Consider the following 113875-nt stretch of genomic DNA (forward strand, 5'->3'; position numbering starts at 1 on the left):
GCCAGGCCGCCGCCGCCGATCGGCACGAAGATCGCGTGGATCGGGGCCTGATGCTGGCTCAGGATCTCCATGGCGACCGTGCCCTGGCCGGCGATCACGTCCGGGTCGTCGAACGGGTGCACGAAGGTCAGGCCGCGCTCGTCCTGCAGGCGCAGGGCGTGGGCGTAGGTGTCGCTGTAGGACTCGCCCGCCTGCACTACCTCGACGGTCGGGCCGCCGTGGGTGCGCACCGCATCGACCTTCACCTGGGGCGTGGTGACGGGCACGCAGATCACCGCCTTCACGCCCAGCCTCGCCGCCGAGAGGGCCACGCCCTGGGCGTGGTTGCCCGCGGAGGCGGTAATCACGCCGCGCTCGAGCTGCGCGGGGGTGAGCTGGGCCATCTTGTTGTAGGCGCCGCGCAGCTTGAAGGAGAACACCGGCTGGTTGTCCTCGCGCTTGAGCCACACCGCGTTGGCAAGGCGCGCGGAGAGATTGGGCGCGCGCTCCAGCTCGGTTTCGCGGGCCACGTCGTACACGCGGGCGGTGAGGATTCTTTTGAGGTAGTCGTAGCGGCCGGTGGTGCGGGTTCCGGTCTCGGCTTCGACAACGGCGAGGCTGGGTTGGGCGGACATGAAGGCTCCTGTGCTCATTTTTGCTTTGGCCAGGAGGCGGACACAAAAAAACCCGCCTCGTGGGGCGGGTTATTGTCGCTGCTGTCAGACGTGCACTAACCCACCATTCGATGAATGGTGCTAATAATCAGTGCAATCGGGAGGTGGCGGCAGTTCATGGACAAGAGCATCGCCTGGACTGCGGGAGGTTGTCAATCCTTATCGGTCGGGGCGAATCGTATCGAATACGTTTATTTACGTATTAAACGACACGTTTTTATCTGGCCGTGCTCAATTGAGGGAGATCGCGCCCGATTCTTCACTTGAAAGACGTCTCACCATGATCCGACCTACGCCGATTCGTGAAACATTCTAGGAAATACGACACAATCTATTGATTTTTATGAGTTAACTTCGCTTTGCCAAGCTCGGAACCATGTTTCACGGTTTCGATCCTCGGTATCGCAGCGGCTTGCCGGCACCTCAAACCGGTACATGGGTACCGCGGCCCTACTCCGCCGCGGCGTTCCATATCACGCGGCGTCGGGCGTATCGATCTCTGATGCCCACTGCTCAACCATCGCCTTCATCCGCTCCGCAAGCCGCTGCTGGTCAGCCGCTGCGATACCCTTGAGGCTCAGTTCCGCGCGGCCGTCGCCAAACAGCTTCAGTTCACCGAGTGCAACGCCGTCGCGACGATTGAACTGCACGCGCGACTGGTAATGCGTGCGGCGCGGCCCAATGCGGCGCGCGCCAGCCTCTGCGGACGCAGCCGCCTCCAGCTTGCGGACGCTGGCCTTGCCCTCGACCACCTGCTGCAGCCAATGCTCGGCCACCGTTGCCCCGGCGCGGTCGAAAATCAGCTTGATGTTGTACGCGTGCCCGAGGCCCACGTCGTCGCGATTCTGCGCCATGCGCTGAAGCAGAAACGGCGGCAGCGAAGTCAGCGAGATCACCTTGCTGATGTGCTTGGGGTCCTCCCCCACCGCCACGCCCAGTTCCACCTGATCGACGTAGACCCGATCGTCCAGCAGCTTCTTCCACGCGAGGGCGTCGTCGAATACCGTCTGCTCTTCGCGCTCCTTGTTGGCGTGATAGGCGCGCAGATAGAGATTCTGGTTGTCGAGCCCCTCGCGGATGTCGGCTTCAATCGTCTTGTCGCCGCGTGAGCGAGCCGCGCGAATACGCCGCTCGCCATCCACGATCACGTACTTGCCGGGGAATTCAGCGAGACGCGTAACCAGAATCGGCGTGATCTGCCCTTGCTTTTCGAAGCTCTCGGCCAGTTCGTCGATCGTTTCCGCGCTGTAGAACGCGCGCGGGTTATAAGGATTCGAAACGACGTCCTCGACGGCAATCTGCCTGAGCGTATGCGACAGCGCCGGCGTACTGCCCACGTCCGGTTGATTGGCGGCATCGACCTCGACGGCCGCATTCGCATTCACCGCCTCGGCGAGCGCACCGGCGTCGCGCTGGGCGATATTGACGACATCGGCTTCAGCGAGTCGCTCGCCTGCGGAGACACGCTCCGCCGCCATTCCCGCACGAACCTTGCTGGTGAAATTGAGCTTAGCGGCCATCTGCAATCTCCTCTTCTTCCTGAACGAGCGCGATGATTTCGTTGTACACGGCGTTGATTTCGTCCTTGGCGACTTTGGTGCCTCGCACGCCACGAACGTCGAAAACGGTGCGCCCCAGTGCGGCGGTCTGCCGATAGAGCTCGCGCTGTTTGACCGTTGCGGAGAATACGCGGACATTGCTCTCGGCCAGGATGGCGCTCATCTGGGTGTGCAGGAGCGTTTTCGAATTCGATTTATTTAGCAAAATCGCGAATTTTCCCGCAGGATTGGCCACGCGCGTACGCTCGACCAGTTCCATCATGCCTTCGCTACTCCAGATATCGATCGGAGAGGCATCGGTGGGAATAACTGTGGCATCGGCAACGGCGAGCACACGAGCGGTGGTCAGGTCGTTGATGTTCGGCGGGCAATCGACGATCACGACATCGTAGTCATCGGCGAGCGCTGCGATTTCAGGGCCGATCATTTTTTCGAGCTTGTGTATGCTGCCAACGCGGAATGGCAGAGGGGTTTCCGGACCGGCAGCCGCACACCAACTCATGCAGGATTGCTGGCCGTCGGCGTCGGCGACATAGACCTTGTACCCCTCGGACTGAAACGCCCCAGCCAGATTCATCGTAGTCGTGGTTTTACCCACGCCGCCCTTTTGGTTCGCTACGGCGATTACCAGTCCCATTCGGCTCTCCATCAAATGTTCCAGGCGCTGAGATGTCTCTGTGCACTCTCCACGTGGAGACTCCAGCGAAGCAAATCGAAGTCTAACGGGAACTTAAAGTAAATTCTAGGTTTCTTCCCAGATTCGTTGCCTGCTCACAACCTTTTGGCCATTTGGATAAGGATTTGAAGGAGCTTCCGGGATGATCCGGTGAGGTGGAGAGGCAATCGATTGGGTATCGTGCACTCTCCACGTGGAGATCGCGTGTCTGCTCGCGTGGGTGTGTTGATATGTGCAATTATCCAATCGCTTAGTTCCGGTTTAAGGGCGCAAGACGTGAATCTGCCTCTTGATTGGCGGAATGTTCCCAGAGAGTTGAGAACAAAACGCTTCGGGGGAAATGAGATCAGATACGCAAGGCGCTGTGAGATATTGAGAGCTCAGTGGGAGTTAGCGGAAACTCTCCACGTGGAGATCGTGGTGCCGTAGCCAACTCAATGCCGCCAAGGTGTACAGCCAATCTCCACGTGGAGAGTCTGCAAAGTTTTTTGATTGGCTTATCCGGGACCACCCACGGCGATAAGATCAGCACGTACATCGAATCAAACATCGATGAAGCACTTAGCCGCTCTTCCTGGAGCCTCATCAGAGACAGTGATTGCCCCGGCCGGAATCGATCACTATTCAGAATCTCCACGTGGAGATTGCTACAGAGATCTGGCCGATGTGCAGTGTAGTGAGCTCGCCCCGAAGAGATCCCGTAGCTAGTAACCACCCCGGGTGAGAGCGAAGAGAGGAGGGCAAGGCCGGCATTCCCATCACCAACCTCAAACAAGGACGGGCTAGACAAATAACCCTAGATCAAAATAATCGGCAAAATAAACGAAAATCCCAAGCTGGCCGCGCCTCAGCCACCTCAGAATTCCCAGCGGGGCGCCAACCCCGCCAAAACTCATTCGGAACGCGTCTTCAACGCCAGTTCGACATCGACAACCGACGAAGCATCCACTACAGCCTCACCCTGTTGCCCGTTGAGCAGAAACTCGAGCAGATCGGCAGCCGTCGGCTGTCCCCAGGTATCCAGCACCACCCAGCGGAAGAAGTTCGTCGATGCCATCTTCGAAGGCACCTTCGCCGTGGACACCTTCAACTTGTCCATGCCGACGGTTTCGTTGTACCGCTTGATGAGCGCCGTCTGGTCGTCGTACTCGAGTTCGTTGAAGTAGGAGCGCGCCTCGGTAATCTTCGCGGCGATATAGCGATCCTTGACCTGGTCCTGGCTTTCGCGCGCCTTGGCTGTTTCCGCCGCCGCGCCCACTGCCGCATTGGCCCCGGGCAACTGGTAGCCCTGCATCAGCGCCTTGCGGAAATATGCCGCCACATTCGCGAGCGGCGCGGCATTCTTCTGCGCGACGCGTGCGGCCGTGTACGCCACCGCAGTGCGGATCTTCTCTTCGCCGTATTGCTTGAGCAGACGGCGCGCCTCGGAAACCGGAACGCTGAACTTCGCCATCTCGCCAATCAGCACGGTTTCGTTCGCGCGCAGTTCCTGCGAGGGATCGGTCTCCGGCTTGCGCGTGACGCGGAACTGCAGGGAGACGACCGAGCGGCCCACCTTGTGCTCGATCAGTTCGAAGAGATGGTCCGATATCTCGTTCACCTCCTTGATGCAAGGCACGAGCACGCGGCTCTTGAACTGCTTGTAGAGCTTGTACGATTGCGCCGAGGTGTCCTGGCCGAGAATCAGGTCGCGCAGCGTCGCAAGCGGAAAACGCGCGGTCATGCCCACCGCCTCGTAACGCACGACGTTCTCCCACAGCGCGAGCGAGTGCGCTTTCCTGAACTGCCGAGTGATCCGCATATCGATCATCGCGTAGATCTCGGGGTTCAGCAGCTCGCCGCGAATCTGCTCGGAAAAGGTGTAGCGCAATACCGAGCGCTCGAGCTCCGCACCCGCGAGCAGACCGGACGCTTTCCAGATACTGCGCTTGTCCTGAGTGAGGTAGTCCCAGTTGACGACCGTGCTGATCAGCGAGTTGATCGTCTCTTTGACGTACTCGGTGTTGTTGCTGTTCAGATCGACGTCCTGCGAGAGGGCGGAAATGGTGATCTCGAACGACGAGCGGCCCGGTTCGAGCGAATCCTGACGGATGGCGTTCTTGATCAGCGAACTGAACATCTTGCGCTGCTGCAGGCTGATCGACCCGGACTTCGGCGCGATGTGAATCGCCGGGACGGCCTTGCGGAAGAGATCAGGCGGCTGGCCTTGCTGAAATATGAGTGCGCCTTGCTTGTCGGCATCGCCGGCATCGGCCTTCTTTCTTGCCATATGACCCACGGTGTAAGGGAACCTGATCGGTTGGTAACTGTATACCAAGCGACCTGGTGACTCAAGGCCGCGTTCGGGTCCGTGTCCCGGCACGACAGCCGGGACAGGAAACAGTTGACAGCGCAGTGGGGCAGCAGCCTCTCATCGGCCAACGGCGCCGTTCAAAGCCGTGTGGAAGCCGTCCGCAGGCTGTCTTGACGCATCCCATAACATGGGACCTTTGAGTATTCCGGATCGCCAGAAAGTCCCATATCTAGCGACCTCAGTAGTGGAAGTGAGTACTCACTGGGGCACACCTCGATCAAAGGTATCCATCTATGGGATAAAGAGACCTTGCCGAGTTGTCCACAGGGCGACCCGCTCCGCACGAGCGCTATCTCCCACTGCAGGTTACCTCCGAGATTCCCCATAAGTGGCGACCTGTTGAGGGAACGAATCCAGCGAAAAGCCGCCTACGGCCTGACCAGATCTCCCATAACTTGCCACCTTTACGCGATCCCATAACCGGATACCCATTACGGCCGATCCCCTCGCCAGACTCCGGGTAGCAAAGGATACCAGTCTGTGCGGACCAGGCAACCTCAAGAAGGGCAGTGGCCAGGACACCATAAACGGTTACCTCACCGATGTCCCATAACCGGATACCCAAGCGCCCCTCCCTGCATGCCGATTCCCGCGCCAATGTCCTTCCAGCGCCCCATATCCGGTGACCCAAGCGGCATCCCATAGCGCGCTACCTTTGGGTCTCCGGGGTATTTCCACCATAGACCGACACCTTTCTCCCATATCCACAACCCCGAAACCCCATCGCTGGCTACCGAGTTCCCATATCCACAATCCCGAACTCCCATACAAGGTACCCGCAATCCCATAACACGCAACCAAATCGCCCGCAAAGCCTTATCTGGCAAGGCTTTGAGCCGCCTAAAGGTTTACTAAAGTTGTTAAAGCGTTTGAGGTAAACACTGAAACCGGTGTTCGGAGAGAAAGACGTTTCCCAAAACCGGGACCCTATAGACAAGTAAGTGGTCACCAACCTCAGAACCTCCCATTGCCCGCTACCTAAGGCCCCGCGCGGCTGTGGGCTGCCTTCCTGACGGTCGGACTAACCAAGGAATTTCCAAGAATTCACATGGAATTTCGTCTCTAACTCTATGAAGAATCGGAAAAATTACCGGAAAGGGCGCCGAATATGGGAGACGGGACTGGTCAAAGGTACCGCTTTGTGGGAGCTATTGGCGCCGGTACCGACCGGCCAGGCTTCTGTTACCCCGCCTCCGCCGCGAAAATCGACCGACGTTACCGCAAACTTCAAGGAAGTCGATTTCCAGCGAATCGTCGAGCTAACCCACCACAGGTCCCCTTATCCCATATCCGGTTACCTGACTCAGGTCACCAAACATGGGAGTCCGGGAGAGAACCCTCATCGGTGGAATCCTTCCATCCGATCGATGCGGTGACCTTGCGCCACCTCACCATGCGATCCCCAGCGACGGGTCCCACCACGCCACCGGCAAGGTTACCCGTGAGGCGCGGCAGCCGTCTGATGCGGCAGGCAATCGCGCTGATATTCGGCGTGAAGCTTTTGCTCGGCCGTCTGGATATCCGTGGGGTATTCGTCGTCGTCGGCGTAGGGCTGGTAGCCGACCGCCGTCAGCTCGCCCAGCTCCTGCATGAGTTCCGCGTGCGTGACCGTGTGGTGCAGCGGCACGAACGGATACGCATGACATTGTTCCGGCGTGAGATGCGGGCTGGCGAAAGCGCTCACGCTTACCGCGCAGAGCAGGGGAAAGAGCGCATAGCGCAGTCTTCGGATCATGGTGACCTCCTGTGGGTTGACCAAAGCATTCGCGTCCCAGCTTAGGAGGGCACCGCCATCGTGGCGGGCTCAACGGAATGAAACATTCTTCACGGCTTGCCGTTGCACGATGGCCCGTGCGCAAGCGCGCTTTCGGATCGACAGGTTCGAGTCAACGAGTGGTAAGAAGATGACCCGGTCTTCATGGTCATGATGCCGTTGCCGGGACTTGCTCCCACTATGATTGCCCGATAGACGCGGCTTCGCGTCCGCCAGGCCGCCGTTTGTTGTGCGGTTCATTCATAGCCATCGGGGATCGCCATGTCAGTCAGCACCTTCGGGGCGTCGCCGTCTTGTCCTGGCGGCCGCATGGGCCCGGGCATGAGAATGTCCACGAAGCCCCAGACCCTGCTGCGCGGCAACGCCGCCAACCGCACGTCACGGCGAGGCGCGCCATGAGCCTGCCTGGCTGGGCCGCCGGCAAGACGGGGGAGTTCATCCCGGCTTCGCCGCGCGCGGCAACTGCTCCTGCTCCTGCTCGCGACGCGGCCAGCGCTCCGCGCGACATCGCGCACGACCGCTGGCAGACCACCACGTTCCGCTGGTTCGCGGCCTACGCGGCAATCTTCTCGATATCGTTCATGGCACTGCTCGGCGTGATCGAGTTTTCGGTCACGCATGCCATGGAGCGCGAAACGGATAGCGGCCTGCGCTGGCAACTGCGCTATTTCGATTCGCGCTCCGACAATGCCGTTGCGGGCGCAATCGCCGTGCGCCTCAAACGCGACGATCGCGGGCAGAACTCCTATGGCCTCTTCGACGGGGCCGGCCACTGGCTCGCCGGCGATATTCAGGCGCTTCCCGAAGGCCTCGCGCTGGACAGCTACGGCCGCACGTACGAGCACAAGAGCGGCCAGTCCCTCGTCGTCGCTATCGGCGATATGCAGCCCACGCTGCGCGTGATGGGCGAGGTTCGTGCGAACGGCTCGGTGCTCGTGGTGGCGCGCCGGCTTTCGGACGTGCGCCGCGTGCACGACGAACTCATGAAGGCGATCTTCGGCGGCGGCCTGCTGTGCCTCGCCGCGAGCCTGTGCGCGGGGCTCGTGCTGAGCATGCGGCAGATCCGCCGGGTGGCCGAGATCCGCCGCGTGACCGCGCGCATCGCGAGCGGCGATCTCGACCAGCGTCTGCCCGTGGCCGGGCGCGACGAACTCGACATGCTGTCGCACCTCGTGAACCGCATGCTCGACGAAGTCGAGCGCCTGATGGGCGAAGTGAAGAGCGCCTGCGACGGCATCGCGCACGACCTGCGCACGCCGCTCACGCGGCTGCGCCTGCGTCTTTCGACCGCCGCCGACGCCATGGAGCGCCGCGGCGAGCCCGGCGTCGCGCAGGTGCTGGTCGGCGCGCGCGACGAGGCCGACTCGGTGCTCGGCCGCTTCGCGGCGCTCCTGCGCATCTCGGAGATCGGCGCGATGCAGCGGCGCAGCGGCTTCGCTTCGTTATCCTTACCGGACCTCGTGCACGAACTCTGCGACCTCTATGCGCCGCTCGCCGAGGAAAAGTCCCTCACGCTGATCACCTCGATTGCGGCGCCCCCGCCGATTCACGCCGACCGCGCGCTGCTCTTCGAAGCGTTCAGCAACCTGCTCGACAACGCGATCAAGTTCGCGCCCGAAGGCGGCCGCGTGGAGGTGGCGCTGCGCGGGAGCACCGTGGCGGCCCAGGCTGGCGCGCCCGCCGGGCCACAGTTCGTGGTCGCCGACAACGGTCCCGGCATCGCCCCCGACGAACGCAGCGCGGTGCTCGGCCGCTACTACCGCAGCGAGCGCACGCGCCACCTGCCGGGCACGGGCCTCGGCCTCGGCATCGTCTCGGCGATCGTGCGGCTGCACGACTTCAATCTGTCCATCGGCGCCGCACACGAGGGCACGCATACGGGCACGGCCGTGACGATCGACTGCTGGCCGCATCACACCTAGCCCCACGCCTATCCGATGAGAGTCTTGCTGTGCTCTTCCTCCGACACGGAGCGGGCCTATCTGTACAAGGCGTTGAGCGAGAGCCTGAATAGCGTCGAGGTTGCCGACAATCTCTACTATGCGGTCTATCTCGCCTCGCACGAGCCGTTCGATACGGTCATTCTCTGCGCGCCGGGTGCGGACGTGAACGACGGCCTGGGCGACGCGCTGGCCTCGTGCGCGCGGCTGACCGATGCTCCGGCCATCATCCTCGCCCTCACGCGGGCGACGCCTGCCGATTGCGCGCGGCTCCTGCGCGCGGGCGCCGACGCGTGCTTCGTGCAGCCCTGGTCCATTCTCGAGATCCAGGAGCGCATGCTGGCCCTGCAACGCGGCACGCAGGCCACCGCGGCCACGCCGCCCGTGCGCCTCGATCCGCTCACGCGCGACCTTGTCGAAGGCACGCGGCGCGTCTCGCTCACCACGCGCGAGTACCTGCTCGTCGAATGCCTGCTGCGCCAGGCGAGTGCGCCGGTCGCACGCGAGCAGTTGATCCGTTATGCGTGGCCCGAGAAGGGCGATGTCGAGCCGTCCAGCGTGAATCTCGTCGTCTCGCGGCTGCGCCGCAAATTCGAGGCGCACGGCGCCCGAACGTCCATCGAAACCGTGAACCGCTATGGCTATCAGCTCGACATCGAACCTGAAGCGGGGCAATCGGGTGCACAATCTCCGCAATCGTGACGTGGCCGCTCAGATAAGCGGGCACGAGAGCGGCCGCGAGAAAAAGCTTGCATAGTCTGTAAAGTTAAATTTAATTTCATGAAAGGAATCCACGGAAACCCGAGGCCGCGACGGTAAACTTGAGCCTCCTGAAAGGTCGCGCGGGCAGTGCGACGGAGTGTGAGACAGATGAGCCAGGTGCGCGTATTGACGGTGGAAGACGATGCCGTCACAGCCAGTGAAATTGTCAGCGAACTGAAGCAGCGCGGCTTCGAGGTCGACTGGGTCGACAACGGCCGCGACGGCATGGCTCGCGCGATGAGCGACGAGTACGATGCGATCACGCTCGATCGCATGCTGCCCGGCGTCGATGGCCTCTCCATTCTCACGGCCATGCGCACGGTGGGCATCCAGACGCCGGTGCTGATGCTGAGCGCGCTCGGCGACGTGGACGAGCGCGTGCGCGGCCTGCGCGCGGGCGGCGACGACTATCTCACCAAACCCTTCGACCCCGAAGAACTCACGGCACGCCTCGAAGTGCTGCTGCGCCGCCGCCAGGCCGCGACCGTGTCACGCGAAACCGCGCTGCGCGTGGGGCCGCTCGAACTCGACCTGATCTCCCGCAAGGTGCGCCGCGACGGCGAGGAAGTGAACCTGCTGCCCACCGAATACCGCGTGCTCGAATTCATGATGCGCCATGCGGGCAAGACCATCACGCGCACGATGCTGTTCGAAGCCGTATGGGGTTATCACTTCGACCCGGGCACCAATCTGATCGATGTGCACATGGGGCGCCTGCGCAAGAAAATCGATCCGCCGGGCGTGCCGCCGCTCATCCAGACGGTGCGCGGCTCCGGCTACATTCTCGGGTAACTTCGCGTGCAAAGCCGTTCTTTCCCAGCCGCGCCTGTCCGTTCCGGCCGGCGCTGGTACACCACGACGTTTCGCTGGCTGGTGGGCTATACGGCGCTCTTTGGCGTGCTGCTCACCACGCTCGTGGGCTTCATCGCCTGGACGGCGAATGCCTCGATCGAATACGACACCGATTCGATCCTCAAGTGGCAGCTCATCTACTTCGACTCGATTTCCGACGAGAACCTGCCCGGCGCGATCTATCAGCGTCTCGAACACGAACGCATGCATACGAACTACTACGGCCTCTTCACGGCCAGCGGCCAGTACCTGGCCGGCGACATGTTCGAGCAGCCGCCCAGTCTCCAGTTCAGGCGCCAGGGCCGCACGATCGACCACAATCTGCGCCTGCTGGACGGCGGCCCTTCGCCGATCGTGCGTGCGATGGGCGAGGTGCGGCCCAACGGCATGCATCTCGTGGTGGCGCGCGACATGACCACCGTCCTGCGCATTCGCGAAGTCGTGATCCGCACGCTCGTGATGGGCGGCGTGGTGGCGATGCTGGCCGCGGTGGCGGGCGGGTTCGTGCTCGGCATGCGGCAGATCCGGCGCGTGCGCGAGATTCGCCGCGTCACGCAGTGCATTGCGCACGGCGACCTGGACCGGCGCCTGCCGGTGGCCGGGCACGATGAAATCGACATGCTCGCGCATCTCGTCAATCACATGCTCGACGAAGTCGAGCGCCTGATGGCCGAAGTGAAGGGCGCCTGCGACGGCATCGCGCACGACCTGCGCACGCCGCTCGTGCATTTGCACACCATGCTCGCGCGCATTGCGGAGCGCGAGAGCGTGAGCACGGACGTGGAAGGTGCCGCGATGCTCGAACGCGCCCGCACCGAAACCGACCAGTTGCTCGAACGCTTTCGCGCCATGCTGCGCATTTCCGAAATCGGCACGCTGCAGCGGCGCGGCGGCTTTGCGGCCGTCGAGCTTCAACCGCTGATCCAGGATCTCGCGGAGCTCTACGAGCCGCTCGCGGAAAGCCGCGACGTGCGCTTCGCCGTGAGCATCGATCCGGCGCCCGAGATCCACGGCGACCGCGCGCTGCTCTTCGAGGCATTCAGCAACCTCATCGACAATGCGATCAAGTTCGCGCCCCCCGGCGGTGCCGTGAGCGTGAGCTTGCGCGACACCGGGGCGGGGCCGGTCGTCGAGGTGGCCGACAACGGCCCGGGCATCGCCCCGAGTGAGCGCGCCGCAGTGCTGCAACGCTTCTATCGCGGCGACGCCGTGCGCCATCTCCCGGGCTCGGGCCTCGGGCTTTCGGTCGTCGCGGCGGTGCTGCGCGTGCATGACTTCGCACTCACCATCGAGGACGCTCCCGACATGGGCGGCGCAGACGGCACAGGCGGCCCCGGTGCGCGCATGCGCGTGGAATGCTGGCCGCGCGCGCTCGCCTGATCATCCAACGGACGCGAGGCCATGCGCATACTTCTCATCTCACCCAGCCACGCGGAAGGCGCGTGGCTGCAGAAGGCACTGCAGGAAAGCGCCCATAGCCTGCAACGCGCGGACGACCTGCGCGATGGCGTTTTTCTTGCGGGTGAAGAGCCGTTCGATGCGGTGATCGTCGTCGCGCTGGAGAGCGCGTGGCTCACGCCGCTCCTCGACCTGCTTCCCGACCTCGTGGCGGCCACGGGCGGCGCGACCATTCTCACCGTGCTCGGCATCGAAGCCGGGGCGCATGCGCGCTCGCAGGTGCTGCGCGCGGGCGCCGACGCATGCTTTCGCTATCCGTTCTCGTTCATCGAAATGCACGAGCGCATGCTCGCGCTGCTGCGCACGGTGGCGGTTGCCCCCGCTCCCGCGCAAACCGGCAAGGGGGGCTCGGCGACCCCGCAGCTCGACGCCGGCACGCGCGAGATCGTGGAAGGCGAGCGGCGCGCCGAACTCACGCGCCGCGAGTACCTGCTCGTGGAATGCCTGCTGCGCCAACCCAACATGCCGGTGCCGCGCGACCAGATGATTCGCTATGCGTGGCCCGACAAGGACGAAATCGATCCGTCCACCGTCAACCTCGTGGTCTCGCGGCTGCGCCGCAAACTCGAACGCGAGGCCATCGAGGCCCGCATCGAAACCATCAGCCGCTACGGCTATCAGCTCACGCTTTCCGGCGCTGCTGGATGACTCGCGCTCTGCGGGCCGGCACGCGCGCCGATGGTAACCGTTTGTGGGAACCGGTTACCTTTCGCGCCGTGTCCCGTCTATCGTGTGTACGCCAATAGCGATCGCCAAAAGAAAACGGCACGCTTCGCGCGTGCCGTTGCGTTGCATGCGGCAGGTTCCGCTGCTGGCTGCTTAGTGCGAGTACAGCGTGGAATTCAGGTACGCGAGCTGACCGCTTTGCTCCGACTGAATGAGTTCCTGATACACCTGTGCACGGGTCTTCTGCGCGACCGGCTGACCATACGGCGGCACCCAGCCGCCAGGCGCGGCCGTGTCGTTCGACGCGACCTGCGTGGCGGCCGCCGGCTGCGCCGCTTGCGACGCGCTACCCGTGCCGGCGCTTTGCGCGAATGCGGACGGGGTCGCGACGGCACCGGCGAGTGCTGCGATGATCACGAGAGCCTTCATGTGACTTTCCTCCAGTAACGATATGAGTGGGCCGGTAAGCGAATGCGGTGTGGCGCATCCCGGTATGAAAAGAATAATCAGGTGGCCCTATCGAACCTGAAGCAGGCACGTGAAAAAGTGTTTATGTGACAGCGGGCAGTCGGTTAAAAAAGAAAGCCCCGCGTGCGGTGCGCAGGCGGGACTCGTGTGTGCCGGGGGCGGCGCTGGATGGCCCCAGGCGGGCCTACGATGCCGCCTTGGGCGCCGCCAGTGCCTGGGCGCTCCAGCCGCCGCCAATGGCCTGTATGAGGCCCACGGTGGCATCGAGCCGGCGCGTGTCGAGTTCGAGCGAGTCGATCTGCGTGGTCAGCTCCGTGGTCTGCGCGGTCACGACGTCGAGATAGCTCACCACGCCGTCACGGTAGCGCGACATCGAAAGCGTGAGCGTGCGTTGCGCCGCCGTGAGCGCTTCGTCTTCGCGCTGGGCCTCGTCGCCCAGATGATGCAGCAGCGCGAGGTTGTCCTCCACCTGCTGGAACGCGTTGAGCACGGTCGCCTTGTACTCCGCGCCGTTCTCGTCGAGCCTGGCGCGCGCGCCGCGCACGAGCGCCGCGCGCTTGCCGCCGTCGAAGATCGTTGCCATCAGGCTCGGGCCGATCGACCACATCTCGTTGGGCGCGGCGATCCAGGGCGAGAACGTGTCGCTCTGGAAGCCCGCGTCGAGGCCCAGCGAGAGATCGGGAAAGTATGCGGCCTTCGCCACGCCGATCTCGGCGTTGGCGGCGGCCACGCGGCGCTCCGCGGCCGCGATGTCGGGGCGGCGCTCCAGCAGCGCGGAGGGCAGGCCGGCGGGCAGGTTCGGCAGATGCGGGCTGGCCGTGTCCGGCGGTACGCCGAACTCCGAGGCCGGCACGCCGATAAGCGTGGCGATCGCGTGCTCGTAGAGCGCGCGGCGCGCCTTCACGTCGTCGGCCTTCGCCTGGGCGGAGGCGAGCTGCGTCTGCGCGCGCGAGACGTCGAGCGGCGAAGCGATGCCGCCGTGATAGCGGCTCTCGGTCAATTGCAGCGCGCGCTGATAGGCGGCAATGGTGTCGTCGAGCAGCTTCGACTGCTGGTCGAGTCCGATCAGATCGAACCACGTGATGGCGAGCTTTGCCTGCAGGCTCAGTTGCAGCGAGGCGAGGTCCGCCTCGCTCGCCTCGCTCGACGCCTGGCCCGCGCGCACTTCGTTGCGCACCTTGCCCCACAGGTCGAGGTCGTAGCCGATGCCCACGTCGAGCGTATTCGAGCCGTACACGTTCGGCTGATCCGAACCGCGCAGCGGACGCAGCGCGGACTGCCGGTCGCGCTCCACGTCTACGCCCGCGCCCACCGTGGGCAGCAGAGCCGAGCGCGCCTGCGCCACGAGCGCATCGGCTTCGTCGTGACGCGCGAGCGCGGCGGCGATGTTGGGATTGGCCTTCGCCACCTGCGGTTCGAGCCGGTCGAGCCGGGTGTCGCCGAACACGCGCCACCAGCCGTTGCGCGGCAGGTGGTCGGCGGGCTCGGCGGTCTGCCAGTTGCCGGCTTCCTTGAACTGCGTAGGGATGGCGGTAGCGGGCACGCGATAGACCGGTGCGAACGAACATGCCGAAAGCAGCGTGGCCATCGCGAGCGCGATGGCGCGCAGCCCGCCGGGAATGCGCACTGCCTTAACCATGAGCGGGCTCCGCGTTGCGTGCGAGCGGCGTGCCGTCCACCGAGACTTCTGCGAGCCGCACGACGTCGCCGTTGGAAAGCGAGTCGGGCGGATTGTCGATCACGCGCTCGCCTGCGTGCAGCCCCGAGGCGATCTCCACGCGCGTGCCGTAGTCGGTGCCGATGGTCACGTCGCGCAACTGCACATGATCGTTCTTGTCCACCACGGCCACCTGCGTGCCGTGCGCGCGGAAGATCAGCGTGCTTGCCGGCACGGACAGCGCGCCCGGGTTGCCTGGCATCGAAAGGTGCACCTCGGTGTATTCGCCGGGGAAGAGCAGGCCCTGCTTGTTGTCCACGGCGAGCTGCACGAGCAGCGTGCCCGAGGCCGGCGTGATCGAATGATCGGTGTCCACGAGCGTGGCGTCGAACTGCTCGCCGGGCCGCTCCGGCACCGAGAGCGTGGCCTTCATGCCGGGCTGGATGGCTGCCGCGTCGCTTTGCGGCACGCTCACATAGACGCGTAGCTGTTTCGCATCCGAAACCGTGAAGAGCTCCGGCCCGCTGCCGCTGCCCGCGTCGATCAACTGGCCGACGTCGGTCTTGCGCGCGGTGACGACGCCGTCGAACGGCGCCGTAATGCGCTTGAACGATTCGAGCGCTTCGAGCCGGCGCACGTTGGCCTCGTTCGCATCGACCGTGGCCTGCTTCGCGAGCAGGTCGGAGTTTTTTTCGTCGGCGTCCTGCTGCGAGACCGATTCCTGCCTGAGCATCTCGGTCCAGCGCTTCGCCGTGACGGCGGCGAGCTTTTCGGTGGCGATCGAGTTCTGAAGATCGGCCTTCGCCTGCTGCAATTGCTGGTCGAGGTCCGGCGTGTCGATCACGGCGAGCAGTTGCCCGGCCTTTACCTGCGTGCCGATATCGGCATACCACGCATGCAGGTAGCCCGAGACGCGCGCGTAGATCGGCGCGTTGATATAGGCGGCGAGGCGCCCCGGCAGCACGAGCGGCTGTGACGCGGGGCCCGGTTGCGGCTCTACGGTGGCGACGGTCGGAATGGCGGCGGCCTCGGTCCAGGCGGTCAGTTCCTGGTGCGCGTGCACGCGGCTGAAGATGCCGCCGGACACGACGCCCGCGGCGATCAGGAGCGCCGCGGCGGCGACGGATTTCAGGTGGCGTAGCGGCTGCGGCGAGGAGATCTCGACTTCGTTAGACATGGGATTCTCCCGTTTCGAGGACAAGTTGTTCGAGTTGGGCGGTAGCGGTGGCCGGATCGTCGTGCGGGTCGCGATGCGGGCGGTTGCCGTGCGGGTCGCCGCGGTGCTCGCGGTGCTCGCCGCGTTCGCCGCGGTCGCGTCGATGGACGAGGCTGAACACCACGGGCACGAACAGCAGCGTGGCGCAGGTCGCGCAGATGAGGCCGCCGATCACGGCGCGGCCGAGCGGCGCGTTCTGCTCGCCGCCGTCACCCATGCCGAGCGCCATCGGCGCCATGCCGATAATCATGGCGAGCGCCGTCATCAGCACCGGGCGAAAGCGCGTGAAGCCCGCCTCGAGCGCGGCGCGCATGGCGTCGCCGGTGGCGGCGAGCCGTTCGCGCGCAAACGACACCACCAGAATGGCGTTCGCCGTCGCCACGCCCATGCAGAGAATCGCCCCCGTGAGCGCGGGCACCGAGAGCGGCGTGTGCGTGGTGAACAGCATCCACACGATGCCCGCGAGCGCGGCCGGCAGCGCGGTGACGATCACGAACGCATCGCTCCACGAGTGGAAGTTCACGACGATGAGCAGATAGATCAGCAGCACCGCGCCGGCGAGGCCGAGAAGCAGGCCGCTGAACGCGCTGTTCATGGTTTGCACCTGGCCGCGCATCGTGACGACCGAACCCTTGGGCACGTCTTTCGCCGTGGCCTTGATGACCTTGCCGATCTGCGAGGACACCGAACCGAGATCGGCGCCCTGCGTGGTGGCGTAGATGTCGAAGAGCGGTTCGATGTTGTAGTGCGACACCACGGCCGCGCTCACGCCGCGCTGGATCGTTGCGACGCCGCCCAGGATCTGCGAGCCGCCGTCCTTGCCGGTGACCGGCAGGTTCTCCAGATCGGAGAGCGAGGTCATGCGGTATTGCGGCGTTTGCGCGACGATCGGATAGGACACGCCGTTCTTCGGATTCAGCCAGAACGTGGGCGAGACCTGGCTCGTGCCCGAGAGGCTCGCCACCACCGAATTGGTCACGTCCTGCTCGGTGATGCCGAGTTCGTCGGCGCGCGAGCGGTCCACGGACACCGTGAACTGCGGATACGTCGAGGCCTGCTGGATGCGCGTATCGGCAATGCCGGGAATCGTGCGCATGCGGCGCAGCAGTTCGTTCGCGTACTTCTGGTTGGCGTGCTGGTTCGGGCCGCTCACCTGCACGTCGATCGGGGCCGGCGCGCCGAAGTTCAGGATCTGGCTCACGATATCCGCGGGCAGGAACGAGAACGTCGTGCCCGGAAAGAGGCGCGGCAGTTGCGTGCGCAACTCTCGCACGTACCGGGCCGTGGGCGCATGCGATTTCGCGAGCGAGATCAGGATGTCGCCGTCTTGCGGGCCGATCGTGCCGCTGTTGTTGTACGTGAGGTTGATGCCGCTATTGGGCAGGCCGATGTTGTCGATCACGTTGGCAAGCTGATCGGGCGGAATCGCCTGGCGCACCGTGGCCTCGATGTGATCGAAGAGGTCGGCCGTATCTTCCACGCGCGTGCCGAGCGGTCCGCGTACGTGAATTTCGATCTCGCCCGAATCCACGCCCGGAAAGAAGTTGCGGCCGAGGAACGGCGTGAGGCCGAACGAGAGCACGACGATCAGAAGAAAGCCCGTAATGAAGCGCTTGCGGTTCGTGAGCGCGGCGCCGAGGATCACGCGGTAGCCCGCGCGGATGCGCTCGAAGCGATGCTCGAACGCGCGCTGGAAGCGCACGAGCGGATTGCGCGAGACGGGCGCACGCGCATGCGCGCCGTGCGGCGCCATGACGGCAGCGAGTTCGCCCGACGCATGGCCTTGCGAAGCGTGCGGCTTGAGCAGGTAGCTCGCCATCATCGGCACGAACGTACGCGAGAGCACGAAAGACGCGACCATCGCGAAGATCACCGCCTCGGCCATCGGCACGAACAGGAAGCGGGCAATGCCGTTGAGCAGCAGCATCGGCACGAACACAATGCAGATGCAGAGCAGCGAGACGAGCGCGGGCATGACGATCTGCGCCGCGCCGTCCATGATCGCGCTGCGTACGTCCTTGCCCTGTTCCAGGTGCCAGTTGATGTTCTCGATGGTGACCGTTGCGTCGTCCACGAGTATGCCAACCGCGAGCGCGAGGCCGCCCAGCGTCATCACGTTGAGCGTTTCGCCGCAGGCGGCGAGTCCCGCAATCGCAGCGAGCACGGCAAGCGGAATGGAGGCGGCGATGATGAGCGTGGAGCGCCAGCTGCCGAGAAAGAGCAGGATCATGGCCGAGGTGAGCGCCGCGGCGATCACGCCTTCGCGCGCCACGCCGCTCACGGCGCCCTTCACGAACACCGACTGGTCGGAGAGTGCGACGAGCTTGAGGCTCGGCGGCAGCGACGCTTCGATGCGCGGCAGCTTGCTCTTCACGCCCGCGATGATGTCGAGCGTGGACGCCGAACCGTTTTTCATGATGCTCATGAGCACCGCGCGGTGGCCGTCCACGCGCACGATATTCGTTTGCGGTGGATAGCCGTCGCGCACGTGAGCAACGTCGCGCATGTAGATCACGGCGCCGTCCACGGTCTTGATCGGCAGGGCGTTGAGCTGTGCGATCGTGAGCGGGCTGTTGTTCAGGCGGATGTTGTACTCGATGCGGCCGATCTTCTGCGTGCCGGCCGGGATGATCTGGTTCTGCTGCGCAAGCGCATTCGCCACGTCCTGCGCGGAAAGCTTCTTCGCCTGCAGTGCCTGCGGATCCAGATCGATCTGCACCTCGCGCACCTTGCCGCCATACGGCGTGGGGATGGCGACGCCGGGCACCGAAAGCAGCTGCGGCCGGATGAAGTTGGTGGCGTAGTCGGCCAGCTTCTGCTCGTCGAGCGTGTTGCTCGTGAGCGCGAGTTGCAGCACGGGCACCGTGGAGGCGTTGTAGTTCAGGATCTGCGGTGGCGTCGTGCCGGGCGGCATCTGCTTGAGCACGGTTTGCGAAACCGAGGTCACCTGGGCCGTGGCGGTGCGGATATCGACATTGGGCTGGAAGAAGATCTTCACCACGCCATAACCGCGGAACGACTGCGACTCGATGTGCGCCACGTCGTTGACGGTGGTGCCGAGCGTGCGTTCGTAGTAGCTGACGATCCGTCCCGCCATGTCGTCGGGCTGCAGGCCCGCGTAGTTCCAGACCACGCTGATGACCGGAATGCGGATATCGGGAAAGATGTCGGTGGGTGTGCGTAACGCGGCGAGCGGGCCGGCTAGCAGGATCAGCAAGGCCAGTACGATGAACGTGTACGGACGGTTCAACGCAAGCCGGACGAGTTTCAACATCAGGGGGCTCCGTTCAGAACATCGGCGCCGGTCTTCCCGTCAAGCGGTTGGGAGGACCGACGCTGATATTTTGTGCGGCGCGGTGTAACGTCCGGCAGCCAATTTAATGAAACAACTTTTAGTTGGCGTATCGCCTTGTTTAAAAAGGACTACTGATCGCTGTGGGGAAAATCGATGCGCGTCGTTGGCAGCGTAGTCAGCCGAGCAGGTAGCCGGAGCCGCGTATGGTGCGGATCAGCGAGGGCTCGCCCGGCGTATCCACGCGGTTGCGCAGGCGCCCGACATGCACGTCCACGAGATTGGTGCCGGGATCGAAGCGGCCGCCCCATACGCCTTCGAAGATCATCGTGCGGGTGAGGACCTGGCCCGCGTGGCGCATCATGAATTCGAGCACGCGCAATTCGGTGGGGCGCAGGCGCAAGACCCGGTCGCGGCAGGTGAGCTTGCGCTTGACGAGGTCGAGTTCGAGCGGCCCCACGCGCAGCACGGTTTCCGTCGAAGCGGGCCGCGTGCGCCGGCGCACGAGCGCTTCGAGGCGCGCGGACATTTCGTCGACGGAGAAGGGCCGCGTGAGGTAATCGTCGCACCCGGCGCGCAGGCCCTGAATGCGTTCTTCCACGCCGGTCGTGGAACTCATCACGAGCACGGGGGTTTCGATGCCCACGCCGCGCATGGTGGTGACGATGGTGAGACCGTCGAGATCGGGCAGGCGCCGCTCGAGCGCGACCACGTCGTAGTCGCCGGCCATCACCATGGCGATGCCTTCGCGCCCGGAGCGGGCGACATCGACGGTGAAACCGGTGGAGGCGAGCGTGGGAACGACGCTTTGCTCGGTCGTGGCGTCGTCTTCAATGGTCAGTATTCTGGGCATGGCCATCCAGGTTTCGTGACGGGAGAACGGGGTCGAGCGGGAGCATCAGGCAACGGCGCGCAGCGTTACCGGGGCGCTCTGCGTGATGCTCGCGCGGAACTGCTCCACGGCGAAGTCGATAAAGCTGCGCACCTTCATGGTCAGATAGTTGCGGCCCGAGTAGACGATGGAGATGTGCTGCATGCCGCCGTTCACGTCGAACTGGTTCAGCACGGGCAGGAGCGTGCCGCGGGCGATGTCGTCGGCGACGATGGGCAGCGGCAGCAGCGCGATGCCCATGTCGGCGAGTGCCGCCGTGCGCACCATGGCATAGCCGTTCGCCGTGAGCGGGCCGTTCACGTTCACGCGCTGTATGCCCTCGGCGTTCGAGAACTCCCACGTGCGCGGCGAATCGGAAACGGCGAGCAGATCGTGCTGCGCGAGGTCGGCGGGCGTGCGCGGGGCGCCGCGGCGCGACAGATAGGAGGGCGAAGCGACCGTGATTTCCTTCACCGAGGTGAGCTTGCGGCTCACGAGCGACGCGTTGACCGTGTGGCGGTCGGTGGCGAAGCACACGTCGTAGCCGCCTTCGATCATGTCGATATGCGTGTCGTAGGCAGTGATGTCGAAATCCACGCGCGGATTCGACGCGCGATACGCGCCGAGCAGCCCGGCAAGCCCCGAATTCGCGAACACGGCGGGGGCCGCCACGCGCAGCACGCCGCTCGGGTCGCGCGTGGCGCGCACGAGCTCGGACTCCACCTGGTCGAGCTTTTCGATCACGGCGCGGCAGCCGTCCAGGTAGAGCCGCCCCGCTTCGGTCAGCGAAAGACTGCGTGTGGAGCGATTCAGAAGGCGCATGTTCAGATGCGCTTCGAGCATGCCGACGCTGCGCGTGACTGCGGCCGCGGACATGCCGAGCTGCTTGCCGGCAAGGCTAAAGCTGCTCAGATCGACGACGCGCGTAAAGACGCGCATGGCTTGGAGCTGGTTCATGGGCGAGTCCGTCGTGGTGGTTGATGCCTGGGGGCTTCGATGGCCGGGTTGGGCCAGGGCGAGCGCGGCCCGCAACGTCTGTGCGTCGCTTCGGTCACGCTCGCGGCGTGATGCCTCGGTTTGGGTTGCGGGTTAGTTCGGCAAGGCGTGTGCTTCGTGCTCGGCGGCCACTTCGTGCGCCGCGATCGCGGCCTTGAGCCGCAGCATGCTTTCGGTGGGAATCGCGAATCCGGCCCAGCCGAGCCCCGTATGGCGCAGAAACACCACGGCGCCATCGAACATGGGATTGCGTTCGGTGTACCAGCTCGGATCGACCTCGATCACATACTGGTGCGAACGCGAGAGCTGGTCCGGCACGGCCGGGCGCATTTGCGCGCGCAGCTTCGAGAGTTCTTCGATCAGCCCGTCCAGGTCCGCCGCATCGAGCAGCGCGGCGTTGCCATCCACATTCACGCAGACCGCGTGCTCACCGTATTGGTTGATCAGTTCGACCGACATCGGCTTGTGCATCTGTTATTCCTCGCAGTCCTGAAACTGGAAAGAATTATCGGTGCCGGGTCGATGTCAGTGTTTTAAGTTCCCGCTGACTCAAGATGAAAACTAATTTAGTAACCGACGATCTGCCTGCCGCGACTTGCAGATGGATTTCGGTGCAATGGCTTGCGGGACGGGGCGCGGGCGGCCGGGAGACGAAAAAGGCGGGGTGTTGCTGCGTGGAGAGTCTAGCCTGGATGAACCGCGTTTCATAAATCGCGCGAGGCGGCTCTCCAGGATGAAAAAACGGCGAATGTCCGCGCCGTGAAGCAGAACATTCGCCGTGTGCGGCGCTCAGTCGATCAAAGGATCAGAAGCGGTGACGCATACCGAGCATGACCATGGTCTGGCGGTCGCTGGTCGAATCGTTGCCGAAGTCGGCCATCGAAGCGTTGGCCTGCACGAGGTCGCCGTTCACGCCGATCGTGTTGCCCGAAGCCTTCTGGTAGCCCGCGATCGCGTAGATGTCGGTGCGCTTGGACAGGAAGTAGTCGCCGCCCAGGCTGACCTGGTTATAGCTCGCGTCCACGTTGTTGCCGTGGCCCTTCGTGTAGTTGTAGCCCACACCCACGATCGCAGCCGGCGTGATCTGGTAGTTCAGGTACGCCTGGCCGTTGTTGAACTTCGTGTCGCTGTTGCTACCCGAGAAGCTCTGGTAGTTCGCGTACTCGACATTGCTGTACGAGAGGCCGACCGTGACCGGGCCGAACACGTAGTTGCCCGCCGCGCGGATGATCTGCAGCGAGTTGGCGTTCACGAAACCGCCCGTGATCGCAGCCGAGTCGACGTTGACGTTGTTCGGGTCGAGGCCGTCGAACGAAGCCACCGTGCCGTTGTCGCTGTTGGCGCGGAAGTAGCCTGCGCCGAGGCCGAGCGGGCCGTGGTTGTACGCGGCGGCGACGGCGATCGTCTGGCCGGCGCCCGTGCTGCCTGCCTGGCCGCCGAAGGCGTACATCGCACCGATCTGCAGGCCCGCGTAGTTCGGGCTCATGTACTTGATCGAGTTGCTGGTGCGGTAGCTGTTGTCGTAGTTGTCCATGTCGCCCGGCGTGGCGAACACGGAGCCGAACGTGTCGTCGTTCGTGAGCGGCTGGATCAGGTCGATCAGCGGATCGTACTGGCGGCCCAGCGTGACCGTGCCGGCCGTGTTCGAGTTCAGGCCCACATACGCCTGACGACCGAAGATGCGGCCGCCCTGGCCCATCGTGCCGTTATCGATGTTAAAGCCGCTTTCGATCTTGAAGATCGCCGAAAGGCCGTTGCCCAGATCTTCGGTGCCCTTCAGGCCCCAGAGGTTCGGCGAAACGTTGCCCGACGAGAGGCCCCAGGTGTGGCCCGAGCCGTTCTTGCCCGCGACGTTGCTGAAGTAGGCGACAGCCGTATCGAGCGAGCCGTAGAGCGTGACGCTGCTTTGTGCATGGGCTGCGGATGCTGCGAGAGACGCCAGCGCAGCGGCGGCGAGAGCAATTTTTTTCATTGACGGATCTTTATAGTGAGGTTGCAGTTGTCAGTGAGAGCTTTCATGAAATTGCGGCCCGCCACGTGGGCGAGCCGAATTCAGGGGCGATTATGCTTACGGCTGTCCCCGGACGATTTCGAAAAACGGAAAGATAGACTTTCAGAAAACGATGCACCGTCCAGGTCCCGGCTGGAGGGGCCTGCAAGCGATCCGTCGTGCAGGCCGTTGTTTTTTTGCCGCCCCTGTCACGTTGCGGCGACGCCTTTTTAGAACAGCGTGCGCATGCCGGCCGCCGCGATGTAGTTCGTCGACTGGTAGCCATTGAACGCCGCGCCGTTGAACTTCGAGAACATATAACCGGCATAAACGTCGGTGCGCTTGCTCAGGTGGTAGTCGGCAAGAACCGAGTACTGCAGCTGGTTGCCGCCCGCGACACCCGTCGATTGCATCGTCTGCGTATCGTAGAAGCCGAGCGCCACGTCGAATACCGGCGTGATCTTGTAGTCGCCGCCGAAGAAGTACAGGTTGTTCTTCGAGGTGTAGACCGCGTTGGCCAGGCTGCCGGTGTAGCCGTAGTAGTTCACCGTCGTGCCCGCGCCCACCGGGTCGGTCGGGGCCTTCAGTTCGTAATGCTCATAGCCGCCCTTCACCGTGAACGGGCCGTACGCGTACTTCGCGGCGATCATGAAGTCTTCGTCGTCGTCGAGCGTGAGCGTGCCCGCGTTCGTGCCGATACCCGCGCCGCCCACCGCGTTCGCCCCCGTGAGCGCGCCCGAGTGAACGGCGTCGCGCGCTTCGTACCAGGTGGCCTGGAGGCCGAAGCCGTTGGCCTCGTAGCCGAGGTTCGCGCCGAAGGTCGAGCCGTCGCCGAACTTGCCGGCCACGCCGCCGAAGCTGTACGAAATGCCGAAGTTCACGGGGCCGACGTGGTTCGTGTACTTGACGTTGTTGTCCGTGCGCGAGCCTTCGGTGATGCCGCCCGCCGAATACGAGCCCGAAAAGCCGAGCGGCGAGAACAGCTGGGCCGCGAGCATGGGATCGTAGTTGACGATGGTGTCGAAGCCGAGCGTGGTGCTGCGGCCAAACGAGAGCGCGCCGTACGCATCCTGCTTGAGGCCGACATACGCGCCGCGGTTGAACAACTGCCCGTTGAGCGCCGAGGCGGCGCCCACCGTATTGTTCGAGCCCGCAATCGAGCCCGCTGCGTTGTTGAGGTTGCCCGAGGGCACGTTGATGCCGGATTCGAGATCGAAGAACGCGCTCATGCCGCCGCCCAGATTCTCGTTGCCGCGAATGCCCCAGCGCGAATCCGAAATGCCGCCGTTGAACATGCCCCACACAGGACGCTGGAATTTCGTGCTGACCTTGCTGACCGGGTTGACCGTGGCCGGGAAATAGGGGCTTCCGTTGGCGCTGTGTTCGACCACGCCGACCGCCACGTCCAGAATGCCGTACAGCGTGACGCTGTTGCCGTCGTCGGCATGGGCGATACCCGCGATCGGACCGAGAGCCAGAGCGGCGATTAAATATTTTTTCATGAGACTGGTGCTCCTCCTTCAGAGTGTGGTGTAGTGGTAATTAATAAGGATTATTGATTAATTGGACCGGTGCACGAATTGCCCGAATGGTGTGCTTCGTTCATCCGTGCCGTAGGCAAACCGTCGGCGACGTGAAATATAGCCGCGGGTTCGAGCGGTGCGCTGCACAAATTGACTGGAATTCTGTTTTTCAGAATTTGCGTTGTGTGTCATCGACAACGACATCAAGCCGATACGGGCTTCTGCAATTGCTGATAGCGGCGGCGCATGAAACCGGGCCGGCCAGTCGATGAACGGATCAATGAGCGCGGCGAGAAGGGCTTTGGATCGGCGTGCGGGGGATCGGGAGCGGCTGGAGGGTAGAGGCGGGTGGTGGGACAAACCCCAGTAACGATACGATTGTAACGACAGTTGTCACAATCGTTTCATCGGTATAGGATGGTTGCGAATAAACCAGCACGGTTTGATGTGCATTGCACAAATTCGCCTTCCCGCCTATGTCAGAAGCTTCAACCAACCCGCTCGTCGTGCTGCGCAGTCCGGCGCACGCTGCTCACCCGGCGCGCAACGCCGGCGTGCCGTTCGACGCCGCATGGATCGACGCCTTGCGCGTCAACCATTCCGCCGTGGAGCGGCGCACCGCCACGCTCGGCACGCGCCGTGCGGTCAAGAAGGACGCGCAGGCCGCGTGGCTCCTGAAGGCCATCACCTGTATCGACCTCACCACGCTCAACGGCGACGACACCGAAGGCCGTGTGCGGCGCTTGTGCATGAAGGCCCGCCACCCCGTGCGCGCCGACCTGCTCGCAGCCCTCGGCATGGCGCCCGGTGCCCACGCCCCGGCGATCACCACGGGCGCCGTCTGCGTCTACCACCGTTTCGTGGCGGCTGCCGTGGATGCGCTCGCGGGCAGCGGCATTCCCGTCGCCGCGGTTTCCACGGGCTTTCCGGCCGGCCTCAACCCGCATGAGCTGAAGCTGCGCGAGATCGAGGCATCGGTGGCGGACGGCGCGAAGGAGATCGACATCGTGGTCACGCGCGAGTACGTGCTCACCGGCAACTGGCGCGCGCTCTACGACGAAGTGCGCGACTTCCGCGCGGCCTGCGGCGAAGCCCACCTGAAGGCGATTCTTGCCACGGGCGACATTCGCGTGCTGTCGAACGTCGCGAAGGCTTCGATGGTCTGCATGATGGCCGGCGCCGATTTCATCAAGACCTCCACCGGCAAGGAGGGCACCAACGCCACGCTCGACGTTTCGCTGGTGATGGTGCGCATGATCCGCGACTACCGCGAACGCACGGGCGCGCTGGTGGGCTTCAAGCCTGCCGGCGGCGTGTCGAACGCGAAGACGGCGCTTGCCTACCAGATCCTCATGAAGGAAGAGCTCGGGCGCCCGTGGCTCGAACCGGATCTGTTCCGCTTCGGCGCGTCGAGCCTGCTTGCCGATATCGAGCGCCAGCTCGAACACCACGTGAGCGGACGCTACTCCGCCTTCAATCGCCACCCCGTAGCCTGAGCAGACAACACCGATGAGCGTAGCCGAGTATTTTCGATCGATGGATTACGGTCCCGCCCCCGAGGACGATCAGCCCGTGCGCGCCTGGCTGGCGCAGCACGACGGCGCGTTCGGGCACTTCATGGACGGCGCGTGGCGCGAGCCCGCAGCCGGCGAGCGCTTCGAGGTGCGCGCGCCCGCAACCGGCGAGCCGCTTGCCTTCGTGGCGCAGGGCGATGCCGCCGACGTGGCGGCGGCCGTGGCCGCGGCACGTGCGGCGCAGCCCGAATGGCAGGCGCTGGGCGGCGCGGGCCGGGCGCGCCATCTCTATGCGCTCTCGCGCATGGTTCAGCGCCATAGCCGGCTCTTTGCGGTGCTCGAAGCGCTCGACAACGGCAAGCCGATCCGCGAGACGCGCGACATCGACGTGCCGCTCGTCGCGCGCCACTTCCTGCATCACGCCGGCTGGGCGCAACTGCAGGACACCGAATTGAGCGGCTGGTCGCCGCTGGGCGTGATCGGCCAGATCGTGCCGTGGAATTTCCCGCTGCTGATGCTCGCGTGGAAGGTGGCGCCGGCTATCGCGCTCGGTAATTGCGTGGTGCTCAAGCCCGCCGAATACACGCCGCTCACGGCGCTGCTCTTTGCCGAACTCGCACACCGCGCCGGGCTGCCCAAGGGCGTGCTCAACGTGGTGACGGGGGACGGCCGCACGGGCGCCGCGCTCGTCGAGCAGCCCGACGTGGACAAGATCGCCTTCACCGGCTCGACCGAAGTGGGCCGCCTGATTCGCACGGTCACAGCGGGATCGGGCAAGTCGCTCACGCTCGAACTGGGCGGCAAGTCGCCCTTCATCGTGTTCGACGACGCGGACCTGGACGGCGCCGTGGAAGGCGTGGTGGACGCGATCTGGTTCAACCAGGGGCAGGTATGCTGCGCCGGCTCGCGCCTGCTCGTGCAGGAGGGCGTGGAAGCGCGCTTTCTCGCCAAACTCAAGCGCAGAATGGCAACGCTGCGCGTGGGCCCGTCGCTCGACAAGGGCATCGACATGGGCGCCATTGTCGATCCGGTGCAGCTCGAGCGTATCGAATCGCTCGTCGAAGCGGGGCGGCGCGAAGGCTGCGACGTCTGGCAGCCCGAAGGCGTCGCGCTGCCCTCGGCGGGCTGCTTCTATCCGCCCACGCTCGTGACCGGAGTCGGGCCGGCCTCCACGCTCGCGCAGGAGGAAATTTTCGGGCCGGTGCTCACCGCCATGAGTTTTCGCACGCCCGAGGAGGCCGTGGCGCTCGCCAACAATTCGCGCTACGGGCTCGCGGCAAGCGTGTGGAGCGAAACCATCGGCCGCGCGCTGGATATCGCACCGCGCCTTGCTTGCGGCGTGGTCTGGATCAACGCGACGAACCTCTTCGACGCGAGCGTCGGCTTCGGCGGCTATCGCGAATCGGGCTTCGGCCGCGAGGGCGGGCGCGAAGGCGCATTCGAATATCTGAAGCCCGCGGGCTGGAGCAAGCTGCCGCAGCGCGCAACGCGGGCCGTGCCGCAAGGCGGCCGCGAGAGCCTCGCCGCAGCCGAGCGCCTCGATCGCACGGCCAAGCTCTTTATCGGCGGCAAGCAGGTTCGGCCCGATAGCGGCTACTCGGTGGCCGTCCATGCGCCGAACGGCGAGTCGGTGGGCGAGGTGGGCGCCGGCAGCCGCAAGGACGTGCGCGACGCCGTGGCCGCCGCACGCGGCGCCGGCAAGTGGACGCAGATGAGCACGCACGCCCGTGCCCAGGTGCTCTACTACCTCGCGGAAAACCTCAGCGCGCGCAGCGAGGAGTTTGCGCACCAGCTTACGCGCCGCTCAGGTTACGACGTGCGCTCGGCCGCGCGCGAAGTGGAAGCCTCCATCGAGCGGCTTTTCTACTACGCGGCCTGGGCCGACAAGTTCGACGGCGCCGTGCACACGCCCCCGCTGCGCGGCGTGGCGCTGGCGATGCACGAAGCGCTCGGCGTGGTGGGCATCGCCTGCCCCGACGAGGCGCCGCTGCTCGCATTCGTTTCGCTGATCGCACCGGCGCTTGCGATGGGCAATCGCGTGGTCGTGCTCGCAAGCGAAGCCTCGCCGCTCACGGCGACCGACTTTTATCAGGTAGTCGAAACATCGGATGTGCCGGCGGGCACGCTCAACATCCTCACGGGCGAACGCGCGGCACTGCTGCCGGCGCTCGCGAAGCACGACGACGTGGATGCTCTCTGGTGCTTCGGGCCCGCGGCCGATTCGACGCTCGTGGAGCGCGAGTCGGTGGGCAACCTGAAGCGGACCTTCGTGGATTACGGCCGGCAGATTGACTGGCACGACCGCACGAGCGCAGGATTGCCATTTCTGCGGCAGGCCGTGCAGGTGAAAAACATCTGGATACCGTACGGCGACTGAGCGGCTTCGAGAAGAAGAGCCGCCGCGCCAAGAGCGCATTTGCATGGGATCGCACCGGGGCGGAAGGCCCCGGCGCGGTCAACTGGAGACAACATGCTGAAAAATCTGGACCCGCTTCTGAACGCCGACGTGCTCCACGCCCTGCGGGCGATGGGCCACGGCGACGAACTCGTCGTTTGCGACGCGAATTTCCCCGCCGACTCCGTCGCGCGTGCCACGGTGCTCGGCAAGCTGCTGCGCATCGACGGCGCCGATGCGCCGCGCGCCGTGCGCGCCATCCTCTCGGTGCTGCCGCTCGACACCTTCGTCGAAGCGCCCGCCATGCGCATGGAGGTGGTCGGCGAGCCCGCCACGATACCGGCCGTGCAGCGCGAGGCCCAGGCCGAAGTGAATGCCGCCGAAGGCCGCGCCGTGCCGTTCGCCCCCATCGAGCGCCACGCGTTCTATGCCCGCGCGCGCAAGGCCTATTGCGTGATCGCTTCCGGCGAGGCGCGCGGCTACGGCTGCTTCATCTTCACCAAAGGCGTGCTGCTCGCGCCCGACGCGCCGGCCGCGAAGGAGCCGGGCCAATGAGCGGGCGCGTCGTCATCCTCGGCATTTATGTGACCGACCTCGCCTTTCGCGCGAGCCGCATGCCGCTGATCGGCGAAACGATCGCCGGCTCGGCGTTTGCGATGGGACCGGGCGGCAAGGGCTCCAATCAGGCGGTCGCGGCGGCGCGCGCAGGGGCGCAGGTGGTGTTCTGCACCCGCGTGGGCAACGACGCCTTCGGCGAGATCGCGCGCGCCACCTGGGCGGCGGAAGGCATCACGGCACGCACGCAGGCCGTGGATGGCCTCGCCACCGGCGCGGCGCACATCTTCGTTGACGATACCACCGGCATGAACGCGATCATCGTTGCCTCGGGCGCGGCCGGCACGATGGCGAGCGCCGACGCGGATGCCATCGAAGCCGATATTGCCGCCTCGCAGGTGTTCGTCACCCAGCTCGAGCAGCCGCTCGAAGCGGCGCGGCGCGGTCTGGAACTCGCGCGCCGCCACGGCGTGAAGACGGTGTTCAATCCCGCGCCTGCGATGCCGCTGCCCGACGACATCTATCCGCTTTGCGACTATGTGACGCCGAACGAAACCGAAGCCACTGCGCTGACCGGCGTGGAAATCCGCAACGCCGACGACGCGCGCCGTGCCGCCGACGTACTGCTCGCCAGGGGCGCGGGCGCCGTGATCGTGACGCTCGGCGAAGCCGGCGCGCTCCTGCATACGCGCGAGACTTCGGTTCTGCTGCCGGCATTCCAGTGCGGCGCCGTGGTGGAAACGGCCGGGGCCGGCGACGGCTTCACGGGCGGCTTCGCGGCGGCGCTCGCGCGCGGCGACGACGCACTCACGGCCATGCGCTTCGGCTGCGCGCTGGCCGGCATTTCCGTCACGCGGGCGGGCACGGCGCCTTCCATGCCCACGCGCGAGGAAGTCGAAGCGGTGCTCGCGCGCACACCGGCGCCGGCACACTGACGCGAGCCATGGTCACAGCAAAGGACGACGCATCATGAAGGGTTCTGTACTCGCACGATGGTTTGGCGACCGGCAACTGAACTTCCTGCTGGCCGTGAACCTGCTTGTCGTGCTGGTGGCGATCTGGCTTTCGCATGGCCTCTTCGTCGGCATCGACAATCTGCAGTCGATGGGCTCGCAACTGCCCGAAGTCGCGCTGCTCGCGCTCGGCATCATGCTCTCGATGCTCTCCGGCAACGGCGGCATCGACCTCTCGGGCGTGGGGCTCGCGAATCTCTCGGGCATGATCGCGGCGCTCGTGGTGCCGAAGTTCGTGAACGGCGACGATTCGCCGGTGCTTTACACCACGCTGTTCTGCGCGATCGTGATGGGCATGGGGTTGCTCGGCGGCCTCTTCAACGGCATCGTGATTGCGCGGCTGCGGCTCACGCCCATTCTCTGCACGCTCGGCACGCAGTTGCTGTTCACGGGCTTTGCCGTGGCGCTTTCGAATGGCGCTTCGGTGCACGTGGATTACGTCGAGCCGCTGGCCGATATCAGCAACGGCACGTTCTTCCAGGTGCCCATTTCGTTCATCCTCTTCGTCGCTGTGGTGCTGCTGCTGGGCTGGCTGCTGCGGCGCACGCCGTTCGGCCTGCGCCTCTATCTGATGGGCACCAATCAGCGCGCCGCGTTCTATGCGGGCATTCCGCGCGCGCGCATGCTGATCGCCACCTATGCGATGTGCGGCGTGCTCGCATCGCTCGCGGGGCTCGTGAGCGTGTCGCACACGCTGTCGGCCAAGTGGGATTACGGCAACTCGTACCTGCTGATCGCCATTCTCATTGCGGTGATGGGCGGCGTGAATCCGGCGGGCGGCTACGGACGCATCATCTGCGTGTTTTTCGCGGCCACGGTGCTGCAATTCTTGTCGAGCCTCTTCAACCTGATGGGCGTGTCGCAGTTCTTCGGCGACTGCGCCTGGGGCTTCCTGCTTCTGCTCTCGCTCGCCTTCGCGGGCGGCGAGCGGGTGCGTTCGATCTTCGGTCTTGCGGCGGCGCAGCCCGCCGGCAGTCCGCGCCCGCCCGGCTGAGCGGGGCGGCGACAGTCAGCCGGTGGGCCTCGAGCCTCGGAGGTCCGCCGCCTTTATTTTCGGGGCGACAGCGAACAACAAAGGAGACATGCGAAATGAAGTTCAAACGACTCAGCGTAGCGCTCACTGCCTGCGCACTCGCAGCCGGCCTCGCCGTGGCGGCGCACGCGGCGGACAACGTCACCATCGTCACCGTGGTGAAGGTGACCGGCATCAGCTGGTTCAACCGCATGGAGGAAGGCGTCAAGGAATTCGGCAAGGACAACCCCGGCGTGACCGTCTATCAGACCGGCCCGGGCCGCGCAGACGCCGCGCAGCAACTGAAGATCATCGACGACCTGATCGCGAAGAAGGTGAATGCGATTGCCGTCGTGCCTTATGACCCGCCCACGCTGGAGCCGGCGCTGAAGAAGGCGATGGACCGCGGCATCAAGGTGGTCACGCACGAGGCCGACAACGAGAAGAACACGATGGTCGACGTCGAGGCGTTCGACAACAGCGCCTATGGCGCGGCGCTCAACGACCGTCTGGCCGGTTGCATGCACAACGAAGGCAAGTGGGCGACGCTGGTGGGTTCGCTCGGCAGCCGCTCGCAGGTGCAGTGGGCCGACGGCGGCATCGACAACGCGAAGGCGAAGTATCCGAAGATGCAGCTGGTCGAGACCAACCTCGAAACCAACAACGACGCCGAGCACGCCTATGAAGTCGCCAAGGAAGTGCTGCGCAAGCATCCGGACCTCAAGGGCTTCCAGGGCTCTTCGTCGCTCGACGTGATCGGCATTGGCCGCGCCATCGAGGAAGCGGGCCTGCAGGGCAAGATCTGCGTCTATGGCACGGGCCTGCCGACGGAAGCGGGCAAGTACCTCGAAGGCGGCGCGATCAACGGTATCGCGTTCTGGGATCCGAAGCTCGCGGGCATTGCGATGAACAAGATCGCGCTCATGCTGATCCAGGGCAAGACCGTGGAGAACGGCGCGAATCTCGGCTTGCCGGGCTACGAAAAGGTCACGGTCACGAAGGGCCCGGGCAAGGGCATTATCGTGCGCGGCCAGGGTTGGGTGAGCGTCGACAAGTCGAACTACAAGCAGTACAACTTCTGATCGGAGAGGGCGGGGCGCGCGCGGCAGGCGTCGCGCGCGCCCCGCAGTCACCTCACAGTAGCAAGTCAGGATAGTGAGTCGGGATATGGCTTCGGAACCGCTATTGCAGGTGCTTGGCGTGCACAAGCGCTTTACCGGCGTGCACGCGCTGCGCGGCGTCACGCTTACGTTCGAGCGCGGGCAGATTTATCACCTGCTCGGCGAAAACGGCTGCGGCAAGAGCACGCTCATCAAGATCATCTCCGGTGCGCAGCCGCCGGACGAAGGCGAACTCGTGATCGACGGCGTGCGTCACATGCGGCTCTCGCCGCTCGAATCGCTCGCCGCCGGCATCGAGACCGTGTATCAGGATCTTTCGCTGCTGCCGAACATGAGCGTGGCCGAAAACGTGGGTCTCACCACGGAGCTGGCGGAGCACGGCGGGCGCCTCGCGCGCACGTTCGACCGCCAGGAACTCGCGCGCACCGCGGCACGCGCGCTGGGCGCCGTGGGCTTGCCGGGCGACGCGGATTTTCAGGCCACGCTGATCGAGCAGCTGCCGCTCGCCACGCGCCAGCTCGTGGCCATTGCGCGCGCGATTGCGAGCGAGGCGAAGTTCGTCATCATGGACGAGCCCACCACGTCGCTCACGCAAAAGGAAGTCACGAACCTGATCGCGGTGCTCGGGCAACTGCGCGCGCACGGCGTGACGGTGCTGTTCGTGAGCCACAAGCTCGACGAGTGCTACGCGATTGGCGGCGAGTGATCGTGCTGCGCGATGGCCAGAAGGTCACGCAAGGACCGATTACCGATTACACCAAGGCGCAGTTGAGCGAACTGATGACGGGGCGCCAGTTGTCGGTGGAGCGTTATCGCGTGGACGCCCCTTCGGGCGAAGTGCTGCTCGACGTTCGCGGCCTCGGGCGGTCGGGGCAGTTCCGCGATGTGTCGTTCTCGCTGCGCCGCGGCGAGATACTCGGCATCACGGGCCTGCTCGACTCGGGCCGCAACGAACTCGCGCGGGCGCTGGCCGGCGTGGCGCCGGCGGATACCGGCAGCGTCGTGCTCGAAGGGCGGCCGGTCACGCTTGCCACGCCCGGCGACGCGAAGCGCGAGCGCATCGGCTACGTGCCCGAAGACCGCCTGAACGAAGGGCTCTTTCTCGACAAGTCGATACGCGACAACGTGATTACGGCGATGATCGCGAGCCTGCGCGACCGCTTCGGCCAGATCGACCGCTCGCGCGCCCGCGCGATGGCCGAAGACACGGTGAAGGAACTGCAGATCGCCACGCCGAACGTGGACAAGGCCGTGCAGTCGCTTTCGGGCGGCAACCAGCAGCGCGTGCTGATCGGCCGCTGGCTCGCCATCGACCCGCACGTGCTGATTCTCCACGGGCCGACGGTGGGCGTGGACGTGGGGTCGAAGGACATCATCTATCGCATCATGCAGAGTCTCTCGCAGCGCGGCATCGGCATTCTGCTCGTGAGCGACGACCTGCCCGAACTGCTGCAGAACTGCGACCGCGTACTGATGATGCGCAAGGGGCGCGTGGCGGAAGAACACCGTGCCGAAGGCTTGACCGAAGCCGAGCTCTACCGCGCGCTTCTTGCCGAAGCCGCCTGAAACCCGCGTTACCCTGCAGGAACCAGCATGAGCATGAATCAGACCATGAGTTCTTCCAATACCGCCGAAGTGGCACGCGAGGCCCCGCCGCTCAACTGGCGCGCGAAGCTCGCGCGCAATCCCGAGTGGTTCACTGCTGCGCTGATCGTCGTCACCTGCGTGATCGTCGCGTCGATCAACCCGCGCTTCCTGCAGTGGGCCACCTTGTTCGACCTGCTGCACTCGGCCACCACCACCTCGCTTTTCGCGCTCGGCACGCTTGTCGTGCTGGCCTCGGGCGGCATCGACGTGTCGTTCACGGCCATCGGCGCGCTCACCATGTACGCGATCACGAAAGCCGTGTTCGCGTGGTGGCCCGATGCGCCGTTCGCGCTGATCCTGCTTACGGGCGCGGTGGGCGGCATCCTGCTCGGCATGATCAACGGCTTTCTCGTGCACCGGCTGCAGGCGCCTTCGCTCATCGTGACGATCGGCACGCAGTACCTGTTTCGCGGCATCCTGCTGACCTTCGTGGGCACCACGTTCTTCATGAACATCCCGCACAGCATGGATCATTTCGGCCGCATTTCGCTCATGGCCTATCGCACCGCGGACGGCCTGGACGCCGTGCTGCCGATGTCCGTGCTCGCGCTCGTGGCGGGTGCCGTGCTGACCTGGTGGCTGCTGAATCGCACGATGATGGGGCGCGGCGTGTATGCCATGGGCGGCAGCGCCGCAATTGCGGAGCGGCTGGGCTTCAACCTGCGCGCCATCCGGCTTTTCGTGTTCGGCTATACCGGGTTTCTTGCGGGCGTGGCGGGCATCCTGCACGTGTCGATCAACCGGCTCGCCAATCCGTTCGACCTGGTGGGCTCCGAACTCGACGTGATCGCGGCCGTCATTCTGGGCGGCGCGCGCATCACGGGCGGCAGCGGTACCGTGGTCGGTACGCTGCTGGGCGTTGCGCTCGTCACGCTCATCAACAACGTGCTCATTCTCGTGGGCGTGCCGAGCACCTGGCAGAAGGTGATTATCGGTGCGTTCATTCTCGTGGCCGGTACGTTGTTCGCGCTGCGCCGCCGCGGCGGTTGAACATTCGGGTGTTTGCGCGGCCGGCGGGAAGTGCGCCGGCCGTTGGGCGCGAGCAAGGGCGTTGGAGAGGTCGCCTGGCGGCCGCCGGGTTCGGTTGGGGGTACTACTTGAGGCCGCTCGGGGCGACTGGTAGGCCGCTTACGCGCTGCGCTTGCGCGATTCGTCGCCCTTCTCGGTGATGATCGAATCGAACTCGTTCGTTTGCGAGAAGCGCCACGCCTTCACCACGCCGAACTTGCTCGCATCTACAACCAGGTGGCGCGCCACGGCGCTTGCCATGGCCGCCTGCTTGATCGCCACCTCGTGAAAATTCCAGCACGTCACGCCACGCGTGGCGTCGATGCCGCCCGCCGAAATGAAAGCCTTGTTGATGCCCATGCGCCGCAGCATCTCCAGACTTTCCTCGCCCGAGAACGAATCCGACGAAGGCACATAGACCCCGCCCAGCAGGATCATGCGCACGTTGGACATACGCCGCAGCACTTCCGCCACGTTCAGCGAATAGCACACGGCCGTGATCTGCAGATGCGAGGGGATGAGGCGCGCGAGCGCGGCCAGCGTCGTGCCGCAGTCGATAAAGATCGTGTCGTTTTCCGCAATGAGCCGTGCCGCATGGGCCGAAGCCTGCGCCTTCGCCTGGGCGAAGTGGTCCTTTTCGGACTCCAGCGAGTAGCCCACGGCGTTGGGCACATCCGACGCGCTGACGATATAGCCGCCGAGATAGGTGAAGCGCTCGGGATTGGCGCCGATATCGCGCCGCACGGTCATTTCGGAAACGCCCAGCAGCGTGGCCGCGTCCCGCAGGTGCATGACGTTGTGTTTGGCGAGCGCGTCGGCGAGCGCCTGCAGCCGGTCGGATTTGGCCATGTCGATGTGGAGCGCGGTGCCTCGCGGATGCGGCTTGCATGGCACGGCGGAAGTTAGATTTGTTTCGTACGCTTGAACGAATTATAACAAGCGTGCGAGCTTGCCGATAGTCGCGTGCCCCGGCGATTACGCGTGAATCGCGGCAAAACGTGGGGCAGGATCGCGCGGGGAGGGAACGGCGAGGGGCCAGGCGGGGATGGTGCGGCCCCTTGAAAAAGGGGCCACGGAGCTTATCGGGCGGTGGGTTCGAGCTTCGAGAGCAGCGCGGCGAACACCTCGCGCAACGCTGTCTTGCCGAAGCGCTGCTCGCTGCGGCCGCTTTCCACATCGATTTTGCCGGTGTTGTAGACGTCGTAAAGATCGGTGATGAGATGCGCGTGATTTTCGCCGAGCCCCGCGCGCATGAGCGTGGCCGTCCACGACTCGCGCGGCAACGCACGCGCGGCGATTGCCACGCCGCTGACTTCGCCAAGCGTGGCGGCGATGTCGCTCACGCTGATGCGCCGCGGACCTTCGATGCTGACTATTCGTATCGCTTCGGCGCTTGGGGTTTCGAGCAGCAGTGCCGCCGCCGCTTCGCCCACGTCCTGGGCCGCCACGGTGGGAATGCGGCGGCTGAGGGGGGCGTGGAAGCTCGGCAGCACACCGCTTGCCACGGCGACCGGCAGGATGCGCGCCCAGTTGTGCATGTGCTCGGCCGAACGAAGGAATATCACGTGTCGCGCGACTTCGGCGAGCCTTCGTTCGAGGTGGTGAAAGAGGCTGGTGATGCCGGTGTTCGTCGGCAGTTCGGCACCGTAGTCCGAGATGGCGAGCAGGATGGCAGGGGGATTGGCGCGCAGTGCGGCGGCGGCGACGTCGATCATCCGGCGCATCGTGACGCCGGGGTGCGCGTCGCCCACGGGCACGGGGCACAACATCTGCACGGCGTGGGCGCCCTCGATGGCCGCGGCGACCGAAGCGGGGTCGGTCAGGTCCGCGAGGGCGATTTCGCAGCCCAGTGCCGCGAGGTCGGCGCCCTGCTCGGCGCGGCGCACGACGGCGCGCACCGGCTGTCCGGCCTGGCGTAGTGCAGTGGCGCTCGCGTGCCCGGCGTTGCCTGCTGCTCCGAATATGACAAACATGAGTCGATCCTCGTGAGTGGAGTGGGCTTCATCATAGAAACGCGGAATCGGCAGGGCGCGCAGAAAAGGATGAAAATGCGCGGGAAAGGATGGGGCGTCTGGAGGGCTTTACCTGGACCGCTGGACCGTGGGCTCATTAGACTGGGCACCGGCAGCGCACGATCTGGCAAAGGAGCGGCAATGAACGCAGCGAGTGGGGATTCGAACCGGCAAGCCGGAGCGCGCACGAGCCTCCGGTCGAGCACACCGCTGGGCTGGCAAGGATTCGGCGCGGAACTGCTGGCGATTTCGGCGGGGCGGCATCGTATTCCCGCCGCGGATCATCACCGGATCGGCGTGCATATCGGCGCGCCGGTGCGTGCCAACTGCACGTGCGATGGCCGGCGCGTGGCACGCCTGCAGGCGCCGGGCGATGCCGACGTCGTGCCGGCGGGACTGGACGGCGAGTGGACCGACGACGCCGATTGCACGATCCTGCGCGTGTGGTTCGAAGACCCCTTCGTTCGCGCGGTTTCCGCGCGGCTGGAGAACCGGCAGGCGCGCGCGGGCATTACGCCGCGCTTGCAGGTGCGCGATCCCCGCCTGCAATATCTTGCCGCCACGCTCCAGGCCGAACTCGAAGCGGGCGAGGCGTCGGACCCGCTCTTCGCCGAAAGTATTGCCACGGCCATCGTGGTGCGATTGCTCGACGGCACGCCGCCTGCCGGCCGCCGGCGTGTGACGCTCGCGCCGCGGGCAGCCGCACGGGTGACCGATTACATCGAAGCCCGTCTCGACGAACGCCTCACGCTGGGCGAACTGGCCGCGCTCGTCGATTTGAGCGTGCCGCATTTCAAGGTGCTTTTTCGCGAAACGCTGGGCTTGCCCGTGCATCAGTACGTCGTGCGCCGCCGGGTGGAGCGTGCCCGGGATCTGCTGATCGAAGGGCGCCTGAGCATGAGCCAGATTGCGCTCGAAGCAGGGTTCGCGCATCAAAGCCATATGGCGCACTGGATGAACCGTGTGCTCGGCGTGGCGCCTCGCGATATCGTGAGGGATGCGAAATAGTTGGCATTCGCGGATTGCCGTTACGCTTCCATCCGCAGCAGGCTGTGTTGACTCCCGCCGGCGGCGCGATTCCCGCGCCCCACCCCGCCTGACTTCTCCCCTGCGGCTACGCCGCGATCCGTTCTCCCCGATCGAACGCGCCCACCTTAAACGTTTCTTCATTTTCCTGCGGATTTAACGCGAAACACGCCCCTCTATCCTTGCCTCACGAGTTGCAACGCGATTCGAACCGGCGCCGCGAGGCGGCCGGATGAACCCAGGCTCGGCCGGCTGGCCGCAAAGGAGAGGCACATGAAATCACTCTGGAATGGCGCGGGTATCGCGCTCTTGTTGTCGGTATCGGCGCTCGCTCATGCACAGGGCGTCGCCAATGCACCCATCAACGCGCAGACGAATGCGCAGGCCTACGCGGCGCAGCAGGCGCAGGTGAGCTCCACCGCGCAGGCAGACCCCGCCAATGGCTCGCTCACCCGTGCGCAGGTGTACCAGCAGCTCGTGCAGGCCGAGCGCGACGGTCAATTGCAGACCCTCAACCAGACCGTGTACGCCCATCACTGAGCGGCCACGTTTCGCATCCGTTGCGGAAAAAAGACGGCCGCGAGCCGCGACGGAATCCGCCTGGCGGCCGATTACCCGAGTTTCAATCTCATGAAATCACGTATCGTTTCTTATATTTTGCGTGCGGCTGTTTGTGCCGTCGCGGTGGCCGCGGTGTCCGGCTGCGCGAGCCTGCATCCGCAGCCCAACGGCCCCGGCGACTGTGTCGGTCCGCCCGACTTCTGCGTACCGTTCTTCGGCTCCTGAGCGTTACCTCGGGGTTGCCGCTGAACCTGGCCTGGACAGCGCGGCGCCGCTCGTGACGGCGCGCGCTCGTTGTGCGCGCACCGCGCGAGCAACGCCGCGCATGACGATGCCGGCCTAGCCGACTTCCACTTCGTCCAGTTTCTTGACGCGGTAGACGATGAACGAGACGACCCAGGCCGCGGCAAAAATCCCGATGATGCCGTAGCCAAGCAGACCGAAATTGTTGTTGAGGTCGTTCATGCGGTCCCAGAACCAGCCCTGCAGGTTCAACTCCCCGGCGATCAATCCCAGCGTTTCAATGCCGCCGATCAGGATTGCCACGGCGGCGGAGACGATCGTGATGGTGAGGTTGTAGTAGAGCTTGCGGATCGGCTTCACGAAGGCCCAGCCGTAGGCGCCGAGCATGAGGATGCCGTCGGTCGTGTCGATCAGCGACATGCCGGCCGAGAACAGCGCGGGAAACGCGAGGATCGACCAGAGCGGCAATCCCTTGCTGGCTTCGGTTGCGGCGACGGTGAGCAGGCTCACCTCGGTCACCGTGTCGAAGCCCAGTCCGAACAGGAACCCCACCGGCAGCATGTGCCAGCTCTGGCTGACGAGCCGGAAGAGCGGCCTCAACAGACGGGCAATCAGGCCGCGGTTGTTGAGCAGGATGTTGAGGCTGTCGTCGTTGTAGTCGCCGCCGCGGCGCACATGGCGATAGGTTCGATACACGTCGCGGGCCACCACGAGGTTCAGAATTGCCATCGCCAGCAGGAAAGCGCCCGACACGAGCGTGCCGACAATGCCCGCGACATTGTTGAACGAATCGAAGCCGCTCTGCAGGCTCATCACCGTGGCGGCGATGACCACCGTGGCGATGAGCAGCACCAGCGAATGGCCGATGGAAAAGAAAAAGCCAACCCCCACGGGGTGCTTGCCCTCCTGCATCAGCTTGCGCGTGACGTTGTCGATCGCGGCGATATGGTCGGCGTCCACCGCATGGCGCAGACCGAAGCCATAAGCGAGCAACGCGGTGCCGAGCAGGACCGGGCGATAATGGAATGCGACGAGCGCCCAGGCCCAGGCGCCCAGGTTGATGGCGATGAGAAAAACGTAAATGCCGATGACCTTGCCGCGGACATCGGTGGAACTGTCGTTGAAAACGTGTTTTAAAGCGCTGAGCATGGTTCTGCCTCCAGTGGCGTTCGTCTCAGCAAACCGGCTCAGGCAGCAGAACCTGAACCTTCACCGGGGCACCCCGCCCGATGCGTATGCGTCGACGCCGTTCGATGGCAGGTCTCCTGGCTCGCGGGTCGACGCCCATTGCCGGCCTTCCCGGTTTCCCAGTGGCCCTTCTGGCATGGACTCGCCGCTCACAGTTGCGGGGGCAGCCGCAGACTCGAGGCGCTGGCGCCTCTACTGCGTTCCCTTTTGATCCCGTCGCCGGGAACCATCAGCGCGAAAGCGTAAGGGGCTGTGCTTTGCGGCGTCAACTGTTTCGTCCATCGGCGCGACACGCTATCGACAGAACCGCCTCCGAGGGGGGCTATTCGAGGGTAAATGAAAGCACATGGAAGGTAATCGAAGGCATGGTGATTGCGAGCGCATCGACTTGCGCTGCGAGGCGGACATGAAGCACGGTCACTTGACACGCCCGTTAAACATGTGCAATCTGCATATGTGCATTATGCACATATAGGATCGAACATGACGGAGCGTCCGGAAAACCTCCTTGGCGTGCTCGCGCTGCTGATCGTGGACGATCTGCAGGCCGCCGGCGAGGAAGAAACCAATGCCGCCGGCCTCACGGCCCGCTCGATTCTCAATGCCGTTCACATGTACCCGGGCTGCACGATCGAGGAACTGCGTACGGCTGTCGGTCTCTCGCATCCGGCGACAGTGCGGGCTGTGGCGGGCCTCGTCGAGGCGGAACTCGTGAAGAAAGGCCCCGGTGCGGACCGGCGCGCCGTGTCGCTCACACTCACCGCGGCCGGGCAGCGCGCCGTGGATCGCACACTGGCGAGCCGCAAGGCCATCCTCGAACGGCTCACGCGTCATCTGAACGCGCGCGAGCGCCAGCAGCTGGACGCCCTGCTGCTCAAGATGCTCTGGAGCGAAACGCGTGATCCTGCGCACGCCATGCAGTTGTGCCGGCTCTGCGACGAAGCTCCGTGCCTGGCCGCGGGCTGTCCCGTCGAATGCCGCTCGGAAGGGCTGCCCATGCCTGTGGGGCGCGCGAAATGAACGCGCCCGCGCGCCTGCCCTGGCGTTCCATTGTCGCGCTCAATACCGTTTCGCTTCTCGCGCAGCTCGGTCAGTTCGGCGTGGGGTTTGCGGTGGTGCCGCAATGGCTTGCGCAGCGCGGCTTCGGTATCACGCAGCTCGGCAGCTTCGCTTCGGTGCAGTGGGCCGGCATGCTCGCGGGCATTCTGGCTGCGCCTATGCTCGCGAGGGGGCTTGGCGCGCGCTGCGCGGTGTTCGGCGGGCTCGCCGCAAGCGTGGCCGCCTTCGCCGCGCTCGCCACATGGCGCTGGCCGCTCGCGCTTGTGCCGGGTTTTTTGCTGGGCTTCGGCGTGGGCGTGCGATGGATCGCCAACGAGACCTGGCTCTTTCGCCTCATACCCGAAGAGATGAGTGGCCGCTTCGTGGGCGCGCACGAGACGCTCATCGCGATCGCGGGGCTGCTCGGGCCGGCCGTGGCCCTGCTCGACGGCGCACGCGGCGCAACCGCGCTCTGGATCGGTGCGCTTGTGACCGCGATGGCCGGGCTGCCGCTGTTCGTGGCCTCGCTGCGCGCGCCGGCGGCAGTCGCACCGGCGCCGCCGGCGGGCATAGAAGCGGTTTTATCTTCGTTGCCTCGCACGGCCGATATTGCACTGCGGCTCGGGCTCCTCGCCGCGGCGGTGGCGGGCCTCGGCGACGGCGCGTTATACGGGCTCATGGCCAAGTTCTGCGAAGGCAACGGCCTTGGCGCCACCCCCTGCGCGCTGCTGCTGGTGTGCCTCGGGCTGGGCGGCGCGATCGGGCAGTACCCGGTAGGCTGGGCCGCCGATCGCTGCGGCGTGCTGGCGACCACGACCGCGTGCGGCGTGGCGGGTGCGGCGGCGGCCGTGGCGCTTGCCCTTGCGGGCGGCCGCTTCGCGTTGGCCGTGCCGGCCATGCTCGTGCTCGGCGTCGCCAGCAATGCGTTTCTCACGCTCGCCTGCATCACCGTTGCCGCGGCGCCGCGCGCCCAGATCGATCGGCGCATGCGGGCGGTCTCCGTCGTCTTCACGCTCGGCTCCATCTCCGGGCCGCTCCTCGCCGCGCAGACCATGGCGCGCCTGGGCGCGAACCTGCTCATGTGGCAAATCGCGTTTGTCTGCGTCACCCTGTGCGCCTATGCTCTGGGCGTGCGGCATGGTCTCTCGGCACCGGCCGCGCAGAAGCACCGCAACGGTGCGGCGCCGGACCCGCGCCGGGGCGCGACGGCAAGCTGAGCGTTTCTACCAGCCTGCCGCCGCCATCCGGTCATCTGGCTGCCCTATGCCCGTGCTACCCTTGCAGCGCCTCAGGCGAGGCGATGCGCCGCGCCGCGCCGCAGCGCTGGCGAACGCCTTACCGGCAGCTTTGTGTTCGGGTTTTCCCTACCCAAATCAACAACAGGAATAAACACAGATGAACAGGCACGACAATGGGCGCAAGACTCCGCGCGGGGCATGGCGGGTTCTGGCGACCGGCATGCTGCTTGCCGGCAGCATTCAGGCCGCACATGCCGCTACCGAAATTCAGTTCTGGCATGCTATGGAGTCCGAACTGGGCGAGCGCGTGAATGCCATCGCCGATCAGTTCAACGCTTCGCAAAGCGAGTACAAGATCGTTCCGGTGTTCAAGGGCACCTACGACCAGACGCTGGCGGCCGGCATTGCCGCCTATCGCAGCGGCGACGCGCCGGCGATCCTGCAGGTCTACGAAGTCGGCACCGCGACGATGATGCAGGCGAAGAAGGCCGTGATCCCGGTCTACGACGTGATGAAGAACGCGGGCGTGCCGCTCGACGAAAAGGACTTCGTGCCGACCATCGCCAGCTACTACAGCGACGCGAAGACGGGCCACCTCGTTTCGATGCCGTTCAACAGCTCGACGCCGGTGCTCTACTACAACCGCGACGCGTTCAAGAAAGCCGGCCTCAACCCCGACGAGCCGCCGAAAACCTGGCCCGAAGTCGCCGCCGATGCGGCGAAGCTGAAGGCCTCCGGCATGACCTGCGGCTTCACGACGGGCTGGCAGGGCTGGATCCAGATCGAGAACTACAGCGCGTGGCATGCGGCGCCGATCGCGACGCTCAACAACGGTTTCGATGGCACCGGTGCGCAACTGGAAATCAACAAGCCGCTGCAGGTCGCGCATATCGCCTTCCTGCAGAACATGGTGAAGCAGGGCACGTTCACTTACGTGGGCCGCAAGGACGAGGCGACGGCCAAGTTCTATAGCGGCGACTGCGGCATCATGATGGGTTCTTCGGGCGCGCTTGCGAACGTGCAGAAGTATGCGAAGTTCCAGTACGGCACGGGCATGATGCCCTACGACCCGAGCGTGAAGGGGGCGCCGCAGAATGCGATCATCGGCGGTGCGAGCCTGTGGGTGCTGGCGGGCAAGAACCCCGAGGTCTACAAGGGCGTGGCGAAGTTCCTGGCTTACCTGAGCTCGCCGGCCGTGGCCGCGAAGTGGCACCAGGACACCGGCTATCTGCCGGTCACGAAGGCCGCTTACGACCTCACGCGCCAGCAGGGCTTCTACGAGAAGCATCCGGGCGCCGACACCGCCACGCGCCAGATGCTCAACAAACCGCCGCTGCCGTACACGAAGGGCCTGCGTCTTGGCAACATGCCGCAGATCCGTACGGTGATGGACGAGGAGCTGGAGCAGGTGTGGATCGGGACGAAGACGCCGCAACAGGCGCTGGATTCGGCCAACGCGCGCGGCAACGAACTGCTGCGCCGCTTCGAGCAGCAGGGCGGTTGAGTCGCTGGATCCTCGCATAGGCTTCACGCAAGCCTCACAACCTCCGGGCAACGCTTCGAAGCCTGGAAGCAAAACGGCGCGAGACCTTCTCGCGCCGTTTTTTTTCTCTGCACGATCGCGTTAGAACCACGCGTCCTGCGCATCGAGCGTCGTGCGGTCGAGCGCCGCGAGCAGATCGAATTGCGCGGCCGTTTTAGGCAGCTCCCACACGAAGAAGTACTGCGCGGCGGCCAGCTTGCCGCGATAGAAGTCCTCGTCCTGCACGCGCTCCTGCGCGAGCGCGGCGCGCGCCGCGAGCCCCTGTTCGAGCCAGATCCACGCGAGCACCACGTGGCCGAACGCTTCCAGGTACACCGAAGCATTGGCGAGCGTGACGGCGGGGTCGCCCGCGGACCACAGCGTTTGCGTGACCTCCACGAGGCGCTGCAGCGCCGCATCGAGCGCGCGGGCGTGGGCCGCGTCGGTCGCGTCGCCATTCGAGCGCGCGCGTTCGAGCGTGGCCTGTACGCGTTGCGAGAACAGCTTCAGCGCCGCGCCGTTGTCGATCACCACCTTGCGGCCCAGCAGGTCGAGCCCCTGAATGCCGTGCGTACCTTCGTGTATGGGATTGAGGCGATTGTCGCGGTAGAACTGTTCGACGTTGTATTCGCGCGTGTAGCCGTAGCCGCCATGAACCTGGATGGCGAGGTCGTTCGCCGCCAGACACCACTGCGAAGGCCAGCTTTTCGCAATCGGCGTGAGCAGGTCGAGCAGCAGCGTGTACGGCGCGCGTTCGGCGTCGTTGCCGATCGCAGTGGATTCGTCGATGAGCTTCGCGCAGTAAAGGTTGAGCGCGAGCGCCCCTTCCACATAGCTCTTTTGCGCGAGCAGCATGCGGCGCACGTCCGCGTGTTCGACGAGCTTCACCTGGGGCGAGGCCGCATCCTTGCCGCCCGCACCCACGGGGCGGCCCTGCGGGCGGTTGCGCGCATAGTCGAGCGCGTGCAGGTAGCCGGTGTAGCCGAGCATGGTTGCGCCGAGCCCCACGCCCACGCGCGCCTCGTTCATCATGTGGAACATGCAGGCCAGCCCCTGATGCGGCTTGCCCACCAGGTAGCCGATCGCGCCCGCGCGGCCGCCCGGCGTATGCTTCGTGCCCTCGCCGAAATTCAGCAGGCAGTTCGTCGTGCCGCGGTAGCCCATCTTGTGATTGAGGCCGGCGAGCACGACGTCGTTGTGCTCGCCGCAGGTGCCGTCTTCGTTCACCAGGTACTTCGGCACGACGAAGAGCGAGATGCCCTTCACGCCCGGAATCAGCTTGCCGTCGGGGCTGGGGATTTTCGCCAGCACGAGGTGCACGATGTTTTCGGAAAGCTCGTGCTCGCCGCCCGAAATCCACATCTTGTTGCCGCGCAGGCGGTACTGCGCGCCGAACGGCGATTCGCCCTCGTAGTCGGCGCGCGTGGCGACATCCGAGAGCGACGACCCCGCCTGCGGTTCGGAAAGACACATGGTGCCGAAGTAGCGCCCCTCGAATTCGGGACGCACGAAGGCGTCGATCTGCCTGGGGCTGCCGTGCGCGAGCAGCAGGTTCGCGTTGCCGATCGTGAGGAACGGATACGCGCTGGTGCCCACGTTCGCGCCGAGGAACCACGCGAAGCCGGCCTTTTCGACGACGAGCGGCAACTGCATGCCGCCGTACGCGTAGTCCTGGCCGGCGGCGGTGAGGCCCGCTTCGCTGAAGGCGCTGAGCGCGGTCTTCACTTCCGGAATGATCGTGACGGTTTCCCCGTCGAAGTGCGGTTCGTTCTGGTCGTTCTTCTTGTTGTGCGGGGCGAACAGGTCGGTCGCGATCTTTTCGCAGGTGTCGAGCGCCGCGTCGAAGGTTTCGCGCGAGTGGTCTGCGTAGCGCGGAATGCGCGTGAGGCTCTCCACGTCGAGCCACTCGTAGAGCAGGAAGTTCAGGTCACGGCGGGAAAGAATCAGCGACATGGCGCACGCTCGCAAAAAAGAAGTTCGATTCCCGCGAGCGTACACAAAATAGAACGATCGTGCTATTGGAAAATGCGCGAGGTGGGGCGACCGGCGCGTTGAGATCCATGGATGGAGAGAATCCTTCATGATCGGGATTCATCTTTCCGGAAAGCGAGAGTGCGATGGACCGTCTGGATGCCATGTCCGTGCTGGTCGCCGTGGTGGACGCGGGCAGCCTTTCCGCCGCCGCGCGGCGCCTCGGCATGCCGCTCGCCACCGTGAGCCGCAAGGTGGGCGAACTGGAGGCGCATCTCAAGACGCGCCTGCTCACCCGCACCACGCGCCAGCTTGCACTGACCGAGGCGGGCGCGTCGTACCTGGCCGCGTGCCGGCGCATTCTCGAAGAGGTGGGCGAGGCCGAGCGCGCCGCAACGGGCGAATACACCTCGCCCAGAGGCGACCTCACGATCACGGCGCCCGTGGTGTTCGGGCGCCTGCACGTGGTTCCGGTGGTGGCGGAATTCCTCTCGCTCTATCCCGAGATCGACGTGCGGCTCGTGCTGGCGGACCGCGTGGTCAATTTACTGGAGGACCACCTGGATGTGGCCGTGCGCATCGGCGAACTGCCGGATAGCGCGCTCGTGGCGCGCGGCCTGGGCGCGATCCGGCGCGTGGTTTGCGCGAGTCCGGGCTACCTGGCCGAGCATGGCGTGCCGCTGCAGCCGCGCGATCTCGCGCACCATCGCTGCATCACTTTCGAAGGCATTGCCTCTGCGCACAACTGGGTGTTCCGGAATGGCAAGACGCCGGTCACGCTGCCGGTGCGCTCGCGGCTTGTCGTCAATACGGCGGAGGCGTCCATCGAGGCGGCGATACTGGGCGTGGGGCTCGCGCGCGTGCTGTCCTACCAGATCGCCGACGCGGTGGAGCAGGGCAAGCTCGATATCGTGCTGGACGCTTTCGAGCCCGAGCCCTGGCCCGTGAGTCTCGTGCATGGCGGGCAGACGCCGCTGCCGCTCAAACTGCGCGCGTTTCTCGACTTCGCCGCGCCGCGCTTGCGCACGCGGATCGCGCAGACGCTGGGCGGAAGGAAGACCTGAACGAAGGGCGATGACAAAAGGGGCGATGACAAAGGGGGATGACAAAAGGGCGATTACTTTGCCGCATAACCGCCGGGCTTCGGTGCGAGCGCGGCGTCGAAGAAGGTCAGCACGCGCGCGGCCGTTGCGTCGTGGACCGCCTCGCGATCGACGCCCGGGCCGTCTTTGCAGATCGCCGGCCGGCGTGCCGCCGCGTTCGGCAGGCACACGTCGATGAACGTGTAGTGCGAGGCGCCCGGCACCATCATGAGACTCGACTGCGGCAGGAAGCCCGCAATCCGCTCGACATTGGTGGCGGGCGGCGCGGTCACGTCGGCCGTGCCGGCGGCGAAGGCCACGGGGATATCGACGCCGGCGAACGAGGCCGCGTCGAAGGCTTCGCCGAGCGCGGGGGCAATTGCGAAGACGGCCTTGACGCGCGGGTCGCGGTACGAGGCCCCGGAGCGCGCCATCGACTCGGCCATGGCCGGCGTGGGCGGCGCCATCAGGCTCGTGCCGTCCGTGCGCCGTTTCGCTTCGGGCGGCGTGCAGATCGCGTCGGCCTGGGGCGAGCGGCAGAACGCCTCGAACGCCGCGAGGCGGGTGCGCGCGCCGGCCAGTTCCAGCACGGTGTAGCCGCCCAGCGAAAAACCCATCGCGCCGATTCTCGATGCGTCGATACGCGGGCCGAACACCGGGTCGGAGAGCAGGGCGTCGAGCATTTCGCTAACGTCCGTGGCACGTTCCCACCAGAGCAGGAAGCCCTCGCGCGTGAGCGGTTCGAGCGCGTTGTTGCCCGGGTGATTGACGCCCGCCACAAGGTAGCCGTGCGCCGCGAGGTCGGCGGCGAGCCAGTCTTCGTCGCTCGCGCTGCCGCCGGTGCCGTGCGAGAGCAGGATCAATGGGTAACGTGCCTGCGCCGCGGAGGGTTCGCCGGCCCGGGCGACCGGATGGCCGCGAAAGAGCGGGTCGTCGGGCGCGCCCAGGTGGTTGGGCACTTCGGGCACGCCGGCATCGACGGGATACCAGATCGTCGTGAGGAGACGCTCCGTTCTGGCGCCGCGCCAGTTGCGCTCGACGGGCGGGACGACCGAACGCTGCGCCTCGCCGACGTGGTAACTCGCACCGTGAGCGGGTTCTTCGGCGCGGGCGGGAGACGAAATGAGCAGCGGCGTGGCGAGCAGGAGCGCCATGACCGCGGCCCGTGCCCGGCGCCCGGTTGTGTGGTGCGCGGGTGTTGCCTTGCCTGAGCCGTCCATCGTATCTCCTGATTGCGTGCGATGCGTGTCCGCCGTCTGCCACGAGCGTGCGCGAAGCGTGCCCCGGGTCGTGATGGAAACGCTGCGGAGTTCGATTCTATTGATTCCGCCGTTTGCGGTTGCGCAGGATGAGCAAGCGCTGCCGCGCGCCTGCGGGCAGGGGCTACCGATGCGCCGGCGCAACGGCGCGCGCCGCCATGCGAATGCGCTACCGGCGCCCGCGCGGGTCGTGCTATCGTGCTGCCGCCGCGGGGGTAATTTCATGGCCAATAAGAAGGAGATCAAACTGTGATGACCGTGCTGGGTTGCATCGTCTTCAAGCACAATCCCTGGCTCGTCGTGATCGCCGTGCTGATCTGCGGTGCGGGCTCGTGGGTGACGGCAAGGCTCGTGCTGCGCGCGTTCGGGGCCACCGGCTTGCAGCGCGCCGGCTGGATCTTCCTCACAGGCATTTCCGCGGCCGTGGCGATCTGGTGCACGCACTTCGTCGCGATACTCGGTTTCGATCCGGGCGTGCCGGTGGCGTTCGATCCCGTGCAGACCATCGTCTCGCTCTTCATCGCACTGGTGGGCAGCCTCGGCGGGGTGGCCATCGCCACGAGCCGCGTGACGCGTTTCGCGCCCGCCGCGGGGGGCGCCGTGCTCGGCCTGGCCGTCGCGCTCATGCACTACGCCGGGATGCTCGCTTACCGCGTGGAAGGCATCGTTAGCTGGGATCGCACCTACCTCGTTGCGTCGATCGTGCTCGCGGTTGCGTTCGGTGCCGCTGCGCTGCAGCGTGCAGCGTCGCGCGGGCCCGGTTCCGAGCTTTCGGTGGCGGCGCTGCTCGCCACGGGCATCGCCGCGCTGCACTTTACCGGCATGACCGCCTTCCAGGTGGTGCCCATGCCGATTGCCGGCTCGTTCTCCAATCCTTCCGCGCTCCACGCGCTGGCACTCGCGGTGGCCGGCATGGCGTTCATCATCGCGGGCGCGGGGTTCGTGAGCTATCTGCTCGACGACAGCGTGCGCGCGGAATCCGTCGAGCACCTGCGCGCCATGGCGCTGAGCGACGTCCTCACCGGCCTGCCCAATCGCGCGGGCTTCAACGAACGGCTCGACCGGGAGATCGCGCGTACGGAGGCGCGGCAAGGCAAGCTCGCGCTGGTCGGCATCGACCTGAACCGCTTCAAGGACATCAACGATCTGCGCGGCCATCATGCCGGCGACGAAGTTCTGCGCATCCTCGCGCGGCGCCTCGCGAGCCTGCTTGGGCACGAGGAATTCGTCGCGCGCGTGGGCGGCGACGAATTCGTGGCGATCAAGTGCTTTGGCGCGCGCGAGGAGCTGATGGATTTCCTCGAGCGTCTCGAGATCGCGCTGTTCCGGCCGATCCGCTACGACGACTGGGAAGTCGTGTCGGGCGCGAGCCTGGGTGTGGCGATCTATCCCGACGATGCCACTACGAAAGCCGTGCTCATCAACAACGCCGATCTCGCGATGTACCGCGCGAAGGCCGATATTGCCCACGCGGTGTGCTTCTACGAGCCCGCCATGGACGAGATCTCCCGGGCGCGCCGCACGCTCGCCGCCGACCTGCGCGATGCGCTGGCGCGCAATCAGTTGAGCGTGTATTACCAGGTGCAGACTTCGGTGGCGAGCCGCGAGATTTGCGGCTACGAGGCGCTGCTGCGCTGGGAGCATCCGCGCCGCGGTTTCGTGCCGCCTTCCGAATTCATTCCGCTGGCGGAGGAGAACGGCCTCATCCTGACCATTGGCGCCTGGGTGCTGCGCGAAGCGTGCTCGCGCGCCGTGTCGTGGGTGCCGCCCTACAAGGTCGCGGTGAACCTCTCGCCCGTGCAGTTCGCGCATGCGGACCTGCCCAGGCTGGTGGAAGACGTGCTGAGGGAAACGGGGCTCGCCCCCTCGCGGCTCGAACTCGAACTCACCGAATCGACGATCTTCGCCGACCGCGAGCGTTCGTTGACCGTGCTCCAGCAGATCAAGGCGCTGGGCGTGAGCCTCGCGCTCGACGATTTCGGCACGGGGTATTCGTCGCTCGATACGCTGCGCTCGTTCCCGTTCGACAAGATCAAGCTCGACCAGTCGTTCGTGCGGGAAACCGAATCGAGCCGCCAGGCCACGGCGATCGTGCGGGCCGTGCTCGCGCTCGGCAAGAGCCTCGGGATTCCGGTGCTGGCCGAAGGCATCGAAACCCAGGATCAGCTCGCGCTGCTGGCGGGCGAGGGCTGCGACGAAGTGCAGGGCTTCCTGCTGGGCCGGCCCGCGCCGCTCAGCCAGATCATTGCGAGCGGACAGCTTTCGCTGGGCGTGGCGGGCGCGCAGGCGATCGCGGCGGGTTGAGCGGGCGCGCTGGTCGCGCCTCGCTGATTTCTTGTTGCGGTTCGGGTCAGGATGGGCCCGGACGTTCGGATTCCCGGATCGCGCGCGCCAGGGCATTCTGCACCGCGCGCCGATCGACCCTTGCGTGAACATCTACGGCGCCGCGTGGCTCCTCAAGCAGAAGATGGTGTGCTGCGGCAACACGTGGCGCGCCATCGGCGCCTGTCACCCGGAATCGCCGCGCGAGCGCGATGCCTATGCGCGCAGTATTCAGGCAATTCTCGTGAGCTGGGGGCAGTGGCTGCCCGCGCATTGATCCGGCGCGGCCGGCTTATTTCTCACTTATTTCTCACTTACTTCTCGTCGGCTGCGTTCCTGAATCCGCCGATCAGCCGGGCGAGCGCTGCGGCCACTTCGTCCCGGTCCAGTGCGAGTTCCGGCGCGGCCACCATGCCGCGCAGCACGCCGGCCACGGCCTGCGTAACGACGAAGGCTTCCGCTTGAGCGAGCGGGCGCGCGCCGGCCGGCCGACCCTCGCCTTCGGAGTCGAGCAGCCGCGCCGTCACGGACGCAAGGAGCGGCTTGAGCCGCGTGCCGCGCGTGAGCGCATGTTCGAGCAACTGGCGGTGCACGCCGCGGCGTCCGCCGTAGCTGTCGAGCACCGCGTTCACGATCAGCCGCATGCGCGCTTCCATTGAACGTTCGGGCGACGTCTCCGTAAACACCGCCATCACGCGTTCGGCCATGGTGCCGAGTTCGCGTTCCGCAAGCGCGTTGACGATGGCCGGCTTGCCATCGAAGTACTGGTAAAGGGTGCCGATGCTTACCCCCGCTTTCTCCGCGACGGCGTTCGTGGTGAGCGTGTCGATATCGCCGGATTCGAGCAGTTGCTGCGTGGCCTCCAATATGAGAGTGACCTTGTGCAGCGAGCGCTCCTGGCGCGGCTTTCTGCGTGCAAGTTGCTGATTTTTAACGGTTTTGTCTGGCATGGAACACCCTCGCAGAACGCGAGTGCAAAAACGCGAGCAAAGCTCATATTATGGCTCCCGTCGCCGCACCGCAAGCGGCCTGAATTGCCAGGAGTTAGCCCCATGCACCCCGTTCCCTTCCTGAAAATGAATGCCGCCACCGCCGTTGCCGCGCCCGGGGGGAACGCCCCGGCGCAGGAGGCCGACGGCGTGCGTCCCGACCAGCGCCTCGCGACGCGCTACTGTTTCGGCGATCCCGATATGGATCTCTTTTTCATGGCCGCACTCGGCTGGGGGCCGACCGGCGGGCTCGATATCGGCGAGGCCTGTTACGTGGCCAGGCAGATCGTGGATGGCGACCCAGAAAGCTGGGTGAACGCCTTCTCGACCTATGGCGCGCAACTCGACCGCGAAGCAGACGCCTGGCGCCGGCGCGGCCATTTGCGCACGGCGGGCGAATTCCGTCTCAAGGCGTTTGCGAGCTACCGCTCGTCGTGGCAATTCGCGGAGCCGGACGGCTGCTTCGACGCGCTCTATGCGCGCCACAAGCAGGCCTTCGCTCTGGCGATGCAGGAGCTCGATTTGCCCGCCGCGTTCTTCGAGGTGCCGTGGGGCGCAGCGACGCTGCCCGGCGTGTTTCTGCAGCATGCCAACGCTGCGGCGCCGGTCGTGCTCGTGATCGGCGGCGCCGATACCTGCTTCGAAGATCTCTTCCTTACCGCAGGCCGCAATTTGTTCGAGCGCGGCTACTCCGTGGCGCTGGTCGATCTGCCGGGACAGGGCAACACGGCGGCGCGCGGCCTGTACTGGACAGCCGACGCCGAAGCGCCCATTGCCGCGGTGGTCGATACGCTGGTCGAGCGTTTTCATGCCGTGCCTAGGCGCATCGCGCTGCTGGGCCTGAGTCTGGGCGGTTATTTCGTTGCACGGGCTGCGGGCCATGAAACGCGCTTTGCCACCGTGATGGCCAGCACGCCGTTTCCGGACCCCGCGGAGTTGTTTGCGCTTTCCGTACGCGCAGCCGGGCAGCGCGTGGAGGGCACGGAGTCTGCCGCCGCGATGCGCAGCCGCCGCATGGCGCTCTGGAAAGCGGGCGCGCGCAGCCCGCAGGCGTTCCTCGCGCGCACGGCCGCCATGACGGCGGACCCGGCGCGCGTGAGCGTGCCGTTTCTCTCGATTATCGGTGCCGGGGATTCGCCCGTTTTCACGCTGCAGGCGAAGTCGTGGCACCGGGACATCCGCTCCGCGCGCAAGTCGCTCGTGGTGCTCGATGCGGCAACCGGTGCGGACGGTCATGTGCAGGTCAATAATCGTCTGCGACTTGCTCAGGAGTGCTGTGCATGGATGGACGAGATTTTCGCCGTGTGAAGCCCGATCGACAGGACGGAGCCGATGCGATTCGATTCCCGGTACTTCAACGTCTGGCTCGAACGGGTTGACCCGGGCGCGCATCGACGCGTGAAGGGGCTGCGGCTCGTCACGGCGTATGGCATCGCCATGGGGCTGGGCACGCTGCAAGGCGTGAGCGCCGGTTTGCCTGCGAACGTTTCGGCCGGCACGCTGGCGGGCGGGTTCGCGCTGTGGGCGAGCGTGTCCGAAGCGCAGACCACCCGCTACGCGTCCACGCGCGACCTCGCCATGCTGTGCGTTGCAGCGGCTCTGGGTGCGGTGCTTTTCGCGCTCCTCGCGCCGCTTGGCGGCACCGCCTTCCTGATGTCGCATGCACTGGGCGGCGGCGAATGGATTCTCGTGACCGGGGCTTTTTTCGCGGGCCTGCTCAAGCGCTACGGGACCATCGGCGCGGGCGTGGGCTCGCAGATCTATATCGGGCAGTTGCTCGCGTACGGTGCGCATCTCGGCCCCGGCGATCTTGGGGCGATCGCCATTTCCTGCCTCATCGCGATACTGGCTGCCGCCGTGCCGCGCCTCTTGAGCGGTCCTGCCGAACTGGCCGCCGTTCCGGCCGTTACCGCGGGCGAGTCAGTATTTCGGACTCCTTTGTTGCTGCGTTCAGCCGAACTGGCGATGGGCGTTCAGGCCGCGCTCGCGGCGGCGATTGTCGTGGTCCTGCACAGCGTGTGGGGGCTGGTGGAATCGGCGTGGGCGATCACCGCCTGCGTGTATGTCGTCACGGCGACGGCCGCTGGCACGCTGGAGCGCGTGCGGTGGCGCATCGTCGGCACGCTGGTGGGGGTGCCGCTCGGGCTCGCCTGCCTGCCCGCGGCGGAGCATGCGCCGCTGCTCGTGTGGGTGGCGGCGTCGCTCGCGATGATCGTTTATGCCATGGCGCTTCCCGAGCGCTACGACGTAGCCTGCGGCGCGTTTGCCTTTGCGCTGGTGGTCACGCTCGCGGCGACGGGCGAGCATTCCATCGCGGTGCTTGTGGCGCGCGCATGGGAGACCATGCTGGGCGGCGCGCTGGGGATCGCGATGGCGGTGTTCGTGTTCCCGGTGCGGGCGCAACGACCCGCGGCGGCCGACGCTTCCGGCGATAACCGCGGGCCGCCCGGCCCCGGCTAAATCCACGTAAACCTGGGCAGGCGAATCAGGCACACGAATCAGGCAGGCGAGCGCGCCTCAGAGGGACGCGACGATCAACTCGCGCAGCCAGCGATGCGCGGGATCGCGATGCGAGCGTTCGTGCCAGAGCATCGACATTTCATAGCCCGGCACCTCCACGGGCGCCTCGACCACACGCAGCGCTGCGTTCTGGCGTGCGAGCCGCTCGGGCACCATCGCCACGAGATCGGTGCTCGCCGCTACCGACAACACGAACAGAAAATGCGGCACGGAGAGCACGACGCGCCGCGAGAGCCCTGCCGCGGCGAGCACGGTGTCGGTTACGCCGTGAAAACCGCCGCCGTCCGGCGAGACGATCACGTGTTCGAGCGCGCAGAACTGCGCGGCGGTCGGCCGCCGCTTCAGGCGGGGATGCCCGGCGCGGCCCGCGAGCACGTAACGCTCCGTGAACAGTGTGCGCCGCCGCAGATTGGGCGGCGAGCCCTCGGTGGTGTGAAACGCGAGATCGATCTGGCCGTGCTCGGCCTGCTTCTCGATGCGCGGCGGCACGAGGCCGACCACGGCAAGCCGCGTGTGCGGCGCGCGTGCGCGCAACGTGGGCAGCATGGGTTGCACGAGCGTGGATTCGCCGTAGTCGGTTGCCGCGAGGGTCCACGTATGCCGCGCGCTGGCCGGATCGAACGGGCTTTCGGGCGCCACGGCGCCCGCGAGCGCTTCCAGCGCCTGGCGCAGCGGCTCGCGCAGCGATTCGGCGCGTGCCGTGGGCCGCATGCCGCGCGGACCCGGCAGCAGCAGCGGATCGCCGAAGATCTCGCGCAGCTTGGCCAGTTGCACGCTCACGGTGGGCTGGGAGAAGTGCAGGCGTTCGGCGGCGCGCGTGACGTTGTGCTCGGCGAGCAGGGCATCCAGCGTCACCAGCAGGTTCAGATCCAGTTTCCTGAGATTGCCGATCATAATAGCTCGTATTTCGGACATTCATTTTAAATATACCAGAGTGCGGCTTATGCTGATTCCACACGGATACAGGAGCCGCGAAATGAATGTTCTGCTTGTCTATGCCCATCCCGAACCCCGCTCGCTGAACGGCGCGCTCCGGGACTTCACGATCGAGCGGCTTGCCGCAGCCGGTCACACGGTAGAGGTATCGGATCTCTATGCGATGAACTGGAAAGCGGTGCTCGACGCCGAGGACACCACCGCGCGCCTCGACGCGGGCCGTTTCGACGCCTCGCTCGACTCGAAGCACGCCTACAAGAACGGCTTGCAAAGCGCCGACATCGCGCGCGAGCAGCAGAAGCTGATGCGCGCCGATATGGTCATCCTGCAGTTCCCGCTGTGGTGGTTTTCGATGCCCGCCATCCTGAAGGGCTGGGTGGAGCGGGTCTACGCATATGGCTTTGCCTACGGCGTGGGCGAGCACTCCGACGTGCGCTGGGGCAGCCGCTACGGCGAAGGCAACCTGGCCGGCAAGCGCGCGATGCTCGTGGTCACGGCGGGCGGGTGGGCCTCGCACTACGGACCGCGCGGCATCAACGGGCCGATGGAGGACATCCTTTTTCCCATCCATCACGGCATTCTTTATTACCCGGGTTTCGAAGTCCTGCCGCCCTATGTCGTGCACCGCACGAGCCGCATGGACGAAACGCGCTTCGAAACGATTCGCCGCGAACTGGGCGAGCGGCTCGATAGTTTGCAGGAGACGAAGCCCATCGCGTTTCGACCGCAAAACGCGGGCGACTACGAGATCCCGGCGCTCACGTTACGCGAAGAAGTTGCGCCGGGTCGTGTGGGTTTTGCCGCTCACGTGGCGTGACGCATGTCGTTTAGCTCTCCCAATAACCTTCGCGGCGATACAGCGCGGCATAGAAGTCGATGAACGCGCGCACCTTCGAAGAAACGGTTTTCTTCGGCGGATACACGGCCCAGATGGCCGGCTCGGCGCGCGTGGGCTGCGCTTCCCAGTCGGGCAGCACGCGGATGAGCCGGCCCTCGCGGATTGCTGTGCCCGTGGCCCATGCGGGCAGCAGGGCAACGCCGCGCCCGGCGATGGCGAGTTCGAGCAGTGCTTCGGTGTCGTCCACGCGCAGGCGCCCTTGTAGCTGCACGGCGGCTTCCTCGGCCGCGCCTGCGCGCATGCGGTTGACGAGGAACCAGCGGTCGTCGGGGGCCAGCGCAAAACGCAGCGCCGTATGCTGCGCGAGATCGGCTGGAGTAAGCGGCGTGCCGTGCTGTGTCACGTAGCCCGGACTCGCGCACACGATGCGACGATGCGGCGCAAGCTGGCGCGCCATCAACTGGGAGTCGGGCAGGGCGCCGATGCGGATCGCGAGGTCGATGCCCGCGTCGATCACGTTGAGCACGCTTTCCGTGATGACGCAGTCCACGTCGATCTTCGGATAGCGGTCCATGAACTCGGGCAGATGGCGCACGATATGGCGGCGCCCGAACGCGCCCGGCATCGTCACGCGCAGCAGGCCGCGCGGCGAGCGGTTGAGCGAAGCGGCGGCTTCGCGCGCCTCGTCGAGGCTCTTTTCCACGAGCCGCGCATGCTCGCGAAACACCCGGCCGCCCTCGGTGAGCACGAGGCCGCGCGTGGATCGGTTGAAGAGCGCAATGCCCAGATCGCGTTCGAGCTCGCTGATGTGGCGCGAGACGGTGGAGGTCTTGACGCCCGTGCGTTCCGCGGCCTGGCTGAAACTGCCGAGTTCGGCGGCGTGCAGAAAGGCGCGAATGGCCGAGAAGTAATCCATGCGTGGCGTTCCGGGGGGACTTTGCCCGATTGTACGGGAGGCCGCGCTGCGCCCTCCAGTTATCCCTTTTTTGCAAAGCTGATTTCGGCGGCGGGTGGTTCCGGCCCGTGCGACGCATACCTATAGTGGCTACCAGCCGCCGCGCATTGCCTGCGCGGCTCCCCACACACCGCAAGGAATGCCGCCATGCTGAACCCGACTTCTCCCGCCGCGCTCGCGCTCGACGACGAAACCGTGACCCGCGATGCGCAGTACTTCGAATACACGTCCTCGGCCAATCCGATCGGCGCGAAGTTGATCTCCCGCGTGCCCTACCGTACGTTTGCGAGTTCGCTCTACGACAGCGGTCCTACGCGCATCGTGCCGCTCGATCTTTCCGCCGAACTGGGCTGCGACTACCCGGCTACGGGGCCGGGTCTGCTTGCGCACTTCGTGCGCATTCTCGCCGGGGAATCCGTGGACCTCGATGTGAATGCAACTTCGCAGGTGTGCTACGTGCTCGAAGGCTCGGGCGTGGTCAAGCAGAAGGACGCGGCGTTCCGCTTCGGCGCCGGCGACTTCTTCGCGCTGCCCGGCGGCGCCCCCGCACACATCGCCGCCGATTCCACCGCGCGCCTCTACTACGTCAACGACGGCCCGCTGCTCGCGTACCTGGGCGTGGACTTCGGCCATGCGCGCTTCACGCCCACGCTGTACCCCGCGGCCCGCGCGCAGGCCGAGCTCGACCAGGTGGCCCGTGCGCCCGGTGCGGCCCAGCGCAACCGCGTGAGCATCCTGCTCGGCAATACGCACTTTCCGCAGACGCGCACCGTCACGCATTCGATGTGGGCCATGTTCGGCGTGATCGCGCCGGGGACCGTGCAAAAGCCGCATCGCCATCAGTCAATTGCGCTCGACTTCGTTCCCAACTGCAAGCCGGGTGTTTATACGCTCGTGGGCCCGGAACTGGACGCCGCGGGCAATATCGCGAATCCGCAGCGCGTGGACTGGACGCCGGGCATGGCGTTCGTCACGCCGCCCGGCTACTGGCACGCGCATTTCAACGAATCGGACGACGTGGCGCACGTGATCCCGCTTCAGGATGCGGGACTGCAGACTTACCTGCGCGCTCTGGATATCCGCTTCGCGCATTGAGCGCCGAACTGGAGGCATGCACCGCATTCGGCGCGCTGCGTGCCTCGCGTCCGCCGGCATCTGCGCCGCGCGGGCGCGCTTCGGCGAATTGCCAGGCAATGAGGCCGGGCACGTAGAACAACAGGTCGCGCACCCGGCGGGCGCCCGCGAGCGCGAGGCAGGTGGGCGCGTCGAAGCCCAGCAGCCCGCCGATCAGCACGAAGCCGCCTTCCTGGACGCCCAGCCCAGCGGGCACGAGAAACGCAGCACTGCTAACGAGCTGAATGAGCGCTTCGATCACGAAGGCCTGGATAAAGGTGGGCGAGGCGCCGAGCACGTGCAGCGCGAGCCAGATTTCGAGCGCGTAGCCTGCACATTGCAGCGTCTGCCAGATGAGGAGATAGCGCAGAACCACAGCCGTTTTCCGCCAGATCAGCTTGACCGACTGGTCGATGCGCGCCGATTTGCCGACAAGGTCGTACACCTTGCCGCTCGTGACGTGGTTGAGCACCTGCGCGGCGCGCTCGAACGGGCGCGCGTGCTGCACGAGCGCGAAGAGCAGCAGGACGGGCGCAAGCGCCGCGATGCCCCAGGCAAGCTGGCCGGCAACGCGCGCCGTGTCGGACGAGGCCCGTTCGAGCAGGTAGCCGGCCGCGGCGAGCGCGTAGATCAACTGGCTCACGAGCGTGAGCTGCATATCGACGACGAGACTCGCCGCCGCGGTGGCCGGGCGCACGCCATGGCGGCCGAGCAGCCGGAACGACACGATCTCGCCGCCCACGCGCGCGACCGGCAAGAGACCGTTGATCGATTCGCGCAGCCACACGAGCCGCAACATCGTCGAGAACCGCGGGCGCTCGCGCGCACGGATCAGCGTGCGCCAGTCCCACGCGTTGGCGAGCATCGACAGGATATGGGCCGCGGCCGCGAGCAGAAGGCCCGCGCCTGCGCCCTGCAACAGGCGGAAGATCGCAGCGGGATGGTCGCGCCAAACCAGCCAGATCGCGATGGCGAGGCCGCAAAGGGCGGCCGCGCGTCCGAGATGCTTCATCGATGAACCACTGCCCTGTGTGTGTCGTTCTGGTGCCGCGCTGTCTGCATTCAATCGTCGTGCAGGGGGGCGAGGCGGCCGTTGCCGTCGACGCTGAAATGAAAGCCGCGCCAGACGACGCGCGACGAGCCGAAGCTGGCAACGAAGATCATGCACTGCACGATATCCCACATTGGCAGCAGCCACAATCCGCGGCAGGGCTCGCCGATGGCCCGGTCGGTTTGCCATTTGAGCGCCGCGCGCGCGGCGAGGGCGGCGAGGGCCAGCGCCCATGCGGCGGGGGCGCCGCCCGAGGCGAGCACGGCCACGAGGGCGAGCGCGAACGGATGCATCAGCGTGGAACCCAGATGCCCGCTGCGGTCGGCGGCGCGGATCGTGCGGCTCCAGCGCAGTTCATGGGTGAAGAGGGCCGTGAAGGTGGTTTCCACGCACGCGTGCCGCACGGTGAACGCGGGCACGGCCACCCGTGCGCCGGTGGCGCGCACCGCAACGCCTAGCGCGTGATCTTCGGCGAGATGGTGGGCGAACTGCGCGAGTCCGCCGATGCGTTCGAGCATCGTGCGCGTGAGGGCGATGGTCTGCCCGAAGCAGGGGCGCGCGCGGCCGATGGCGAGACCCGTCACGACGCCGGGCAGAAAGTGGTAGTTCGTCGAAGCTGCGGCGGCGCGCGGCCAGAACCCCGGCGCACAGAGGCCGCGATAGACACAGGTGACGAGGCCCACGTCGGGTTGCTGCAGCGCGCCGACGATACGGCGCAAATAGTCGCGCTCTACGCTCACGTCGCTATCGGCGAAGCACAGCACGTCGTGTTCCGCATGGCCGAGCATGTTGACCAGATTGGCAATCTTGCGGTTGGGGCCATAGAGCCGCGAATCGGCAATCACGCTGATGTGTGCGTGCGCATAGCGCGCGCGCAGCGTCTCCACGGTTTGCAGGGCGTCGTCGTTGGCGTCGTGCACGCCGAACAGGTAATGCACGGGCCCCGCGTAGTCCTGCTCGAAGAAGCTCGCGAGATTGTGTTCGAGATGCCATTCGTCGCCGTGCAGCGGCTTGACGACGGTGACGCCGGGATAGCTGGCGGGCGCTTCGCAGGGCTGTGCGAAGAAGCGGCGCACGAGCACGCTGGCCACGCAGCAATAGACGATGCCCAATGCCGCGGCCAGCGCGCAGAGCGCGGCGACCAACATGAGCAGCGCATGCGCGAGTTGCCACAGTGTGAACGGCGAAAGCGCGCTCAACGCGAAGAGCGCGCTGGAGAGCGTGAGCGCGGCGAAGAGCAGGGCAAGCGTAGCGCCGGTGTGCCCACGGGTGCGCTGGGCGCGCGAGAGGCCCATTACGCGGTGTACGCGCGCAAGGTGCGGCGCGAGAATGCGTCGCGATTGCGACGGCGGACCTGCGGGTGCGGCCATTTCATGAGAGGAATACCCCCGTGACGCTTGTCGCAATGCTCCGAGCAGTATAGGAGCCGGTATTGACGCTGGTATGACGTCATTGCGAACGATCGGGTTACCGCGTATTTCGGCCGTGCATTCCGGTCGCCCGTTTTGCCCACTCGTTTCGTTCACTCAAGAAGGCAGTGCCGGATCGAACGTGTGCCGGTTCAGCCGCACGTGCAGCAGGACCAGCAGGCGCCGCGGGCACTCGGGACCCAGGGCCACCGTGCGGCGTTGCCAGCCGACGAGCCGCGCATGGCGGCTCGCAAGCGCGTCGCGAAACGCATCGCGGGCGAGGCCGCGCATCGCATACATGCCGACCGCAATGGTCAGTACCGCGCCCACGCGGAACAGAGCCGACGTGAAGACTGCCTGCGGCACCTGCAGCACGACGATTGCAATGAAAACGACAGCCTGAAGCAGGATGGCTGAAAGCGCGGCGAGTTGCAGATACGCGCGCAACTGCTCGACAAGCGGCGGCTTCATGATGAGATCGACTCCAACGCGCTGCGGGGATATGACGTTTGAGCGACGCGGACGGAATTTGCATCCTGAGTGGCGTCTCAACGTTCCCGCGATCATAGCGGTCGAAGATGAAGAAAAGCTGAAGCTCCGGCTCATGAGGCGCGAGGCCGCACTTCGCGCCTCGCACCCCACGCAGCGCTCAGGCGAGCGACGCCTCGAACACGCGCCGGTAGTTGCCGCCCAGCAGCAGATCGACCTCGGCGGCCGAGAACCCCACGGCCAGCAGCGCGCTGCCGAGTTCCGGCAACTGCTCGTAGCTGCGAAAGACGGGCGGCGAGATGAAGCCCAGCATATCGGTGCCGAGGCCCACATGCTCCACGCCCACGATATCGGCCATATGCCGGAAGCCTTCGGCCATGCCGGCGATGCTGTGGAACGAGCCCGAACTGGGCCACACGCCGATCACGCCGCCGGTCTGCGCAATGGCGCGTGCGTGATCGGGGCTGACGAGGCGGCTGCGCTCGCGCGGATGCAGCGAGAGCGCGGTATGCGAAAGCACGAGCGGCTTCGTCGTGACTGCGGCGGCGCGCTTCACGAGATCGTAGGTGCCGTGCGCGACATCCACCACGATGCCGAGCCGGTTGCAGCGCCGCACCACGTCCGCGCCGAAATCGGTCAGGCCGCCGTGCACGGGTGCTTCGGTCTGGATATCGCCAAGCTCGTTCACGCGATAGTGCGTGAGTTGCAGATGGCGGAGCTGGTGCAGCGTATAAGCCTCATCGACGCGGTCGATCTGGCCTTCGAGAAAATCGGCGCCCTCGGCCGCAATGATGGCGCGCGGGGCGCCCGACGACGAAGCGTCCAGCATGGCGGCGCTCGTGATGATTTCCAGCTGCTCGCGTGCCGCGAGTGCCTTCGCGCGCGCGAATTCCTGCTGGCCGAGATAGTACAGTTCGCCCGGATCGGGCTGCCGCCAGGCTTCGAAACGCTTGCGGTCGGCCGAGACGCGCGTGACCACCGTATCGGTCACGATGGCGAGGCACAGCACGTTCATGCCGCCCGCGCGCATGGAGGCGCTAACGGGGGTGAACGGCCGGTTCGCGCCGATCTCCGGGTTGCGCGAGACGATGACGTGGCCCGCGTGGCTGTGCATGTCGATCGTCAGCGTATTGGCCGACGGCTGCCACGCAGGTGCGGGTGCGCTTGCCGGTGCGCTTGCCGGCGCGGGGGCCGATGCAGACGCCGCCGACTCCGACGCCGCGGCATCAGCGGGCTCCGTGTAATGCGCGAAGCGCCCCGGCGCGCAGGCAGCGAGGCCCAGCGCCGCGCCCGCGGCCAGGAAGGCGCGGCGGCTCATCGGCGCCTGCGTGGCGGCGGCCAGCGCGGCGTCTTCGAGCCGGTAGCGCCAGCCTGCGGGATCGTCGTGGAGGCGCATCAGGCGGCCGCGCACGCGTACCGGCCCGGCCGTGACAGGCACCGCATGCCGCGTTTCGACCTCCACGCACGAAAGCGGGTCGCGCGGCACGCAGCCACCGCAGCACGGCTCTTCGGCGGCGAGCAGGAAGTAGTCCGCGTGCGCGGCCTGCGGGTCGAGCGGAATCATCCAGCCCGTCATTTCCACGGCGGTGGCGTGGGTCGCGGCGGCGCTGTCGTCGCGGATGGCGGGCCAGTCGGTTTGCGGCGGCGTGCGTGATGGATGAGCGGTCAGGATCGGCATGGTCTGCGTCGGCTACTGGGTGCGGTAAAGATCGTCGATTAAGGCGCGTGGGAGCGTCAACGGATACTTCAACGCGCGACGGCCAGAAATCCGTCGCTGACCGGTGCCGACGACGGGATTGCCTTTCAGTTTGTCAGGTGTCCTTCGGGCTATTGCCGGGTGGCGCGGCCCGGTGATCTGGCCTACATTTCCCGTTGCAAGCGCCGCTCGGGCTTCTCGCGCCGCGGCGTGCACCTTCGGGCGCAAGCGCGCACGGACGCGTCCCGACACTGAGCGGTGGTGCGACCTCGCGGAGGAGACCATGTCCACCCTGAACAAAATGTGGCGGTTGATTGCCGGTGCGCCGCTCGATCCCCTCGACCCGCGCACGCGCCATGTCATCGCCGTCACGCCCTTGCTGGCCTGGGTCGGACTGGGTGCCGACGGGCTCTCTTCGTCGTGCTACGGTCCGGAAGAAGCGTTCCTCGCGCTCGGGCAGCATACGCCGCTCGCGCTCTTTCTCGCGCTGGCAACCGCGCTCACCGTCTTCATCATCGCGCTCGGCTACAACCAGGTGATCGAGCTGTTCCCCACGGGCGGCGGCGGCTACCGCGTGGCGACCGCGCTGCTCGGGCCCAAGCCGGGGCTCGTCTCGGGCGCCGCGCTGCTGGTCGATTACGTGCTGACCGTGGCGACCTCGCTGGCGAGCGGCGTCGATGCGTTCTTCAGCCTCCTGCCGGTCGGCGCGCAGTCCGTCAAGCTCGCCACCGAGCTGATCCTCATCGTGCTGATGACGGGCCTCAACTTTCGCGGCATGCGCGAATCGATCATGGTGCTGCTGCCGATCTTCATCGGCTTCGTCGTGCTGCACGCGGCGCTCATCGTCTATGGCGTGGCGGTGCACGGCAACCATCTCGTGAACATCGTGCCGGACGCCGTGGGCGAAGCGCACGGCATGGCGCATGCGTTCGGTCCCGTGGTGGTGGCGGCGCTCCTCATGCGCGCGTTCTCGCTGGGCGGCGGGACCTATACGGGCCTCGAAGCCGTATCGAACAACGTGAACATGCTGGCCGAACCGCGCGTGCCCGGCGGCAAGCTCACGATGACCTATATGGCCTCGTCGCTCGCCTTCACCGCGGGCGGCATCATCCTGCTCTACATGCTGTGGCATGCGAAGCCGGTGGAGGGCGAGACGCTCAATGCCGTGGTGTTCGGCAGCGTGATCGATCACCTCGGGCTCGGCTCGGCCTTTGCACGCCACGCGCTGCTCGCGATCGTGCTCGCACTCGAGGCGGGGCTCCTGCTGGTGGGCGCGCAAACCGGCTTTCTCGACGGTCCCGCGGTGCTCTCCAACATGGCCGTCGATTCGTGGGTGCCGCGTCATTTCCGCGATCTCTCCGCGCGCCTCGTGCGCCAGAACGGCATTGTGGTGATGGGCGTGGCGAGCCTCGTGATCCTTCTGTGGACGCGCGGCGACGTGTCGGTGCTCGTGGTGCTGTACAGCATCAACGTGTTCCTCACCTTCAGCCTTTCGCTGCTCGGCATGTCCGCGTACTGGTGGCAGCACCGCAAGGAAGGCGCGCACTGGTTCAAGCATTTCGTGCTTTCGGCGCTGGGTCTTGCGGTGACGAGCACGGTGCTCGTCATCACGCTTGTCGAGAAGTTCACCGAAGGTGGCTGGCTCACGGTGCTCGTCACGAGCGCGGTGATCGCGCTGTGCCTCTACATCAAGCATCATTACTCGGATACGCGCGCGCAACTCGCACGCGAAGACGCGCTCTTTGCAGGCAATCCGCCCGAGGTCGATCCGGCCGTCGCGGCGATCAAGCCCGACCCCGCGCAGCCCACGGCGATCCTGCTGGTGGGCAAGCATCGCGGCGCGAGCATGCATGCGCTCCTGTGGGTGAACCGGCTCTTTCCCGACCACTTCAAGAACGTGATCTTCATTGCCGTGGGCGAAGTCGATGCGCAGAGCTACGAAGGCGCGGAGCATCTGGAGCGGCTCAGGCAGACCATGATGAAATCGCTCGAGTTCTACATGGCGCATTGCCGCCGCCACGGCATGGCCGCCGACTACCGCATTGCGTTCGGCACGCATCCCGTGATGGAATTCATGACGCTTGCCGAAAAGACCATGGACGAGTTTCCGAACAGCGTGTGCTTCGCGAGCAAGCTGATTTTCCGGCGCGTGAACTTCCTCACCGCGTGGCTACACAATCAAACACCCGTGGAAATCCAGACACGGCTGCATTTGCAGGGCAAACAGATGGTGTTGCTGCCGATGAACGTGAGCTGAAGCCTTGATCTGAGGCGGCCGCCCCCCATGATTTCCGCGCGGCGCCTCGCTGGCATTCCCGTCGTATCGCGGTTATAAGCGTTGCCGTAAGAAGCGCATGCGAAATCGGCTATTGGGTTTTACCCGGTAGGGATGGCACAATGCGCGCCGCTCCGGGCGATACGACACCATCGCCTTCGTGAGTCGCGCACGCACCTGGAGGTCCCCTCATGAAGAACCACGGCCTGTCGCGGCGGGGTTTTCTCAAAGCCAGCATGCTGGCGGGCGTGGCGGTATATGTGGCGCCGATCGGCAGCCGCGCATTCGCTGCTCTCTTCGAAGAAAAACTCCTCACGCCAGTCAAATGGGATACCGCCACGGGCGCTCCCAAATTCCGTATCGACGGCATTGCCAAGGTCACGGGCTCAAAAATCTTCGCGCGCGACATCCGCGCGAGCGATATGCCCCACTGGCCGCAACAGCAGGCCCACGCGCTGATCCTGCGCGCCACCCGGGCCGACCGCCTCTACGAAGGCTTCGACCTCGCCGTGCTGGGCGACGACCTGAAGCCCGACCGCATCGTCACGGCCGACGACCTCGCCCGCGACGGTCTCGCGTTTCCGTCGTTCTACGGCGACGACATGCTGCTGCCCGCCGGCAAGACGCCCGCGTATCTGGGCCATGCCGTGGCGATTCTCATCTATCACGACTTCGCCCGCTTTCGCTTTGCAAAGAGCGCGCTCAAGTTCCGCGACGACGTGATCCGTTACGGCGCCGTGACGGGGCCGCTCGAACGCGATCCGTGGGGCACGTTCCGCTTCGTGCGCGTGGGCGGCAAGACGCCGTACGACGACGACGTCTATTCGAGCCTCAAGGACGCGCCCATCTTCCCGAGCATGATGCGCAAGCACGAGCCGGTGTGGCCCGACGGCAACGAGCACGGCAAGCTGGACGAGCAGGGCATGTACTACGCCGGCCAGATTGCCGACGAACTCGATCATGCCGGCGCGGACTGGCTGGTATTCGACCGCGAATACAACACCCAGTCCATCGACACGTCCGCGCTCGAACCGGACAACGCGAATGGCTGGTACGACGCCGCCACGCAGTCGCTGCACATGGTGGTGCCCACGCAATCGCCGCTGGAAGTGGCGGATGCGGCCGCGGGCATGGTCGCGAAGTGCCGCTTCCCGGTGAAGCAGATCTTCCTGCACCCGTGCTACACGGTGGGCTACGGTTCGAAAGACCACTACAACGTGCCGTTCTACGGTCTCGTGGCCACGCTCTACGGCGACGGCCGGCCGGTGCGCTTCGCGAACGACCGCTACGAGCAGTTCCAGACCGCACTCAAGCGTCATGCGTTCAAGATGCACTACCGCATCGCCGTGGATCGCAAGACAGGACTCCTGCAATCGTTCAAGGGCGACTTCGAGGCCAACGGCGGCGGCCGCTGCAACTTCTCGCCTTCGGTGGCGATGGTGGGCGCCACGGCTGCACAGTCGATCTACTATTTCCCGAAGAACGACTTCGCCACGGTAGCGATTGCCTCGCGCGCGATCGACGCGGGCTCGGCGCGCGGCTACGGCACCTTGCAGAGCATGGCCGCGACCGAGATGGCCGTCGATGAAATTGCGGCGCAACTGGGCGTCGATCCGATCGACTTCCGCCTGAAGAACGCGCTGCGCTCGGGCATGAAGAACACCCAGGGGGCGATTCCGGCCGGGGCGATCCGCGTGGACGACGTGCTCGAACGCGCGAAGGTGCATCCGTTGTGGACGCAACGGACGCAGCGCAAGGCCGAATACGAAGCCGCCAATCCGGGCAAGCGCTACGGCGTGGGCTTTGCGTGCGTGCAGAAGGATTTCGGCACGGGCGCCGAGGGCTCGCTCGCCAAGGTGGAGTTCGACGAGAACGGCACGATCACGCTGCATCACACGGGCGCCGAGATCGGCACGGGCATGTCCACCTCGCAGGCCGTGGCCGTGGCGAAGTGGCTGGGCAAGCCGGCCGCGGAGATCCGCGTGGCCGTGACCGACTGGCCGGATCTGCCCGTGGTGACGAGCGGCGATCCGTACATCATGAGCCAGGCCGACCAGGACCACCTGAGCGCGAATCCGCGCTGGACGCCCAACATCGCTTCGCCCTCCAGCGCGACGAACTCGGCCTACTACTTCACGCACAGTACGCGCGAGGCCGCGCGTGCCGTATTCCGCTACGGCCTGTGGCCCGCCGCGCTTTCGATCTGGGGGCAGGGCATCGGCGGCGGCCAGGCCGCGCCGTACGTCGTGCGCATCGAAGACGCGCGCTGGGTGGACGGCAAGCTCACCGCGACCGGCCTCGAGCCGCTGCCGCTCGAACAGCTCGCCAGGCAGGCCCACGCGATGGGGCTGCCCACCGGTGCGGTCGTGCACGTGTTCAACCGCTGGCAATGGGCCGAAGCGGAGTTCGACGTGGGCGGCGGCACGGTGGAGCGGTTGCCGATCGATGGCCTGTCGCTGCGTTATGGCGGCGGCCAGGCGGCCGATGCGGGCACGCCGGCGTCCGGCGCGAAGCCGGACACGGCCGCGCCCGTGGCGCTGGCGCCTGCCACGCTGCCGCCCACGGCCAACGGCTACCGCGTGCTGGACCGCAAGCGCGTGTTCATCCCGCCGGTGAGCCGCAACAACGCTGCCGTGACCTACTACAGCGCGGTGGGTACGCTCGTCGAGCTCGCCGTTCACGAAGCGACCGGCAAGGTGGAAGTGCTCACGCATCACTCGATCATGGAGTGCGGCAACCAGATTTCGCCGCAACTGGTCTCGGGCCAGTTGCAGGGCGGCGTTGCCATGGGCATCGGCCACGCACTGCACGAATATCTGCCGCTGTACGAAGACGGACCCGGCAACGGCACCTGGAACTTCAACCGCTATCAGTTGCCGCGCGCCTCGGACGTGGCCGTGTGGACGCAGACCGGCGAAGTGCTGCCACCGCTCTCCGAAACCGATCCGCCCAAAGGCATTGCCGAAGTGGTGATGATTCCCGTGGTGGGCGCGGTGGTGAACGGCGTGGCGCACGCCATCGGCCATCGCTTCACCGACCTGCCGGTGACCCCGCAAAAAATCCTGGAGGTGCTCGCATGACGCTCGCCCAATCCGCTGCTTCCGCGGCCAGCGCCGGCGCTGCCCCGACCCCGGCCTCGCCTGCCGCTGCGGCCTCTTCTGCCACGGCGCAGCTGGCCGCAGCGCCCGTTGAACGCCCGCTCGTGCAATATCGGCCGAAGGCGCTTGCGCTCACCGTCAACGGCAAGGCCGTCGGTCCCATGCAGGTGCCCGAGGGCATCATGATGATCGAGTTCCTGCACGAGTATGTGGGCTTGACGGGCTCGCGCCTCGGTTGCGGGCAGGGCATCTGCCACGCGTGCGTGGTCATTCTCGACAAGCCCGATGGCACGAGCGAAGAGATGCGCTCCTGCATCACGGGCGCGCACTTCTTCAATGGCCGTTCGATCCGCACGATCGAAGGTCACGCGAAGCGCAACGAAGCGGGCGAAGTGGTCGAACTCTCGCCTGTCCAGCAGAAGTTCCTCGACCATTTCAGCTTCCAGTGCGGCTACTGCACGCCGGGCTTCGTGAATGCCGCCACGGTGCTGATCGAGCGGCTCAAGCGCCAGCCCGTTGCGAAGGCCGATGTGGAAAGCACGATCATGGATGCACTCGACAGCCACATCTGCCGCTGCACGGGCTATGTGCGCTACTACGAGGCGGTGAAGGACGTGGTGATGAGCACGCCCGGTCTCGTGAAGGACGCGGCATGAACTACGTCCTCGCCAAACGCTTGGCTCAGGGCGTGCTGCTCGCCGCTTGCGCGCTGACACTGGCCGCCTGCGGGCGCGACGAATCGGCGTCGGACGCATCGGCAGCGTTCACGCCGACGCCGGAGCAGGTCGCGCACGGCCGCTACCTCGCCAGGGCCGCCGATTGCGCCGCGTGCCACACGGCAAAGGACGGTGCGCCGTTCGCGGGCGGCGTGAAGCTCGACTCGCCGTATGGCACGTTCTACGGCTCGAACATCACGCCGGACAAGGACCACGGCATCGGCAACTGGAGCGCGGAGGACTTCTACAAGGCGCTGCACGACGGCAACGCGCGCGGCAAGCACCTGTACCCCTCGATGCCGTACACGTCGTACCGGCAGCTTACGCGTGCGGATACCGATGCGATCTACGCCTACCTGATGACCGTGCAGCCGGTTGCGGTGGCGAACCATCCTCACGACCTCAAGTTTCCGTACAACCTGCGCTTCGGCATGGCGTTGTGGGACATGGTGTTCCTGAAGGACGCGCTGCCCGATGCATCGACAGGGAAGTCCGCCGACTGGCAGCGCGGGCGCTACCTCGCCAATGCGCTCGGCCACTGCGCCGAATGCCACACGCCGCGTAACGTGTTCGGTCAACTCGAAGATGCGAAGCCGCTTTCGGGCGCCGCGCTCGGGCGTACCGTCGCGCCGGACATCACGCCTGCGGGCCTTGCTTCGCGCGGCTGGACGGGCGGCGATCTGCAGACGTTCTTTAGCGTGGGGATTGCGCCGCAGGGTTCCGCGTTCGGCGAGATGTATCCGGTGGTGCATCTGAGCACGCAGTACCTCACGAAGGACGACGTGCGCGCGCTATCCGTGTATCTGCTGGGCGACACGCCGCCGACGCCTCAGCCGGTGACGCCGGTTGCCGCCGATGCGGCGATGCTCGCGGCCGGGCGCTCGGTGTACCTCGCCGTTTGCGCGGGCTGCCATGGGCTCTCGGGTGAGGGCAAACCGCATGTTGCCGTGGCGATGAACGGCAATTCCACGCTGCGGCAGGCCGATCCGCATAACCTGCTGGTGGCGATGCTGGACGGTATCGATACGCAGAAGTTCGCGGGCCTGGAGGACATGCAGGCGATGCCGGCGTTCTCGTCCACGCTCAGCGACGATGAGCTCGCGCAGCTTGCGAATTACCTGCGCGCGACGTGGGGTGGGCAAGCGGCGAATGTGACTGCGCAGGATGTGAAGGCGTTGCGCTGAGCAGGCGAGCGCAGGAGAGACTCGCAGCAGTAACGGGACGGCTCCGGACCTTGGGTTCGGAGCCGTTTTTTGTTGCGTGTGCAGAGTGGGGCGCACGAACGCGCATTGACGGGCTCGGCTATATATTTCGTTATCCGAATCGTGAAACGGGTATGCGATTGCCTCGGGCGCCGTGCCTGGCATAAAAAAGGTAACCCTTCCCCAAACCCGAATATTGGCGCCGCCTGAAACGCTGCGATACTTACAGCTTCCCATCACTTCAAACAAGACAACGAGGAGAGCAGGACATGGCAGGCATTTCGGATATCGTCGATATCGGCACGAATCAGGGCGAGCGCTTCGAATACCGCGTCGCGCCCGAAAAGCTGATTGCCGGCGACCCGCTCCAGACGCTCACGCAGTGTTACACGAGCCCGTGCGGGCAGTTCAGCAGCGGCATTTGGGCCAGCACGCCGGGGCACTGGCGCGTGAACTATACCGAAATGGAATACTGCGAGATTCTCGAGGGCGTCTCCGTGATCCGCGACGAAGCGGGCGCCGCGAGGGAACTGCGCACGGGCGACCGCTTCGTGATTCCGTCGGGTTTCAAGGGCACCTGGGAAGTCGTGGAGTCCTGCCGCAAGATCTATGTCGCTTACGAGAAGGCGGCTTGACGAACGTGGCCTGAAGCAGGGGCCGACCGCGGCGCCCAATCCCGCCAGATCAGCGGAATCCGTGTACAGCGCCGCGCCATGCTGCGGTGCAGCGCCGGATGGGCGCCGGTTCGCGCTTTGCACGGAAAGCGCCTAATCTTTGAATATCGGGGCTGTGCCCTTTTGCGCGCTGTCTGGACGTTTCGATGCGCGTTCATCGTCCTTCGCACGAGCCGGCGCTTGCGCCCGCTCATCCGCATCACCCGCTGCCGGCACGGGTTGCCCGCGCTGCGCTGTTCGCGGTGTTGCTGGTCGTCTGCGTGGCTGCCGCCGCGCCACGGCTCGCCGTGGGCATGCCGGCTGGCGGCATGCCGTCCCCCGTGATCGTCATGACCGTCAACGGTGCGATTGGCCCGGCCAGCGCCGATTTCATCGTCCGCACGCTCGCGCGCGCAGCGAACCAGCGCGCGCCGCTCGCGATCATCCAGCTCGATACGCCGGGCGGCCTCGATACGTCGATGCGGCAGATCATCAAGGCCATCCTCGCCTCGCCGGTGCCGGTGGCCGCCTTCGTGGCGCCGGGCGGTGCGCGCGCGGCGAGCGCGGGCACCTATATCGTCTATGCGAGCCATATCGCGGCGATGGCGCCCGGCACCAACCTGGGCGCCGCTTCGCCAGTGCAACTCGGGGTAGGCGGGGGCGCGGTTCCGGGCGGTGCCGGGCCCACAGGACCCGCAGGCACTGCCGGGCCAGCATCCGGCACGCAGCCGGGCGCGCAAGCCACCGATTCCGCCTCCACCGAGGCCCGCAAGGTCATGCACGATTCCGCGGCGTATATCCGCGGCCTCGCACAACTGCGCGGCCGCAATGCCGACTGGGCGGAACGCGCGGTGCGCGAAGCGGTGAGTCTTTCGGCCAGCGAGGCGCGCGACCAGCACGTGATCGACCTGATCGCGGCGAGCCCGGCCGATCTCGCGCGCCAGGTCGATGGGCGCGTCGTGACGACCGCGGCAGGCCCGGTCACGCTCGCAACCGCACATGCGCCGCTCGCGTACGTGGAGCCCGACTGGCGCAATCACCTGCTCTCGATCATCGCCGACCCGAACGTCGCGCTGATCCTGCTTACCGTGGGCATGTATGCGCTCTTCTTCGAGTTCGCGAATCCGGGATTCGTGCTGCCCGGCGTGGCCGGCGCGATCTGCCTGCTCGTCGGGCTCTTCGCCATGCAGCTTCTGCCGGTCAATTATGCGGGGCTCGGCCTCGTGATGTTCGGGCTCGCCTGCCTGATCGCCGAGGCGTTTCTGCCCACCTTCGGCGTGCTCGGCTTTGGCGGCATCGTGGCGTTCGCCATCGGCGCGCTCATGCTGATCGATACCGACGTGCCGGGCTATGGCATTCCGTTGCCGCTCGTCGCGGGGCTTGCGCTGGGCGGCGCGCTGTTTGTCGCGATGGTGTCGAGCGTGGCGCTGCGCGCGCGGCGGCGTCCGGTTGTGAGCGGTGGCGAGGCCATGCTGGGCAGCGTGGGCGAAGTGATCGACGCGGGCCTGGAGGCCGACGTGCCGCCAGGCGGCACGGACCGTGCGCGCCCGGCTACAGGGTGGGCGCGCGTGCACGGGGAGCGCTGGCGCGTGACCTGCGACGCGCCGCTCGCGGCCGGGCGGCAGGTCCGCGTGACCGGGCGCAGCGGACTCACGCTCACGGTCACGCCGCTCGACGAAGCACAGCCACAAGGAGAACCCTCATGATCGGCTTCACGTTTGGCTTTACAGGCCTGCTAGTTGTGCTCGCGGCGTTCCTCGTCGTTTCGGCGATCCGCATTTTCCGCGAGTACGAGCGCGGCGTCGTATTCATGCTCGGCCGCTTCTGGAAGGTCAAGGGGCCGGGGCTCGTGCTGATTATTCCCGTTGTCCAGCAGGTCGTGCGGATCGATCTGCGCACGGTCGTATTCGACGTGCCGTCGCAGGATGTGATTACGCGCGACAACGTTTCGGTGAAGGTCAACGCCGTGGTCTATTTCCGGGTGGTCGATCCGGAGCGGGCCGTGATCCAGGTTGCGCGCTATTTCGACGCGACCAGCCAGCTTGCGCAGACGACGCTGCGCGCGGTGCTGGGCAAGCACGATCTGGATGCGCTTCTGGCGGAGCGCGAGCAGCTCAATGCCGATATCCAGAAGACGCTCGATGCGCAGACCGACGCGTGGGGCATCAAGGTATCGACGGTGGAGATCAAGCACGTCGATCTGAACGAGACGATGATCCGCGCGATTGCGCGCCAGGCCGAGGCCGAGCGCGAACGGCGCGCGAAGGTGATACACGCGGAAGGCGAACTGCAGGCCTCGGAAAAACTGCTGCAGGCCGCGCAGCGGCTCGCCCAGCAGCCGCAGGCGATGCAGTTGCGCTACCTGCAGACGCTCACCACGATCGCCGCGGACAAGAACTCGACAATCGTCTTCCCGCTGCCGGTCGATCTGCTGACCTCGCTGCTCGACCGCATGGGGCCGCCGCGCGAGCGTTGAGCACGGGCCTTTGGTGCGAGCGGTGTTCGTTGCGCCATCAACGTTATGCGCGCACCGGGGAGCGTGATCGACGTTCCGATGAAAAAAGCCCTTGCGGCCGGAGACCGCAAGGGCTTTCGTACTTCGATCCTTCGACACCGCACGCCCCCGTGCCCGCGGGGCGTTACGGTGCGAACGCGCTTACTTCGCGGCGGCTTCGATCGCAGCGTTGAACGTTTTGCTCGGGCGCATGATTTCGGCGAGCTTCGCGAAATCCGGCTTGTAGTAGCCGCCGATATCGACCGGCTTGCCCTGCACCGCGCTCAGTTCCGCAATGATAGCCGGCTCGTTTTCGGCCAGCGTCTTCGCGAGCGGCGCGAAGTGAGCGGCCAGTTCCGCGTCTTCCTTCTGCGCGGCCAGTTCCTGCGCCCAGTACATCGCGAGGTAGAACTGGCTGCCGCGGTTGTCCAGCTCGCCGGTCTTCGGCGACGGGCCCTTGTTGTTGTCGAGCAGCTTGCCGGTGGCGGCGTCGAGCGTCTTCGCGAGCAGCTTGGCCTTCGCGTTGTTCGTCTTGATGCCGAGGTCTTCCAGCGAGACGGCCAGCGCAAGGAATTCGCCGAGCGAGTCCCAGCGCAGGTGGTCTTCCTGAACCAGTTGCTGCACGTGCTTCGGCGCCGAACCGCCCGCGCCCGTTTCGTACATGCCGCCGCCCGCCATCAGCGGAACGATCGAGAGCATCTTCGCGCTCGTGCCCAGCTCCATGATCGGGAACAGGTCGGTCAGGTAGTCGCGCAGGATGTTGCCGGTGGCCGAGATCGTGTCCAGACCGCGGATCACGCGCTCGAGCGAGTAACGCATCGCGCGAACCTGCGACATGATCTGGATGTCGAGGCCGGTCGTGTCGTAATCCTTGAGGTACGTTTCGACCTTCTTGATCAGCTCGTTTTCGTGCGGACGATACGGGTCGAGCCAGAACACCACCGGCATGCCCGAGTTCTTCGCGCGCGCGACGGCGAGCTTGACCCAGTCGCGGATCGGCGCGTCCTTCACGAGACACATGCGCCAGATGTCGCCCTGCTCGACTTCCTGCGTGAGCGCAGCGATCGCTTCGCCCGTGGCGTTGTCGACGATGCGTGCCGTGCCGTCCTGCGGGATTTCGAAGGTCTTGTCGTGCGAGCCGTACTCTTCGGCCTTCTGCGCCATCAGGCCGACATTGGGCACCGTGCCCATCGTCTTCGGGTCGAACGCGCCGTTGGTCTTGCAGAAGTTGATGATTTCCTGGTAGATGCGCGCGAACGTGCTTTCCGGAATCAGGCACTTCGTGTCGGCCGGGCGGCCGTCGGCGCCCCACATCTTGCCGCCGGCGCGGATCATCGCGGGCATCGAGGCGTCCACGATCACGTCGTTGGGCGCGTGCAGGTTCGAGATGCCCTTGGCCGAATCGACCATGGCGAGCGCCGGACGGTGCTCGTGGCACGCGTGCAGGTCGCGGATCACCTCTTCGCGCTTCGACTCCGGCAGCGCTTCGATCTTGGTGTACAGATCGACCATGCCGTTGTTGACGTTCACGCCCAGCTCTTCGAAGAGCTTCGCGTGCTTTTCGAACGCGTCCTTGTAGAACACCTTGACCGCGTGGCCGAACACGATGGGGTGCGAAACCTTCATCATGGTCGCCTTCACGTGCAGCGAGAGCATGACGCCGGTCTTGCGCGCGTCTTCCATCTGCTCTTCGTAGAACGCGATCAGGTGCTTCTTGCTCATGAACATGCTGTCCACGATCTCGCCGGCCAGCAGCTTGACCTTGGGCTTGAGCACGATGGTCTCGCCACTCTTCGTGACGAGTTCCATGCGGACTTCACGCTCCTTGTCGTTCGTGATCGACTTTTCGCCGTGATAGAAGTCGCCGTGCTTCATGTGCGCGACGTGGGTGCGCGAAGCCATGCTCCACTCGCCCATGCTGTGCGGGTGCTTCTTCGCGTAGTTCTTCACGGCGAGCGGCGCGCGGCGGTCCGAGTTGCCTTCGCGCAGCACCGGGTTCACCGCGCTGCCGAGGCACCTGGAGTAGCGCTTCTGGATAGCCTGCTCTTCCTCGTTCTTCGGATCTTCCGGATAGTCGGGGATCTTGTAGCCCTTGCCCTGCAGCTCCTTGATCGCGGCGACGAGCTGCGGCACCGATGCGCTGATGTTCGGCAGCTTGATGATGTTCGTGTCCGGCAACTGCGTGAGACGGCCGAGCTCGGCCAGGTTGTCCGGCACGCGTTGTTCCTCGGTCAGGAACTCGGGGAATTCACCGAGGATGCGGCTCGCCACGGAAATATCGCTGGTCTCGACGTTCACGCCGGCCGGCGCAGCGAAGGTGCGGATGACGGGCAGAAACGCGCTGGTGGCAAGCAGCGGCGCTTCATCGGTCAGGGTATAGATGATGGTGGGTTGCTGAGTACTCATCGATCGGCTTCTTGGCGGGGTTCAAAAACGGGGTGGCGACACCACCGGCTGCGCGCAGTCGGCGAAACACCTGGATTTTGCCTGAATTTCAGACGACCAGGGGCCGAACTGTACCGGAATTTCATATTGTGGAAAGCGGTTGCGCGATATTGACAGATGCAAAAATTGGCCTGTTTCGGGCCGATCGCGCGGCCGCGCGCTGAAAACGCTGCTGCCTCAGAACCCCGCTGGGCAAGGGTTGGCGGCGTGTTGCGGAGACGCTGGCCGTATCAATGATGTCTTGGAGATTGAACCCTGTATTCTCTGTCAAGCCAGGAAAGACCCTCGTAAAAGACCGGAGGAATGAGGCAGTCTTATATAAGAATTCTTTGTGTCGGAGGTCATTAGGTCGCACCAGTTCGCGATATTGATTGCCTTGCTAATCAATTCGTGGTTTGATGACGCCATGTTCGATCATTGCCTTTACTTCAACTCGTCGGCGCTTGCCCGGCTCGTGGAGCGCGAGTGGAGCGCCGCGTATGCGCCGTTCGGCCTGACGCCTGCGCAGGGCTTCGTGCTGCGCGTCGTGCTGGCGAAGCCGGGGTGCCTTGCGAGCGACATCGCGCAGACGCTCGGCATCGCGCGCCCGACGGCGACGCGCCTCGTGGACAACCTGTGCGAGAAGCAACTGCTCGAGCGCCGCCAGGGCGAGGCGGACGGCCGCGAGTGGGGCCTGTTCCCGACCGCGGAAGGCCAGGCGATCGACGGTCCGATCAACGGCGCGAGCGCCGATGTCGCGCGCAGGCTGCGCACGAAAGTGGGCGCGGATCTGTTCGAATCGACGGTAACGGGCATGCGCAACATCCGCAAAGAACTCGCATGACGCATGGCCGCATTTTTTTGTGTCAAACGGTTGTCTTGCTAATCATTCGAGGGGGAACGATGAACGATTCGGCGTTGGCCTGTACGGAGGCAAAGGGCGCAGCGGGCGAAGGATGGCGCTGGGCGATTGGCTGCACGATCTGCGCGCTGGCGGTGGGCGGCTTGACGGTAGCGCTCGTATTGTTGCCACAGGCCGCCGAGGCGAACCGGCGTAACTGCATGGCAGCGCATGCGGGCGATCTGCACGCCGATCTTGCCGCTTTTTCGCAAGATCCGGCGTGGCAGGTGGAATTCATCGAGGCTTTGCAGGCGTGCTCGCGTTGAGCCAGTAGCCCGTGACTATCCGTACGCGGCCGTCCCGGAAAATTCTTAAGGAGTACTTTTCAATGGCCGCATCACCGCGAGGGAACACCGTTACGCCAGTCGCTCCAGTGCGCAACGATGGTCTGCACGAGCGGGTTGCCGGTGCGATAAAGGTTTTCCAGCGCGGGCGCGAAGCCGCCTTGAGCCGCATAGTCGAGCAGGTTGTGCGCCGCGGTTTCGCCTGGGTAGGGGCGGTCGAAGTCGGAGCCGGCGCGCAGCACCGCTATGCGGTCGAGATCCACGCGGTGCGCAGCGGCCGCGCGCTTGAGCGCTTCGAATGTCGCGTTGTCTTCCTGCTGCGTCATGCAATAAACGCCGCGATTGGCCGTGAGTTGGCGGGTCCACGTGCTGGCCCGCGCGCCGAGCGCGGCGCCGGACCACCAGGTGTCGTCGGCCAAGGAATCGCAGCGAATGACCGTGGGCGGCCGGTTCGCCGGCGCATAGCCGTACTTCGCGCGCGCCGCCTGCATCTCGGGGCTGTCGGCCAGGGCGACGTTGCGGGTGAGCGCGTAGGCCGCATCGGTGAGGCGCGCATTCAGCCGGAAGACCTCGGTGCGATAGTCGAGCGCGGGTGTTTCGGCAGGGCTCTTCGTGTTGATGCCCAGGTAGCCGGTGGGCCAGCCGGCGGGCCGGCCGTCGCCGTCGATCTCCCATTGCAACCCGAAGTCCACCAGGTAGTCCGACCAGGCCGCCGAGCCCAGCGTTCCCTGTTCGGGATTCACCCCGGCAATGCCGGCGACGATGAACCAGGTCTGGCGCAGGTCGAACTGCGGAGCGAAGGTGAGCGCCATCGTGGACGCGGCCGCGTTCGCGTGGCCCATGCCCGTCGTCATGACACAGACGTCGTCGCGATTGCAATGGACTACTGGGTAATCGGGCGAGAGGCCCGCCACCGTAACGGTATCCCACGGGCCGAGCCGGTCGAGCCAGGTCTTCGCCTCGGGGCCGAACATCGTGACGATCATGACCTTCACCGGCCGGGCGCCGGGCGTTTGCCCGAAAGCGGTGGCGTCGTGGGTTGCGGGGAGCTGGCTGGCCGAGCATCCGGCCAGCATCAGCGCCGCGCACAAGCTGACGAGGCGGCGAGGCATGCACGTTCTCCTTGTGGGTACGCGTCGGTCGGGACGTGGGCGGATGTTACCCGACAATCGAAGCGGGCATGCGCGGCATGCTGCCGTCGTGTGACGGCGGCGGGGGAAGGAGGTGAGGTCGCGGAATCAGTCCGCGCGCCTGGCGAGATCGAAGTCGGTATCGGCGAAGGTCAATTCGATCGAGCATTCGCCCTGTACCGAAGGCGGCGCCTGCAAGGCATTGAACCGGTCCTGCACCCGGGCGCAGATGCGTTGCAGGACTTCATGCCGGGCGCGCGTGTCGAGGCGGGCATAGCGGTCGATCTGCGCGCGGGCGAAGCGCAGCGTGATGGAGCAGCGCGCGTCGAGTGTCGTATCGCGATGCGATTCGATGACCCACGACAACTGCATATAGAACGTATCCCCTTCGTCAAGACTGCTTACCGAAGGCGCCTTCGGCGAGCTGAACAACCCGGCGAGAGCAAGCTGGATTTCCTCGACGCGCTGATCGAAGTCGAACGTGTTCATGGGTGTGTCTCGCATGATCCGTGGCGTGCGTTACTTGCGATGCTTTTTTGGAATCTTCGCGCCCGCCTTGCGCGCTTCGTTCAATGCAATCGCAACAGCCTGCTTTTGCGACTTCCCTTCCTTCATCCCGGTCTTGATGTTCTTCGAGATTGCTTCGCGTGATTTACCTTTGCTGAGTGGCATGTCTGTCTCCCTGGGTGAAGGGCGGGTGGTGTCGGGCATGCACCCGCCGTGTCGGGCGATTACATCCGGGAATGGCCTAGCCTTGCGAGTGGTCCGGGTCGGGGCGCGTGTCGCGCGGGCTCAGGGTAGCGGGGTCGTCCCAGTAGGGATCGGCGCCGTAGTACTCGTGCAGCGTGGCGGCCCAGTCCGGGTCGGCCATGGTCGGCCACTGGTCCTTGTCGAAGCCCGGCGCGGCCTTCACGCGCTCGGCCGACACGTCGAGCAGAAAGCACTTGCGCGATGTGTCGAGCGTGAGCGCGCTCCAGGGAATGGCCAGCAACTTGTTGCCAATGCCGAGAAAGCCGCCGCTCGCGAGCACGGCGTAGGCCACGCGGCCGCTCTGGACATCGAGCATGATGTCCTTGATCTTGCCGACTTCTTCGCCGTCCGAACTCAGGACGCGGTCGCTGTCCAGCGTGCTGGCGGCCATGACGTCGGGGCCGGGGCCCGCGGCGGTCGAATGTCCCTTGCCGAGGATACGGGCGCCGGTGCCGCCGGACGAGGGGGAGGGAGGAATCGATGGCATGAGAATCTCCTTGCGTGTTCGTGCGGTCCTGGACTATTACCCATTTGCTGCTTTCGCTATCGAGACCGTCCGGCAACGGCGCAACGCTGCACGTAAGCGTGCGCCAGCCGAAGCGGCCTGCAATGCCTCTTATTGGTGTTGTTCCTGCAGCCCGATCATTCTCACGAATCCGCTGTGCAGCGTGACGGCTGTCGCGCCGCTGCGTTCGAGCGCCTGCACGCAGAGGGATTCGATGCGTCGGCGATGGGCGCGAAAGGCGTTCAGCAACGCGTCTTCCTGCGACGCGTGCGCGCCGAAGTGATCCTCGAGCGCCTCCGCTGTAATGGCGCATTCGGCTGGCTTGCCATCGACGCGGGCACCGAACCGGACCAGGAGATTGGCGCCGTCGTAAATGGGTTCGTCATCGATGAATTCGACATGCATGCCGGACGCTCCAGTTGAGCCCATGAATCAAGGGCGGTGATGGCTGTGCTTCGCGATCTGCTCGATCAGCTTCTTGTTGAATGCGGGCAGATCGTTCGGCTTGCGGCTCGTGATGAAGTTGCCGTCTTCCACCACCTGCGCATCGACCCAGGTGCCGCCCGCGTTCCGGATATCGTCCTGAAGGCTCGGCCAGCTTGTCATCTTGTGTCCCTTCACGAGACCCGCCGAAATGGGCAGCCAGCCGCCGTGGCAGATCACGCCGATGGGCTTGCCCGCCTTGTCCACCGCGCGCACGAATGCCTGGGCCTCGGGCAGCAGCCGGATGGCGTCGCCGTTCACCACGCCGCCCGGCAGCACGACCGCGTCGTACTCCTCGGGCCGTGCCTTGTCGAAGGTGACGTCGACCTCGACCGTGTGACCTTTTTCTGTGTGCCGGAAACCCTGGATTCTGCCAGGCCTCGAGGAAACCACGTGCGCTTCGGCGCCGGCCTCCTGCAACGCGCGCCTTGGCTCGAACAGCTCGGCCTGCTCGAAACCGTCTACGGCGAGTACCGCTACCTTGCAGCCTGCGAGTTTGCTGGACATTTCGTACTCCGTTGTAAACAGGTTGGGGATTGCAGGCATCACTCTCAGTGATCCTTGTCGCCCGGGAGGCCCGCGAGCAGGTCCGACAATTCATCGGCGTGCTCTTCCTCCACCGCCAGGATGCTTTCCACCACGCGGCGCGACGTGGGGTCCTTGTCGCCCAGGTACTGGATGATCTCGCGGTAGCTGTCGATGGCAATGCGTTCCGCAATCAGGTCCTCGCGGATCATGCCCACCAGCGAGTCGGCTTCCACGTATTCGGCGTGGGCGCGCTGGCTCAGGCTATCCGGCGCGAAGTTGGGCGCACCGCCCAGTTGCACGATGCGCTCGGCAAGCTGGTCCGCGTGCTGCTGCTCCTCGTTCGAGTGCTGCAGGAACTCGTCGGCAATGCTCTTTGACGGGATGCCGCGCGCCATGAAATGGTGACGGCGATAGCGCAGCACGCAGACCAGCTCGGTCGCGAGTGCATCGTTGAGCAGCTTCAGAACGGTCTCGCGATCGGCGTGATATCCCGCGGTGACGGCCCCTTCGGTAACGTGTTCGCGGGCGCGCTTGCGGATGGTCGCGACGTCGGTCATGGATGGTTTTGCGGACATGGGTTCCTCCCTCGGTCAGGTTGATGTCGGTTGTGCAGAGTGGGTGTGCAGGTGAATGCGGTTGCGCATTGCCTGTACCTGGGGCGCTGCGCAGCGGATAACCGTCCGTTAGGCCGGGATGCTTTTGCACGCTTTGCACACGGGCTTTGCACACGCCTGGTGGCGCGCATCGGGCATGCCCGCGGAAATGGGGCGCGCCTGACGAGTGGTGGCGGAGCGAAAGGATCGGTAGAAAGGCAACTAACGGTCAAGCAAGCTCGTTCACGCCGAACGGTCCGGGCAATCGCGTGCTCCCTGCTCGAGGACCTCGCCAAGATGCTTGCACGAGGGGCGCGGCCAGCAGTGGCTTGAGAGCCTGGCGACCTTCTCGCGATGCGCATGCCGTCCGTCGTGGGCCATGCGGATTTCGGCGTGCTGCGTAACCCATTGCGTCCTGGGATAACCAGAGTGCGCGTGATCCGCAAGAAGCCATTCAAGCTCGACCTGCGCCTCTTTCCCTAAAACGGCGCCATTACTCCGCCCGAAGACCATTCGGTTGCAGGAAGCCCCATTAGAAATTCTGGAACATTGATTTGGATACCTATCTTATCGATGATGAGGTTCTTTCCAGCCGAAGTCCGCCTGTCCAACCGGATGTCATTTGCGTGCAGCTTTCTGCCGAGCAGGTTTGGGGCAGGCGTGACAGATGTCGCGGCCATGCCAGCCTGACATGAGAATAAAGAAAGGAATGCGAATCAACACTCGACTATGGATTCGATCAACTCATCTCGCCGACGGCTCGGCCAGAAATTGCCTTGCGTTCAGACGGCGGCCTGTCCCACGGCGGTTCATCGCCGAACTCGGTCACCAGATAGTCCAGGAAGCGGCGCACCTTGAGCGGCTGGTGCCGGGTGCTGGGATATACGGCCTGGATCGCGAGTTCCGAAGCATGGTATTCCGGCAGCAATTCGACCAGCTTTCCTGAAGCGATATGCTCTCCAAAGACGAAAGTCGGTCCATAGGCGACGCCAGTTCCGGCGAGTGCCGCTGCCAGCAGCATCTGGGTATTGTTCGCGGCCATGCGGCACGGGCCATCGATCACGTACTCGCGATTCTCCGCATCGACGAGCGTCCAGTCTTCCCCAGAAACAGCTTCGCTGAACGTGAGTCGTGGTGCCGCGCGCAAATCCTCCGGTGTGTGCGGTGTGCCGTGGCGCTTCAGGTAGTCAGGCGAGGCGCAGATCACCATCCGGCATGGCGCAAGCGGTCGGGCAATCAGGCTGGAATCGGGCAGGCGCCCAATTCGCACGGCCAGATCGACACCGGCTTCGAGCAGATCGACGTAGCGGTCGCCCAGCGACATTTCGACGTTCACGTGCGGATGCGCTTCGAGATACTTCGCGATGATGCCGCCAAGATGCATCGACCCGAACGTCACAGGGGCCGCGATGCGCAACACGCCATGTGCTGTCCGGTTGGCATCCGTGGCCTCCCGATTGGCCTCGTCATAGGCTTCGAGAATCCGTTTGCACCGCTCGTAATAGGTCGAGCCAATATCGGTGAGGGTAAGGCGCCGGGTGGTGCGCTGAAGCAGTCTCGTGTTCAGTTCGGCTTCGATCGCGCTCACGTATTTACCGGCCATCGCCGCGGACAGGCCAAAACGCCGCGCAGCCGCGGCGAAGCTGCCTTCGTCCACGGCTGCGATAAATATACTAATACTGGTTAGCCGGTCCATTTAATCCTTGATTCGATAGTTTGATTATCGGATGGGTCGGTGTACCCGTAATTATCAACCGGATGAGGCGATAGTTCTGACGACCTTAATCTCTGTTACAAATTACTCCGTTGACTGCTCAATGATCTCGAAGATATTCTTACGCCGTGTTACACGTTTTGTACAGAGGATAAGTAAAAACTGCGTGCAACCGGAGAAAAATAGCGGGCGAGGTAATTTTTTCGTGCCGAAGTTCAGTGAGTAAATAGCTGAACCGGCCGTAGGCGTTATTGGTGGCTGCTTTGCAGCTCCATTGAAAATCCAGTTCCCATTTCACCTTGTACATCCAGGTGCGGGATTCTTTTGCTCTTTTGCTTTTAATTCGTTGCCTGGCGGAGATCGGGTGGTTTGCGTCCGCATACCACTTTCACGGCGGTGTCATTATTTACCGGTTTTTAACAATTCACAGGAGCCTATTATGTTTAAACCCAGATCCGCGGTTAAATCTATTTCCCGCCGCCGTCGCCAGCTTGGTCAAGGCATGACCGAATACATCATCATCGTCGCGCTCATCGCAGTTGCCGCGATCGGCGTGTATGCCGCGTTTGGCCAGACCATCCGCAACCAGACGGCCGGTCTCGCACTGGAAATGGCCGGCGATTCGAACTCGGCAAACGCCATCAAGAATGCGGACACGTCGGCCGGCAATGCGAGCTCGAAGGCCAATCAGAACAAGACCTTGAGCACGTACAACAACGGCAACCACTAACCCGGTGCAGTCTTGCGATGAAAGTCCATCCCGAACGGCTTCGCGGCCGCGGCAGGCAGCGTGGTCAGGCGTTGCCGTTCGCCCTGGTCTTTCTCGTGATCGGCGCGGCCGCCCTGTATCTGGCATTCAACGCGGCTCAGCTCGCTCATGCCAAGACCAAGGCACAGGACACGGCCGACTCCGCCGCGTACAGCGTAGGCGTGCTGCAGGCCCGCGATCTGAATTTCGCCGCCTATACCAACCGCGCGATGATCGCCAACCAGGTCGCCGTGGCGCAAATGGTCAGCATCAAGTCGTACGTGGACGAGCTGGCCGGCACTTATGCGAACACGCACTGGTTCGACGAATTCATTGAATCGTCGGCGGCGATTTCCGAGCCCTGGGTCATGCCGAAAGAAAGCGGCGGAGCCGTGCTCAATGCGGCGAAGAGTGCGCTCGATATCGCCACGCGCCTCGTTACGGTCGCCCTTGATGGGTTCGATAGCGTCCTGAGCAGCGAGCAGGCGGCCTTCCACGACTCGATCGTCTTGCAGATTCCCATTGTGGCGGAAGAGGTTGCGCAGGCAAACGAACCGGATTCGCATGTCACCAAGACCTACTTCGCCACGCGTGGGGCACTTGCATTGAATTCGACGTTCAACTTCGTGAAACGCAACAAGCCGGCCGGAACGACGGGTGAAGACCGATTCGCCGATGTCGTAACGGATAAAACGACACTCGACCAGTTTGTGCAGCAGCGTGGCGCGAACATCCGGGACCCGTTCGTGGCCAGCATCATCGAATGGTGCCCGGGTGCCAGCTTCATTGGCGCGGACAACAATCACCTCGGCGGCACCCAGCTTCGTCAGGACAAGCGCGGCTGGGAGGGCATCGACGCGACCGATGTGAACGGCGGCTGGATTTGCTACTTCGAGGTAGGGGCGGTAGGCGGCCCGATCATCGATGCGGCCGGCTCGGGTGGGGCGGCGGACGGCCCGGGAGGATCTTATTCCGGTGCGAACGGGTATGGCGGCTTCAACAATTTCGGCGGGTCTCTCACGAGCATGCTGACGCGGATCGCCGCGCGCGAACAGTATTACCAGGGACCGGGAAGCTCGCTCTCGTCGGACAACGCCGGGCTGCAGCCGTATCTCGAACTCGCGACGCTCACGACGCCCGCCAACGGCGCGAACTTCAATCGTGCGCCAGCGATCACGGTGGAAGTGCAGCGCCTCTCGTCCTCGGTATCGACTACGGATCAGATCAAGATCGCGAGCGGGCAGCTGCAGGTAACGGACGGCACGGCGAACAACCAGTTGCGTGCGGTTTCGAGTGCAAGCGCGTACTTCATCCGTCCTGCCGACTCGTCGTCGGGAGCAGCCGGAGGACTGATCAATCTCGCCAACTGGCGGCGCAGCGACAACAAGTGGGAGTACCCGAGCCTCTTCAATCCCTATTGGCAGTCCTCACTGGTGGACACCAATCTGGCGGCAGTCGAGGCGGCAGATCTCGCTCAATCGGCGGGGGCGCCATGAGCCGGCAACGCAGGACGTCGATTCGGCGATCGCGCCCGTATCGCGCGCAACGCGGACAGGCGCTCGTGGAGGCGCTGGTGGTCGCCGGCAGCGCGCTCATCTTCGCGTTTCTCGCGCTGAACATGATCGGCCATCTGAGCGACGCGCGCGACCGCACGCTTTCGGCTTCGCGCTACGCGGCATGGGAGCGGACCGTGTATTTCGACGACACCAACTGGTCGCCCAAGTATGGCAACGCGATCACCAAGAGCGATGCCCAGATCCGCAGCGAGGTTGCGCAGCGCGTGCTGGGCCATGACACGAAGCTCACCGCGAACGATGGATCGGCCAGCGCGCTCGCCGCGACACCCGAACCGGAATGGCGCGATGTGGCGGGCAAGGACATGCTGCAGCAGTACAACGATCTTCAGGTCAGTTCGTCGAGCGGCGGGACCGGCACGATCGCCGACAAGGTGCTCGGCATGCTCGGCTCGGTCAGCGGAATTGGCCTCGGTTTCGATCTGCCGGTGAATAACCAGCAGACAGCCAGCGTTTCGCTGCACATGGGCTATGACAATCCGACGCTCACGCAACTGTGGCCTTCCTGGCAAGGCGTGACTTTTGCTGACCACAACGCGCTGCTGACCAACACGTGGACACCGGACGGCAGCGACAAGGCGAAGGCGATGATTGCCGACGCCGTGCCGACGGCCAAGGGTTCGGTGATCGAGTATGGACTCGACGCGCTGGGGACATTCGGCATCGATATCACGCATCTGGATCTCGGCCGCATCGAGCCTGACGTGGTGCCGCAAGACCGCCTGGGGAGCCGATGATGGGCACGTTGCGGGTTTTCGCCGCACGGACCGCTCGCAGCGGGCCATCCGCAACAGTATTGCCGGCGCGCGTGGTGCGTTGTGCGGCCGTTGTGTGTGTACTCGCTTCCGCTGCTGCACACGCCCTAGGCGATGAGACTTGCGGCGATATTCCGGTGGCCGGCGAGAAGGTGGCCTGGATCGGACAGGACATGGTGATCAACGGAACGCCTACGCAGGCGGCGCTGATTACGTTCAATCTCTCGTCGAGCCAGGTCGCCGATGCGTTCATCCAGTATTGGACGCAGCACGGTGTGGCCGCACACAGGATGCAGGACAAGTCGACCTTGATGATCAGTGGCATTTCCTCGCAATGCAGCTATACGTTGCAGTTGCCGCCTGGGCAGTCCGCGCCGGTGCGTGGCCTCTATAGCGCCATGCGTCTTGGCGAGGCGAAGGCGCTGCCGCGTATGTTGCGGTCTGCGAACTATCCGTTGCCGCTGGGAAAGATTTTGCTGGACATGACGAGCAACGATGGCGCAACGGTGGCACGTACCGTGCAGATGTCGTTGCCCCAAGCCTCTTCGCAGGAGGCGAGCGCTGCCTATGCGGAGCAGTTGAAGCGAGACGGATGGCGCACGATTGCCGGTGGTCCGGCGATCGGCCGCTCCAATAGGGCGCCGTTCGGCTACGCGATTGCCGTGCAGAAAGACGCCTACCGCCTCGATGCCGCGTTCACGCAGGCACGAGGCTCGACTTCGGTGGTGATCAATGTCTCCTATGAATAACGCGGCGAGGGCACGCCACAGGCGCGTGCGCCGGCCGCCGCGTGCGCGTACTGCCGGACAGGCCTACGTTGAATACGTATTGATCGTGCTGCTCATCGTCGTTGCGCTGATTGGCGGTGACCACTCGGTCATGGCGCAACTGCTGGCCGCTTTCAAGTCTTTTTATTCCGCGTACTCGTACGCGCTGTCCATGCCCTGAACCAGTCAAACGTGGCTCATCATGATGTTGAAAAGAATTAAAACGCACACGCTCATCAATAACCCCTGGGTCCTGCTCGGCGTTGCCGTTATTGCCGCGGCGCTGCTCACCTGGTGGATGTTCCGCTACATGTCCGGACGCGAAGCCGCAATGCGCGAATCGCTGATGGAATCCATGCAGACGCAGAATCAGGTTTCGGTGGTCGTTCCGGTCGCCGACCTCAAGCCGGGCACGCCGCTGAACTCGGAAAACTTCGCTGCACGCGATGTTCCCGCCGATTTCGTCTACGACGACACGGTGCTGGCGAAGGACTTCGGTTCGATGAACGGCCTCACTCTCGTACGTCCCGTGAAGCACGGTACGCCGGTACGCCGCGCCGACGTTTCCGCCTATAACGTTCGCGACTTTAGCGACATGCTCAAGCCCGGCATGCGCGCGCTCACGATCGACATCGACGCCACCAATTCGGCGGACAACATGCTGCAGCCGGGCAATCGCATCGACCTCTTCCTGATAGCGCCGTCGAGCGGCGACAAAGGCTCGGGCGATCCGGGGCAATCGGCGAATCTTCTGCTATCGGATCTCGTTGTGATCGCAACCGGCCGGGACACGCGTCCGCGCGACTACGGCGAGGAGATCTCGCGGCAGGACGAGGCACAGCAGCGCACGGGCTATGACAGCGTGACCCTGCAGGTGAATCCGGAACAGGCGGCGAAGATCGCGCTCGCGCAGAAAGTGGGCACGCTGCGCGCGGTTTTGCGCAACCGTGCAGACAAGGCGGCGACGCCACCCGTTTCGGTGCAGCAAGCCGCGCTCTTTGGCGACGACAGCAGCGGGGGCATCCAGTACATCGTGGGCGGAAAGGGCGAAAGCAGTGTCTCGACGCGGCCGCCGCTCGACGGGAAGGAACGGCCTGGCGCGCCGGCCAGTGCGCATGCACGCAATGTCACCGACGTCGAGCAGCGCATGGCGGCGTTGAGCGATGCGCAGCAGCGCGCCATGCAGCAGATTCAGAGCGCCATCAACGGGTCCGCAAGCGCAAAGTGATCGCCGCGCCGGTCCAGTCCGGTGCAGGAATCTTCAATTCCAATCAAAAGCTATTCAACCATGACGATCAACCGACAACGCAGAACGAGGCACATCGTTCGGGGAGTGCACCTGTTTTGCGCAATGAGCCTCGTTGTGCCGTCCATTCACGGGCACGCCGAATCGGAAGCTGTGGCGAGCGGAACCGTGGTGGCGTCCGCGCCGGCAGCGCAGCCCGCGCCGAGCGCCGCAACCGCCTCGACGGTCGCCGCGGGCACGGGCTCGGCGCCGGCCGCGATTCCCGCTGCGCCGGCCGAAGGCACCCCGCCGATTCCGGCGCAAGGCGTGCAGCCGGCGTCGGCCGTGCAGGCAACCAGAGCAGCCGCGGTTCCTCCGGCGGCGATGCGTCGTGTGAAGTATCGTGCCGCAGCCGATAACGCCGACGACGGCGACCCGGTTGTCGAATATGCGCAGGGTGTGCCTTCCACACTCTATCTCTACAAGGGCGAGGTCAAGGTCATTCCGGTGCCGGGCAAGGTCAAGCGCGTGGCGGTGGGCAACGGCGACGTGATCAATGCATCCGTGGTCGATCACCAACTCCTGCTGCTGGCGCAGCAATCGGGCGACACGTCGCTCGTCGTCTGGAACGAGTCGGGCATCGTATTGCGTACCAAGATTTCTGTCTCGGAGCAGGATCGCGCGACCACGCTTTCGCGGCTTCAGCATTCGCTGGGCTTCGTCGAGGACCTGCACATCGATGCCGACGGCAACCGCTTCGTGGTGCGCGGGAAGGTCCATCCCGAGCAGCAGGATCTCGTGAAGGCCGCGCTCGGCAACATGCCCGATGTCGTCAACCTGATCGAGCCCGACGACGGCGCTTCGCTCAAGAAGACCGTCCACTTCAAGATGGACATCCTCGAAATCTCGAAGACTGCCGAACGCAATCTCGGTATCGCATGGGACCAGCAGATCAACGGTCCGCAAGCGTCGTTCGCGGGAAATGCGGTGCGCACGGGCCGCTACAAGCCGTTCCCGGATACGGGCACGGCTTCGTTCGACAATGCGCCTGGCTCGGCAGGCGGTGCGGCGAGCGGCGCATTTCTCGGTATCGCGACGTCGATCTTCTCGAGGATCAATCTGCTGGTGAACGATGGCGACGCCTATATCCTCGCATCGCCGGAACTCAACTCGCGTAGCGGCGGCAAGGCTACGTTCCTCTCCGGCGGCGAAGTGCCCATTCCGGTGTCCGCCGGTTTCGGCGCGCAGGACGTGATCTACAAGGAGTACGGCATTCGCCTCGAGATCGCACCCACGGTGGACGCGCACGACGTCATTTCCACCGATCTGCTCACGGAAATCAGCCAGATCGACCCCACCGTGCAGGTGCAAGGCTATCCCGCCTTCATCACCCGGCGCACCACCTCGCAGCTTTCGATCCGCCCGGGCGAAACCCTCGCGCTTGCGGGGCTGATCAATGCCGACGCCTCGACGGCGATCGACAAGATGCCGCTGCTGGGCGACCTGCCGGTGCTCGGGCATCTGTTCAAGTCCAGCGATTTCCGTAACAACAAGAGCGATCTCGTCGTGCTGGTCACGCCTTACATTGTCGATGCCGAGAGCGACAAGATTACCCAGATGACGACGAGCGGCTCCGATATCCAGGCGGACTATCGCAGCGAGTACGGCGACCCGAATCCGCTGCCCGAAGCCAACCAGCGACGTACCGATGCGCTGCGCGAAGAAGACGAGAAACAGGCCCGTCGCAATGCGCTCTCGCAGCCGTCCGACGAATCCGGCCGTGCGACGTACGGGCACTGAGGCTGTCGATGAACGAGGGAGGGTGTGCGATGGAAGACATCCAGCAATTGCAGGTTTCTGTCACGGGACGTGACGGGAAGGCCCAGACCCGCACGTTGAAGGCGAGCGCGACGCTCGGCAAGGACCCGGGGTGCGAGATCGTGCTCAAGGGCCTCTTGATCGGCAAGATACAGGCGGTGATCGAGCCGCGCAACGGACATTGGTACATCGAGGACAAGGGCGGTATTGCCTCTACGCTCGTGAACGGTCAGCCGATTACCTCCTATGGCCCGTTGACGGACACGGACGAGATCGAGATCGGGTCGTTCCGGATCGTCGTGGCGCAGGCGGGACGTGCGGCGGCTCAACCACTGCATCTGGTGGAGTCCGGCTCCGGGCACGAGCGCAAGGTGGAGGACGCGGTTGTCGCTGCGCGCGCGGAGACTGTCGTGATGCGTCCGGAGCCGCTGCTGGCCGCCGGCCGGGAATCCATCGATACACAGTTTGCCAGGCAGGACGAAGCATCCCGGATGGAAGCGGCCCGGCTCTTGCGTACGGGAACCGATGGACTCGCCATGGCGGGCGCGCTGCCGGACAGCATCGTGGCCGTGCCGCTCGATCGTCCTGCTGCGGCGCCTGTTACGCGAGCGCAGCCTGCTGCGCCCGTCGCCCCGGTTTCTGCGAGCGATGCCCTGTCCAGCCCCAGGACCGAGCCTGACGAACTGCAGTGGCTCAATACGCCCGAAGGCATCGACCTGCGCAAGACCGGGCACGCGCGCCTGATTGCGGCGATCGACCTGCGCCGCCTGAACGTGGCCCGCATGAGCGAGGAAGAACTGTCCACCACGGTAGGCGGGTTGTTGCGCACGGTACTTTCATCGGATCTGCTTTTCGAGCGCCCGGGCATTCCCACCGAGGCGCTCTTCAAGAGCATCTTCGACGAAGTGATCGGTCTGGGGCCACTCGAATCGCTGCTCGCCGACGAGACGATCACGGAAATCATGGTGAACCGCTACAACGAGATTTTTATCGAGCGGGGCGGCCAGTTGACGAAATCGTCCACGATCTTCACGGACGATCAGGCCGTGCTTGGCGCTATCGAGCGCATTGTCGCGCCGTTGGGCCGGCGCATCGACGAAAGCTCGCCCATGGTCGACGCGCGCCTGAAAGACGGATCGCGCGTGAACGCCGTGATTCCGCCGCTCGCGCTCAAAGGACCCAACATCACGATCCGGAAGTTCTCCAGACGCAAGCTGCAGGGCGAGGACCTCGTGCGCTTCGGCTCGCTGTCCCACCCCATGCTGGAATTCCTGCGCGTGGCTGTCGAGCGGCGCGCCAACATCGTGATTTCGGGCGGCACCGGCTCGGGCAAGACGACGTTGCTCAACGTACTCTCGAACTTCATTCCGGATAACGAACGAATTGTGACCGTGGAGGATGCGGCGGAACTGCAGCTTTCGCAAAGCAATCTCGTTTCGCTGGAGGCGCGGCCGGCCAACATGGAAGGCAAGGGCGCCGTGCCGATCCGCGACCTGGTGAAGAACACGCTGCGGATGCGGCCGGATCGTATCGTCGTCGGCGAGTGCCGGGGCGGCGAAGCGCTCGACATGCTGCAGGCCATGAACACCGGCCACGATGGGTCGCTTACCACGGCCCACGCCAACTCACCGCGCGATTGCCTGTCCCGTCTCGAAGTGATGACGCTGATGGCCGGCCTCGATCTGCCGGTCCAGGCGATTCGCGAACAAGTGGTCTCCGCAGTCGATCTGATCGTGCAGCAGACGCGTTTTTCATGCGGCACGCGGCGAGTCACGCACGTTACCGAGGTGAGCGGCATCGAATCCGGCACCGTGCAGATGCAGGACGTGTTCGTGTTCCGGCAAATCGGCTATAACGGCGAAGGCAAGGTGCAGGGTACGTTCCATTCCACCGGCTACATCCCCGACTTCTATCAGGACCTGATCCGCCGCGGCATTGCGGTGGACACGTCCATCTTCCAGGAGTGAGCGGAGTGTCCCGATGAATACGGCGTTGATGCTGGGCACGATATTCGTGCTGCTGACGGTGGTGCTGTGGGGCGTCGTCTCGCAGGGCAAGACGTGGTTCCTGCGCCGCACGGTGCGGGTGGGCGACGAGGTGGGCTCGAATCTCGCCGACCTGTTTATCTTCATCAGCACGCAGCAGGTGGCGGCGCTGAGCGCACTCGCCGTGCTCGCGCTTCCGGTTGCCGTGTACGTGGTAACAGAGAACGTGGTGCTCACGGCCATTGCGATTCCGGCGAGCCTCGTTGCGCCGCGCGTTATCGTGCGCCGTATCCAGAGCCGCCGGCTGCATCAGATCGAGAAGCAGTTGCCCGATGCGCTGCTGATGGTCTCGAGCGCGCTGCGGGCCGGCGCGAGCTTTCCGGTCGCGCTCGAAAGCGCGGCGCAGGAGTCGCGGCCGCCCATTTCCCAGGAACTGGCGCTGCTGATTCGCGAGATTCGTCTTGGCGTGGATATGGGCGACGCGCTCACGCACATGGAGAAGCGGATTCCGATGCAGGATTTCCTGATGGCGACGGCGGCGATTTCGATCTCGCGGGAAGTCGGCGGCAATCTTGCGGAAACGCTTGAAACGGTGGCGCGGACGCTGCGCGACAAGCAGCAGATGGAAGGGAAGATTCGCTCGCTCACGGCCCAGGGCAAGGCGCAGGGATGGGTGATGACGCTTCTGCCGGTCTTCCTGATGGTAGTGCTCTCGCACATGGAGCCCACTGCGATGGCACCGCTTTTCAACAAGCCCATAGGCTGGGCCACGCTCGCGGTGATCGCGGTGATGGAGTTCCTTGGCTACAAGGCGATCAACAAGATCACGAACATCGACGTGTGATCACTATGTCTATATCCACCGTTCTCGCTTTCGGTCTGTTTTTGGGGCTCATCCTGTTTCTGGGCGTCATAGTTCGGTCGCTCTCGGTGCTCGGCAGGCGGGTGCCGGGCGAAGACCGGGAGTTTCTCGATCCGCTTTCGACGCCGCTACGCGTGCTCTGGCCGCTGGTGCGCTTTCTCGACTTCCATTTCGGGAGGTTGTATCCGGCCGGCGTGGTGAAGCATGTCGAACTTCAACTGCAGTTGACCGGGCGCAGTTATCTGCTTTCGGCGCGCCAGTTCATTTCGCTGTCGCTGGTCGCAGCAGTGATTGCGTTCGCCCTGGCGCTCCTCGTGGAGCACTGGCTCGGCAGCGACAGCCTGGTGCTGCCGCTCGCTGCCGGCTTGCTGGGCTCGCTGCTGCCCCGCCTGTGGCTGCGCGATATCCGCACCCGTACCGTCAAGCAGGTGGAGAAGCAGTTACCGGTGTATCTCGACTTTCTGACACTCAGTATGGAAGCAGGGCTGAACCTGAACGGCGCGCTCACGCAGGCGGTGAGCAAGGGCCCGGCCGGGCCGCTCAAACGCGAGTTCGAACATGTGCTACGCGACCTGAAGTCGGGTCTGCCGCGCGCGGATGCTCTGCGCCGCATGGACGACCGCCTCCAGATTCGCGAAGTGACCAACTTCGTGAGCTCGGTGGTCCAGTCGGAGCGCATGGGCGGCAGCATTGCGACGACGCTGCGATTCCAGTCGGAGCAGCGCCGTACCGAGCGCTTCCAGCGTGCCGAGAAACAGGCCATGGAAGCGCCGGTCAAGCTGATCTTTCCGCTCGTGGTATTCATCTTCCCGATCACCTTCATCGTGCTCGGCTTTCCTATCGTGATGAAGTTCATGCAGGAGGGGCTGCTTTGAAGGCCGCGCGTATTTCGGCGCAAGGCAGGCCGCTCGCGCTCGACCTTCGCCTCGCCACCGGCATGTTCGATCGCATGAAAGGATGGATGGGGCGCCGGTCGATCGCGGAGCACGATGCGCTACTCATTCGCCCCTGCAATTCGGTTCATACCTGGTTCATGCACGTTCCCATCGACGTGGTGTTCGTCGACCGGGAATACCGGATTCTGGGCATACGCGATCATGTGCGCCCGCGGCGGTTGTGTGCGCATTGGCGCGCAGCCGCCGTGCTCGAACTGCAGGCGGGGCGCGGCGCGGCGTTGGGTCTCGTGCCTGGCCTGCAACTGCAGATCGACGCGCAGGAGGCGAGATGAGGCAAGCGTATCGTCAGTCATGCTTACGGAAAGTTCGTGCGGGGAACAGGCGGAGGCAGCGCGGCCAGTCGGCCACCGAGTTCATCATCGCGCTGCCGGTACTGCTTTTGCTGTGCCTCGGGCTGATCCAGTTCGCGCTACTGTACCAGGCAAAAAGTACGGTGAACTATGCGACGTTGATGGCGGCACGCGCCGGTGCGGTGGAGAATGGCGGGAAAACCGCGATGCTCAACGGCTTCGGGCGCGGCATCGCACCGCTCTTCGCTCATTCGACGGGCCTCGCGACGCAGCAGATGGCTGTCGCGACCGCCACGATCGAGGCGCGCAACCCCGGCATTACCACATTGACGGTCATCAGTCCCACCGGGGCGGCGCTATCGGACTTCGGGCGCAGCAACTACTACGCCGGCAAGACGGTAACCGAAATCCCGAACGACACGCTCATGTACCGAAACACGCAAACCGGATCGAGTTCGGGCCTCTCGATCCAGGATGCCAACTTGTTGAAGATCAGCGTCACGTATTGCTACGACCTGTATGTGCCATTCATCAACCGCGTCATCTTCTATCTGGTGAACGGCATCAGCAACATCTACTCGACCGGCAACTCAGGCGGACTCGGCTTGCCGACGAAAATGAACAGCTGCTACGGTTATTCAGCCGTATCGGGCGACTTCCGCATTCCGATCGAGTCCGAGGCGATCGTGCGGATGCAATCGCCCTATCGCGGAGGCTGATCGATGCGCGAGCGGAACAACGCGCGCGTGATCCGCCACGGGCGTACCGGCGGCTGGGTGGCGCTTGCCCTCTCGCTCTGCGCGTCTGCGCATGCGCAGGTGATTGCGCCTGTTGCCGCTGCGGCCATTCCGGTCGCGGCAATGCAGACGGTGACCGTGCAACACGAAGACGGCGTGGAGATCATCACGTCGCGCACGCTCAAACCGGGTACGCCGGTGCCGGCAACCGCGCCCGCACCGGATGCCGCTGCCGGGCCCGCATCCGCAGGCTCGCCCGGCAATGCGTCCAGCATACAATCGCGCCTCTCGCACCAGCATGCCCCGATGAATGCGACACTGTCCGCCGGCGATCCGGGTATGCTCGCAGACGATGTGCGCGGCGACCACCGGTTGCGCGCAAACCTGTTAAACGCGGACGGCACGGCGAACGAACAGGCGGACAACAGCGCGCATCAACTGGTCAACGCGCAGCGCGCGCAAGCCCAGGCCGACCTCAAGGACGCACTCGCCGGATTCGATGCCGCCAGGCGCAGTGGCGCGAGCCGGATTCAACTGGACCAACTGCAGGCGCGTATCCGGACCGATCTCGACGAGATACACATCCTTACGCATGCCCAGCAATCAGGAGCACAATAAATTGACCCTACCGTCAGGTACCGTTCTTACCTCTCGCCGATCGAGCGTCTTTACCCTTGTCGCCGCTGCGACGCTGCTGATGGCGGGCTGTCATCGCAAGCACGACGAAGCGAATAGCGTACCCGTTGCGCCCGCAACGGCAGCGTCGGTGGACGCGGCGCCCGCCGACGCCGCATCGGCCGCGCCTGCCAGCGACACCGCTGCCAACGACGCCCCGCAGACCGACGTGGCGAGCCTGAGCGCCGGCGCGTTTGCCGTCGGCCAGAACGATACCGACTGGTTCCGGCTCGTGGATGGTGTGCCGGATTCGCCGGGCATCCAGGCCAACGGCAATCACTACGAACTCGTGCTCGCGCTGCCTGGCGATGCCCAGATCAACTCGCTTGCTTTCGTCAGCAGTCCGCAGCTCAAGGTGACGCCGCATCACGTGAAGGTCGAGACCGCGGCAAGCGCGAACGGTCCGTGGAGCACCGCCTATGACGCCGATTTTCCCGGCGCCGATACCGTGGGGCCTGGCGTCGTGCTGCGTGCGCCGCTGCAGCAGCCAGTGACGGCACGCTTTCTGCGGCTGACGCTTTCGTCCACGCCGGACGAGGCACCCTATGGAATAGGCCTCTCGCGCTTCTCTGCCTATGGCACGCCGGGTGCGGCGGCGTCGGTGCGGCAGGTGGCCGGTCTCTATCATTTCCCGCTGAACTTCGGCTCGAGCGGTTACGTTCTGCTTGAGCAGAACGGCGCGGGTGTCGAGGGTTGCTACTTCGAATCGCAGGGCAGCGATCCCATTCGCGTTGCCCAGGTGCTGGGGACTATCGTCGGCGGGGTCGATCAAGGCGGCTACCTCAGGCTCACACGCAACGAGCAGCAGTCGAACACGAGCATGCCGGGCATCATGGTATTCAGCCCGGACGGCAAGCAGGTGTTCTCGGCGCTCTTCAAGGCCGACGCGCATACGTTCTCGAGTGTCGCGGAGAGTGCGGGCGAACGGGTCGGCCCGTCACGGCTCACGTGCGATTCCACTGGGCAGGCCGGCGGCGCCGTGGCCTCGCAACTGGAGCAGACGGGTCATGTCCAGCTCTATGGCGTGAACTTCGACCTCGACAAGAGTACCCTGCGCGCCGATGCGAAGCCGGTGCTCGATCGCGTGGCAGCGTTGCTGAAGCAGCATGCGGACTGGAAGATCGAGGTGGGCGGACACACCGACTCGACGGGCGGCGATGCGCACAACATGGCGCTGTCGCAGGCGCGCGCCGAGGCAGTCGCCGAGTATCTGAAGGGCGCTGGCGTGACCAACTCGCTGACGGCAAAGGGCTATGGCTCAACGCAGCCGCTTGTTCCCAATACGAGCGATGTGTTACGTGCGCAGAACCGGCGCGTCGAACTCGTCAAGCAATGAGGTACGCTCGCACTGTCGTTGCCGCTGCGGGAATGGGACTCGGCCTGGCTTTATCCGGCACGAGCATTTCCGCGTGCGCAGGCGGTGTGATTTATATCGTTGGCGGGCGCGGGCAGGCAGAGAGCGGCGTGCCCGCGGCCATGCGCTCCGTCGTACCGGCTTCCTTCCAGCAAGCCACGACGGAAGACAAGCCGAAGGCACGCGGTGTCGTGCTGAGCGGTGCGCGGCTCACCACGGCATCCCCGCCGTTTGCGTTGCCGGGGGCGCTTGCGCATACGCCCGCCTGCACGGACTGCAACTACGCGACGGTGGAGCCGATCATTCGCGCGGTTTCGCATGTCACGAATGTGGATCCGGCGCTTGTGGCCGCGGTGATCGACGTGGAATCCGGTTTCAACCGCAATGCCCTTTCGTCCGCGGGCGCACGGGGATTGATGCAGTTGATGCCGGCCACCGCCATGCGATTCGGCGTATCGGATGCGAACGATCCGGTGCAGAACGTGGCGGCCGGCACGTTGTATCTCGGCCAGTTGCTCCAGCAATTCTCCGGCAATCTGCCCTACGCGCTGGCCGCTTACAACGCGGGAGAATCCAGTGTGCGCAGCTATGGCGGCATCCCGCCCTACGCCGAAACCGAGGCCTACGTGCCGCGCGTTCTCTCGCGTTATGCAGCTTTCCGGACGCTCTTCGGCCCGCAGTATGACGTGGCGCCGGCGGGGCGCACGACGTTACATATGACGCTGACCGAGTATCGCCAGGCTATTGACGCACCCTGAGGTGGCCGCCAGGATGCGTGTTTCACTATTCAAGCGGAGAACGAATCATGCACGACAGCAACCGTCCTACCCTTTCGAGCGCAGCGCGCAAGGGGCGCCTGCTGCGCTGCGCGTTGACGGCGGCGCTGGCTGCCGTGGGGGCGGCAACCGGGACGCACGTGTATGCCGCGGCCGCCTGCGATGCACCCTGGATGCATGAGGGTGGCGGATACACCAGCACGCTCGCACCCGGCCAGCGCTCGATGACCTACACGGTCACGCAGTTTTCGAAACGCGACGGTAACAACTGTAACGGTCAGGTGCATGCGGTGATGAAGATGTCGATGGGCGGCCAGCCCATGCAAAGCGAATCGGACTTCGGCTTCGAGATTGCCGATGGCAAAGCCACTGCTGCCGCACAGAAGAATACCGGCGCCCTGCACGGCACGAGCGGCATGGCCAGCTTCGGCGCCGCACTCTCGTCGCAGACCACGGGTGTCCTGAGCTATGTGGGCGAGATCACGAGCGAAGGTCAGCGTATCGCGGGCACACGCACGGAAGGGGCGATGTCGGGCACGCCCGCGAATGGCGGGCAGGCCGTAGGCAGCATGAGCGTGCCGAAGTTCGTCACGGTGACGAGCGACAAGGTGGTTGGCAAGCAGGAGCAATTGCCGACCGCGGTGGGGACGATCGTGTGCTGGCCCGTGACCTACGACCGCAGCACCCAGGCCGACAATGCGCAGTTGATGGGGCACATGGCCAACCTTTCGATGAAGTCACACGTGGTCGATCATTTCTGCCCGGCCACGGGTCTCGTGATGCGCCAGGATACGACCGTGAACGGCAGAACGATTACGCTTACCGTTAGCGGAGTGCACTGAGACGCGCCCCTGTTTCCACTCCAACAAAAGAATCGAGGATACGCCGATGAAAACTTTCACTGACACGCTGTTCAGCGCTCCCGTTGCCCTGGTTGCGGCAGCGGCTTTCGCACTTGGCTCGGGCGTCGCGCACGCGCAGAGCCAGGATCCACAGAAGCTCGCGAAGATGGGCGTGCAATTCTCCGCCACCAATGCGCGCGTAGCCCAGGAGGTATGCAATATCGATGTCTCGACCGTGTCGAACTACAAGACCTCGGCGAGCAAAAAGTTTGCTCAGGATCCTGACTTCGAGAAGGACTGGAAATCGGGCTGGCAACAGGCCGCGCAGTCCGTCAACGGCATGCAGCAGATGAAGGCGAGCAATCCTAAGGAATACGAACAGCAGAAAGCCGCCATTTGTAGCGACATGCAGCAGCAGATGAAGTCGTGAGCGCGTAGCGCGCGATAGCGGCCTCAACACTGCTCAACGCACGTTGCGTACGATCGCTGCGCAACCGGCGTCCATGAGCGGCTCAACCACTTCGCGCCGTGCATCCGGCAGGAAATCGCTGATCCAGACGAGCCGGCATCGCCCGGCCGCTTCCTGGAAGACCTGAATCGATGCGTGATGGTGCTCGAAGCGATCGCCGCAGACGGTGTAGGCAATCCGCATGCGCGCGTCGTCGATCGCGACCACGCGCTCCTGCACCACCGTCCCGCCGGCAAACGTCACGGTGCGCAGGTCGCCGTCGAGAACGGCATCGACCAGCACGCCCGCAAACACCTTGCCGACATTGCCGGGATCGCGCAGCGCGTCCCACGCGCGCGCGGCATCGATATCGAGTGTGACTTCACGGACGACGGTCGTCATGGCGGTCTCTCCCCGCATGCCCGTCCGTGCATGGCCGCTCGCGCTCAGTGCGAGTGGCGGTGATGCACGTCCGGGTAATGCGCGTGACGGTGGGTGATGGGTGCGTGGCGGTGAGCGTGGCTATGGGGTTCGGTGCCGTCCCAGTCGAAGTCGTGTTCGTGCTGGTGATGGGCGTCGTGACGGTGCCGGTGCGCGTGATCGAGCGCTTCGTGCGTGTGGTCGTGCTCGTGCCGTTCGCGGACATGCAGCCAAACGCCGAGCGCCATGAGCGCGCCCGCGAGCCAGAACGTGTCGGCGGGGTGCTCGGGCCACAGGAGCAACGAAATCGCCACGCCGAAGAGCGGCGCAACGGAGAAGTAGGCGCCGGTGCGCGCCGTGCCGAGGTCGCGCAGAGCCACCACGAAAAGCACGAGGCTTACGCCATAGCCCGCGAAGCCCACGATCATTGCGCTCGCCAAGGTGCCCGCGGCGGGCCAGTGCGCGCCGGAAATCAGCGCGATGCCCAGATTGACCGGTCCCGCGACAATGCCCTTCAGGCAGGCGATCACCATGGCGTCGTTGGTGGACACCTTGCGCGTGAGGTTGTTGTCGATCGCCCAGCACAGGCACGCGGCGGCGACGAGCAGCGCACCGGGCGCAAAGCCCGCATGCGAAGCGGGCCACGACAGCAGGACACCGCCCGCAACGATGGCGAGCATGCCGAGAAAGATTTGCGTATCCACGTTTTCGCGGAAGCAGAGCCACGCGATCAGCGCCGTGAACACGCCCTCCAGGTTGAGCAGCAGGGAACTCGTGGCAGCGGGGGTGCTGCTCAGGCCCAGCATCAGCAAGGCAGGCCCCGCTACGCCGCCCGCGGCGATCGCGCCGGCGAGCCAGGGGAGTTCGCTAACCTTCAGTGCACTTTCGGCTGCCGGCGCGCCCGCCTTGCGGCGGCTGCGGCGCAGGGCGATCAGGAGCGCGAGCCCAACGCCGCTGCCCAGATAGAACAGCCCTGCGACCATGAACGGCGGCAGCGTGCCGAGCAGCGCTTTGGCGAACGGCGTGGTCGCACCGAAGAGCGCGGCGGCGGCGAGTGCCTGAAAAATGGCGTTCTGGTGGTGCTTCATGGCGGGAAGGCAAAGGAGGATCTGCGCATTTTACGCGCTCGCACGCCGGGGCCGGGCGCTGGATTCGGCCGTATGCCGGTGCTTGTTCATGTTTGCGCGCGGCGCATCAATCGGCTAGCCTGTGGCAGTTTCGGCTCCTGGAAAGAGCGTCGCCGTGAAGGATATTCTTTCGCTTCGCCTGTACACCCGCGTGGCGCGCCTAGGCAGCTTTTCGGCCGCCGCGCGCGAATGGGGCATGTCGCAATCGCAGGTGTCGCGCATTGTCGCCGACCTCGAGAGCGAGCTGGGCGTGCGGCTGCTTTCGCGCACGACGCGCGCGGTCGTGCCTACCGAGGCGGGTGCCGAGTTCCTCGCCCGGCTCGACGGCATTCTCGCCGCCCTCGACGACGCGCAGCAGAGCCTGCGCGAAGGCGCCGACCTGCGTGGCACGCTGCGCATGAGCATGCCGGCGAGCATCGCCGTGCGCGAGGTGATTCCGCGCCTCGCGCCGTTCGCCGTGCAGCACCCGGATCTGCGCATCCAGATGCTGGTGGGCGACCGCCCGCGCGACTTCGTGAAGGAAGCCGTGGATGTGGCGTTCCGGCTTGGGCGGCTGGGCGATTCGTCGGCCACCGCCCGGCTCGTTACCACCATTGCGCGCTTCGTGGTCGCCTCGCCCGGCTATCTCGCGCAGAACGGCACGCCGGCCACGCCCGACGCCCTGAACGCGCATCGCATCGTGGGCGGCCCGGCTGCCGACGTTTCCAGCGCGTGGATCTTCAGCCGCGGCGAGGAGGAGGTCGCGCTCGATCTCGAACCGCACTTCTGGGTCAACGAGAACGAGGGGGCCGTGGCGGCCGCGGTGGCGGGGCTGGGCATCACCTCGACACGACGACCTGACAGCTGCTGGCTGGAATGCTCAGGCTCGCTGCTGTAACCGGCGTGCATGCGCCCACCACGCTTTTGTGACCCAGACAGCAACATCCATGGTTTGGTCGGCTGCTTAATGCGGGGTCTTGGGCTACAAACCAACCCTCAATACACTGCCAACCGTTGGTGCGAAGTTGTTTTCCCCGAGCCTCGATACGGTAGGCGTGCTTGCCAGAAGCGTGGATAACGCTTCCCTCGTTACGGGCACTCGTGAATTTGAAACCTTGCTTGCGCTTGCTCCTGAGGCGATGAAGCATAGCGACGAGCTTATGCTAGCCTCTTTTGTCCGTGCTTGAGGTTGGTGCGGCTCTCGGTGGAAATGGTTATGTTGCGTTTCTTGAAGAAGCAGGGGAGGCGCGGCAAGCGATAAGGTCCTCTTTCGATTCATTCGATGTTCAGATCGTGCCGAGTGCTGGGCAACGCGCCCGTTAGCATAGGTTATACCGGCGACCCGATATTCGGTCGTTTCTGGACACTCCTCGGAAATCCCTGCGTCCATGTTCCAACAGGTTTTGGTCCGAGCGGATTGACTGCCACTATGGCATGTAAAACTGGACGGGACGGTCTCGGGTGCTGGGCTTGTCCGGGAGTGCGTTCCAGAGCAACTTGCGTTAAAACGGGAATTGTTCGCGCGAGCTGCCACCGTTGCGCGGTCAGACGCGGTTTTGGCTAGTTCAACCTCCGCAATTTACCCTAGCAAGATTACCGAAGGGAGCGAATGCTTGTCGGGCATCCCGCGAACCCGCCGTTTTTGTTGCCCGTAATCAAGGTCGTGCCGTCGAGCTTTACGTCGGAGCAATATGTAGATCGAGCCACCGAGCTCTACGCGCGCGTCTCAGACCCATTCTGGTGCGACGCGAGGTCGAAGATTTTGTCTTTAACCGGCTGCAAGGCGCACTGTTACGCGAAGTATCCTGTCTGGTGCATAACGGAGTAGCCTCAGTTGCCGACATTGACGATATCGTTCTGCTGGGCTCGTGCGCCGCTGGAGTGTGGAGTGTGATTGGACCGTTCGAAACGGTTGGCCTGAAGACTCGGGCGGCATCGAGTCGCATGCTCAGAAAATGGGACGAGCGTATGGGCGCGGAGCGAGGGCAGTACGACCCTTGGACACCTGATTTGGTTGCCGAGGTCAGTCGGCAACGTCGAGCGTTGCTTGAGCTCGCCGACTGGGAAAACCGCGTTCGCTGGCGCGACGAACGGCTGTTAACGTTCCTATCGGAGGGCTCGTAGGAGTGGGTCGCGTTGGAAAAGGCACGAATTGCAATGAGCATATACAGCGCCACGCGGTTCTTTTCGAGAGCAATCGCGTGATATCCCGGTTTTGGCCCTGACGCGCTCCTTGGCGTGCCGAGATCACGACGGATAGTCTCGCGCCATGATCTCGGTAAGGAACGAGGCAACCGCGCGGATGCGAGGTACCCGTTGCAGATACTGATGCGCACTTATCCACACGTCGCGGAGGACGGGAATTTCGTCTGTCATGATTGGTACGAGACCGAAGCGCTCTGCCTTGGAGAAGGTTGGCAGCATGACGATCCCACCGCCTGCAGCGGCAGAAAACATTTGTGAGAGCATGCTCGTCGAACGGAAGCCGATAGTCGGATTCGAGATTGCGTCATCCAGCCAGCGAACTGCATCAAGCTGAATTAGCTCATCGATGTAACCAACGAACGTATGGTCGGGGAGGTCGGATGCGACCTCGGGAATACCCTTAATCGCAAGGTAGTCGGGATGGGCGTACAGATGCAGCTGAAACTGGCCGATTTTCTCTATCTTCAGGTTGCTACCTCGTGGCTCGAAAAAGCCGATGAAGAGATCTGCCTCCCGATGGGAGATTCGGACGTCGTTTGACGAGGTTACGAGCTCGATGGTAATACCTGGCTGACGCCGCCGAAACTCAACGAATTGCTCGCTCAGATAGAGAGAGGCGATACCTTCCATTGTGGCAATACGCACGTGGCCGGAGAGCCCCGGCTGGGCGCCCCCCATCGTATCACTGAGCGTCAGGATATTCGCTTCGATGACCTCCACGTATTCCAGCATCTCGCGTCCTTGAGCGTTCAGGCGATAGCCTTGGCGGTCTCGCTCGAAGACCGGCGTCTCAAGCGCGAATTCGAGCGCTGAAATGCGCCTTCCAACCGTTGCGTGGTCCATCCCGAGGATGCGCCCCGCTTTCGACAGGTTCCCCGCTCGAGCGACCGTCAGGAAAACCCGAAGGTCGTTCCAGTCGAGATGATTGATATTCACGGGAATCCTCCGTTAGTGGGCGTCCCATTGTCGCTGTGCAAAATTGCACAGGCCAGAGATTCTTTTCCAGTTCGCCGATGAACGTGGCATCCGTAAACTTGGTTTTAGTTGCCGGGGGGTGCCCGGCTCCTCATCTCGACGGGAGAAACAGATGCCTGGAACCGACGTTGACTGGGAAGGGGTACTTGCGAGCGAACGCTTCAGGTTCCTTGCGCGCAAACGCAGGAACACCGTTCTTGGGCTTGGCCTGCTAGCGGCCGTTTACTATTTTTCCATCCCGGCATTGATCGCTTGGGCGCCGGAGTTCTTCAAGATTCGACTGATGCCGGGCATCAACATTGGGACAATCTTTGTGGTTTCGCAATATCCGTTTGGAGGCGTAATCGCATACGTGTTTCTGCGGCGCACCGCGCAAATCGATAAGGCGTCTGCGGATGTCAAGCAACAGACGGCGCCAGTTGCTACTGTAGGGGAGCAGAGCCATGCGTACTAAGCATCTGCTCGGTCCTGTTTTGACCGTAGCAGCGACGCCCGGTCTGGTGTTCGCGGCGGAAGTGGGGAACTCGACGATCACCCACCATTTCCTGACATTCATCGTATTTGGTCTTGTTATCGCGTCGACACTGCTGATTACATGGTTTGCGTCGCGAAGCAACCGGACGGCGGGGGATTTCTATACGGCAGGCGGCGGGATCGGACCAGCAAAAAACGGACTCGCAATCGCAGGAGACTACCTCTCTGCTGCTGCGTTTCTCGGTGCATCGGGTCTCATTTCGCTATACGGATTCGACGGAATGATCTATCTAGTGGGCTTCTTCGCGGCCTTCATTCCAGTCCTGCTATTTATTGCGGAGCCCTGCCGGAATCTCGGGAAATATACGATTGGCGATGTGCTTACGATGCGAAACAGCTTCCGTTCGACGAAAGCCGTGTCGGCAGTGTCCAGCGTCGTTGTTGCACTCGCGTACATGATTCCGCAGATCGTCGGCGGCGCGGTCATTGTTCGTGCACTCGTGGGTATCGACTACAACGTTTCAGTTGTAGGTGTCGGCGCGCTGATGCTGATCTACGTCGGCTGCGGAGGCATGAAGGCGACGACGTGGGTACAGGTGATCAAGGCCGTGCTGCTCATTGGAGCATCCTTCGTTCTCGTGGTGCTCGCTTGGCTACCATTCGGATTCCAGGTGCCGAGCTTCATGGATGCAATCGTCCACAGCCAGTTCGTCCAATCGCATGTCGCGCAAATGGCCACAGTAAAAGGGCTGACAGGTGACGAACTGGGGTGGCGCTTTCTGGAACCGGGCCTCTTTTTGAACAAGCCACTCGAGCTGTTTTCGCTTGGTCTGGCTCTTGTACTCGGCACCGCAGCGATGCCGCATATTTTGATGCGCTTCTTCACCGTGAAGGATGCGAAGGCGGCGCGGCACTCGGTAATGTGGGCGATGCTTGGTATCGGTGCGTGTCATCTCTTCATCGTGGTGATTGGATTCGCCGCTGCCTACTTCGTGGGCGCACCATTGATATCCGCCATGGACAAAGGCGGTAACCTGGCAGCGCCGCTCCTTGCGCAGGCGTTGACGGGCGGTCCCGGTAGTATAGGTGGAGATCTGATGCTCGCGTTCATCGCAGCTGTGGCATTTGCGACCATCGTCGCGGTGGTGGCGGGCCTGACGTTGGCAGCGGCCTCGTCGATCGCGCATGACGTGTATGTCGGCGCTGTGAGAAATGGACACGCTACCGAACGCGAGCAGGTGACAGCTGCCCGGATTGCGACGCTTGTTGTGGGCGCGATTGCGATTGCTGTGAGCATCCTCGAACGCGGGCAGAACGTAGCGCAGCTAGTTGGGTTGGGATATGCCGTCGCGGCCTCGGCCAACCTCCCGGCGCTTGTACTGACGCTGTATTGGCGTCGAACTACGACCCAAGGCGTCATTGTCGGGATTGTCGGAGGAACGCTTGTGGCCATCGCACTCGTGCTCGTCTCGCCAAACATGACGTATCCGGCGCTAGCTCGGCAGCAAGCGATGACCACCGCACAGCACATTGAAGCGAAATTGCCGGCAGCAACGGGAGAGGAGGCGCGCCAGAAGCTTCTGCTGGAGCGTAACCAAGCTCTGTCGATTGCACAGGCCATCCCGGTGGACGCGACGAGTATCGTGGGTCTGCGTGAACCGCTTATCACGTTGCGCAACCCGGGCATCCTCTCCATCCCTGTCGGATTTCTGCTCGTCATTCTTGTTTCGCTCATGACTCGTGATGCGGGTGCCCGCTCGCGATGGGCCGAACTTGTCGTGAGACGCGAAACGGGAATCGGCGCGGCTACAGCGATTGATCACTAACCAGTCAACGTCAGCACGAGAGAGTAAAAATATGCCTTACCTTCCTTTTGTGAAAGTTGCTGCGATCCACGCAGCTCCTGTGTTCCTCAACAAAACCGAGACGGTTGCGAAGGCGGTGTCGTTTATCCGTGAAGCCAGTCGTAACGGAGCGCAACTTATTGCGTTTCCAGAGTCTTACATTCCAGCGTTTCCTGTCTGGGCATCGCTTTGGGCACCGATCGACAATCACGACCTCTTCGAGCGTTTCGCCGGGGAGAGCCTTTACATGGACAGCGCCGAGATTGCGGAGATTGCGGCGGAGGCGCAACGCTGTGGTGTGTTTGTGTCGCTGGGCTTCAGTGAACGGTCCCGAGCGAGTGTCGGCTGTCTCTGGAACTCAAATGTTCTCATCGATGACCGTGGCGTCATCATCAATCACCATCGTAAGCTCGTGCCGACGTTCTACGAGAAGCTGGTGTGGGCGGCGGGCGATGGCGCTGGATTGCAGGTCGCCGATACTCGAATCGGCCGAATTGGAGGGCTAATCTGTGGAGAGAACACGAACCCGCTCGCGCGATACTCGCTAATCGCACAAGGTGAACAGATTCATATTTCCAGCTGGCCGGCGCTGTGGCCGACGCGCCGCCCATCGACAGGTGCCAACTTCGACAACGTTGCAGCGAACCGATTGCGTGCGGGAGCACACTCGTTCGAGGCCAAGGCATTTGGAATCATTTGTGCCGGCTTCATGGACAGCGAGATGCGCGATTTCCTCGTCGCGAGAGACCCTGCTGCTGCGGAGGTGCTCGATGGCTCGCCACGCGCTGCAACAATGTTCGTGGATCCGACGGGCAGCCAGATTGGCGACATGCTCAAGGACGAAGAGGGCATCGCATACGCGGAGTTCGACTTGAATCGCTGCGTAGAGCCCAAGCAATTTCACGATGTCGTTGGCTATTACAATCGATTTGACGTGTTCTCGCTTGCGGTGAATCGGGAGCGTCTTGAACCGGTTTCGTGGCGTGAGGTCTCCCAAAGGGGGGCCTCACGAAGCGAGGATGCTTCTGTTCTACCTATCGAAGACTAACGCGAAGATGGCGTTTACGGGCCGTTGTTTCCCTATCAGCGGCCTATACATCAGAGCGTCATTCAGTTCTGTGTCCTCGAGTGCCATCTCATTCATCGACCGAGACCTGCGAGAAATTGGGATAGTCCCGACCGGGCACGCCAGCATGAAACCTGACCGATGAGCAGGCAGGCAAACGTGGATCTCGGGACAGCGTGATGACGTATTTTGTGGGGGAGCAGGACGATCGTGAGGGAGGGGCGACGTCTCCGCTACCCGATCCGGTTGCCGAGTAGCTGGATACATGCGGATCGTCAAGTTCGAAAGCTGAAGAGCCTGCGGTACTGTTTAAGCCCCCGCTATGTTCCCGTGTACATCATATTGCAACCATTTGAGTAGGGAGCTCGTCAACGGCAGGAAAGGAGGGGCGAATCGGGAGAGTCGCGGTCTGTCGTCCCAAGTCCGGCGAACCGCAAGATTTTCGGTTGCACGCGTATTCATTTTTGAGTATATTGAATACGATAACTGTATCAGGAGTGGACCATGCCCCGTACCCCTACGACCATGACGGTTCGCCTCAGCGGTCCGCTTAGCGATTTCGTTGCCGCGAATGTCGGCGAAAATGGTGCCTATGAGAACGTCAGTGAGTATGTCCGCGATCTGATTCGTCGCGACAAGGAGCGCAAGGAAGCGGAGGCATTCGATCGACTCAAGGCTGAACTGGCCCACGCGTATGCAGCACCCGAATCGTCGTACAAGCCATTGACGGCTGCCGATGTGATTGCGCGCAACCAGGCGTCATAGGGTATGTCCAGCGTTCAGGTCCGCATCCAGGATGCGGCGTCTTTCCGGCTGGACGAGATCTACCGCTACACGCGTGATCGCTGGGGCGCGCAGCAGGCCGAGCGGTACATTTCCGGACTGTTCCATGCCTTTGGGGGGATCGCCAGTCATCACACAACGTCGCGTCCGATTCCCGCAGCATTCGGTGTTCAAGGTTACTTTTTTCGCTACGAACGCCATGTCGTCTACTGGCGCCACCTTTCCAACGGCGACATTGGCATCGTTACGATTCTGCACGAGCGCATGCACCAGATCGAGCGTTTCCATGAAGACTTCGGCCTCTAACGGCGGCGTTGGGAACACCGACGACGCGGAGATCGGGTAGAACCGCGCCTGGCACCGAACAGTCTGTGGCCCAGGTGCCGCGCGACCGCCTGCAGTGACTGTGACTGTCTTCCGGGACCGTGTACCGGGAAAGTCGCGGGGCGTTTCGGATATGGTTATGAGTATGGGTTGGCGACGCGCAGTTTGCGTGGCAGCCCATGGTACAGGGCCTTGCGGAGAGATTCAGGATCCCTCCGTCGCCCTGTTGTAGCGAGAACGCTTTTTCATTTCGGCCGTTGCGTGTGGCGGGCAGATAACGAATCCCGAAAAATCAGGCAACACTGCGTTGCCGGAACGGGATCACCTTAGACGCGCTTGTAAGGCTGCCCTCATCTGGCGCAGGGTTGTTACAGCAATGCTCAATGAACTTGGCCCATGCTTCCATCGCGGCTCGCCGCTCCGGTATTTCGTCACGAACATCGTAAATGTCTTCGATACCGGGCAGTTTGTGATTGAGGGCGATCTCACTGATCTCGCGTGAGAACCCTAGAGAATGAAAGGGACTTCCCCGTCCCGAGGCTGCGGCGGAAGCCGCGAGTCGGCATCAATGTGCCAGGATGAAGGTGCGAACGTTCATCGACACCAGCGAGAGGGGAAGTCCATGCCTATTGTCACTATTGGAATCGATCTTGCCAAGAATGTATTTGCCGTTCACGGTGTGGACGAAACCGGTAAAGCGACGCTGATCAAGCCGCGTGTGCCGCGCGATCAACTGGTGACCTTGATCGCGCAGTTGCCAGCGTGCCTTATCGGGATGGAAGCGTGCTCCGGCGCACATCACTGGGCGCGCCTGTTCCAGCAGCACGGCCATACAGTCAAGCTCATGGCGCCCAACCTTGTGGCGCCATATCGCATGTCGGGCAAGCGCGGCAAGAATGACGCGGCGGATGCTGCTGCGATCTGCGAAGCGGTGACGCGTCCGACCATGCGTTTCGTGCCGCTGAAGGACGAACATCAGCAGGCGACACTTTGCCTGCATCGGACACGACAAGGTTTCGTCGAAGAGAGGACCGCGACCTACAACCGGTTGCGAGGCCTGCTCTCGGAATTCGGCGTAGTGCTGCCACAGAGCCCGGAGAAGTTGCGCAGGTATATCACCGAACATCTGGACACGTTGCCAGGCTGGGCGAAGCGTAGCATCAGCGATCTGCTTGAGCATGCCGGCCATATCGAGGATCGCCTGCTCGAATACGATCGTGCGATCGCCGGGATAGCGCGTGAGGATGCGCGCAGCAAGAGGCTGATGCAGTTGCGCGGCGTGTTAGGCACTCTGGATAATCGGTGCGGCATGAACAAGCATAAGCATGGCGAAGACGACGAAATGCAGGCCTGCGAGGGTTTCGGGCAGACGTTCATAGTCGCGCGCCAGTCGCCGGAACCGATTGAGCCAGCCGAAGCTGCGCTCGACGACCCAGCGACGCGGCAGCAGCACGAAGCCCTTTTTCGCTTCGGGCAGCTTGATGACCTGCAGATCAATGCCTTCGTCACGCGCGGCCTGTGCCGCATCCTCGCCTGTATAGCCCTGGTCAGCAAACGCCAGCGTCACTGTCTGGCCCGTTACCAACTGAACCTGACGGGCAAGCTCGGCCACCTGCGCGCGCTCCTGCTCGTTGGCGGGCGTAATGTGAACAGCCAGCAAATTGCCCAGCGTATCAACGGCCATGTGAACCTTGCTGCCACGCTTGCGCTTGTAGCCGTCGTAACCAGCGCGTGGGCCGCTTTCGCACGTCGATTGCAGCGTGCGCCCATCCAGGATGACCGCACTGGGCTGGCCTTGCCGCTCCTGCGCCACGCGCAGCACCGAACGCAGGTCGCTCACCATCGCCTCGAAGCATCCGGCGCTCAGCCAGCGTTGCGTTTGCTGATAGACCAATTCCCACGGCGGAAAATTGGTTGGCAACATGCGCCACGATGCACCGGCTCGCGCCATCCAGCGCAGCGCGTTAAACATTTCGCGCAGTTCGTATCGACGCTGCGGCGCGTCTTCATGCATCAACGTCAGATACGGAGCGGCGAAGCTCCACTCCTCGTCCGATACATCCGTCGGGTAGGGTTTGCGCTCGGTCATTCCGCCAGGTTACCAGGTTTGAACGCAAGTGCCTAACACCTCTAGGTTGCGCAGATGTCCCTTGGCGGTGCTGCGCGTGTCGTGCGGTGTGAAGCGGCGAACGTCGAAATCCCCCCGTTCGAACGCACGCCGGACAGCATGTTGCAGCTGGCTGCGGCCGACGTGACCGTTACGGTTGCGCGGGCTTCGCGCGGGACATAACCATTCGGATTCGCCTGCCATATCTATCAACTCGCTCATCCAGCGTGTAACCAGAGGCACGAGTGGGACGAGAAATTCCTGCCGGGTCTTGGTCGTTCCAGCGTAGACACGCCATGCGCCGCGTTCGAGATCGATGGACGATTTTTTCGACCGGATGAGTTCCGACTGGCGCACACACGTTGCGAGTACGATCCGGAACATCAGGCCGTCCTGACGGCCGAGCCGGTCATCAATACCCGGCAGCAACTTGCGCAGTTCATCCTCCATGAGCATTACACGTCGGCATTTCGGTGGCTGCTCCCCTTTGACAGCCTTGAGGTCGATACCTGTGGCTGGATTGGCGTCGATGAGCCGCTTTCCAACTGCATGTGCGAAGATTTCGCGGCTCAGGCCGAGGAGGAGCCTGCAGATTGACCATGGGCGTCCGCTGTGCTCGATCATGTATACGATGTCGGAAGGCCTGACGATGTGAACGTCGAGTGAGCCAATTGCAGGTTTGATGACCTTGGCAATTAGCCATCGGTACTGCTTCACTGAGGACTCTGAGAGATGTGGGAAGCGATTTTCGGCAAAGTCGTCGCAGAGCTTGCTGATGGTCATGGCGGCGTGCACGCGCGCCTTTGCAATTTTCCGGTCGGTTGCTGGATCTTTGCCGGCATCGATTCGGGCACGGAGAGCACGGGTTTTCTTCCGGGCTTCGGCAAGTGTGAGCGCGGGGTAGTTGCCTAGGGTAACTTCGCGCCGACGGCTGCCGCGGCTATAGCGAAGTACCCAGGTTGCGGTGCGGGTATCCGAAAGCGTAAAGGTGAGGCCGTCACCGTCGGCGCGGGCGATGGGCTTACCGGCCGCGAGCCAGCGGCGCAACTGCAGCTCGTCAAGGGCGTAGTGTAGGCGTGGCATGATGCGAGACAAGGGTGGATTGTTACGCGGAGTATGCGTGGCGCTCCAGCTACCAGTCTAGCTACCAACCTGGGGCCCGACGGAGTGATCCATTGCGACCCGGGGTGACTCATAAAACCATTTGTAAATCATGGGCTTAGTTATTTCGTTAATACGTCAAGACTCCTGCTGAACCGCAATAGAACTGGTTGTAGATCAAGTTGTTGGCCAGTACTGGCAGGCAGCATTCGTCGTCGAACAACCTTACCATTCGTGAATTGTGAAAAATCACCCTCCGCGCTCGTATCTTGAAATGGAGCGTGACCTGTCGCATATCAAGGCGGCGGTCACCTTGCTGGAGCTGACGAGGGCTTATCTCTCGATGCGAGGGCCGGTCAGTGACCCGGCCTATTGGAAGGCGAGGATCCGGAAACTCACGTCCGAATGGCCGCGCGAGCGAATTCTGGAACGCTAGGCAGACGATCTGGTTGCCCGGCTCGAAAATCTCGCAACGACTCTTCCGTCAGGCAAGTTATGACGGTAAAAGAGCGTCGAGTCTGCGTTAGCAGTGTGGCTCACTGGCAGATTGGTCGCCACACAGACGTCATTTGCGCGAAGCTGTCCGGAAGCTGTAGGTAGGGTCTGCCAAACTTCCCCGTCGTACCGCGAATCACACTTCTGACGACGCCTCCTGTAACTAGCAGGCGTTACCGGCATTTCTATCGGCCCCCAGTCGGGGTTATTGCCCCTGCGAGTACCACGCCGCGGCAGCATCGATTTCCTCGGCGGTCATGTTGCGCGCGATGTTGCGCATCTGTCCGGAGATATCGTTGTGGCGGGTGCCGTTTGCAAACGCCATGAGTTGCGCCTTCGTGTAGGCGGCGGACAGACCGTCGAGCCACGGGCTTCCCACCTTGCTGTCCACGCCGCCGTGACAGGCGGCGCAGGCGGGAATGTTGCGCATGGGAGCACCGAGCACGACAATCGCGGGCGCATCGCCACGCAGGTGCGTGACGGGTTCGAGCGAGGCGTAATAAGCCGCCAGATCGCGCATGTCCTGATCGGAAAGATGCTGCGCCATTGGCGACATCACCGCGCTCTGGCGCGCGCCGCTCTGGAAATCGAGCAGTTCCTTGTAGACCACGCTGGCATATTGCCCGGCGAGATTTGGCGAATTCGCCTCGCTCCTGCCTTGCGGGCCGTGGCACATCGTGCAGCGCAACGAGAGTGTGGCGCCGCGTCCGATCGACAGCGCGGACGCGCCGTCGAGCATATGCGGCGCGAGCTCGACTGTGCTGACCTTGTAGCCGGGCGAGACCGTCGCGCTTGCCTGATACCACTGGCGCGGCACGCCCGCGGCGCTGCAGATGGCGTTCCAGACACCCTGAAATTGCGGGTCGGTTTGCGCGGAAGGCAGCCACACGAAGCCGATCAGCGCGGCGACCACCAGCACGAATAACGTCGCGCCGACGCTCGCGCGGAACCAGACGTTGCGTAACGAGAACAGGCGTTCGTCGCTCATCGCGGCGCTCCGATCGGGATGGCGGGCACGGCCGTATCCGGCGTCGCGAGCAGTTGCGCAATCGGGTAGCCGTAGTTCGCCACCGTGAGCGCGACCATCAGCACGATCCACAACGCGAAGCTGTTGAGCGCCACGGGCAGCCTGGGTGACTCATGCACCGGCGTGCTGAAGCGGTAGTTTTCGGCAGGTTGCGCGGCGCTGCGATGGCCTTGCAGTAGCACCACGAAAAATAGCACGGCGGAAATCACGAGAATCAGCCCGCCGATTGCCGAGATCGTCACGAGATTCGCCTGCGCCGCGAGCGCGGGATCGCTGTAATCGAAATAAGCCATGCGGCGCGGCATGCCCATCAGGCCGACCAGATGCCACGGGAACGTCGTCACGATCATGCCGATGAACCACAGCCACAACTGCCAGCGCATCAGCCGCCAGTTGGTGAGCGCACGGCCCGTGAGTTGCGGCCACAGGTCGTAGGCAATGGCGAAATACATGATGACGATTGCGCCGCCATAGATCAGATGGAAATGGCCTGTGATCCACTGGGTATTGTGGATTGGTTGATCGAGCTGGTAGCTCATGTTGATGAGGCCGCCCGCGCCGCCAAAGCCCAGCATCACGAATGAAAACGCCAGCGCGAGCATCTGCGGGTTGTGCCAGGGCAGCTTCGCGATCCAGCCGAAGGTGCCCTTGCCGCCGCGCAGCCGTCCGGCGATTTCCACCGACGCGCAGATCGTGAACACAGTCAGGAGCGTGGGCACGGCCACGAGCGCCGTGAATACCGATTGCAGGAACTTGAAGCCCGAGCCCACCTGCGGATCGGTGAAGAGGTGATGCAGACCAATCGGCATCGCCACGACCAGGAACAGGATAAACGAGATGCGCGCCATCGAATCGCTATAGAGCCGTCCGCCGATCGCGCGCGGAATGATGGTGTAGTAGGCGATGTACGCGGGCATCAGCCAGAAGTAGACGATGGCGTGCAGCGTCCACGAAAAGAACACGCGCGCGAGGCCCGCGTCGATGGTGTTGCGCCAGCCGAAGGCCACGGGCAGGATCTGGAACAGCACTTCGATAGCTGCGCCCACAGCGGTCCAGCCCCACAGGTACGCGCCCGCCGTGGTGGCGAACATCGCCAGCGGAATGGGCTTGCCGCGATTCTCGCGCTTCCAGGCGGCGAGATTCACGCTCATCAGCGCGACCCATACCCACGATCCCACCACCACCAGCACCACGCCGAGGTAATAGAACACGTTGCCGATCATCGGCGGATAGAAGGTGTAGAGCACCGATGCACGTCCGAGTGCGACGGGCACCGAAGCGGTCACTGCGCCCAGCGTGAGCAGGATGAAGCCGAGCCATGCGAAGCGCACGCCCACCAAGGGGCGCTTGAGCGCGAGTTCGCTCACCGCATAACCGAAGCCCATGGCGATCAGCGTGGGAAACGCGTAGCCCATCACGGTGCCGTGTTCGGTGACGGACCGATAATAAAGTTCGGGATCCTTAAGCCACGGATGCAGCGGGCTGCGCACCAGCATCTGCCACGCGCCCAGCAGCAGCGCCACGCCGAACAGAATGAAAGCGAGCCAGAAGTGGGCGAGCACGAGTCGCTTGTTATTTAACACAGCTCAGTCTCCCCGAATGGTTCTCCGGCAGTGCCGCCATCTGCATGAAGGCATCGCGCTCGACCACCTTCACGTGTGCCCACATGCCCTGATGGCCCACGCCGCAATACTCGTGGCAAGGCATCAAATGATCGCCGGGCTGGGCGAAGGTGGTGCGGAAGGTGGAGACGTAGCCCGGTTCGACCATCGAATTGAGGTTGGTGTCAGTGACGAGAAAGCCGTGCACGACGTCGGCACTGGTGGCGCGGAAGGTAATGGGCACGCCCGCGGGCACCACAATGCATTGCGGCGTGAACGAATACTGCTGCGCCAGCACGCGCACCGTGACGGAGCCGTCGGGTTCGAGCGCGCTGCCGAGATTGGTTTCGACGAAT

General features: G+C 64.5%; 102 protein-coding genes, 4 pseudogenes and 1 riboswitch (1 of these 107 cut by a window edge). Of the genes and pseudogenes, 63 read left to right on the top strand and 43 right to left on the bottom strand.

All coding sequences use genetic code 11. The features are described from left to right. The 5 genes from BFE01S_RS28130 to BFE01S_RS28150 form a co-directional block, all read right to left on the bottom strand. Positions 1-614 (bottom strand): pyridoxal-phosphate dependent enzyme (locus tag BFE01S_RS28130; protein ID WP_028228374.1); only part of this gene is annotated, 614 nt, incomplete at its 3' end. 512 nt (positions 615-1126) lie between these two features. Further along, positions 1127-2173 carry a ParB/RepB/Spo0J family partition protein gene (locus BFE01S_RS28135; protein WP_028228375.1) on the bottom strand — a complete coding sequence of 349 codons (1047 nt, stop codon included), beginning with the start codon at positions 2171-2173 and terminating at the stop codon, positions 1127-1129. Further along, positions 2163-2849 (bottom strand): ParA family partition ATPase, encoded by a 687-nt coding sequence (gene parA, locus BFE01S_RS28140; RefSeq protein ID WP_028228376.1) that lies wholly within the window; start codon positions 2847-2849, stop codon positions 2163-2165. The genes BFE01S_RS28135 and parA overlap by 11 nt, the downstream gene beginning before the upstream one ends. Before the next feature lie 931 nt (positions 2850-3780). Continuing rightward, positions 3781-5157 (bottom strand): replication initiation protein, encoded by a 1377-nt coding sequence (locus BFE01S_RS40465; RefSeq protein WP_063834450.1) that lies wholly within the window; start codon positions 5155-5157, stop codon positions 3781-3783. Between the two features lie 1519 nt (positions 5158-6676). Continuing rightward, entirely contained in the window at positions 6677-6976 is a 300-nt protein-coding gene (locus BFE01S_RS28150; protein WP_042338825.1) for a DUF4148 domain-containing protein, read from the bottom strand. 434 nt (positions 6977-7410) lie between these two features. Between BFE01S_RS28150 and BFE01S_RS28160 the strand changes: the two genes are divergently transcribed. The 5 genes from BFE01S_RS28160 (at position 7411) to BFE01S_RS28180 (ending at position 12675) form a co-directional block, all read left to right on the top strand. Beyond that, positions 7411-8937: a sensor histidine kinase gene (locus BFE01S_RS28160; protein ID WP_084170201.1), complete on the top strand. Its 1527-nt coding sequence runs from the start codon at positions 7411-7413 to the stop codon at positions 8935-8937. Between the two features lie 15 nt (positions 8938-8952). Continuing rightward, on the top strand, positions 8953-9657 hold the full coding sequence (locus BFE01S_RS28165) for a response regulator transcription factor (RefSeq protein ID WP_028228379.1): 705 nt from the start codon (positions 8953-8955) through the stop codon (positions 9655-9657). A gap of 177 nt (positions 9658-9834) precedes the next feature. Further along, positions 9835-10509, top strand: coding sequence for a response regulator transcription factor (locus tag BFE01S_RS28170; protein ID WP_028228380.1), 675 nt, complete (start codon positions 9835-9837; stop codon positions 10507-10509). Positions 10510-10515: 6 nt separating this feature from the next. Beyond that, positions 10516-11949, top strand: coding sequence for a HAMP domain-containing sensor histidine kinase (locus BFE01S_RS28175; RefSeq protein WP_042338827.1), 1434 nt, complete (start codon positions 10516-10518; stop codon positions 11947-11949). Between the two features lie 21 nt (positions 11950-11970). Next, the gene (locus tag BFE01S_RS28180) at positions 11971-12675 is read left to right on the top strand and encodes a winged helix-turn-helix transcriptional regulator (RefSeq protein ID WP_028228382.1); all 705 of its coding nucleotides are present in this window, start codon (positions 11971-11973) and stop codon (positions 12673-12675) included. A gap of 171 nt (positions 12676-12846) precedes the next feature. Here the strand turns inward: BFE01S_RS28180 and BFE01S_RS28185 are convergent, their stop codons facing one another. The 9 genes from BFE01S_RS28185 to BFE01S_RS28225 all read right to left on the bottom strand — a co-directional run bounded on the left by BFE01S_RS28185 (position 12847) and on the right by BFE01S_RS28225 (position 24685). Further along, positions 12847-13122 carry a DUF4148 domain-containing protein gene (locus BFE01S_RS28185; protein WP_028228383.1) on the bottom strand — a complete coding sequence of 92 codons (276 nt, stop codon included), beginning with the start codon at positions 13120-13122 and terminating at the stop codon, positions 12847-12849. Positions 13123-13345: 223 nt separating this feature from the next. Then, positions 13346-14800: an efflux transporter outer membrane subunit gene (locus tag BFE01S_RS28190; protein ID WP_042338829.1), complete on the bottom strand. Its 1455-nt coding sequence runs from the start codon at positions 14798-14800 to the stop codon at positions 13346-13348. After that, entirely contained in the window at positions 14793-15995 is a 1203-nt protein-coding gene (locus BFE01S_RS28195) for an efflux RND transporter periplasmic adaptor subunit (protein ID WP_028228385.1), read from the bottom strand. Before BFE01S_RS28195 ends, BFE01S_RS28190 begins: the two co-directional genes overlap by 8 nt. Beyond that, entirely contained in the window at positions 15988-19308 is a 3321-nt protein-coding gene (locus tag BFE01S_RS40470; protein WP_084170203.1) for an efflux RND transporter permease subunit, read from the bottom strand. The genes BFE01S_RS28195 and BFE01S_RS40470 overlap by 8 nt, the downstream gene beginning before the upstream one ends. 196 nt (positions 19309-19504) lie before the next feature. Next, positions 19505-20179 carry a response regulator transcription factor gene (locus BFE01S_RS28205; protein WP_028228386.1) on the bottom strand — a complete coding sequence of 225 codons (675 nt, stop codon included), beginning with the start codon at positions 20177-20179 and terminating at the stop codon, positions 19505-19507. Between the two features lie 45 nt (positions 20180-20224). Further along, positions 20225-21154 (bottom strand): LysR family transcriptional regulator, encoded by a 930-nt coding sequence (locus BFE01S_RS28210; RefSeq protein ID WP_028228387.1) that lies wholly within the window; start codon positions 21152-21154, stop codon positions 20225-20227. A gap of 132 nt (positions 21155-21286) precedes the next feature. Continuing rightward, positions 21287-21664 carry a hypothetical protein gene (locus tag BFE01S_RS28215; protein WP_028228388.1) on the bottom strand — a complete coding sequence of 126 codons (378 nt, stop codon included), beginning with the start codon at positions 21662-21664 and terminating at the stop codon, positions 21287-21289. A gap of 334 nt (positions 21665-21998) precedes the next feature. After that, positions 21999-23165 carry a porin gene (locus BFE01S_RS28220; protein ID WP_028228389.1) on the bottom strand — a complete coding sequence of 389 codons (1167 nt, stop codon included), beginning with the start codon at positions 23163-23165 and terminating at the stop codon, positions 21999-22001. Positions 23166-23413: 248 nt separating this feature from the next. Next, positions 23414-24685: a porin gene (locus BFE01S_RS28225; protein ID WP_028228390.1), complete on the bottom strand. Its 1272-nt coding sequence runs from the start codon at positions 24683-24685 to the stop codon at positions 23414-23416. Between the two features lie 497 nt (positions 24686-25182). Here BFE01S_RS28225 and deoC point away from each other — a divergent pair, with 497 nt between their 5' ends. The 8 genes and pseudogenes from deoC (at position 25183) to BFE01S_RS28265 (ending at position 34953) form a co-directional block, all read left to right on the top strand. Continuing rightward, positions 25183-26202, top strand: a complete 1020-nt coding sequence (gene deoC, locus BFE01S_RS28230) for a deoxyribose-phosphate aldolase (RefSeq protein ID WP_028228391.1) — start codon at positions 25183-25185, stop codon at positions 26200-26202. Positions 26203-26215: 13 nt separating this feature from the next. After that, entirely contained in the window at positions 26216-28597 is a 2382-nt protein-coding gene (locus BFE01S_RS28235) for an aldehyde dehydrogenase family protein (protein WP_028228392.1), read from the top strand. A 93-nt stretch (positions 28598-28690) separates the two neighbouring features. After that, complete coding sequence (locus tag BFE01S_RS28240) at positions 28691-29170, top strand: RbsD/FucU family protein (protein WP_028228393.1); 480 nt, start codon at positions 28691-28693, stop codon at positions 29168-29170. After that, positions 29167-30105 (top strand): ribokinase, encoded by a 939-nt coding sequence (gene rbsK, locus BFE01S_RS28245; protein WP_028228394.1) that lies wholly within the window; start codon positions 29167-29169, stop codon positions 30103-30105. Before BFE01S_RS28240 ends, rbsK begins: the two co-directional genes overlap by 4 nt. Positions 30106-30139: 34 nt before the next feature. Continuing rightward, positions 30140-31177, top strand: coding sequence for an ABC transporter permease (locus tag BFE01S_RS28250; RefSeq protein ID WP_028228395.1), 1038 nt, complete (start codon positions 30140-30142; stop codon positions 31175-31177). 95 nt (positions 31178-31272) lie between these two features. Beyond that, the gene (locus BFE01S_RS28255) at positions 31273-32277 is read left to right on the top strand and encodes an autoinducer 2 ABC transporter substrate-binding protein (protein ID WP_028228396.1); all 1005 of its coding nucleotides are present in this window, start codon (positions 31273-31275) and stop codon (positions 32275-32277) included. Between the two features lie 85 nt (positions 32278-32362). Next, positions 32363-33882: pseudogene (locus BFE01S_RS40475) on the top strand (sugar ABC transporter ATP-binding protein). 27 nt (positions 33883-33909) lie between these two features. Continuing rightward, positions 33910-34953, top strand: a complete 1044-nt coding sequence (locus tag BFE01S_RS28265; protein WP_042338832.1) for an ABC transporter permease — start codon at positions 33910-33912, stop codon at positions 34951-34953. 138 nt (positions 34954-35091) lie between these two features. On the opposite strand, the gene BFE01S_RS28270 is transcribed toward BFE01S_RS28265, so the two are convergent. Together BFE01S_RS28270 and BFE01S_RS28275 are read right to left on the bottom strand one after the other, a co-directional pair. Then, entirely contained in the window at positions 35092-35820 is a 729-nt protein-coding gene (locus BFE01S_RS28270) for a DeoR/GlpR family DNA-binding transcription regulator (RefSeq protein WP_028228398.1), read from the bottom strand. Between the two features lie 230 nt (positions 35821-36050). Continuing rightward, on the bottom strand, positions 36051-36944 hold the full coding sequence (locus BFE01S_RS28275; RefSeq protein ID WP_028228399.1) for an NmrA family NAD(P)-binding protein: 894 nt from the start codon (positions 36942-36944) through the stop codon (positions 36051-36053). A gap of 180 nt (positions 36945-37124) precedes the next feature. Here BFE01S_RS28275 and BFE01S_RS28280 point away from each other — a divergent pair, with 180 nt between their 5' ends. The 3 genes from BFE01S_RS28280 to BFE01S_RS45170 all read left to right on the top strand — a co-directional run bounded on the left by BFE01S_RS28280 (position 37125) and on the right by BFE01S_RS45170 (position 38795). Next, positions 37125-37991, top strand: coding sequence for a helix-turn-helix domain-containing protein (locus BFE01S_RS28280; RefSeq protein ID WP_028228400.1), 867 nt, complete (start codon positions 37125-37127; stop codon positions 37989-37991). Between the two features lie 291 nt (positions 37992-38282). Then, positions 38283-38549: a hypothetical protein gene (locus BFE01S_RS46035; protein ID WP_028228401.1), complete on the top strand. Its 267-nt coding sequence runs from the start codon at positions 38283-38285 to the stop codon at positions 38547-38549. A 90-nt stretch (positions 38550-38639) separates the two neighbouring features. After that, positions 38640-38795: a hypothetical protein gene (locus tag BFE01S_RS45170; RefSeq protein WP_169742675.1), complete on the top strand. Its 156-nt coding sequence runs from the start codon at positions 38640-38642 to the stop codon at positions 38793-38795. Between the two features lie 114 nt (positions 38796-38909). Here the strand turns inward: BFE01S_RS45170 and BFE01S_RS28290 are convergent, their stop codons facing one another. Then, complete coding sequence (locus tag BFE01S_RS28290; protein ID WP_028228402.1) at positions 38910-39962, bottom strand: HoxN/HupN/NixA family nickel/cobalt transporter; 1053 nt, start codon at positions 39960-39962, stop codon at positions 38910-38912. 89 nt (positions 39963-40051) lie between these two features. After that, a riboswitch (cobalamin riboswitch) is annotated at positions 40052-40247 on the bottom strand. Positions 40248-40484: 237 nt separating this feature from the next. Between BFE01S_RS28290 and BFE01S_RS28295 the strand changes: the two genes are divergently transcribed. The 3 genes from BFE01S_RS28295 to ugpB all read left to right on the top strand — a co-directional run bounded on the left by BFE01S_RS28295 (position 40485) and on the right by ugpB (position 43781). Next, a complete protein-coding gene (locus BFE01S_RS28295; protein WP_028228403.1) occupies positions 40485-41021 on the top strand; it encodes a MarR family winged helix-turn-helix transcriptional regulator in 537 nt (178 codons plus the stop codon). Beyond that, a complete protein-coding gene (locus BFE01S_RS40480) occupies positions 41018-42256 on the top strand; it encodes an MFS transporter (protein WP_052421003.1) in 1239 nt (412 codons plus the stop codon). The genes BFE01S_RS28295 and BFE01S_RS40480 overlap by 4 nt, the downstream gene beginning before the upstream one ends. A 241-nt stretch (positions 42257-42497) precedes the next feature. Beyond that, positions 42498-43781: a sn-glycerol-3-phosphate ABC transporter substrate-binding protein UgpB gene (ugpB, locus tag BFE01S_RS28305; protein WP_042338865.1), complete on the top strand. Its 1284-nt coding sequence runs from the start codon at positions 42498-42500 to the stop codon at positions 43779-43781. 120 nt (positions 43782-43901) lie between these two features. Here ugpB and BFE01S_RS28310 read toward each other — a convergent pair whose 3' ends face one another. Next, on the bottom strand, positions 43902-45752 hold the full coding sequence (locus tag BFE01S_RS28310; protein ID WP_028228405.1) for an acyl-CoA dehydrogenase: 1851 nt from the start codon (positions 45750-45752) through the stop codon (positions 43902-43904). A 164-nt stretch (positions 45753-45916) separates the two neighbouring features. Here BFE01S_RS28310 and BFE01S_RS28315 point away from each other — a divergent pair, with 164 nt between their 5' ends. Beyond that, positions 45917-46834: a LysR family transcriptional regulator gene (locus BFE01S_RS28315; protein WP_028228406.1), complete on the top strand. Its 918-nt coding sequence runs from the start codon at positions 45917-45919 to the stop codon at positions 46832-46834. 53 nt (positions 46835-46887) lie between these two features. Here BFE01S_RS28315 and BFE01S_RS40485 read toward each other — a convergent pair whose 3' ends face one another. Next, complete coding sequence (locus BFE01S_RS40485) at positions 46888-48072, bottom strand: alpha/beta hydrolase family protein (RefSeq protein WP_245621214.1); 1185 nt, start codon at positions 48070-48072, stop codon at positions 46888-46890. Between the two features lie 70 nt (positions 48073-48142). Here BFE01S_RS40485 and BFE01S_RS28325 point away from each other — a divergent pair, with 70 nt between their 5' ends. The 3 genes and pseudogenes from BFE01S_RS28325 to BFE01S_RS46630 form a co-directional block, all read left to right on the top strand. After that, positions 48143-48364: a hypothetical protein gene (locus tag BFE01S_RS28325; protein ID WP_156967175.1), complete on the top strand. Its 222-nt coding sequence runs from the start codon at positions 48143-48145 to the stop codon at positions 48362-48364. Then, positions 48364-50415 (top strand): putative bifunctional diguanylate cyclase/phosphodiesterase, encoded by a 2052-nt coding sequence (locus BFE01S_RS40490; RefSeq protein WP_052421004.1) that lies wholly within the window; start codon positions 48364-48366, stop codon positions 50413-50415. Before BFE01S_RS28325 ends, BFE01S_RS40490 begins: the two co-directional genes overlap by 1 nt. Positions 50416-50485: 70 nt before the next feature. Next, a pseudogene (locus BFE01S_RS46630) lies at positions 50486-50710 on the top strand (lytic transglycosylase domain-containing protein); the annotation flags it as partial. Between the two features lie 37 nt (positions 50711-50747). On the opposite strand, the gene BFE01S_RS40500 reads toward BFE01S_RS46630, so the two are convergent. Further along, complete coding sequence (locus tag BFE01S_RS40500) at positions 50748-51383, bottom strand: TetR/AcrR family transcriptional regulator (protein ID WP_084170205.1); 636 nt, start codon at positions 51381-51383, stop codon at positions 50748-50750. A 102-nt stretch (positions 51384-51485) separates the two neighbouring features. Here BFE01S_RS40500 and BFE01S_RS40505 point away from each other — a divergent pair, with 102 nt between their 5' ends. Continuing rightward, positions 51486-52730 carry an alpha/beta hydrolase family protein gene (locus BFE01S_RS40505; RefSeq protein WP_245621215.1) on the top strand — a complete coding sequence of 415 codons (1245 nt, stop codon included), beginning with the start codon at positions 51486-51488 and terminating at the stop codon, positions 52728-52730. A 24-nt stretch (positions 52731-52754) separates the two neighbouring features. Continuing rightward, complete coding sequence (locus BFE01S_RS40510; RefSeq protein WP_063834451.1) at positions 52755-53882, top strand: FUSC family protein; 1128 nt, start codon at positions 52755-52757, stop codon at positions 53880-53882. Between the two features lie 57 nt (positions 53883-53939). On the opposite strand, the gene BFE01S_RS28355 is transcribed toward BFE01S_RS40510, so the two are convergent. Beyond that, positions 53940-54833, bottom strand: coding sequence for a LysR family transcriptional regulator (locus BFE01S_RS28355; protein WP_028228408.1), 894 nt, complete (start codon positions 54831-54833; stop codon positions 53940-53942). Between the two features lie 85 nt (positions 54834-54918). Here BFE01S_RS28355 and BFE01S_RS28360 point away from each other — a divergent pair, with 85 nt between their 5' ends. Next, on the top strand, positions 54919-55695 hold the full coding sequence (locus BFE01S_RS28360) for an NAD(P)H-dependent oxidoreductase (RefSeq protein ID WP_028228409.1): 777 nt from the start codon (positions 54919-54921) through the stop codon (positions 55693-55695). Between the two features lie 10 nt (positions 55696-55705). Here BFE01S_RS28360 and BFE01S_RS28365 read toward each other — a convergent pair whose 3' ends face one another. Further along, complete coding sequence (locus BFE01S_RS28365; RefSeq protein WP_028228410.1) at positions 55706-56632, bottom strand: LysR family transcriptional regulator; 927 nt, start codon at positions 56630-56632, stop codon at positions 55706-55708. Positions 56633-56818: 186 nt separating this feature from the next. Between BFE01S_RS28365 and BFE01S_RS28370 the strand changes: the two genes are divergently transcribed. Then, entirely contained in the window at positions 56819-57766 is a 948-nt protein-coding gene (locus BFE01S_RS28370; RefSeq protein ID WP_028228411.1) for a cupin domain-containing protein, read from the top strand. On the opposite strand, the gene BFE01S_RS40515 is transcribed toward BFE01S_RS28370, so the two are convergent. The 4 genes from BFE01S_RS40515 to BFE01S_RS43485 all read right to left on the bottom strand — a co-directional run bounded on the left by BFE01S_RS40515 (position 57672) and on the right by BFE01S_RS43485 (position 62411). Continuing rightward, positions 57672-58796 carry a lysylphosphatidylglycerol synthase domain-containing protein gene (locus BFE01S_RS40515; RefSeq protein WP_042338842.1) on the bottom strand — a complete coding sequence of 375 codons (1125 nt, stop codon included), beginning with the start codon at positions 58794-58796 and terminating at the stop codon, positions 57672-57674. The two genes, BFE01S_RS28370 and BFE01S_RS40515, sit on opposite strands and share 95 nt — an antisense overlap. 50 nt (positions 58797-58846) lie before the next feature. Next, on the bottom strand, positions 58847-60130 hold the full coding sequence (gene hpnI, locus BFE01S_RS28380; protein ID WP_028228412.1) for a bacteriohopanetetrol glucosamine biosynthesis glycosyltransferase HpnI: 1284 nt from the start codon (positions 60128-60130) through the stop codon (positions 58847-58849). Positions 60131-60361: 231 nt separating this feature from the next. Next, positions 60362-60715 carry a hypothetical protein gene (locus BFE01S_RS28385; RefSeq protein ID WP_028228413.1) on the bottom strand — a complete coding sequence of 118 codons (354 nt, stop codon included), beginning with the start codon at positions 60713-60715 and terminating at the stop codon, positions 60362-60364. Between the two features lie 178 nt (positions 60716-60893). Continuing rightward, positions 60894-62411 carry a dipeptidase gene (locus BFE01S_RS43485; protein WP_084170206.1) on the bottom strand — a complete coding sequence of 506 codons (1518 nt, stop codon included), beginning with the start codon at positions 62409-62411 and terminating at the stop codon, positions 60894-60896. Positions 62412-62712: 301 nt separating this feature from the next. Between BFE01S_RS43485 and BFE01S_RS28395 the strand changes: the two genes are divergently transcribed. From BFE01S_RS28395 to BFE01S_RS28425, 7 genes are all read left to right on the top strand, one after another. Then, on the top strand, positions 62713-64686 hold the full coding sequence (locus BFE01S_RS28395) for an APC family permease (protein WP_028228415.1): 1974 nt from the start codon (positions 62713-62715) through the stop codon (positions 64684-64686). Positions 64687-64895: 209 nt separating this feature from the next. Then, positions 64896-67784 carry a xanthine dehydrogenase family protein molybdopterin-binding subunit gene (locus BFE01S_RS28400; protein WP_028228416.1) on the top strand — a complete coding sequence of 963 codons (2889 nt, stop codon included), beginning with the start codon at positions 64896-64898 and terminating at the stop codon, positions 67782-67784. Next, positions 67781-68458: a (2Fe-2S)-binding protein gene (locus BFE01S_RS28405; protein WP_028228417.1), complete on the top strand. Its 678-nt coding sequence runs from the start codon at positions 67781-67783 to the stop codon at positions 68456-68458. Before BFE01S_RS28400 ends, BFE01S_RS28405 begins: the two co-directional genes overlap by 4 nt. Beyond that, positions 68455-69702: a cytochrome c gene (locus BFE01S_RS28410; RefSeq protein WP_028228418.1), complete on the top strand. Its 1248-nt coding sequence runs from the start codon at positions 68455-68457 to the stop codon at positions 69700-69702. The genes BFE01S_RS28405 and BFE01S_RS28410 overlap by 4 nt, the downstream gene beginning before the upstream one ends. A gap of 287 nt (positions 69703-69989) precedes the next feature. Beyond that, positions 69990-70355: a cupin domain-containing protein gene (locus BFE01S_RS28415; protein WP_042338843.1), complete on the top strand. Its 366-nt coding sequence runs from the start codon at positions 69990-69992 to the stop codon at positions 70353-70355. Between the two features lie 185 nt (positions 70356-70540). Continuing rightward, a complete protein-coding gene (locus BFE01S_RS28420) occupies positions 70541-72079 on the top strand; it encodes an NfeD family protein (protein WP_028228420.1) in 1539 nt (512 codons plus the stop codon). Then, positions 72076-72849: a slipin family protein gene (locus BFE01S_RS28425; RefSeq protein WP_028228421.1), complete on the top strand. Its 774-nt coding sequence runs from the start codon at positions 72076-72078 to the stop codon at positions 72847-72849. Before BFE01S_RS28420 ends, BFE01S_RS28425 begins: the two co-directional genes overlap by 4 nt. A gap of 180 nt (positions 72850-73029) precedes the next feature. On the opposite strand, the gene BFE01S_RS28430 is transcribed toward BFE01S_RS28425, so the two are convergent. After that, on the bottom strand, positions 73030-75273 hold the full coding sequence (locus BFE01S_RS28430) for an NADP-dependent isocitrate dehydrogenase (protein ID WP_028228422.1): 2244 nt from the start codon (positions 75271-75273) through the stop codon (positions 73030-73032). Between the two features lie 445 nt (positions 75274-75718). On the opposite strand from BFE01S_RS28430, the gene BFE01S_RS28435 reads away from it, so the two are divergent. Beyond that, on the top strand, positions 75719-76135 hold the full coding sequence (locus BFE01S_RS28435) for a MarR family winged helix-turn-helix transcriptional regulator (protein WP_028228423.1): 417 nt from the start codon (positions 75719-75721) through the stop codon (positions 76133-76135). Beyond that, positions 76132-76458, top strand: a complete 327-nt coding sequence (locus BFE01S_RS28440) for a hypothetical protein (protein ID WP_156967176.1) — start codon at positions 76132-76134, stop codon at positions 76456-76458. The genes BFE01S_RS28435 and BFE01S_RS28440 overlap by 4 nt, the downstream gene beginning before the upstream one ends. A 71-nt stretch (positions 76459-76529) precedes the next feature. On the opposite strand, the gene BFE01S_RS28445 is transcribed toward BFE01S_RS28440, so the two are convergent. The 8 genes from BFE01S_RS28445 to BFE01S_RS28480 all read right to left on the bottom strand — a co-directional run bounded on the left by BFE01S_RS28445 (position 76530) and on the right by BFE01S_RS28480 (position 82161). Further along, positions 76530-77588 carry a purine-nucleoside phosphorylase gene (locus tag BFE01S_RS28445; RefSeq protein WP_028228425.1) on the bottom strand — a complete coding sequence of 353 codons (1059 nt, stop codon included), beginning with the start codon at positions 77586-77588 and terminating at the stop codon, positions 76530-76532. Between the two features lie 126 nt (positions 77589-77714). Further along, positions 77715-78095, bottom strand: a complete 381-nt coding sequence (locus BFE01S_RS28450) for a DUF3022 domain-containing protein (RefSeq protein ID WP_028228426.1) — start codon at positions 78093-78095, stop codon at positions 77715-77717. Between the two features lie 30 nt (positions 78096-78125). Then, positions 78126-78317: a DUF6496 domain-containing protein gene (locus tag BFE01S_RS44640; protein WP_156967177.1), complete on the bottom strand. Its 192-nt coding sequence runs from the start codon at positions 78315-78317 to the stop codon at positions 78126-78128. Between the two features lie 37 nt (positions 78318-78354). Next, positions 78355-78843: a PRC-barrel domain-containing protein gene (locus BFE01S_RS40520; protein ID WP_042338844.1), complete on the bottom strand. Its 489-nt coding sequence runs from the start codon at positions 78841-78843 to the stop codon at positions 78355-78357. A gap of 129 nt (positions 78844-78972) precedes the next feature. Next, a complete protein-coding gene (locus BFE01S_RS28465) occupies positions 78973-79266 on the bottom strand; it encodes a DUF1488 family protein (RefSeq protein ID WP_084170207.1) in 294 nt (97 codons plus the stop codon). A gap of 27 nt (positions 79267-79293) precedes the next feature. Then, complete coding sequence (locus BFE01S_RS28470) at positions 79294-79851, bottom strand: type 1 glutamine amidotransferase domain-containing protein (RefSeq protein ID WP_028228428.1); 558 nt, start codon at positions 79849-79851, stop codon at positions 79294-79296. A 44-nt stretch (positions 79852-79895) separates the two neighbouring features. Continuing rightward, entirely contained in the window at positions 79896-80447 is a 552-nt protein-coding gene (locus BFE01S_RS28475; RefSeq protein WP_028228429.1) for a ferritin-like domain-containing protein, read from the bottom strand. A 757-nt stretch (positions 80448-81204) separates the two neighbouring features. Further along, complete coding sequence (locus BFE01S_RS28480; RefSeq protein WP_028228430.1) at positions 81205-82161, bottom strand: LysR family transcriptional regulator; 957 nt, start codon at positions 82159-82161, stop codon at positions 81205-81207. A 520-nt stretch (positions 82162-82681) separates the two neighbouring features. Between BFE01S_RS28480 and BFE01S_RS28485 the strand changes: the two genes are divergently transcribed. From BFE01S_RS28485 to BFE01S_RS40545, 17 genes are all read left to right on the top strand, one after another. Then, positions 82682-82909 (top strand): Flp family type IVb pilin, encoded by a 228-nt coding sequence (locus BFE01S_RS28485; protein WP_181565636.1) that lies wholly within the window; start codon positions 82682-82684, stop codon positions 82907-82909. A 17-nt stretch (positions 82910-82926) separates the two neighbouring features. After that, positions 82927-84423 (top strand): pilus assembly protein TadG-related protein, encoded by a 1497-nt coding sequence (locus BFE01S_RS28490; protein ID WP_028228432.1) that lies wholly within the window; start codon positions 82927-82929, stop codon positions 84421-84423. Then, complete coding sequence (locus BFE01S_RS40525; RefSeq protein ID WP_156967178.1) at positions 84420-85238, top strand: hypothetical protein; 819 nt, start codon at positions 84420-84422, stop codon at positions 85236-85238. Before BFE01S_RS28490 ends, BFE01S_RS40525 begins: the two co-directional genes overlap by 4 nt. A gap of 155 nt (positions 85239-85393) precedes the next feature. After that, complete coding sequence (locus tag BFE01S_RS28500; RefSeq protein ID WP_028228433.1) at positions 85394-86005, top strand: hypothetical protein; 612 nt, start codon at positions 85394-85396, stop codon at positions 86003-86005. Beyond that, the gene (locus BFE01S_RS44645) at positions 85998-86204 is read left to right on the top strand and encodes a hypothetical protein (protein WP_156967179.1); all 207 of its coding nucleotides are present in this window, start codon (positions 85998-86000) and stop codon (positions 86202-86204) included. Before BFE01S_RS28500 ends, BFE01S_RS44645 begins: the two co-directional genes overlap by 8 nt. Positions 86205-86225: 21 nt before the next feature. Next, on the top strand, positions 86226-87251 hold the full coding sequence (gene cpaB, locus BFE01S_RS40530; RefSeq protein WP_245621216.1) for a Flp pilus assembly protein CpaB: 1026 nt from the start codon (positions 86226-86228) through the stop codon (positions 87249-87251). Positions 87252-87386: 135 nt separating this feature from the next. Next, entirely contained in the window at positions 87387-89048 is a 1662-nt protein-coding gene (locus tag BFE01S_RS40535; protein WP_156967180.1) for a type II and III secretion system protein family protein, read from the top strand. 29 nt (positions 89049-89077) lie between these two features. Next, entirely contained in the window at positions 89078-91033 is a 1956-nt protein-coding gene (locus tag BFE01S_RS28520) for an ATPase, T2SS/T4P/T4SS family (RefSeq protein ID WP_028228434.1), read from the top strand. 13 nt (positions 91034-91046) lie between these two features. After that, positions 91047-91895 carry a type II secretion system F family protein gene (locus tag BFE01S_RS28525; RefSeq protein WP_028228435.1) on the top strand — a complete coding sequence of 283 codons (849 nt, stop codon included), beginning with the start codon at positions 91047-91049 and terminating at the stop codon, positions 91893-91895. Positions 91896-91906: 11 nt separating this feature from the next. Beyond that, complete coding sequence (locus BFE01S_RS28530; RefSeq protein WP_028228436.1) at positions 91907-92788, top strand: type II secretion system F family protein; 882 nt, start codon at positions 91907-91909, stop codon at positions 92786-92788. Then, complete coding sequence (locus tag BFE01S_RS28535; protein ID WP_052421008.1) at positions 92785-93141, top strand: DUF192 domain-containing protein; 357 nt, start codon at positions 92785-92787, stop codon at positions 93139-93141. The genes BFE01S_RS28530 and BFE01S_RS28535 overlap by 4 nt, the downstream gene beginning before the upstream one ends. Continuing rightward, positions 93138-93878: a TadE/TadG family type IV pilus assembly protein gene (locus BFE01S_RS28540; RefSeq protein ID WP_028228438.1), complete on the top strand. Its 741-nt coding sequence runs from the start codon at positions 93138-93140 to the stop codon at positions 93876-93878. The genes BFE01S_RS28535 and BFE01S_RS28540 overlap by 4 nt, the downstream gene beginning before the upstream one ends. Before the next feature lie 3 nt (positions 93879-93881). Further along, positions 93882-94514, top strand: coding sequence for a hypothetical protein (locus BFE01S_RS44650; protein WP_028228439.1), 633 nt, complete (start codon positions 93882-93884; stop codon positions 94512-94514). A gap of 79 nt (positions 94515-94593) precedes the next feature. Next, the gene (locus BFE01S_RS28550) at positions 94594-95907 is read left to right on the top strand and encodes an OmpA family protein (protein ID WP_052421009.1); all 1314 of its coding nucleotides are present in this window, start codon (positions 94594-94596) and stop codon (positions 95905-95907) included. 86 nt (positions 95908-95993) lie between these two features. Further along, the gene (locus BFE01S_RS42075) at positions 95994-96683 is read left to right on the top strand and encodes a lytic transglycosylase domain-containing protein (RefSeq protein WP_245621217.1); all 690 of its coding nucleotides are present in this window, start codon (positions 95994-95996) and stop codon (positions 96681-96683) included. Between the two features lie 47 nt (positions 96684-96730). Next, on the top strand, positions 96731-97543 hold the full coding sequence (locus BFE01S_RS28560; protein ID WP_028228441.1) for a hypothetical protein: 813 nt from the start codon (positions 96731-96733) through the stop codon (positions 97541-97543). Between the two features lie 46 nt (positions 97544-97589). Then, positions 97590-97973, top strand: coding sequence for a hypothetical protein (locus tag BFE01S_RS40545; RefSeq protein ID WP_052421011.1), 384 nt, complete (start codon positions 97590-97592; stop codon positions 97971-97973). Between the two features lie 33 nt (positions 97974-98006). Here BFE01S_RS40545 and BFE01S_RS28570 read toward each other — a convergent pair whose 3' ends face one another. Next, positions 98007-98393, bottom strand: coding sequence for an SRPBCC family protein (locus BFE01S_RS28570; RefSeq protein ID WP_028228442.1), 387 nt, complete (start codon positions 98391-98393; stop codon positions 98007-98009). Between the two features lie 44 nt (positions 98394-98437). Then, a complete protein-coding gene (locus BFE01S_RS28575) occupies positions 98438-99499 on the bottom strand; it encodes a DMT family transporter (protein WP_028228443.1) in 1062 nt (353 codons plus the stop codon). A gap of 154 nt (positions 99500-99653) precedes the next feature. Here BFE01S_RS28575 and BFE01S_RS40550 point away from each other — a divergent pair, with 154 nt between their 5' ends. The 4 genes and pseudogenes from BFE01S_RS40550 (at position 99654) to BFE01S_RS46635 (ending at position 101641) form a co-directional block, all read left to right on the top strand. Further along, positions 99654-100415: a LysR family transcriptional regulator gene (locus BFE01S_RS40550; RefSeq protein WP_052421012.1), complete on the top strand. Its 762-nt coding sequence runs from the start codon at positions 99654-99656 to the stop codon at positions 100413-100415. 79 nt (positions 100416-100494) lie between these two features. Further along, on the top strand, positions 100495-100704 hold the full coding sequence (locus BFE01S_RS44655; protein ID WP_281177414.1) for an amidase family protein: 210 nt from the start codon (positions 100495-100497) through the stop codon (positions 100702-100704). 255 nt (positions 100705-100959) lie between these two features. Beyond that, positions 100960-101345: pseudogene (locus BFE01S_RS46045) on the top strand (3-hydroxyacyl-CoA dehydrogenase NAD-binding domain-containing protein). Next, on the top strand, positions 101258-101641 hold the full coding sequence (locus BFE01S_RS46635; RefSeq protein ID WP_169742676.1) for a 3-hydroxyacyl-CoA dehydrogenase family protein: 384 nt from the start codon (positions 101258-101260) through the stop codon (positions 101639-101641). Before BFE01S_RS46045 ends, BFE01S_RS46635 begins: the two are co-directional and overlap by 88 nt. A 123-nt stretch (positions 101642-101764) precedes the next feature. Here the strand turns inward: BFE01S_RS46635 and BFE01S_RS28595 are convergent, their stop codons facing one another. Beyond that, complete coding sequence (locus BFE01S_RS28595) at positions 101765-102658, bottom strand: LysR family transcriptional regulator (protein WP_028228446.1); 894 nt, start codon at positions 102656-102658, stop codon at positions 101765-101767. A 151-nt stretch (positions 102659-102809) separates the two neighbouring features. On the opposite strand from BFE01S_RS28595, the gene BFE01S_RS28600 reads away from it, so the two are divergent. The 6 genes and pseudogenes from BFE01S_RS28600 to BFE01S_RS43500 all read left to right on the top strand — a co-directional run. Further along, complete coding sequence (locus BFE01S_RS28600) at positions 102810-103151, top strand: DUF485 domain-containing protein (RefSeq protein ID WP_028228447.1); 342 nt, start codon at positions 102810-102812, stop codon at positions 103149-103151. Further along, positions 103141-104997, top strand: a complete 1857-nt coding sequence (locus BFE01S_RS28605) for a solute symporter family protein (protein ID WP_042338851.1) — start codon at positions 103141-103143, stop codon at positions 104995-104997. The genes BFE01S_RS28600 and BFE01S_RS28605 overlap by 11 nt, the downstream gene beginning before the upstream one ends. A 31-nt stretch (positions 104998-105028) precedes the next feature. Further along, on the top strand, positions 105029-106063 hold the full coding sequence (locus tag BFE01S_RS40560) for a carbon-nitrogen hydrolase family protein (protein ID WP_042338853.1): 1035 nt from the start codon (positions 105029-105031) through the stop codon (positions 106061-106063). A gap of 522 nt (positions 106064-106585) precedes the next feature. Next, complete coding sequence (locus BFE01S_RS28615; RefSeq protein WP_028228449.1) at positions 106586-106846, top strand: ribbon-helix-helix domain-containing protein; 261 nt, start codon at positions 106586-106588, stop codon at positions 106844-106846. 3 nt (positions 106847-106849) lie between these two features. Beyond that, positions 106850-107170, top strand: coding sequence for a type II toxin-antitoxin system RelE/ParE family toxin (locus tag BFE01S_RS28620; RefSeq protein ID WP_028228450.1), 321 nt, complete (start codon positions 106850-106852; stop codon positions 107168-107170). Positions 107171-107810: 640 nt separating this feature from the next. Beyond that, a pseudogene (locus BFE01S_RS43500) lies at positions 107811-108470 on the top strand (IS110 family RNA-guided transposase); the annotation flags it as partial. Here the strand turns inward: BFE01S_RS43500 and BFE01S_RS28635 are convergent. The 5 genes from BFE01S_RS28635 to BFE01S_RS28660 form a co-directional block, all read right to left on the bottom strand. Beyond that, positions 108471-109277: an IS5 family transposase gene (locus BFE01S_RS28635; RefSeq protein WP_028228452.1), complete on the bottom strand. Its 807-nt coding sequence runs from the start codon at positions 109275-109277 to the stop codon at positions 108471-108473. 9 nt (positions 109278-109286) lie between these two features. After that, positions 109287-110342, bottom strand: a complete 1056-nt coding sequence (locus tag BFE01S_RS40565) for a tyrosine-type recombinase/integrase (RefSeq protein ID WP_245621218.1) — start codon at positions 110340-110342, stop codon at positions 109287-109289. A gap of 754 nt (positions 110343-111096) precedes the next feature. After that, complete coding sequence (locus BFE01S_RS28650; RefSeq protein WP_028228453.1) at positions 111097-111879, bottom strand: c-type cytochrome; 783 nt, start codon at positions 111877-111879, stop codon at positions 111097-111099. Next, positions 111876-113501, bottom strand: a complete 1626-nt coding sequence (locus BFE01S_RS28655) for a b(o/a)3-type cytochrome-c oxidase subunit 1 (RefSeq protein ID WP_028228454.1) — start codon at positions 113499-113501, stop codon at positions 111876-111878. The genes BFE01S_RS28650 and BFE01S_RS28655 overlap by 4 nt, the downstream gene beginning before the upstream one ends. Beyond that, on the bottom strand, positions 113491-113875 hold the 3' portion of the coding sequence (locus BFE01S_RS28660) for a cupredoxin domain-containing protein (protein ID WP_042338854.1). 203 nt of this gene lie beyond the right edge of the window; the window shows 385 of its 588 coding nt (coding positions 204-588); its start codon lies beyond the right edge, outside the window — the gene reads right to left on this strand; its stop codon occupies positions 113491-113493. The genes BFE01S_RS28655 and BFE01S_RS28660 overlap by 11 nt, the downstream gene beginning before the upstream one ends.

The sequence above is a fragment of the Paraburkholderia ferrariae NBRC 106233 genome (genome assembly GCF_000685035.1).
Lineage (GTDB): Bacteria > Pseudomonadota > Gammaproteobacteria > Burkholderiales > Burkholderiaceae > Paraburkholderia > Paraburkholderia ferrariae.

Excerpts from the sequence above, each read along its gene's own strand:
- BFE01S_RS28440 (WP_156967176.1), top strand. The coding sequence starts at position 76,132 with ATGACGCATGGCCGCATTTTTTTGTGTCAAACGGTTGTCTTGCTAATC.
- BFE01S_RS28135 (WP_028228375.1), bottom strand. The coding sequence starts at position 2,173 with ATGGCCGCTAAGCTCAATTTCACCAGCAAGGTTCGTGCGGGAATGGCG.
- parA (WP_028228376.1), bottom strand. The coding sequence starts at position 2,849 with ATGGGACTGGTAATCGCCGTAGCGAACCAAAAGGGCGGCGTGGGTAAA.
- BFE01S_RS28395 (WP_028228415.1), top strand. The coding sequence starts at position 62,713 with ATGTCCACCCTGAACAAAATGTGGCGGTTGATTGCCGGTGCGCCGCTC.
- BFE01S_RS28620 (WP_028228450.1), top strand. The coding sequence starts at position 106,850 with ATGTCCAGCGTTCAGGTCCGCATCCAGGATGCGGCGTCTTTCCGGCTG.
- BFE01S_RS28410 (WP_028228418.1), top strand. The coding sequence starts at position 68,455 with ATGAACTACGTCCTCGCCAAACGCTTGGCTCAGGGCGTGCTGCTCGCC.
- BFE01S_RS40505 (WP_245621215.1), top strand. The coding sequence starts at position 51,486 with ATGCACCCCGTTCCCTTCCTGAAAATGAATGCCGCCACCGCCGTTGCC.
- BFE01S_RS28600 (WP_028228447.1), top strand. The coding sequence starts at position 102,810 with ATGCCTGGAACCGACGTTGACTGGGAAGGGGTACTTGCGAGCGAACGC.
- BFE01S_RS28425 (WP_028228421.1), top strand. The coding sequence starts at position 72,076 with ATGATCGGCTTCACGTTTGGCTTTACAGGCCTGCTAGTTGTGCTCGCG.
- BFE01S_RS28160 (WP_084170201.1), top strand. The coding sequence starts at position 7,411 with ATGAGCCTGCCTGGCTGGGCCGCCGGCAAGACGGGGGAGTTCATCCCG.
- BFE01S_RS28310 (WP_028228405.1), bottom strand. The coding sequence starts at position 45,752 with ATGTCGCTGATTCTTTCCCGCCGTGACCTGAACTTCCTGCTCTACGAG.
- BFE01S_RS40480 (WP_052421003.1), top strand. The coding sequence starts at position 41,018 with ATGAACGCGCCCGCGCGCCTGCCCTGGCGTTCCATTGTCGCGCTCAAT.
- BFE01S_RS28400 (WP_028228416.1), top strand. The coding sequence starts at position 64,896 with ATGAAGAACCACGGCCTGTCGCGGCGGGGTTTTCTCAAAGCCAGCATG.
- BFE01S_RS40470 (WP_084170203.1), bottom strand. The coding sequence starts at position 19,308 with ATGTTGAAACTCGTCCGGCTTGCGTTGAACCGTCCGTACACGTTCATC.
- BFE01S_RS28605 (WP_042338851.1), top strand. The coding sequence starts at position 103,141 with ATGCGTACTAAGCATCTGCTCGGTCCTGTTTTGACCGTAGCAGCGACG.
- BFE01S_RS44645 (WP_156967179.1), top strand. The coding sequence starts at position 85,998 with ATGAATAACGCGGCGAGGGCACGCCACAGGCGCGTGCGCCGGCCGCCG.
- BFE01S_RS28635 (WP_028228452.1), bottom strand. The coding sequence starts at position 109,277 with ATGACCGAGCGCAAACCCTACCCGACGGATGTATCGGACGAGGAGTGG.
- BFE01S_RS28210 (WP_028228387.1), bottom strand. The coding sequence starts at position 21,154 with ATGAACCAGCTCCAAGCCATGCGCGTCTTTACGCGCGTCGTCGATCTG.
- BFE01S_RS28280 (WP_028228400.1), top strand. The coding sequence starts at position 37,125 with ATGAACGCAGCGAGTGGGGATTCGAACCGGCAAGCCGGAGCGCGCACG.
- BFE01S_RS40515 (WP_042338842.1), bottom strand. The coding sequence starts at position 58,796 with ATGAAGCATCTCGGACGCGCGGCCGCCCTTTGCGGCCTCGCCATCGCG.
- BFE01S_RS28195 (WP_028228385.1), bottom strand. The coding sequence starts at position 15,995 with ATGTCTAACGAAGTCGAGATCTCCTCGCCGCAGCCGCTACGCCACCTG.
- BFE01S_RS28450 (WP_028228426.1), bottom strand. The coding sequence starts at position 78,095 with ATGAACACGTTCGACTTCGATCAGCGCGTCGAGGAAATCCAGCTTGCT.
- BFE01S_RS28420 (WP_028228420.1), top strand. The coding sequence starts at position 70,541 with ATGCGCGTTCATCGTCCTTCGCACGAGCCGGCGCTTGCGCCCGCTCAT.
- BFE01S_RS28180 (WP_028228382.1), top strand. The coding sequence starts at position 11,971 with ATGCGCATACTTCTCATCTCACCCAGCCACGCGGAAGGCGCGTGGCTG.
- ugpB (WP_042338865.1), top strand. The coding sequence starts at position 42,498 with ATGCTGCTTGCCGGCAGCATTCAGGCCGCACATGCCGCTACCGAAATT.
- cpaB (WP_245621216.1), top strand. The coding sequence starts at position 86,226 with ATGATGTTGAAAAGAATTAAAACGCACACGCTCATCAATAACCCCTGG.
- BFE01S_RS28415 (WP_042338843.1), top strand. The coding sequence starts at position 69,990 with ATGGCAGGCATTTCGGATATCGTCGATATCGGCACGAATCAGGGCGAG.
- BFE01S_RS28370 (WP_028228411.1), top strand. The coding sequence starts at position 56,819 with ATGCTGAACCCGACTTCTCCCGCCGCGCTCGCGCTCGACGACGAAACC.
- BFE01S_RS28240 (WP_028228393.1), top strand. The coding sequence starts at position 28,691 with ATGCTGAAAAATCTGGACCCGCTTCTGAACGCCGACGTGCTCCACGCC.
- BFE01S_RS28490 (WP_028228432.1), top strand. The coding sequence starts at position 82,927 with ATGAAAGTCCATCCCGAACGGCTTCGCGGCCGCGGCAGGCAGCGTGGT.
- BFE01S_RS28550 (WP_052421009.1), top strand. The coding sequence starts at position 94,594 with ATGGCGGGCTGTCATCGCAAGCACGACGAAGCGAATAGCGTACCCGTT.
- BFE01S_RS40510 (WP_063834451.1), top strand. The coding sequence starts at position 52,755 with ATGCGATTCGATTCCCGGTACTTCAACGTCTGGCTCGAACGGGTTGAC.
- BFE01S_RS28520 (WP_028228434.1), top strand. The coding sequence starts at position 89,078 with ATGGAAGACATCCAGCAATTGCAGGTTTCTGTCACGGGACGTGACGGG.
- BFE01S_RS28290 (WP_028228402.1), bottom strand. The coding sequence starts at position 39,962 with ATGCTCAGCGCTTTAAAACACGTTTTCAACGACAGTTCCACCGATGTC.
- BFE01S_RS28615 (WP_028228449.1), top strand. The coding sequence starts at position 106,586 with ATGCCCCGTACCCCTACGACCATGACGGTTCGCCTCAGCGGTCCGCTT.
- BFE01S_RS28430 (WP_028228422.1), bottom strand. The coding sequence starts at position 75,273 with ATGAGTACTCAGCAACCCACCATCATCTATACCCTGACCGATGAAGCG.
- BFE01S_RS28235 (WP_028228392.1), top strand. The coding sequence starts at position 26,216 with ATGAGCGTAGCCGAGTATTTTCGATCGATGGATTACGGTCCCGCCCCC.
- BFE01S_RS28360 (WP_028228409.1), top strand. The coding sequence starts at position 54,919 with ATGAATGTTCTGCTTGTCTATGCCCATCCCGAACCCCGCTCGCTGAAC.
- BFE01S_RS28315 (WP_028228406.1), top strand. The coding sequence starts at position 45,917 with ATGGACCGTCTGGATGCCATGTCCGTGCTGGTCGCCGTGGTGGACGCG.
- BFE01S_RS28470 (WP_028228428.1), bottom strand. The coding sequence starts at position 79,851 with ATGTCCAGCAAACTCGCAGGCTGCAAGGTAGCGGTACTCGCCGTAGAC.
- BFE01S_RS28575 (WP_028228443.1), bottom strand. The coding sequence starts at position 99,499 with ATGAAGCACCACCAGAACGCCATTTTTCAGGCACTCGCCGCCGCCGCG.
- BFE01S_RS28385 (WP_028228413.1), bottom strand. The coding sequence starts at position 60,715 with ATGAAGCCGCCGCTTGTCGAGCAGTTGCGCGCGTATCTGCAACTCGCC.
- rbsK (WP_028228394.1), top strand. The coding sequence starts at position 29,167 with ATGAGCGGGCGCGTCGTCATCCTCGGCATTTATGTGACCGACCTCGCC.
- BFE01S_RS28190 (WP_042338829.1), bottom strand. The coding sequence starts at position 14,800 with ATGGTTAAGGCAGTGCGCATTCCCGGCGGGCTGCGCGCCATCGCGCTC.
- BFE01S_RS28570 (WP_028228442.1), bottom strand. The coding sequence starts at position 98,393 with ATGACGACCGTCGTCCGTGAAGTCACACTCGATATCGATGCCGCGCGC.
- BFE01S_RS28540 (WP_028228438.1), top strand. The coding sequence starts at position 93,138 with ATGAGGCAAGCGTATCGTCAGTCATGCTTACGGAAAGTTCGTGCGGGG.
- BFE01S_RS28475 (WP_028228429.1), bottom strand. The coding sequence starts at position 80,447 with ATGTCCGCAAAACCATCCATGACCGACGTCGCGACCATCCGCAAGCGC.
- hpnI (WP_028228412.1), bottom strand. The coding sequence starts at position 60,130 with ATGGGCCTCTCGCGCGCCCAGCGCACCCGTGGGCACACCGGCGCTACG.
- BFE01S_RS40500 (WP_084170205.1), bottom strand. The coding sequence starts at position 51,383 with ATGCCAGACAAAACCGTTAAAAATCAGCAACTTGCACGCAGAAAGCCG.
- BFE01S_RS28485 (WP_181565636.1), top strand. The coding sequence starts at position 82,682 with ATGACCGAATACATCATCATCGTCGCGCTCATCGCAGTTGCCGCGATC.
- BFE01S_RS40525 (WP_156967178.1), top strand. The coding sequence starts at position 84,420 with ATGAGCCGGCAACGCAGGACGTCGATTCGGCGATCGCGCCCGTATCGC.
- BFE01S_RS44640 (WP_156967177.1), bottom strand. The coding sequence starts at position 78,317 with ATGCCCGACACCACCCGCCCTTCACCCAGGGAGACAGACATGCCACTC.
- BFE01S_RS28150 (WP_042338825.1), bottom strand. The coding sequence starts at position 6,976 with ATGATCCGAAGACTGCGCTATGCGCTCTTTCCCCTGCTCTGCGCGGTA.
- BFE01S_RS44650 (WP_028228439.1), top strand. The coding sequence starts at position 93,882 with ATGCGCGAGCGGAACAACGCGCGCGTGATCCGCCACGGGCGTACCGGC.
- BFE01S_RS28525 (WP_028228435.1), top strand. The coding sequence starts at position 91,047 with ATGAATACGGCGTTGATGCTGGGCACGATATTCGTGCTGCTGACGGTG.
- BFE01S_RS28205 (WP_028228386.1), bottom strand. The coding sequence starts at position 20,179 with ATGCCCAGAATACTGACCATTGAAGACGACGCCACGACCGAGCAAAGC.
- BFE01S_RS28405 (WP_028228417.1), top strand. The coding sequence starts at position 67,781 with ATGACGCTCGCCCAATCCGCTGCTTCCGCGGCCAGCGCCGGCGCTGCC.
- BFE01S_RS40545 (WP_052421011.1), top strand. The coding sequence starts at position 97,590 with ATGAAAACTTTCACTGACACGCTGTTCAGCGCTCCCGTTGCCCTGGTT.
- BFE01S_RS28275 (WP_028228399.1), bottom strand. The coding sequence starts at position 36,944 with ATGTTTGTCATATTCGGAGCAGCAGGCAACGCCGGGCACGCGAGCGCC.
- BFE01S_RS43485 (WP_084170206.1), bottom strand. The coding sequence starts at position 62,411 with ATGCCGATCCTGACCGCTCATCCATCACGCACGCCGCCGCAAACCGAC.
- BFE01S_RS28255 (WP_028228396.1), top strand. The coding sequence starts at position 31,273 with ATGAAGTTCAAACGACTCAGCGTAGCGCTCACTGCCTGCGCACTCGCA.
- BFE01S_RS40465 (WP_063834450.1), bottom strand. The coding sequence starts at position 5,157 with ATGGCAAGAAAGAAGGCCGATGCCGGCGATGCCGACAAGCAAGGCGCA.
- BFE01S_RS28215 (WP_028228388.1), bottom strand. The coding sequence starts at position 21,664 with ATGCACAAGCCGATGTCGGTCGAACTGATCAACCAATACGGTGAGCAC.
- BFE01S_RS40490 (WP_052421004.1), top strand. The coding sequence starts at position 48,364 with ATGACCGTGCTGGGTTGCATCGTCTTCAAGCACAATCCCTGGCTCGTC.
- BFE01S_RS40485 (WP_245621214.1), bottom strand. The coding sequence starts at position 48,072 with ATGGACGGCTCAGGCAAGGCAACACCCGCGCACCACACAACCGGGCGC.
- BFE01S_RS45170 (WP_169742675.1), top strand. The coding sequence starts at position 38,640 with ATGAAATCACGTATCGTTTCTTATATTTTGCGTGCGGCTGTTTGTGCC.
- BFE01S_RS28435 (WP_028228423.1), top strand. The coding sequence starts at position 75,719 with ATGTTCGATCATTGCCTTTACTTCAACTCGTCGGCGCTTGCCCGGCTC.
- BFE01S_RS28295 (WP_028228403.1), top strand. The coding sequence starts at position 40,485 with ATGACGGAGCGTCCGGAAAACCTCCTTGGCGTGCTCGCGCTGCTGATC.
- BFE01S_RS28165 (WP_028228379.1), top strand. The coding sequence starts at position 8,953 with ATGAGAGTCTTGCTGTGCTCTTCCTCCGACACGGAGCGGGCCTATCTG.
- BFE01S_RS28220 (WP_028228389.1), bottom strand. The coding sequence starts at position 23,165 with ATGAAAAAAATTGCTCTCGCCGCCGCTGCGCTGGCGTCTCTCGCAGCA.
- BFE01S_RS28445 (WP_028228425.1), bottom strand. The coding sequence starts at position 77,588 with ATGCCTCGCCGCCTCGTCAGCTTGTGCGCGGCGCTGATGCTGGCCGGA.
- deoC (WP_028228391.1), top strand. The coding sequence starts at position 25,183 with ATGTCAGAAGCTTCAACCAACCCGCTCGTCGTGCTGCGCAGTCCGGCG.
- BFE01S_RS40560 (WP_042338853.1), top strand. The coding sequence starts at position 105,029 with ATGCCTTACCTTCCTTTTGTGAAAGTTGCTGCGATCCACGCAGCTCCT.
- BFE01S_RS28465 (WP_084170207.1), bottom strand. The coding sequence starts at position 79,266 with ATGCATGTCGAATTCATCGATGACGAACCCATTTACGACGGCGCCAAT.
- BFE01S_RS40520 (WP_042338844.1), bottom strand. The coding sequence starts at position 78,843 with ATGCCATCGATTCCTCCCTCCCCCTCGTCCGGCGGCACCGGCGCCCGT.
- BFE01S_RS28560 (WP_028228441.1), top strand. The coding sequence starts at position 96,731 with ATGCACGACAGCAACCGTCCTACCCTTTCGAGCGCAGCGCGCAAGGGG.
- BFE01S_RS28185 (WP_028228383.1), bottom strand. The coding sequence starts at position 13,122 with ATGAAGGCTCTCGTGATCATCGCAGCACTCGCCGGTGCCGTCGCGACC.
- BFE01S_RS28270 (WP_028228398.1), bottom strand. The coding sequence starts at position 35,820 with ATGGCCAAATCCGACCGGCTGCAGGCGCTCGCCGACGCGCTCGCCAAA.
- BFE01S_RS28265 (WP_042338832.1), top strand. The coding sequence starts at position 33,910 with ATGAGCATGAATCAGACCATGAGTTCTTCCAATACCGCCGAAGTGGCA.
- BFE01S_RS28480 (WP_028228430.1), bottom strand. The coding sequence starts at position 82,161 with ATGGACCGGCTAACCAGTATTAGTATATTTATCGCAGCCGTGGACGAA.
- BFE01S_RS28225 (WP_028228390.1), bottom strand. The coding sequence starts at position 24,685 with ATGAAAAAATATTTAATCGCCGCTCTGGCTCTCGGTCCGATCGCGGGT.
- BFE01S_RS28650 (WP_028228453.1), bottom strand. The coding sequence starts at position 111,879 with ATGAGCGACGAACGCCTGTTCTCGTTACGCAACGTCTGGTTCCGCGCG.
- BFE01S_RS46035 (WP_028228401.1), top strand. The coding sequence starts at position 38,283 with ATGAAATCACTCTGGAATGGCGCGGGTATCGCGCTCTTGTTGTCGGTA.
- BFE01S_RS28250 (WP_028228395.1), top strand. The coding sequence starts at position 30,140 with ATGAAGGGTTCTGTACTCGCACGATGGTTTGGCGACCGGCAACTGAAC.
- BFE01S_RS28365 (WP_028228410.1), bottom strand. The coding sequence starts at position 56,632 with ATGGATTACTTCTCGGCCATTCGCGCCTTTCTGCACGCCGCCGAACTC.